This is a genomic window from Pseudomonas violetae (assembly GCF_023072615.1).
Lineage (GTDB): Bacteria > Pseudomonadota > Gammaproteobacteria > Pseudomonadales > Pseudomonadaceae > Aquipseudomonas > Aquipseudomonas violetae.
In genome coordinates this window covers 343279-458621 of the sequence record NZ_JAKNRW010000002.1, presented here as the reverse complement: position 1 = coordinate 458621, position 115343 = coordinate 343279, and the positions used below count along the sequence as shown (strand labels likewise).

Below are 115343 nucleotides of genomic sequence, written 5' to 3'. Positions count from 1 at the left end.
CAGGCCGGCTTCGTGGCGCAACAGTTGGCGCAATGTAAAGGGGCCTTCGGGCAGCGGCTGATCCAGCGTGATCAGGCCGTCTCGCACCAGTGTCAGGGCGGCAGCAGCCAGTACGGTCTTGGTATAGCTCCACCAGGGAATCGTTGCATCAGGCCGATCCGGGGTCAGGGGTGTACCGTTGGAAACAAGAGAGAAAAGCATCGCTGGCTGCTCTGAAAGGGGGTGCCGCGTGAGTTTGCCAGAATGCAAAAGCCGGTGATCAAATGTTTGCAACAGGTCATGGCTGGATTGTCTTTATCCCAGCCATTGCACAAGCACTCCTGCCAGTGCGCATATCATCAGCACCTCGATGACACCGCGCTTGAAAAGCAGGAGCGCAATCGTCGCCATCAGTGCGAGCAGCAGCGACACCCAGTCAAACAAGCCACTGAATCCGGTGGGCCACAGCACGTGATAGCCGAAGAACACCGCGAGGTTGAGAATCACCCCGACGACCGCGGCGGTGACGGCGGTCAGCGGCGCGGTGAATTTGAGTTCGTTGTGAGTCGACTCCACCAGGGGCCCGCCAGCGAGGATGAATAGAAACGAAGGCAGGAAGGTAAACCAGGTCACCAGCGTCGCAGCAAGTGCACCGGCCAGGAACGCCTGGTCTGGGCCGAATACCTGCTGCACGTAGGCGCCGATGAAGCCGACGAACGCCACCACCATGATCAACGGACCTGGGGTGGTCTCGCCCAGCGCCAGACCGTCGATCATCTGGGGGGGTGTCAGCCACCCATAATGACTGACCGCTCCCTGATACACGTAGGGCAACACTGCATAGGCGCCACCAAAGGTCAGCAGGGCGGCCTTGGTGAAGAACCAGCTCATCTGGGTGAAGGTCCCGTGCCAGCCAAACAGGAGGGTGAGCGCACCCATCGGCAGCACCCAAAGAATTGCGCCGATAAACGCCAGGCGCAGCAATTTCAGGCTGCTGAAACGGGCATGTTCAGGTGGCGGTGTATCGTCATCGATAAGCGCGGGCCCGAACGATTTACCCCTGGCCACTGCTGTGCCGAATGTGAATTTCCCGGGCGCAAGGCGTCCGCCGACGTACCCGATGAGCGCCGCGGTCAGCACAATCAGCGGGAAGGGCACATTGAACAGCAGGATGGCGGCAAAGGACGCGCCGGCAATGCCCCACAGCCAGTTGTTCTGCAACACCCTGGAGCCCATACGGTGCGCGGCTTGCAGCACGATGGCCGTGACCGCCGGCTTGATCCCGTAGAACAAGCCGGCCACGACCGGCACTTCGCCGAAAGCAATATAGACCCAGGATAATGCGATCAGGACGAACAACGACGGCAGCACGAACAGCGCGCCGGCAATCACGCCGCCCCAGGTGCGATGCATCAGCCAACCGAGGTAAGTCGCCAGCTGCTGCGCTTCGGGGCCGGGCAGCAACATGCAGTAGTTGAGGGCGTGCAGAAACCGGCGCTCGGAGATCCAGCGCCGGCGCTCCACCAGTTCCTGGTGCATGATCGAGATTTGCCCGGCCGGGCCGCCAAAACTGATCAAACCCAGTTTGAGCCAGAAGCCGAAGGCTTCCCGCAGGGAGACCGCCCTGCGGGGGGGCTGAGCCTGTTCATGGGTGGAGCAGGGTGGATGGCTCAAGCAGGTGCTCCCGGGTGACTTAGCCGTGGCCGAGCGCGATCGCAAACGACACGACGATCATGCACGCAAACGCAAAATTGAGATTCATGAAGGTTTCTTCCATAACGTGCTAAAAGTGCAGGCATTTTGAACACTTTGCGAAGAAATAAAAAATTCGCCTTCATGATTTGAAAGATCAAAGCAATTGATACCTCGAGTGATTACTGGGTTCCGAACATCGCCGTCCAGTAAATGCCCGCATTGCTCTTCGGGTCTACTGCGTAGGCCGCGCCCAGTTCCTGGAACTCGGGGTTCATCAGGTTGGCGCAGTGACCGGGGCTGGCGATCCAGCCGTCGACGACCTTGCCCGCAGTATCTTGCCCTGCGGCGATGTTTTCGCCGATCTGCTGGCCAATGTAGCCAGCCAGTTCCGCCCGGTCCCCCGGCATGCGGCCATCGGGATCCTTGTGGTCGAAGAAGTTGTTGTTGGCCATGGTTCGCGAATGTGTCTCGGCGGCGCTGGCCAGTGCCGCGTTCCACGCCAGCGGCGTGGTAGCGGCGAAGGATTGCGTGCCGCACTGGCGAGCCTGGTTGCGGGCATTGTTGAGCAGGGTCAGGACTTTCTGGCCTTCGGCCTGCGAGTCGCCCAGGCGTGCAGTCATCAGCGGCCGCGCCAGCACGATGCGCCAGTCGCGGTCGTCGCGACTGACACCAATGTCGACATACTGCGGATCGAGCACCACGTGGCAGAAGCTTTCCCGAATGGCTTGCATGGCCGATTGCGCATCACGCGGGCCGGATAAGGTGATCGCCTGTACATTGACCATCGGGTAGCCAGAACTGGCCATGGCTTGCTGCAGGTTCCGGACGTTGGTGGCGGACAGTGCCAGGCGTGGATCACCCGCCAGTGGCGGCAGTTCCGGTGAGACCTGCTCGGCGCAACGCTGGGGCTGAGTGCGGTAGAGGTTGATCGAATCGATCAGTTGTTTCTCATCGACCGCCAGCGCCTGGGCGGCGAATGACAGGCCCAGCGACAACGCGGCAAGGCGCATAACGGATGGAATGAAGCGCATGGAAATCCCCTTGGGCAGACTGCGCCCATGATGCGCGATTTCACCCCTGCCTGCGCAATGCCTTTTTGCCCCTGGAAACAGTTTATCGGCCGCCGGATTAAATGAATTTGGGCGTCTACAATCAAGCCAGGCCGCCGATATAACGCGCAACAGCGTCGATAATGCGCTGCCCAATCCGGTTCTTTGAGAAGGGTCGATCATGCGCTTGACGTGGACTGCAACTTGGCTGGCACTATCCCTGATCGGCGGCCAGGTACTGGCCACTGAACTGGAACAGAAAAAAGCCGAGGATAAGGCTGAGGTCCTGGAGCAAAAAGCAGCGGAAAAAGGCGCCGACATCCCGGTGCCCAAGGCCGACGCGATAACCACCTCGGAGGTGCAGGCGGTCGATCCCGCCGGCTCGGCGCCGCTGGATGATGCCATTACCTGCCTCGCGCGCTCTATCTATTGGGAGGCCAAGGGGCGAGAGACCCGGGAAATGGAAGCCGTCGCCAGCGTGGTCATGAATCGTCTGGGGCACAAAGGATTTCCCGACACCGTGTGCGCAGTGGTCAAGGAGGGATCGGAAAGCCGCAACTGCCAGTTTTCCTGGTGGTGCGACGGGCGTCCGGATCAGGTCAAGGAGAATGCCGAATATGCGGTCGCCAAGGAGATCGCGCGCAAGGCGCTGAACCGGACGCTCAGTGACCAGACGGTGGGGGCGATGTATTTTCATGACAAGACCGTGCGGCCGGATTGGGCGAGCAAGTACACCAAGACGGCGGATATCGGCAGGTTCAGGTTCTACAAGCCGCGGGGAGGGAACGCGAAGTAGGTGTGGTTCGTGCAGCAAACAGCGTTAGGAATTGGCCCGCAACAGACCGCAAAAAAGGCACCTTTCCAGGTGCCTTTTTCGTTTGTCGCAGTCTTACAGTTCCTGGCCCAGGAAGATCAGCGTATTGCCATGGGCTTCAGCCGCAGCGCGTTGGTTGTAGCTGTCGCGGTGCGAGCAGTTGAAACCGTGTTCGGCTTGCGGATAGACAACGATTTCCACGAAGTCGTTGTTCTCGAAGCGCTCGGCGATCTTCTCGACGGCCTCCAGTGGAATGTGACTGTCCTCTTCGCCGAAGTGCATCAACAGCGGCACGGTGATTTCGTCGGCGCGGTCCAATTGGTTCTGGATACCGCCACCGTAGTAGGCGATCGCCACGTCAACCAGACCATTGGCGGCGGTCAAGTATGACAGCAGGCCACCGAAGCAATAACCGATGGAGGCCACGCCGCCATCCAGGCCGGGCTGGGCCTTGAGTGCGGTAATGGCCAGCTTGATGTCGGCCTGGGCCTTGCCGATGTCTGTGGCGTTCATCAGTTCTACCGCGCGTTTCCAGCCGGCTTCGTCGTAAGTCAGCTCGATGCGGGGGCCGTTGCGCCAGAATAGATCCGGAACGACCACCAGGTAGCCGTCTGCAGCGTATTGTTCGGCGACTGAGCGAATGTGCTCGTTGACGCCGAAAATCTCCTGGATCAACACGATCCCGGGGCCTTTTTGCGTGTGGGGAATCGCCAGATAGGCACCGAATTTACCGTCGGCGCTGTCGATCTCGATCCATTGGGTGGTTACGCTCATGGTGGCTCCTGTCTACGCGAGTGAGGGGCTGAAGCTTGCCACGGTATCATTTCAACGAATGTTACGGCGCCAGAAAATGCACGTCATCAGCGCATCGAGGCTGAAAACACCCGCAAGGTCAGCGGTGCAATCCAGCTGCCGCCCAAACGAGGTTGAGGTGCAGGCGTTTGACGGCCGAAGAGTGTGGGTGTTTATGGGCTGGGTCTGCGTTGCGCGTTTTGATCGACTTGGCCAATCGACAAGGTGAATTTCATCAGTCGGGTGTATCGGTGGCATGTCGTGAGAGTGGTGAATGAAGGGGCGGTGTGTCGGGGGTGGCGGTGGATACACAGGTGTACGGTTGGGGTGTCTTTCGCGGATGCATCTCCCCTGTAGGGCCCGGGGTGGATATGCGGGCGATGACGTTCTTTGGAATTTCCGGTACCTTTCCTGCCCGCCCATTGCATGGTGAAACCGCTTCATGTCTCTTGCGCTCGATCGTCTAGTCGCTGGCACGCCCATTCCTTTTGCCGGGAACCGTGTCACTGTCGTCAGCCCTGAACTGGCTGAACGTTTCCAGCCCGGCGACCACCTTCTGGTGGAGCAGGTCAGTGGTGAGTTGCTGTTGATTCCTGTGGCTGACCAGCAAGCCGCAGCCGTGGCGATCGAGCGCGCTGACGCGGCGTTCAAGGCAATGTCGGCGGTGTCGGATGAGGCTATCAGCGAATTCTTCGACCACTTCGCCCAGCGCCTGGAAAGCCCGGATGCCTGGGCGTTGATCGAGGCAGCGAACCTGGCCGATATCGAGCGGGCCAAGGCCCGTGGCCGTTCCACCACGCGACTGCTGGCCAATGAACCAATGCGCCGCGATATGATCGCCGGGCTCAAGGCCTGGCGCGATGCCTCGGCGACTCGCGGCAAAGTCATCAGCTGTGTCGAGCATGACGGCTGGAAAGTCGAGCAGGTGGTCTCGCCGCTGGGCATTGTTGGGTTCGTCTTCGAAGGGCGGCCCAACGTCTTTGCCGACGCTGCTGGCGTTCTGCGTACTGGCAACACCGCCGTGCTGCGCATCGGTAGCGATGCGTTGGGCACCGCCCAGGCCATCGTCAGCCATGCATTGAACCCTGCGCTGGCCGCTGCCGGCTTGCCCGTTGGCGCCGTGTCGCTGGTGGAAAGCGTCAATCACGCGGCAGGTTGGGCCATGTTCGCCGACCGGCGCCTGTCGCTGGCCGTGGCCCGCGGTTCGGGACGCGCGGTCAGCCAGCTGGGCAGTATCGCCCAACAGGCCGGCACCGCCGTCAGCCTGCACGGCACGGGAGGCGCCTGGCTGATTGCTGACAAGGAAGCCGACGCCCGGCGTTTTGCCGCCGTGGTGCGCAACTCCCTTGACCGCAAAGTCTGCAACACCCTCAACGTCTGCCTGATTCACCGTGACCGGGCGGCGGAATTGGTGCCGTTGTTTCTCGAGGCCCTGCAGCAAGCCGGCACCGCCCGCGGCCAGGGCTGCAAATTGCACATCGTCGAAGGCAGCGAACAGGGCTTGCCGGCAGACTGGCAAACGGCGAGTGTCGAGGTGTATCGCGCCGAGGGTTATCGAACCGAAGCGCTGGCCGAGCCTTTGCCCGAGGCTGAGTTGGGGCGCGAGTGGGAATGGGAAGAAACCCCCGAAGTCAGCCTGAAAATCGTGGATGATCTGGCCCAGTCCATTGCGTTGTTCAACCGCTACAGCCCGCAGTTCACCGTGTCATTGATCAGTGAGGATGCCAGCACGCAGGAGCGCTTCTATAACGCGGTCAACGCGCCTTTCGTGGGCAACGGAGTCACTCGCTGGGTCGATGGCCAGTACGCATTGAACAAGCCTGAGTTGGGACTCTCGAACTGGGAGAGCGGTCGCCTGTTTGCCCGCAGCGCGATTCTTTCGGGAGATGGAGTATTTACCATCCGCAGTCGCATGACCCAGATTGATCTGGACGTTAAACGCTAAATAAACGTCGACGACAAAAAAAGGGCCTGCTCTTTGGCGAGAGCAGGCCCTTTTATATTAGATGTGTGAAGTATCAGTAGAACCGGTCAATCACCCGAACTTCATTCTGGTTCTGCATGGAAGCCCACGCCTGTTTCAGCGTTTGCAGAACACTGCCGATGAAGTCTTTATCGGCGGCGGCTTTCTTGCCAACGTAGCCCTGGCCGCGACGGTACATCCTCAGTCGGGCAAGCAGGTTCTGGTTGTTCTTATCGAACTCGGCCTCATCAGCGTGCGTTGCCAGGCAGTCGATATGAACCTGGCCCGACTTGCTGATCCACAGAATATGGCTGTCGTGGCTGTCTTTTTGCGCAGCGAACATGCGAGCCAGTTCTTCGATAGTAGGTTGATTGTTCAGATTCATGATTTGCCCCTTGACCATTTGGTGATCTTTCAAAGTTGGTTCGCTAATACAGGTAGCCCATCGGTTAGTTGATCCCTGGCACCGAAACCAGGACGTCAGCGTTCATTCGCCGAATGTGGCGAGGTCCCGCGTCTGTTGCATGTAGTCGTGTTGAATAACTGCTACGCAATAGCGTCACAACGAAGAGAAGCGGCGAAAACCTGGAGGCCACTGCCGACTTTTCAGGGTCGGCCACAAGCTTCATGAGGATTGATCGCCAGCGCTTCCCGTCCTTGTACTGGACGTTCGGGCCAGGTCAGCTTCTTCAATCTGCCTTGTGGGCAGCGTGTATCCGGGAATAACAGCTCGGCGGTCAGACGAGCTTGCTTAAACATGTTGCCGTACTCCCGATCGGGGAGATGTCTGCATCATGCAAGGGCAAATCGGAGGCGTCAATGGTTATGTAGTGATTATTTTCAGTCACTACATATTGTCGGACAAAGCTGTTTGATATTAGCAAGGAGAGGTGGCGTGCACCGGTCCGGCGGACTGGGGCGGGGTTTCAAAGCGGTAAAAGGTGCAGGGGTATCCGTCGACTGGTCGCTGGTGCAGGCTGTACAGGTTGCCGGTAAGAATGGGTATGAGTCGGGCCCAGAACCGCCGCGCAGGCAGGTTTGCGTCGATGTGGAAAATGTGCCATTGGCCCGGGTTGCGACTCAAGAGGTCAGAGACGACAAACTTCGCGACGCCTAGGCCACGAAAACGTCGAATGACGAAGAGATAGCCAAGGTTCAACTGCACGCCATCGAGGTGGGTCTGGTCGTCGACGGTCACAAAACCGGCCAGTTCGCCGTCGGCCGTGATCAGAAAGGGCTGGGTTGCCGGCTTTCTCCAGTATTCGAGTTTCGGCTGGATACTGAAGAAGCCGTGCCCTGCGAGCTTTAGCGGTAGCCATTCGCTGAAGTCGTACAGGTAGAACTGCATCAGGTTTTCAATGGTGTCCAGGTCGTCGCGTTGGGCGGCGTGCAGTTCTATCAAGGGCATTGAGTGTGGCTCCTGACTGGATCAATCAGTGGGGCGCAAAATCGTACGGTCCACCGGTCTTCAATGCGGCAACGTAGGCAGGGCGTTTCTGGAAGCGTTCGACCCAGGCGGCCACGTGCGGATACTGACCGAGTTTGCCTTGCGCCCTGGCGATCTCGCCGATAAAGCTCATCTGGATATCCGCGGCGCTGAATTCAGTGCCCAACAGGTAGTCGGACTGGCTGAGCGCTGTGTCGAGGTAACCCAGGTAGTTGGCCACTTCCGAGTTGATCCGTGGATGCAATGGCGCGCCAGCCTCACCCAGGCGACCCACGTACAGGTTCAGCATCAGCGGCAGCATCGCCGAGCCTTCGGCGAAATGCAGCCACTGCACGTATTGATCGTAGGCAGCTGTGGCTGGATCAGGTTGCAGGCGACCCTGGCCGTGGCGTCGAATCAGGTAGTCGATGATTGCCGCAGACTCGATCAGCGTCTGTTGACCATCTTCGATGACCGGTGATTTGCCCAAGGCATTCACTGCCTTCAACTGCGGTGGTGCCAGGTTGGTCTGCGGGTCGCGTTGATAGCGCTTGAGCTCGTACGGGATGCCCAGCTCTTCCAGCAGCCAGAGAATCCGTTGCGAGCGAGAGTTGTTCAAGTGATGGACAATAATCATGTTCGAGGCCTTTTCAGATAGGAGTAGTGGCGCCGGGTTTGAAGAACACTAGACCATCTTGGTCGGTGCGAAGTGCCCTCATGTTTTGCGCGCTGGTTTTGCCGGGCGCCTGGTGCCGGTCGCAGCTTTGCGCTTAGCGGGTTTGCGTTTGTTTTTCCACGGCGTTGCCCCGCGTTCGGCCGGGCTTGCGGGCCCGCTGATGGTCAAGCTCAGCCCGGCACAGCGGGCTACCTGTTTGCTCATCCATGCGGCCTGTTTGGTGACAAACTCTTCCAGGCTCATCTCGCCGCTCTGCACCATGTCCAGTGCCTGTTCCCAGATCGCCGTGGTTCCAGGATCGGCAATAGCCCTGGGCACGGCGTCGATCAGGCTGAATGCCGCCGGGGTCGCGGCCAGCGCCTTGCCGTTTTTAGTCAGGTAACCACGGTCGAGCAGCCCTTGAATGATCGACGCGCGAGTCGCTTCGGTACCGATGCCGGTGGTGTCCTTGAGCTTTTGCTTGAGCAGTGGATCTTCCACGAGCTTGGCGACATTTTTCATCGCCTTGATCAGGTCGCCCTCGGTGAAAGGTTTGGGCGGTTGAGTCCAGAGGTCTTTGAGCTTGACATCGGCAACCCTGCACTCACGACCTTCGGCCAGTGTCGGCAGGGTTTGCGGAGTCGGAGCTTCACGGCCCTTGGCCGGGGCCAGGGCTTCAGGCAAAGCGCGTTTCCAGCCAGATTCGACGATCTGCTTGCCCACCGCTCGCAACGCTTGGCCGGCGCAATCAAAGTCGGCCTGGGTCCGGTCGTACTCGTGGTTGGGCAGGAACTGCGCCAGATAACGTGCGCGAATCAGGGTGTACACCGCCCTTTGCTTGCCGACCAGTCGTTCAAGATTTTTTGCTGCTGCCGTGGGGATGATCCCGTGGTGAGCACTGACTTTGGCATCGTTCCAGGCGCGGGAACGCCGGTGTGGTTCCAGATGCTCATTCAACGCGTTAAGGCCTGGATCGGCTTGTTTCAGCGCCGTCAGGATTCCCGGCGCCTCGCTGTGCTGACTGATCGGCAGGTAGCCGCAATCGCTGCGCGGGTAGGTGATGACTTTATGGGTTTCGTAGAGTGCCTGAGCGATGTCGAGTGTCTCTTGGGCACCCAGCCCGAGTTTCTTCGAACAGACTTCCTGCAACGTGCCCAAGTCAAAGGGTAGGGGCGCTACTTCACGCAGGCGCTCGGTACGCAGCTTGACCACCCGGGCGCTGGCCGCATTGCCGATGGCTGTTGCAGCCTGGCGAGCCAGTTCCGGGTTCAGGCAGCGGTCCTGGTCGTCGCAAACCTCGGAGGGGGCGCGCCATTGCGCGGTAAACGTAGTGCCGTCGTGCAGCAGTTGCACATCAATGGCCCAATAGGCGACTGGGACGAAATCGGCGATGCTGCGATCCCGATCCACCACCAGGCGCAGGGTCGGCGTTTGTACTCGACCGACCGGCAACACTCCCTGATAACCCGACTGCCGTCCCAGCAGTGTGAACAACCGGCTCATGTTCATTCCGATCAGCCAGTCGGCCCGGGAGCGGCCCAAGGCGGAGTGGTACAGGCTGAAGGTCTCGGCTCCCGGCTTGAGTGCCGCCAGCGCCTTGCGGATTGATGCCTCGTCCAGCGCCGATAACCAGAGTCGGCGGATCGGCCCGCGATACCGACAATGCTCGACCAGCTCCCTGGCGATCATTTCTCCTTCGCGGTCGGCGTCCGTGGCGATCACCAGCTCATCGGCCTCGCCCAGCAACCGTTTGACTGCCTTGTACTGGCTGGCGGTGCGCGGTTTGACGGTCATCTTCCATTTGTCGGGGATGATCGGCAGGTCTGCCAGCACCCAGCGTTTGTAGCGTGCGTCGTAGGCATCCGGTGGCGCGGTTTCCAGCAGGTGACCGATGCACCAGGTCACCGTAACGTCCGTTCCCAGCCAGCAGCCATCACCTCGACGCCGGGCGCCGAGCACAGCCGCAATATCCTTGGCTTGGGACGGTTTTTCACAGAGGTACAGCCGCATGACCACCATCGTTTTTCAATGTACGAGAGGTGCACAGAATGGCGGTTGATGGGCGAGGTATCAACCATTATCTGTATGGATGTACAGTTGGTGGGTTTCCGGTCATTGCCATGCGCGACTGCCGTCAGTTCGAACCCGCCACCGAACTGCCTGGAGTGATGCTTCCGTTCGGCTGTGAAGCGCTCGCGCAGGCGTAACTTGGGTTATACCTGATAGCTGTTGATGCAGGTTTTGAGGATGCTTAGCTGCCCGACGTGAGCCTGCTCGCTCACTGCGGGTACGTGCTTTCGCACCGATTGAGTCAAGTCTTCCAAGAGGAATCCACGCCATGCCAACCCCCCCTGCTGTCATTACCATTGCAGAACAACCGGGCTGTCTTCTGGTGAAGTTTCACGGAATCCAGGTGGCGGCTTCCGCACGCACACTGGTGCTGCTGGAGGCCAATTACCCGCCTGTATATTACGTCCCGCGTGAAGACATCGACGAGAAGTACTTCGCCCGCACCGACCACACCAGTTACTGCCCGTACAAGGGCGATGCCAGCTATTTCAGCCTGCAGGTCCCCGGGCATGAAGGCGCCAATGTGGTGTGGAGTTATGAGCATCCCAAGGTGTCGGTCGAACAGATCAAGGATTACGTCGCGTTCTACCCGGATCAGGTGAAGTTTGAATTGCTCGATGTCGAGGTTTGATAAAAGGCGCGGATGATGGCTATTGCCAATTACCTGTTACAAACATGACAATGCGAGTAATTATCAGTCGCGAATGCCTGGACCCGTCCTGGAACACCTGGCGTAGCCAGCGCACCACGGTGTTCGGCGATGTGAGGCACCAGATCAACGAGGACTGGGCGCTGAAGGTTGCCAGCGTTTACACAAAAAACACCCAGGACATCAAATATGCCTTCGCTTCCGGCGCGGTCACCCCGGGTGTCGGTACCACCGGCATGCTGGGTAGCCTGTATGACTACGATCAGGTCGATTACGGACTCGATGCCTACGTGGATGGCAAGTTCGCTGCGTTAGGCCAGCAACACGAACTGGTGGTGGGTTTCAACGCCAGCCGATCGAAAAAAAATGATTTCTATAGCGTGGCCTTCCTGCCCCAGCGGCAAAATGTGTTCAACCCCGACAAACATATTCCGGAGCCGGATGACAGTTACTTCATCGATAATTCCTCCCGCGGTGGCCCGGTCAATTCCGTCACCAAACAGCAGGGCGTTTATTCGACCCTGCGTCTGAAGCTGGCAGGTCCCCCTAACGCTTGTGGTGGGCGGACGGGTGAGCTGGTACGACTCCGACACCGACTCGTTTTTCATCAATTCGGGCACTTCCGAGCACTCAAGTACGACCGAGACCGGTCAGGTTACGCCGTTCGCCGGAGTCCTCCTGGATCTCAACGAGAACCTCACGGCCTACGCCAGCTACTCGGAGATCTTCACCCCGCAGGGCAATTACCGCTCCGAAGACGGTTCGGCACTCAAGCCGCTCGTGGGCCAGAGCTATGAACTGGGGATCAAGGGAGCCTGGTTCGACGGTCGCCTGAACAGCTCCTTCAACCTGTTCCGCACCCTCCAGAAGGACCAGGCACAGACCGACTTCAACTCGTCATGCCCGTCATCGGATGGCTACTGCTACGTCAACGCCGGCAAAGTTCGGGCACAGGGGTTTAGGCGCAGATCAGCGGGGAAGTGATAGAGCGCCTGCAGTTGCTTGCCGGCTACACCTACACCCAGACCAAGACCCTCGATGACATCGACACCAGCCTCAGTGGCGCGGCATTCAACAGTTACGTGCCACGACACGTGTTGCGCATGTGGGGGGACTACGCACTTTATGGCGCACTCGAGAAGTTTTCCATTGGCGGGGGTGTGAACGCGCAGAGTGATAATTTCCGGGTGTCGCCGTCATCGGGAAACAAAATCACTCAATCGGGTTACGCGATCTGGAATGGACGCATCGGCTACCGCATCGACGATACTTGGTCGGTGGCGCTCAATGGTAACAACCTGTTTGACAAGCGCTAATACGCAACGGTAGGTACCGAGGCGTTCGGCAACTATTATGGGGACCCGCGCAATTTCATGTTATCGGTGAAAGCGAGTTTCTAAGAGGCGCAATTGTAGGCGCGAGCTCACTCGCGAGAGTGGTCAACGATGACGCTGACACCCCGGGGTGTTCTCTGGTTTTTTCGCGAGCAAGCTCGCTCCTACAGTCGAAACAGAGTCTTACAGAAGCTGTGCCTGCACCAACGTGGTTTCGTCGATCTGATCGATCGACGTCACCCCGGTCAATGTCATTGCCACGCGCATTTCCCGGGCAAAGATATCCAGCATGTTTTCCACCCCGCGCTGACCATCGGCGGCCAGAGCGTAGGCCATCGATCGTCCCAGCAGGACGCCTTTGGCACCCAGTGCGAGCATGCGCACAACGTCCAACCCCGAGCGAATTCCCGAGTCAACCAAAACGCTCAGGTCATTCCCCACGGCCTGCACGATGGGTGGCAATGCCCGGGCGGTAGAGAGGACGCCGTCCAGTTGGCGGCCGCCGTGGTTCGATACGACAATGCCATCGGCTCCGAAGCTGACAGCGTCCCTGGCATCCTGGGGATCGAGGATGCCCTTGATGATCATCGGCCCTTGCCAGAACTCGCGAATCCACTCCAGGTCACTCCAGCTGATCGACGGGTCGAAGTTGTTGGCCAGCCAGCCCATGTAGTCCTCGAGGGTCACGGCCTTGCCGAGGTATCTGGAAATGTTTCCCAGGTCATGTGGGCGGCCCATGAGGCCGACGTTGAACGCCCAGTCGGGCCGGGTCATGGCCTGAAGCATTCGCCGTGACGACGCAAACGGACCGGACATACCCGAGTGTGCATCGCGATAGCGCGCGCCGGGAGTCGGCATGTCAACGGTGAACACCAGATTCTTCACGCCGGCAGCCTTGGCGCGTTCGAGCGCGTTTTTCATGAAGCCGCGATCCTTGAGCACATACAGCTGAAACCAGATCGATTGTTGGCTCTGGGCGACGACTTCTTCGATCGAGCACACCGATACCGTGGAAAGGCACAAGGGGATGCCTTTGTTTTGCGCGGCCCTCACTGCCTGTACCTCACCACGACGGGCAAACATGCCCGTCAGGCCGACCGGCGCCAAGACGATTGGCATGGCGAGTTTCTGCTCGAAGAGGGTCGTCTCCAGGCTCAGGGTTTCGACGTTTTTGAGAATCCGCTGTCGCAGGCTGATGCCGCTCAGGTCGGCGCTATTGGCCCGCAACGTATGCTCTGCATAAGCCCCACCGTCGATGTAATCGAACAAGAAGCGCGGGAGTTTGCGGCGCGCCGCTTCGCGATAGTCGGACGCAGATGAAATGATCATGAAGACGCTGCCTCGGTCTGGTGATTGCGATGACCCATGTGCTCAGGTTAACGAAATACTCTTCAGTTAAACGAATACCGACCACTGTAGGAGCGAGCTTGCTCGCGAAAAACGTCAACGATAACGCGTTAAGCCTGGTTAAACGCGGTGTCTATGAGTTTTTCGCGAGCAAGCTCGCTCCTACAAAAGCCTTAACTGGATAGCATTACCCGCGTGTGCGGGGCGTTTTTTCCGTCTGCTGTCAGTTGGTGTCCAGGTCGACGTTTTTCGTCTCACGCAAACAGATCATGCCCACCACCAGGCTCACCCCGGTGATCAATACCGGGTACCAGAGCCCGTAGAAAATATCCCCGGTGTACACCACCAGCGCAAACGACACCGTCGGCAGGAAACCGCCGAACCAGCCGTTGCCAATGTGATAAGGCAGGGACATCGAAGTGTAGCGGATGCGCGTCGGGAACAGCTCGACCATCAATGCTGCCAGCGGGCCGTAGCACATGGCGGAGATGACGATCAGCGCGACGATCAATGCGACGATCATTGGTTTGTTGATCAGTTGGACGTCCGCCTGAGACGGATAACCGGCCAGGGTGATCGCACCGCGCAGGGCGGCTTCGTCATAGCCGTCGATCTTCACGTCGCCAACACTGACTTGGACGGCGCTGCCAGCGGGGGCCGGGGCGCTGCTGTAGGGTAGGCCCTGTTTGACCAGGAAGGTCTTGACCTTGTCGCACGGACTGTCGAATTTCGCTTTACCCACCGGATCGAACTGGAACGTGCAGGTGTCCGGGTCGGCCAGCACAGTGATTGGCGCCTGTTGGCTGGCCTGGTCGATGGCCGGATTGGCGTAGTGCGCCAGGGATTTGAATATCGGGAAGTACAGTGCAGTGGCCAGCAGCAGGCCGAGCATCAGCACCGGTTTGCGCCCGACCTTGTCCGACAGCCAGCCGAAGAAGATGAAGAACGGTGCGCCGATGATCACGCTGATGATCAGCAGGCTGTTGGCCAAGGCCGGGTCCATCTTCAGGAACTGGGTGAGGAAGAACAACACATAAAATTGCGCCGCATAAAACGTTACTGCCTGACCGGCGTTGATGCTGAACAGGGCGATCAGCACCACCTTGAGGTTTTCCCATTTGCCGAAGGAGTCACGAATCGGCTGCTTGCAGAGTTTGCCTTCCTCTTTCATTTTCACGAATGAGGGGGATTCATGCAGGCTCAGGCGAATCCAGGTGGAGATACCCAGCAGCACGATGGAAAACAGGAACGGAATCCGCCAGCCCCAGACTTCGAACTGGTCGCCGGTGAAGTAGCGGCAACCCAGTACCACCAGCAGAGACAGCAGCAGGCCGAGGGTCGCGGTCGACTGGATCCAGCTGGTGTGGAAGCCACGCTTGCCGATCGGCGCGTGTTCCGCCACGTAGGTGGCCGCGCCGCCGTATTCACCGCCCAAGGCCAGGCCCTGGAGCATGCGCAGCAGTACCAGGATGATGGGTGCGGCAATGCCGATACTGGCGTAGGTGGGCAGCAGGCCGACGCAGAAAGTCGCTAGGCCCATCAGGACGATAGTGGCAAGGAAGGTGTACTTGCGCCCGATCATGTCCCCCAGTCGCCCGAATACCAGTGCGCCGAATGGCCGCACGATGAAACCTGCCGCGAAGGCCATCAGGGCGAAGATGAACGCCGTGGTGTCATTGACCCCGGCGAAGAACTGTTTGCTAATCACCGCCGCGAGAGCGCCGTAGAGGAAAAAGTCGTACCACTCGAAGACCGTTCCGAGTGACGAAGCGAAGATGACCTTGCGGGTGTCGTGACCAATCTCGGCGCGGCCCACGGGCTCCAGCGGCTGAACATGTTCTGACATATCGGTATCCCTTACAGTGATTGTTTTTGTTGTTCCACTGTCGGCGCCGGCCTTATGGGCTGGTGCCGGTACTTCGATGTAGGTGGTGCATGTGTCCCCTGTAGGCGCTGCCGAAGGCTGTGATCTTTTGCTGTTGCTTTTTAAGATCACAAGATCGCAGCCTCCGGCAGCTCCTACGCGGCGGTTATTCTCAGGTGGTGGTGACCCGTTCCTTTGGCGTGTTGATACTCCTTGTAGCGGGGTTCAGGATCAATTCAGCGGCTTTTTCCGCGATCATCAGCGTAGGCGAACAGGTGTTGCCGGAGGTGATTCTGGGCATGATCGAAGCGTCGGCAATGCGCAGGCCGGGTATGCCATGCACCTTGAGTTGCGCGTCGACCACTGCGTCCCGGTCATTGCCCATGCGGCAGGTACCCACCGGGTGAAAAATCGTCGTGCCAATGCGCGCGGCGGCTTCGTGCAATTGTTCCTCGCTTTGCAAACGGTCCCCCGGCAGATACTCCACCGGCTTGAAGTGAGCAAGGGCCGGTGCCGCCACGATGCGCCGGGTCAGGCGAATGGCGTCCGCCGCGACCCGCAAATCTTCCGGGTGACTCAAGTAATTGGGCTGGATCAGCGGCGCGTCCTGGGCATTAGCGCTGCGGATTTCCACGCGACCACGACTGTTGGGGCGCAGATCACACACCGATGCGGTGAAGGCAGGAAAGGCGTGCAACGGCTCGCCGAAGCGCTCCAGCGACAGGGGCTGCACGTGATACTCGAGATTGGCCGAGGTCTGCTCGGGCCCCGACCGGGCAAAAGCGCCCAACTGGCTCGGCGCCATCGACAGCGGTCCGCTGCGGTTGTAAAGGTAGCGCAGGCCCATGCCCATCTTGCCCCACACACTGCCTGCGATCTGGTTCAGGGTGCGGGCGTTTTCCAGCTTGTAGATCAGCCGCAGTTGCAGGTGATCCTGCAGGTTGCCGCCAACGCCCGGCAGCTCATGGACCACACCGATACCGAGTGATTGCAGCAGCGGGCGAGAGCCGATGCCCGAGCGTTGCAGAATGCTCGGTGACCCGACGGCGCCTGCGCACAGTATGATCTCCTGGCGAGCCCTGAAGGTTCTTGGTTGGCCCTGGCAACGACTGATGACCGCTGAGGCGCGGCCATTCTCAAGTTGTACGCGATCGACTTCGACGTCGGTCAATACCGTGAGATTGGGCCGGTGACGCACAGGTTTGAGAAAGGCCTTGGCCGCATTCCAGCGGATCCCGGCCTTCTGATTGACCTGGAAGTAAGCGCAGCCTTCGTTGTCGCCCTGGTTGAAATCATCGATGCTGGCAATTCCGCTCTGTTCGGCGGCGCTACGAAACGCGTCCAGAATCGGCCAGGACAGCCTCTGGCGTTCGATCCGCCATTCCCCGGCGGCGCCATGAAACTGCGAGTCGCCGGCAAAGTGGTCTTCACTTTTCTTGAACAGCGGCAACACCTCACTCCAGCTCCAGCCTGGGTTGCCATCTGCCGCCCAGCCGTCGTAGTCGCCGGCCTGGCCGCGCATGTAGATCATGCCGTTGATCGAGGAGCACCCGCCCAGGACCTTGCCCCGGGGATAGCTCAGGGCGCGACCCTGCAGACCGGGTTGCGCCTCGGTCTTGAAGCACCAGTCGGTACGCGGGTTACCGATACAGAACAGGTAACCCACCGGGATGTGAATCCACGCATAGTTATCGCGACCGCCAGCTTCGAGCAGCAGCACCCGATGCTGCGGGTTGGCTGAGAGTCGGTTGGCAAGCAAACAACCGGCCGGACCGGCCCCGACCACCACGTAGTCGTATTCATCAAGGGAAGTCGGCATCCCTGACCTCGTATTGTTGTTGTTCTTGTTGTCAGTCATCCTAGTTGTTAGCTTTCGTTTAAAGAATGTTAATTTTTGCGCAGCGGCTGTGCGTTTTTAAACAGCGCGGCTTGAGGACGATCGATGTTCGACTGGAATGACGTGCGGTTTTTTCTTGAGCTCCAGCGCAGCAAGCGATTGCTCACCGCGGCCCGTCGTTTGAACACCACCCATGCCACCGTCGCCCGGCATATCGAAGCCATTGAAAAAAGCCTGGGGACGGCGCTGTTCGTCCAGCACGCCCAGGGGTACCAGATGACACCTGCCGGCGAAGCGCTGCTTAAACATGCCGAGGCGATGGAAAACGTCGCGTTGCTGGCCCAGGAAGAAATGACCCAATCGACGGTGCCCCTCGGCAAAATCCGCGTGGGGGTGACCGAAGGACTGGGCATCGTGTTCCTCGCCAGTCGCTTGAATGGCCTGTTCGAGCGTTATCCCGGGCTGGAAGTGGAGCTGGTGGCGGTGCCGCGTTTTGTCAGTATCCTTAACCGCGAAGCCGAGATCAGCATCCACCTCGAACGGCCGGCGGCGGACATGCTGGTGACCCGCAAACTCACGGACTATCGCCTGGCGCTCTACGCCAGCCAGGACTACCTCGATCGCGCACCGCCGCTGCGCAGCCGCGAAGACCTCGGCCGGCATGCCTGGATCGGCTATGTCGACGACTTGCTGTTCAGCCAGGAGCTGATGTTTCTCAACAGTTTTTGCCGCAACCCCCAAGTGGTCTTCCACAGCACCAGCGTTATTGCCCAGCAACAGGCGGCGCGCTCGGGACTGGGGATCGCCGTGCTGCCTTGCTACATGGCCAGTGCCGACCCGGGGTTGGTACCGTTACTACCGGATGAAAGCATTTTGCGCAGCTACTGGATCAGCACCCGCCGCGAGCTGCACAAGTCGGTGCGGCTGCGGGTGTTGTGGGACTACGTGGTGGCGTTGTGTGAGAGCGAGCAGGGGTTGCTGCTGGGCACGGATTGACCTGCAATTTAGGCGCAAGCTTGCTCGCGATGGACTTGAGGTCGCAGCGGTAAGCCTGTTGTCGCGCGTTGTCGTTCACCTTCATTGCGAGCAAGCTCGCGCCTGCAAGGGATTTGTGTTTCAGGGGAGGATTTCGAAGGCCGTTGTCGCCAGCCGCTCGCCGTTCACCATCACGTGCACTGCGTGCTTGCCTGCGTAATGCCGGCGTGTGGTGAGCTCTTTGATCTGTTGGCTGCGCGTAACTTGCTCGCAGGCCTTGCCGGCCAGGGTCAGCGCCTTGAGCTTGAACACCTTTGCCGAGGTGCTGCCATTGCCCTTGACGTAGTCGATCGCATAATCGATCACCAGCCGCTGGCTGTGCTCGACCGTGGACTGCATGGCAAACGACAAGGTGATCTTCTCGCCGAGCCTGATTACTGCCGGTTCGACTCGTACCTGAGTGATCTCGACCTCGGCCTTGCCGCCTGCACCGATGATCGCCAGCGCCCGCCGGTTGCCTTGCTTGATCAGGCTGCGCAGGGCGTGTTTGGCAACCCACGCGGTGTGCCGGTTCTCAAGCGACCAGCCCTCGATCAGGTCCAGCACCCAGTCGGGATGCTCCTTGGTGATGTCGTTCAAATGATTGGCCACGGACTTGCGCACGTAGAGGCTGTTGTCGGCCTTGAGGTTGTCGAGGATTGCCGCTGCCAGGCTCGGGTCAGCCTGAACCCGCTCCAGCCGGAAGGACCAGGGCAACCGCGGCCGGCTGCCTTCGCTCGCCAGGCGCCGCACGTGCTCGTTTTCATCCAGCGACCATTGGTGCATCACCGCCAGGGTGCGCTCGAAATCGCTGCGCAGGAAATGTCGAATCGCAAACTCCGATGAACCGAACGAGGTGAAGTACTTCAGGGCCGCCATGGACTGATCGAAGGCATGGCTACCATAGGTCGCGACATAATGCGGTAATGAAATGCTGACGAATCCGCTGTTCAAGCGTGGGGCGAGGGCGCACAGAACTGTCAGAGAGTCCTGGTAACTCAGTGGCAGTACCGCGTGCAGGCATTCGCTGACCCGAGCCATGCGCTGCATGATCGATAACTCTGCGAGGCCTTCGTTGGCCATTTTCAGAAAAGCCTTGGTGTTGAACTCGGGATAGACCGCGCTCATCTCGGTAGCGATGTGCCGGAGGCGCTCGGCGTTGAAGATTTCTTTGAGCGCAGGAGCGGGTGTGTCAGCAGCCATTGCGGGTTCCTTTATTGTGTGAGCCTGCTTGAGATAACGGTCCATCATTCGCCGAAGCACTTAAACCTTGCCCAATTTCTCCTCCTCCAGCTGATCCGACTCAAACAGCTTCGCCAATTCCGCCCTGGCTTCCTGCGCCGTCTGTAGTACCTTGGCCTCATCGTCATAAATCGAATGCTGGGCTTCCAGCACCTGCTCATCATGATGTTTGAAGCGTTTAATCCGTGCATCGGCCTGGGCCTGTGTCAGGCCCAGCCCTACCAGCGTGCGGCGGCTCATTTCCAGGCTCGAATAGTAGGTTTCCCGAATCGCCTCGGCGCCGAGGTCCACCAGCCGGTGCACATGCTGGCGGTTACGGGCGCGGGCGATGATCTTGATGTGCGGGTAGAGCTTGTGGACCAGCTCGGCGGTCTTGATGTTGGCGTCCGGGTCATCGGTGGCAATCACAAAATATTCAGCCTGTTCGACCTTGGCAGCGCTGAGGATTTCCGGGCGCATCGGATCGCCGTAGAACACTGGCACTCCGCCAAAGCTGCGAGACAATTCGATAGTTTCCACTGAAGTGTCGAGGGCGACGAACCTGATGTTCTGTGCTCGCAGGATCCGTGCGACGATCTGCCCCATGCGGCCCATGCCGGCGATCACCACTCGCGGGGTGTCGGTGTCGATTTCCCGAAACTGCTCCGGCACCATCACCGGCTGCACCTTCGGGCTCACCAGCCGGGCGCAAACCAGCAATAGCAGGGGGGTCACGGCCATGGACAAGGTGATGGTCAACACCAGCAAATCGTACAGGCGCGGCTCGAACAGGCCCTGGTCGCGACCTATCTTGAACACGACAAAGGCGAATTCACCGCCCGCCGCCAGCACGATACCCAGGCGAATAGCACTGACCTTGCCCAGGCCACCCGCCAGCCGTCCAACCACAAACAGCAGGGGCAATTTGATGGCGATCAGCAGCAGGGTCAAGCCCAGCACCGTGATCGGCGCACTCAGGAGCAGGCTCAGGTTCGCGCCCATGCCCACGCTGATGAAAAACAGGCCCAACAGCAGACCCTTGAACGGTTCGATCTGCGCTTCGAGTTCGTGGCGATACTCTGAGTCTGCCAAGAGCAATCCGGCGAGAAACGCGCCAAGGGCCATGGACACGCCGACCAGGTCCATCAGCCACGCCGTGCCAATCACCACCAGCAACGCGGTGGCGGTGGACACTTCCGGCAGCCCCGTCCGGGCCACCACGCGGAACACCGGACGCAACAGGTAGCGCCCGCCGATCACCACCACCGCGATACTGCCCAGCACCCGCAACCCGTGATTGATATCCTCGGCGGCAGTGGAGGTGTGATCGCCGCCCGCCAGCAACGGCACCATGGCGATCAGCGGGATCGCCGCGATGTCCTGGAACAGCAGGATCGCAAAGGCCAGTCGGCCGTGGGGGCTGGTCAGTTCCTTGCGCTCGGCCAGGCTCTGCAGGCCAAAGGCGGTGGAGGAGAGGGCGAGGCCGAGGCCCAGCACGATGGCACTGTTCAGCGGCTGGCCGAACATGAACAAGGCGGTCACGCCAATCACCGAGCCGGTCAGCAGTACCTGCGCCAGGCCGACGCCAAATACTGATTTACGCATCACCCACAACCTTCGTGGTGATAACTCCAAGCCAATGATGAACAACAGCAACACCACCCCTAGTTCGGAAATATGGCTGACGCTCTGCGGATTGCCAATCAGGCCCAACACCGACGGGCCGATGATCACTCCCGCAAACAGATAGCCCAGCACCGCCCCCAGTTGCAGGCGCTTGGCCAGGGGCACGGTCAGCACCGCCGCGAACAGAAAAACGACAGCGGCTTGCAACAGGTTGCCTTCATGGGGCATGGCTTACTCCAGAACTCGGTACGGCGGGGGCGACAAGGATAAAGCCTGTAACGGGATGCGTCAGCCATGGGCTGGCATGATTGTATGAATGGAGCATTTTTGCCGGTGCCAGCAAATCATCGCGCCCTGAATGAATGATTTTCGAGCCGCGCAGTCGGAGTTCAGGTACTACGACATTTATCGAGGATCAACCATGAACAGCAAAACCCTCATCGCCGCCCTGGCCATTGCCGCTGGCGTTGCCGGGATCAGTCCCATCGTTCAAGCGGATGACTCCCCTGAAAAAACCGTGCAGCCGAGTGCCACCAACACTCGCGAACTGAACGTCAACGACCGCGCCCCGGATATCTACCAGCGACCTGAAAAAGCCCTGAAGAACTGGAAAGCCAAAGGTCTGAAAGCCCCGCTAGCGCAAGCGCAGTGGGTGCAGGTGCATGACAAGTACATGATGGTGATGATTACCAACGGCACGATCGTGGATATTACGCCGGTGGAGAAGTAGGCCTGCTCGATCGTGCCCAACGCACCGGAACGCTGCCGTTCGGAGCCGTGGGCAATGATGCGGTTGAGGATGTAGGGCGGACTGAAACTGCGCGGTGAGTCGGTCATCAGAGCGTCCATTTCTGAGTACGGAGTCGATACTCACCTGAACGGGCCGGGCTGTTTCGGTTCAATGGATTGCCAACGGCGGCAAATTCTGCGAAAACGCCCTGATTAACGGTTAACAGAGCAAGATTCATGAACGACGAATTACAGATCATCGACCTGGAGCCGGGTGACGGCAAGGCGGCAGTCAAGGGTGCCCTGATCACCACTCAATACCGCGGCTGGCTGGAAGACGGTACGGAATTTGATTCGTCCTACAGTCGGGGCAAACCGTTTCAGTGTGTGATTGGCACCGGTCGAGTCATCAAGGGCTGGGATCAAGGCATCATGGGAATGCAGGTCGGCGGCAAGCGCAAATTGCTGGTGCCGGCGCATTTGGGCTACGGTGAGCGGACCATGGGTAAAATTACGCCGAATTCGAATCTGATTTTCGAGATTGAATTGCTGGAAGTGTTGACCAGGGACGAGTAGGCGCAGCCGAGAGAAACGACGCTGCGATCTTTAGGCCCTGAAATTCACGAGCTAAAAACCGGAGTTCGCCCATTTAAGGAACGCCGATACACCCACCTCAATCCCCCCAGCTGTATGTTAGTCGTCAGCACCTCCCGCACGGTCGCCGCGGCAATTTCCAACGCCAGTAACCGCCCGGGACACTCATGCCTTCCCACGCCAAAGGTGAAACTCCGCCGATTCGGGCGATCAAGCATGAACAGCCCAGGATCCGTGTTTAACAGCGGATCCCGATTAGCCGCGCCCAAAACCACCAACACCACATCCCCAGCATTCAAACGCACCCCCTCAATCACACAGTCCGCAGCGACAAACCGGCGAGTGTTCTGCACGGGCGGGTCGAACCGCAGGGTTTCGGCGATCAGATCATCCATTTGCAGCGACTCGTGTGGCACCGCCAGGTGTCGATTCAGCGCAATCAAGGCGTTGCCGATCAGGCCAGCCGTCGCCTCGTGGGTTTGAGAGAACAGACCGATCAGGTTGGCAATCAACACCTGCTGGTCTGGCGACTCGGTAGCGAAGCGCCGGCGGATGTTGCCCAGCAAAGTGCTGCGGTTGTCCGGATCATCCAATAGCTCAAGCAGGTAGCCACTGAGTTGTTCGGCGGCTATCTGCGCGTCTGCCAATTGAGCTTGATCGCTCAGAGGCGACAGGCACGCCCCAAAGTCGGCCGTCAACTCGCTGATAATCCGGGCCTGGGTGGGAGAGAACCCCAGCAGCACCGCGACCACGCACACCGGTCCACGGAACATGGCATTGTGCAGCCCTTCAGCGTCAGGTGTGATGAACCGCGCAGCCACCAGCGCCTTCACTTTACCGGCTTCGAGCAAGGCCAACTCCGGTTCGATCGCCGATCTGGGGCAGCGCTGACTTGGGCCTTCGTTCATCCGCATCAGACGCCCGAAAACGCTACCTGCCATCCCGCCGGCAATGGCCATGGGCACCGGCTCGGCGGCTGGCCGGACGTGACAATCGGGATGTTCCAGTATCGCCGCCACAGCGCGGGCACTGCTGGCCAGCCACAGGTTGAGACCCTGGTGAAATGCCAGTCCGCCCTCGGCACGCAGCTGTGCGTAGTAGGGATAGGGATCGGGATGAGTTGCAGCGATGATCGGGTCCATGGGTCGCAGCCTTGTTCGATAGGGTGGAAGTGTTGCTACTATCTTCAGTTCGAAACAGCCTTGATTCGTCCGGGAGCGAAATATGCACGCACATCAGCACGATATCGGCGTCTCTCAAGTGGCGGCGGCGATCGCAGAGCCGGCGCGGACAAAAATGCTCTGTTCGTTGATGGATGGTCACGCCCGTACCAGCACCGAACTGGCGGCAATTGCCGAGGTCAGCGCGTCCACCGCCAGCGCGCATTTGGCCAAGCTGAAGGACCTGGCACTGGTGCGTTTGCACGTGCAGGGCCGCCATCGTTATTACAGCCTCGCGGACCCGTGCGTGGCCCGGGCATTGGAAGCGTTGATGGTGATCGGCCAGAGTGCTCCGCCGACCTTCAACCCCCGTACCCCGGATCGCTTGCAGTTCGCCCGCACCTGTTACGACCACATGGCCGGCACTCTGGCGGTCCTGATGCATGATCGGATGCTCGCGGCGGGGTGGCTGCTGGTAACCGATGAGGGTTATCAACTGAGCGGACGGGGTGAGCAGGCCTTCGCAGGCTTGGGCATCGAGGTCGGTGAATTGTCCAGCCTGCGCCGGCGTTTTGCCTGTTCATGCCTGGACTGGAGCATGCGTCGGCCACATCTGGGTGGGGCATTGGGTGCAGCGTTGCTGAAATTGGCAATCACCCGTCGATGGGTGACCCAGGACCTGGATAGTCGGGCGCTGGCGCTGACGGCATTGGGGCGCAAGGAGGTCAGTCGGCGGTTTGAGCTCGAGCTGCCCCTCGAACCCGAGACAAATTTGCAGGCCAAGCGTCCGTCGACAATCGGACCAAGGGCTGTGTAACGACTTGAACCCAGGCCAGCGACTCTGTACTGTATATCCAAACAGTCATTGGCGTGCCCCATGGAACTCATCGACAAGCTCAGCATTCTCGCCGACGCCGCCAAGTACGATGCGTCCTGCGCCAGCAGCGGTGCGCCCAAGCGCAGCTCGGAGGGCAAAAGCGGCCTGGGTGCGAGCAATGGCATGGGCATTTGTCACAGCTATACCCCGGATGGACGCTGCGTCTCGCTGCTGAAGATTCTGCTGACCAACTTCTGTCTTTACGACTGCCAGTACTGCGTCAACCGCCGCTCCAGCGACGTGCCAAGGGCGCGGTTCACCCCGGAAGAAGTAGTTACGCTGACCATGGATTTCTATCGGCGTAACTGCGTCAGTGGGTTGTTTCTGAGCTCCGGGATCATCCGTTCGGCGGATTACACCATGGAGCAATTGATTCGGGTTGCGCGGTTATTGCGTGAAGAACATGAATTTCGCGGATATATCCACCTCAAGACCATTCCCGAGGCCGATCCGGCGCTGATCGAGCAAGCGGGGCGCTATGCCGACCGGTTGAGCGTCAATATCGAGTTGCCTACCGACGCCAGCTTGCAAACCCTGGCGCCGGAAAAACACATCGGTTCGATCAAGGGCGCAATGCAGACTATCTACACAGGCGTTCAGACCGTTTTGAACGAGCCGCGAGCACCCAGGTTCGCGCCGGCCGGGCAGAGCACGCAGATGATCGTGGGCGCCGATGACACCGATGACAGCACCATTTTGCATAGTGCCCAGTCGCTGTACGGCAACTTCAAATTACGCCGGGTCTATTATTCGGCGTTCAGCCCGATACCCGACAGCCCGAAAAGCGTGCCCCTCGCCGCGCCACCGTTGATGCGTGAGCACCGCTTGTACCAGGCCGACTTCTTGCTGCGCAGTTATGGCTACACCGCCGGGGAGTTGTTCAAAGGCCCGGGCCACCTGGCGTTGGACATCGACCCTAAATTGGCCTGGGCGCTGGAAAATCGTGACATCTTTCCACTGGACCTCAACCGCGCCGAGGCCTCCCTGATCTCGCGTATTCCCGGGATTGGCCTGCGTACGACCGAGCGCCTGGTGGAACTGCGCCGTCAGCGCCGGATTCGATATGAGGACCTGGCGCGCATGCGCTGCGTGCTGGCCAAGGCCAAGCCGTTTTTCATCACCAGCGATTACCACCCGCAGCAGGCGGAAGTCACCAGCCATTTGCTCTACCAACAGCTGCGCGACCGCCCGCAACCGCAGCAGATGGGCTTGTGGGGATGATCAATCTCGATTGCGACGACCTGTTCGACACTTGGCGCCATCAAGCGCGTTGGCTGCTCAGCCATGAGATTGATCCAAGCCTGGTGGCGTGGGCCAGCGAGGGTGTGCAGGACTTGTTTGCCAGTGATCACACCTTGCCCGAATCCCAGGGGCCGTTTCTAGCGCGTATTCCGCGAACGCTGCTCGACACTCTGGAACAGGCCGCCCGTTATCGCGGCGATCAGCGCTGGAGCCTGTTGTATGAAGTGCTGTGGCGAGTCAGTCATGGTGACCGCACCGCGATGATGGCCGGGGATAAGCTGGGCAGTGAATTACAGCGGAGAATCAAGCAGGTACAGCGCGAATCTCATCATTTACATGCATTTGTGAGGTTTGTTGAGTTACCCGGATGCGTGGGGCCGCAATACGTCGCCTGGCACGAGCCCGCCCACGACATCCTGCACAGTGCCAGCGAACATTTTATTGGTCGCATGGGGCGGCATCGCTGGATGATTGCGACGCCCAGGGACGGCGTGTACTACGACGGCGAGCAATTGAGCTACCTGCGTCAATGTCCGGTGGAATGGCAGCAGATGTCACAGAACGTAGACGATCCTCACGCTGACATGTGGCTGACCTACTACAGCCATATTTTCAACCCGGCGCGATTGAATCCCAAGGTCATGGAAGGACATTTGCCTGCTCGGTTCTGGAAGAACTTGCCCGAGGGCGCGTTGATACCGGGTTTGATCACCCAGGCTCGTACTGGCAAACAGCAGGATGGTCAGGCCAGCGGAATCAAGGGCAGGCAGGGTAAGAGGATTGGTCAGACTAACATCGAGAGGTCCCATAGGAACCCCGTAGGAGCAGATTTATCCAGCTCTGTTATAGCCCAGGCAAAAAAAGCCCCCCATTGCGTGAGCAATGGAGGGTCGGGATGTCGCGAGCGTCAGGTCAAACCTTGACGATCCAGCCAGCTGGCGCTTCGATATCGCCGGTCTGTACCCCGGTCAGCTCCTTGTAAAGCTTCTGGGTAACCGGGCCAACCTCGGTTTCGCTGTGGAACACGTGCAGATGGTCGTTGTAGCTGATACCGCCGATCGGGGTGATCACCGCAGCGGTACCGCAAGCGCCGGCTTCCTTGAAGTCCGACAGCTTGTTGATGAGCACGTCACCTTCAACCACTTCCAGGCCCAAGCGCGATTTGGCCAACTCAATCAGCGACAGACGGGTGATGCCCGGCAGTACCGACGGCGAGTTCGGCGTGACGAACTTGTTGTCGTGGGTGATCCCGAAGAAGTTAGCCGAGCCCACTTCTTCGATTTTGGTGTGGGTCATTGGGTCCAGGTAGATGCAGTCGGCGAAGTGAGCTTTCTTGGCCAGGGAACCTGGCATCAGGCTCGCTGCGTAGTTGCCACCGACCTTGGCCGCGCCGGTGCCTTGTGGGGCGGCGCGGTCGTAGCTGGAAATCAGGAAGTTGTGCGGCGTCAGGCCGCCCTTGAAGTAGGCGCCGACCGGAATGCAGAAAATCGAGAAGATGAACTCCGGCGCAGTACGCACGCCGATGTTGTCACCCACACCGATCACGAACGGGCGCAGGTACAGCGCGCCGCCTGTCCCGTAAGGCGGGATGAAGCGCTCGTTGGCACGAACCACTTCTTTGCAGGCCTCGATGAACTGCTCGGTTTCGACGAACGGCATCAGCAGACGCGCACAACTGCGTTGCATGCGCAGGGCGTTCTGGTCCGGGCGGAACAGGTTGATCGAGCCGTCCTTGCAACGATAGGCCTTCATGCCTTCGAAGCATTGCTGGCCATAGTGAAGGGCAGTGGAGCCTTCGCTGATGTGCAGCACGTTGTCTTCGGTGAGGGTGCCTTTGTCCCACTCGCCGTTACGCCAGTACGAGAGATAGCGCTTGTCTGTCTTGATGTAATCAAAACCCAGCTTGTCCCAATTGATGCTTTCGTTACCCATGACACCCTCTATCACTGAACAACCGCCAAAGCGGTTCAAGGCTTCTGACGTTTTTTGGATGGGGACAACAATACTTCATTCCGGACCGGTTTCGCAGCCCGGACTATCGGCTGATTGGCAGATTTCTTAGCCTGCTCATGAAATATGTCGCCGATTCTTCATTGTTCTCAATCCTGTGGCTAGGGAGCTTGCTCCCGTTCGGCGGCGAAGCAGTCGCAAATCCAGACGACGCGGTGTGCCAGGAAGTCAAATAAGGGCCGCTTCGCGCCCCAGCGGGAGCAAGCTCCCTCGCCACAGTGATCGAAGTTAGAGGTGCAGCGCATGCCCCAGAGCACGTAATGCTGCTTCCTGCACCGCTTCACCCAGCGTCGGATGCGCATGGATGGTGCCGGCGATGTCTTCCAGGCGAGCGCCCATTTCCAGGCTCTGGCCGAACGCAGTCGACAACTCCGAAACCCCGACCCCGACCGCCTGCCAGCCGACAATCACATGATTGTCCCGCCGTGCCACGACGCGCACGAAGCCGCTTTTGGATTCCAGTGTCATCGCCCGGCCATTGGCCGCGAACGGGAAGCTCGAAACAATACAGTCCAGCCCGGCAGCCTTGGCATCGTCGGGGGTCTTGCCGACCACCACCAATTCCGGGTCGGTGAAGCACACGGCGGCGATGGCGGTGGGGCTGAACTCGCGGGATTTACCACTGATCAGCTCGGCGACCATTTCGCCCTGGGCCATGGCCCGGTGCGCGAGCATGGGTTCGCCGCTCAGGTCGCCGATGGCGTACACGTTGCGCATGCTGGTCTGGCAGCGGCTGTCGATTGTGATCGCCGCGCCGTTCATGTCCAGATTCAGCGCTTCAAGATTCCAGCCCTGAGTGTTCGGTTTGCGACCGACGGCCACCAGCACCTGATCCATTTCCAGGTTCAGCGTGTCGCCGCCAGGCTCACGAACTTGTAGAGTATTACTAGAAGAATCAAAGCCTTCGACGCTATGCTTCAAGTAAAGCTTCACGCCGAGTTTTTTCAGTTCCTCGTGCACCGGTTGGGTCAGTTCCGCGTCGTAGGCGGGCAGGATGCGATCCTGGGCTTCGACCACGCTCACGTCAGCGCCGAGTTTGCGATAGGCAATTCCCAGCTCCAGGCCGATATAACCACCGCCAACGACGATCAGGCGCTTGGGCACCGAGGTCGGCGCCAGGGCTTCAGTCGATGAAATGATCGGACCGCCGATCGGCAGCATCGGCAGGTTCACGCTTTTCGAGCCGGTAGCCAACACAAGGTGCTCGCACTGGATTCGGGTGTCGCCGACCTCGACGTTTTTGCCGTCGATGATCCTGGCCCAGCCCTGAATGACCTGGACCTTGTTCTTTTTCAGCAGTGCGGCGACGCCGGTGGTCAGGCGATCAACGATGCCGTCCTTCCATTCGACGCTTTTGCCGATGTCCAGGCCAGGCTCCCCAACGCTGATACCCAGGGCCGAGTGCTGACTGTGTTGGCGAGTTTGGTGGAACTGCTCGGCGACGTGAATCAAGGCCTTGGACGGGATGCAGCCAATGTTCAGGCAGGTGCCGCCAAGCGATTGGCCTTCCACCAGGATAGTCGGGATGCCCAACTGACCGGCACGGATCGCCGTGACATAGCCGCCAGGGCCGCCACCAATGATCAGCAGCGTAGTGTTCAAAGTCTGTTGCATGACCTACTCCACAAACAGGGTGGCGGGTTGTTCGAGCAAGCCGCGCACAGCCTGGATAAATTGCGCCGCGTCCATGCCATCGACCACACGGTGATCGAAGGAGCTGGAGAGGTTCATCATCTTGCGAATCACGATCTGGCCTTTGACCACCATCGGCCGCTCGACGATCTTGTTGACGCCGACAATGGCCACTTCCGGCAGGTTAAGCACCGGGGTGCTGACAATCCCACCCAGGGCGCCGAGGCTGGTCAGGGTGATGCTCGAGCCGGACAGCTCGTCGCGGCTGGCCTTGCCGTTGCGTGCTGCGGTGGCCAGGCGCGAGATTTCTGCAGCGTTGTCCCACAGGCTGCGGGCCTCGGCGTGACGCACTACGGGCACCATCAAGCCGCCGCCGGCCTGGGTTGCGATGCCCACATGTACCGCGCCAAGGCGGGTGATGACCTGGGCTTCGTCGTCGTAACGGGCGTTGATCTGCGGGAAATCCCGTAGGGCAACCACCAGGGCGCGAACCAGGAACGGCAACAGGGTCAACTTGCCGCGGCTGGCGCCGTGTTTTTCGTTCAGGTGCGCGCGCAGTTCTTCCACGGCCGTAACGTCGATTTCCTCGACATAACTGAAGTGGGCGGCACGCTGGGTGGCGTCCTGCATGCGCTGGGCGATCTTGCGGCGCATGCCGATGACCGGGATTTGCTCCTCGTCGTTACGCTGCGCATACGCGGCTGCGGTCGATACAGTCGACTGACCTTGCGCCAGATAGGCGTCGAGGTCTTCGTGCAACACGCGACCGGCAGGCCCTGTGCCACGCACCAGACGCAACTGGATGCCCAGATCGAGTGCGTGTTTACGCACGGCCGGGGAGGCCAGCGGGCGTTCATCAGCCTCGCGAGCCACTATCGGACCTTGGCAAACAGCCACTCGTGGCGCTGCGGTAGCGACTGGTTTGTTTTCTACAGCGGCTTCCACTTTCGGCGCAGGTGCTTCTTTCACAGCGGCAACCACTGGCTGAGCCGACTCTTTAATGTTGCCGGCGCCTTCGACCTCAATGCTGATCAGGACGCTGCCGACCGCCATGACTTCCCCAGGCACACCGCCCAAAGAAATCACCTTGCCATGAACCGGTGATGGAATATCGACCATCGCCTTGTCGGTCATCACATCGGCCAGCACCTGATCCTCGACGACCAGGTCACCAACTTTGACGTGCCACACCGACAATTCAACTTCTGCAATGCCTTCGCCAATGTCCGGCATCTTGATAACGTGCGTGCCCATTCAGACCTCCATAACCCGATGCAAAGCCGCGCCCACTCGGGTCGGGCCAGGGAAATACGCCCACTCTTGCGCGTGCGGGTAGGGGGTGTCCCAACCGGTGACGCGCTCGATAGGCGCTTCCAGGTAGTGGAAGCAGTGTTCTTGAACAAGGGCGGCCAGTTCGGCGCCGAAACCGCAGGTGCGGGTCGCTTCGTGAACGATCACGCAACGACCGGTTTTCTTCACCGATTTGACGATGGTTTCCAGGTCCAGCGGCCACAGGCTGCGCAGGTCGATGACTTCAGCGTCGATGCCGGTTTCTTCGGCGGCAACTTGCGACACATAGACCGTCGTGCCGTAGGTGAGGATGGTTACATCCTTGCCCGGACGGGCGATCGCGGCGACGTCCAGCGGTACGGTGTAGTAGCCGTCGGGCACTTGCGCCGAGGGGTGTTTCGACCATGGGGTTACCGGACGGTCGTGATGACCGTCGAACGGGCCGTTGTACAGGCGTTTAGGTTCAAGGAAGATCACCGGGTCATCGTTTTCGATGGAGGCGATCAGCAGGCCCTTGGCGTCGTAGGGGTTGGACGGCATCACCGTGCGCAAGCCGCATACCTGGGTGAACATCGCCTCGATGCTCTGGCTGTGGGTCTGACCACCGTAGATGCCACCGCCGCAAGGCATGCGCAGGGTCATCGGGGCGGTGAATTCGCCCGCCGAGCGATAGCGCAGGCGCGCGGCTTCGGAAATGATCTGGTCCGACGCCGGGTAAACGTAGTCGGCGAACTGGATCTCGGCGACCGGACGCAGGCCGTAGGCACCCATGCCTACAGCAACGCCGACGATGCCGCTTTCGGAAATGGGGGCGTCAAACACCCGGGAGGTGCCGTACTTGGTCTGTAGACCTTCAGTGCAACGGAACACGCCACCGAAGTAGCCCACATCCTGGCCGAAGACCACGACGTTGTCATCACGTTCAAGCATCACATCCATGGCCGAGCGCAGGGCCTGGATCATGGTCATGGTGGTCGTGGTCATGGCGGTTTCCAGCTCGATATTGTTGTTGTGATCGTTCATGTCAGATCCCCAACTCCTGACGCTGGCGCTTCAAGTGCTCCGGCATCTCTTTGTAGACGTCCTCGAACATGGTCGCGGCGCTCGGAATCTGGCCCCCGGCGAGGGTGCCGTACTTCTCGGCTTCTTTCTGCGCGGCAATGACTTCGGCTTCCAGTTCGGCGCTGACGGCGACGTGTTCCTCTTCGGACCACTGGCCGATTTTCACCAGATGCTGCTTGAGGCGCGCAATCGGGTCGCCCAACGGGAAATAACTCCAGTCGTCGGCAGGGCGGTACTTGGAAGGGTCATCGGAAGTGGAGTGGGGACCGGCGCGGTACGTCACCCATTCCAGCATGGTTGGCCCCAGGTTGCGGCGCGCCCGCTCCGCGGCCCAGGCCGAGGCGGCATAGACCGCGACGAAATCGTTGCCATCGACCCGCAGTGAGGCAATTCCACAGCCTACGCCGCGACCGGCGAAGGTAGTGGCTTCACCGCCGGCAATGGCCTGGAAGGTCGAGATCGCCCATTGGTTGTTGACCACGTTGAGGATCACTGGCGCGCGGTAGACGTGGGCGAAGGTAAGGGCGGTATGGAAGTCGGATTCGGCGGTGGCGCCGTCACCAATCCAGGCCGAGGCAATTTTGGTGTCGCCTTTGATGGCCGAGGCCATGCCCCAGCCCACACCCTGGACGAACTGGGTGGCAAGGTTACCGGAGATAGTGAAGAAGCCGTGATCGCGTACCGAATACATGATCGGCAACTGACGGCCCTTGAGCGGATCGCGCTCGTTGGAGAGCAGTTGGCAGATCAGATCTACCAGAGGTACTTCCCGGGCCATCAGAATGCTCTGCTGGCGATAGGTCGGGAAACACATATCGTCGATGTTCAAGGCCAGGGCCTGGGCGCTGCCGATGGCTTCTTCGCCGAGACTCTGCATGTAGAACGACATTTTTTTCTGGCGCTGGGCGACCACCATGCGGTTGTCGAAGATGCGAGTCTTGAGCATGGCGCGCATGCCTTTGCGCAAAATCTCGACTGGCACGCCTTCGGCCCATGGGCCCAGCGCATTGCCTTCGTCGTCGAGTACGCGAATCAGGCCCTTGGCCAGGTCCGCCGTATCGGCTGGTTCGACGTCGATTGGAGGTTTGCGCACCGTACCGGCATCGGTCAGACGCAGGTAGGAGAAGTCGGTTTTGCAGCCTGGGCGACCCGACGGCTCGGGAACGTGCAGGCGCAGCGGTTCGTACGCTTGATTCATGGCTTCTACGCTCGATCTTGTGAATTTCTTGTAGTGAGCTGACGGTCATTCTTCTATGGAAGAAATCTTGTCCTACAACAATCATAGGCTCGCTCAAGAAGAATATTTCTCTCTGTTTCGTTGCGCCCAAGATCATTTGAGGATAAAAAACCTGCATAAACATAAAAAACAGGTGATTTTGTCTCATGCGCAAACTGGATCGTACTGACATTGGCATTCTCAACAGCCTTCAGGAGAATGCGCGCATCACCAACGCCGACCTGGCGCGCTCGGTTAACCTGTCGCCGACCCCGTGCTTCAATCGGGTCAAGGCGATGGAGGAACTGGGACTGATTCGCGAGCAGGTCACGCTGCTGGACGCCGAGTTGCTGGGGTTGCACGTCAACGTGTTCATTCACGTCAGCCTGGAAAAACAGGTAGAGGAGGTGTTGCAGCATTTCGAGGAGGCGATTTCCGATCGGCCCGAAGTTATGGAGTGCTACTTGATGGCCGGCGACCCGGACTATTTGATCCGGGTGCTGGTGCCGACCATCCAGTCGCTGGAACGCTTCATGATGGATTTTCTGACCAAGGTGCCGGGGGTGGCGAATATTCGCTCAAGCTTTGCGCTCAAGCAGGTGCGCTACAAGACGGCGCTGCCGTTGCCGGCGAATGGGTTGACGCTGGCGACGTGAGTAGGAGCCAGCAAGCCGGCTCCCACAATGGTTCAGAATTTGTTCAGGGGGATTTTAAGGTAGGTCACGCCATTATCCTCCGCTGGCGGAAAATTCCCCGCCCGCACATTCACCTGGATCGCCGGCAGCAGCAGGTTCGGCATGCCCAAACTGGCATCGCGCTGATTACGCATGGCCACAAACTCGGCTTCATCGACCCCGTCACGCACATGAATGTTGTTTCTGCGCTGCTCGCCAACCGTGGTCAAACAGCAGGGCTCGCGGCCCTCTGGCGGGTAATCGTGGCAGACGTACAGATTCACGCTGGCCGGAAACGCCAGCAGCTTGTGAATCGAGGCGAACATCTGGCCGGCATCGCCTCCGGGAAAGTCGCAGCGGGCGGTGCCTACGTCCGGCATGAATAGCGTATCGCCCACCAGAATCAGGCTGCTGTCGATCAGATAGGCCATGTCCGCCGGCGTATGGCCAGGTACATGCAAGGCACAGGCCTTGAGATTGCCGATCATGAATGACTCGTCTGGCGCGAACAGATGATCGAACTGCGAGCCGTCGACGGCAAACCCGGGTTCAAGATTGAACAGGCTCTTGAATACGTCCTGGACCTTGCTGATCGACCGGCCGATTGCGATTTTGCCGCCCAGTTCCCGACGCAGGTAAGGCGCGGCCGACAGGTGATCGGCGTGAGCGTGGGTCTCCAGCAACCACTGAACCTGCAATTGATGAGTGCGCACAAACGCACTGATGCGATCGGCCTGGGCCGCACCGGTGCGACCGGCCGCCGCGTCGTAATCCAGGACCGGGTCAACGATCGCGCAGGCACTGCCATCGCCCTCGTAAATCACGTAGCTCCAGGTCGATGAGGCGGGGTCAAGGAAAGCTTCAATCAGGGCAGGCATGTTGGCCGGTTCTTCGTGGGACAAGCGTTCAGCGTAGATTCATTTGCCCCGGATTGGCCAGTCCTGGGGAATTTGGAGAAGGAAAAATCGTGCCCTGCCTCTATCCTGTACACCATCGATACTGGGCGTTCCCGGCTTTTCATGGATCACGATCTTTTATGTTACTGGCGATTTTCTTTGGTTTAGTGATGGGCCTGGTCCTTGGATTGACCGGGGCGGGGGGCGGCATTCTGGCGGTGCCGGCGCTGGTGTTGGGGCTCGGCCTGAGCATGACCCAGGCAGCGCCCATTGCCCTGTTTGCCGTGGGCAGTGCGGCCGCTGTCGGCGCCATCGACGGTCTGCGCCACGGGCTGGTGCGTTATCGCGCAGCTTTGCTCATTGCACTGCTGGGGGCAGTCTTTTCGCCGGTGGGCATTTTTTTCGCTCATCAGCTTCCGGAAAAGGTCCTGATGATGCTGTTCAGCCTGCTCATGATCATGGTCGCCTGGCGCATGCTGCGTCGCGAGCGCCATGGCGAAGGGCCGAGCGACCACGGCCACGCCAACTGGGGCCAGAAAAACTGCATGCTGGACCAGCAGACCGGGCGCTTTTCCTGGACCGCCAAATGCACTGCGACCCTCGCCGCACTGGGCGCAGTCACCGGGGTGGTGTCGGGCTTGCTCGGAGTGGGCGGCGGCTTCCTGATCGTCCCGGCGTTCAAGCAGCTGACTGATGTGCAGATGCGCGGCATCGTCGCCACTTCCCTGATGGTGATCAGCCTGATCTCGGCCATCGGAGTGATCGGCGCATTCCACGCAGGAGTGCGTATCGACGGCCTGGGCGTGAGCTTCATAGTCGCCAGCATCGTCGGCATGATCATCGGCCGTCGTTTCAGTGCGCGGGTTCCGGCCCGGGCCCTGCAGGTCGGATTCTCCAGCCTGTGCCTACTCATTGCGGCCTACATGCTGGTGCGCGCAAGCGTCTGAGCGTCTTACATCCTAAGTGGCGGGCCCAGGCGCGGCCCGGTCTTACGCCGAACTTGCCGCACCGCCCCTGCCGATCCAAAGCACCTGATAACCGCCTCCAAGGCAGTGTATGACGCCGCCGGTGTGCTTTCGATAATCGCCTCCGACATTCAGTCCCCGCAGCGGAGCGCGTCATGCACAACAATAAAAATTTCAAGCATCGTTACTTGCCTGCCTTAATCGCCAGCCTTTCGGCTCTGGGCTTGTGCCCGATGGCCGAAGCCGAGATCGTGCTGTACGACAAGGACCAGACGACCTTTTCCACCGACGGCTACATCAACGCCTTCTACGTCAACAGCGACGTTGATCGCGCCGGCGAGCAGTACGACCGGCGGCAGGCGCGGGTCAAGATGGGCTTCCTGCCCAATTACCTGGGCTTCAACATGGGCAAGCAGATCGATGACCTGAAGCTGGGTGCACGGGCCTCGTTCTGGGTGACCATCAACGACAGTGAAACCAACGGCACTGACACGGCCATCGACGTCCGGCAGTTCTACGGCACGGTGGCCAACCCCGAGTGGGGCGAGGTGCTGATAGGTAAGGACTTTGGCCTGTTTGCCCGCTCCAACATCCTGCTCGACGAACTGCTCGCCGGTTACGGCCAGGTCAGCGATACGCTGGGCCTGGTGGATGGCGGTGGTGTGTCGTTCGGCAATATCGGCAGTGGTTATCCGTACCCGTTCCCCACTTCGCAGATCACCTACCGTACCCCGGTGATGGAGGGTTTGCGGGTGGCGGTGGGGATCATGGACCCGGTCGACACTAACGACAGCAGCCCGACGGGTAAGGCCTACCAGGAAAACCCGCGGACCGAGAGTGAGATCACCTACCAGTTCGACCTGGCCGGTGCGCAGATCTACAGCTGGGTCAACGGTAGCTACCAGACTTCGGACAACACTGACTCAAGCGTCGAGTCGGTAACCTCCAAGGGCGTCGGTTATGGTGTGCAGGCGAAGATGGGCGGGTTGTCGCTGACCGGCTCCGGCTTCCAGGCCAAGGGCATCAACCCGTTCTTCACCAACAACGCCGGTGAACCGACGTTGCGCAATGTCGACAGCGACGGTTACCTGCTGCAGGGCTCGTACAAGCTCGGCAAGAATCGCCTGGCGCTGTCCTATGGCAAGACCAAGGACGACGGCAACGGTGTGGTCGGCACTGGCGCGGATTACGAGACCCGCGGCATCGCGCTGTTCCACGACGTCAACAGCAACCTCAAGCTGGTGGCCGAGTACAACCAATTCGAAATCAATGGGCACGACACCAGTGCGCAGAATGAAGACACCGATACCTTCGCGGTGGGGGCGGTGTTGACCTGGTAAACCTTTTTAGCAATGCAAATTCCCTGTGGCGAGGGAGCTGGCTCCCGCTGGATCGCGTAGCGGTCCCGATTCTGGTCGCGCATCGGCCGGGTGGGGGACTGCTGCGCAGTCCAGCGGGAGCCAGCTCCCTCGCCACAAAAGCTTGCGCCATCAAGTCCTGGACCTGTTGAGTCTCATCCCATCGAAGCGGCTACCCGCTACCCAAGTAGCATAGGTCGCGGCCTGCCGCGTTCGTACACTCGTGCCTCATACACGCGCACCTGCGGGGGGCGACAATGCAGCAGGTTCACAGTGACGGTGTGGTCAGTGCGATGTCCCAGGCCACGGATGCCCAGCAGGTGGCTCAGGAACTGGCGCGGCAGTTATTGCATCCGCACCTGGGATTCGTGTTGTTCTTCTGTTCCGCCGAATACGACCTGCAGGCGCTGGGCCAGGCGTTGCAGCAGAGCTTTGGGGGCATTCGCCTGGTGGGTTGCACCAGTGCCGGGGAAATAACCCCGCTGGGCTACGGGCGCAATTGCGTGACAGCGGTGGGTTTCGATCATCGGCATTTCTCCATCGACGCTGAGCTCATCGACGAAATGGAGCGTTTCAGCCTGATCGATGCCCAGCAGATGGTCGAGCGCCTGGTAGGCGGCTGCCGCAGCAACACCCTGGCGCCAATCAAAGGCAACAGCTTCGCCCTGACCCTGCTCGATGGCTTGTCCAGCCGCGAAGAAATGGTCCTGGCAGCCCTCAGCGCTGCCTTGGGCGATATTCCGCACTTCGGTGGTTCGGCCGGTGACGACAACTATCTCACGCATACCCACGTCTATTTTGGCGGCGAATTTCACAGCGGCGCGGCGGTGGTAGTGCTGGTCAACACCTGGCTGGATTTCGAAGTGTTCACCACCCATCACATTCTGCCCCGGGCGGAAAAACTGGTGGTGACCGGTGCCGACAGCGCGTTGCGGCGAGTCTTCGAGCTCAATGCAGAACCCGCTGCCGAGGAATACGCGCGCCACATCGGCGTGCCTGTGGCTGATCTCGATCACCGGATTTTCGCCGCGCACCCACTGGCGGTGCGCATCAACGACCAGTACTACGTGCGCGCGATCCAGCAGGTTCATCCGGACCTGAGCCTGAGTTTTTATTGCGCGGTGGAAAACGGCATCGTCCTCACGGCCATGGCGCCGGGGCCGATGCTGCCGAACCTGCAAGACCTGTTCGACGGCTTGCACGAGCGCCTCGGCGAGCTACTGCTGACCCTGGGCTGCGACTGTTTCTTGCGACGCATGGAGCTGGAAAACAGCGGCAGCCTGGAACAGGTCGGAGCGTTTTTGCGTGACCAGCGGGTGATGGGATTCAACACCTACGGAGAACAGTTCAATGGCATGCATATCAACCAGACCTTCACCGGCGTTGCCATTGCCCGGGGCCGCACCCCTGGACCGCGCTGAACTCCAGGCGCGACTCGCGAGCCTTGAGCACGAAAATCATAAACTGCAGCGGATCAACAGCGCGCTGATCGAGCGCATCGAGTCGGGTGTCACCCGGGGCAATGATCCGTACGCGGCGTTCCAGCATTCAGTGGTGCTGGCCGAGCAGGTGCGTGAGCGTACCGATGCGTTGAACCAGGCCATGGCCGAGCTTAAGTCAGGCAACCACTTGCTCAGCGAAGCACGCCTGCGCGCGGAAACGGCCCATCGACATTTGATCGATGCCATCGAGAGTATTTCCGATGCGTTTGTGCTGTTCGATGCCGACCAGCGAATCGTCCTGTTCAACAGCCGTTTCAAGGCGTTCTGGGGCAATAGCCGCGTGCGGATCAACGCGGGTATGCGCCTGGCCGAGGTCAAACGGCTGATGAGCGCTACGGGTCTGTTCACCGAAGAGCCTCGTTGGCATGCCGACGAAAGCCTGTTGTATCGTCTGCAAGACGGCCGCTGGCTGCAAGTCAGCGAGCGGCCGACCCAGGAAGGCGGTCGGGTGATCCTGTTTACCGACATCACCGACGTCAAACTCAGTGAGACCATGCGCCGTGAGCAGGCTGTGGCGCAAAAATCCCACCTGTTGCAGCGTGCGGTCGACAACTTGTCCCAGGGCGTGGCGATGGTCAATGCCGAAGGCGTGCTGGAACTGTGGAACCGGCGCTTCCTCGAATTGAGCGGCCTGGCACCCGTGGCGGCCCATCGTCCGTTTGCCGAGGTGATCGCCGACAGCGAACTGAATCTGCTGACCCCCGCCAGTCGCGACGGCAATGGTCGGCCAGTGCAGGAATGCGAACAGCGCCTCTACGATGGCCGGGTGCTGGAAATTCGCACTCACCCGTTGCCTACCGGCGGCTTCGTCAACACCTTCACCGACATCACCGAGCGCTACCAGCACGCTGAAGCCCTGAGTGAGAGTGAGCGCTGGATTCGCCTGATCACCGACCACGTACCGGCCCTGATCGCCTATCTGAATGCCGACCTGGTCTACGAGTTTACCAACAAGGTCTACGAACAATGGTACTGCTGGCCACGGGGCGTGATGCTCGGCCAAAGCCTGCGCGAAGTGCACAGCGAGCAGCATTATCAGCGCCTGGAAGCCTACGTGGCACGGGCTCTGGCTGGTGAGAGCGTAACGTTCGAGTTCGCCGAAACCAACATCAATAACCAGGAGCGTTACATGTTGCGCTCCTACGTGCCCAATCGCCTGGCCACCGGGGAAGTGGTGGGGATCTTCGTGCTGATCCGCGACATCACCGAGCGCCGTCGCACCGCCGAGGCGCTGCACCAGGCGTATCAAAACCTGGAGCTGCGCGTGCGCGAGCGCACGGCGGAACTGACCACCCTCAACGACCAGTTGCTGCGCGAGATCGATGAGCGTCGGCGAGTAGAGTCGCGGCTGCGCGAGGCCAAGCTGGAAGCCGAACAGGCTAATTTGTCGAAGACCAAATTTCTTGCAGCGGTCAGCCACGACCTGCTGCAACCGCTTAATGCCGCACGGCTGTTTACCAGTGCCTTGCTGGAGCGCCGGGAGCCCATGGCCAACGAGAGCCTGGTGCGCAACGTCAGTAATTCCCTGGAGGACGTGGAAACCCTGCTGGGCACCCTCGTGGACATTTCCAAGCTCGATGCCGGGGTGATCAAGGCCGATATAGCGCCGTTCGCCCTCAGCGAACTGCTGGAAAATCTCGCCGCCGAGTACACCCAAGTGGCCCGCAGCGAGGGGCTCGAACTGCACTTCATCGGTTGTTCGGCGTTGGTACGTAGTGACATTCAGTTGCTCGCCAGGATCCTGCGCAATCTGCTCAGCAATGCCATTCGCTATACCTATAGCGGGCGCGTTGTGCTGGGCTGTCGACGGCATCACCAGCGCTTGTCGATCGAAGTCTGGGACACTGGCATGGGCATCGCGGAGAATCGCCTGGAGGAGATTTTCCAGGAGTTCAAGCGCGGAGACGTGCAGCGTCCCGATCAGGACCGCGGCCTGGGGTTGGGCCTGGCTATCGTCGAGAAAATTGCCGGGATACTGGGGCATCGGATTCATGTGCGTTCATGGCCGGGCAGGGGGTCGATGTTTTCTGTCGAGGTGCCCATCAGTGCGACTGCCCCCAAGGCCTTGCCAAACCCACTGATGAGCGAGCCTATGCTGGAGCGTCTGCGCGGAGCGCGGGTATGGGTGCTGGACAACGACGCAGCCATCTGCGCGGGGATGCGTACTTTGCTGGAAACCTGGGGATGTGTGGTGGTCACGGCGCTGTCAGAGCAGGATCTGGCACGGCAGGTGGATAATTACCACCAGGATGCCGATCTGCTAATTGCCGATTACCATCTGGATGACGAGCAGAACGGCGTGGACGCTGTGGCCCGTATCAATGCGCGCCGGGCCTGCACGATCCCGGCCATGATGATCACCGCCAACTACAGCAACGAGCTGAAACTACAGATTCGCGAGCTGGGCCACACCCTGATGCATAAGCCGGTGCGGCCGATGAAACTGAAGACGGCGATGAGCCATTTGCTCGGCAGGCCTTGAGCCTTGTGCTGGTACGGCGGGCCTCATCGCGAGCAGGCTCACACATTGAATTCGACGCAGTTCCAGTGTGAGTGAGCCTGCTCGCGATGGGAACGACTCGATCCTGCAGGCCACTTAACGCCGCAGGTATGAGCCGAAGTCTATATCACCCGCACTCAAAATTGCCTGCACTCGATTGTGCACGTTGAGTTTGCGCAGGATCGCCGAGACGTGCGCCTTCACCGTGGTCTCGGCGATTTCCAGGGTGTAAGCGATCTGCTTGTTCGATTCGCCCTTGGTCATGCGCTCCAATACCAGCAATTGTTTGCGGGTCAGCGCCTGGAGCAGCTCCGTGGGAAAGCTGGGGGTATCGTTCATCCTGCGGTGGGTGCCGCTTTTCTGTGTGCGAATAATGTCCGGCGGCAGGTAGACGTTACCATTGAGGATCTGTTGGATGGCCTCGGTCATTTGCACTCGTGGCGAGGATTTGGTGATGAAACCCACCGCGCCATAAGTAATGGCTTGCAGCACGATCTGTTTGTCCTGTTCGGCGGAGACGATCACCACCGGAATGGTCGGCGCCTCGTTGCGCAGGTTGATCAGCCCATTGAGGCCGTGCATGCCGGGCATGTTCAGGTCCAGCAGGATCAGGTCGAGATCGTCGTGATCCTGGGTCAACAGCAGGGCGCTGTCCAGGTCTGCGGTTTCCATCACTTCACTGCCCGGGAACCCGTCGCTGATGACATTGTGAATAGCTTCGCGAAACAGCGGGTGATCGTCGGCAATCAGAATTTTGTACATAGCCTTTCACCTCATTATTTTGATTATGGTGGGGCAACAACACGCAGGCGTAAAGATCAGGGAAAGGGTTCGGGCTGGGCGGCTGTCACGGGCAGGTTGGCGGCCTGCCACGCGTCCAGGCCGTCGCGGTACCAGTACAGTGTCTTATAGCCCATGGCGGCAGCGCGCTTGACCGCGTTCCAGCTCAACCAGCAGTCGGAGCGGCAGTAGAACACCAGCGGGCGCGCCTGATCACCATCAGTCAAGGCTTTCAGGTTACGCGCAAAATACTCGGTCCAGGGTGGAGTCAGATCACCGTCACCGGTATTGGCCAGCCAATGGCTGCCGGGTAGATTTTCGTGGGGTTGGTCTTCGATGAATTTCCCTTGCAGCCATTGGCGACGGTAGACGTCGATCAACACCGGGCGTGGTGTCTGGGTCAACAGGGGTTGCAGGGCGGCGGTGTCGATGATGGTCGCGCCCTGGGCTTGGGCCGGGGTAGGGCTGCGGTACAGGTTGATGCGATAACCGTCGGCCGAGAACAACGCAGTGTCGGCTTGTGCGGTGCCGAGTAGCAGGCTCAGGGACAGCACAGCGAGTGTGGGACGCAGAAGGCGACGTCGGGCACGGGGCATGGGGGCAATCCTTATCGTTATAGCCCCATTACATGCCAGTCTCGGTGCATTGGGAATGCGACGATAGACAGGAAAACCAGTACTAAAGTAGTAATTTCAACCCTGTTTAACACACATCCCCCTGTGGGAGCGGGCTGGGGGATATCAGGTAGCTTTGCGCAGGGCTGCGTGTTGCGGGTTGAAGGTGAGTACGGCGAACAGTGCAAATAGCAGCGTCAGGCCAATACAGACGGCCAGCGCCAGCGGATTGAACCGTTCATACAGCGCAAACCGCACCAACTCTACCGCATGGGTAAAGGGGTTGAGCGCGCATAGCCAATACAACCACTCACTCGACTCGCGCATCTTCCACAGCGGATACAAGGCCGATGACAGGAAAAATAACGGGAAAATCACGAAATTCATCACCCCGGCGAAATTCTCCAGCTGGCGGATGGCATTGGACAGCAGCAACCCCAGGGCGCTGAGCATCAACGCCACCAACAACAACGCGGGCAAGGCCACCAGCAGGCCCATGGCTGGCGGTTGCACGCCGTATACCCAGGCGATCGCCAGGAAGGCATACACCTGCAACAACGAAATCAGCGCAGTCGCCAGCAGCTTGCTGCACAGCAGGAAGGTTCGCGGCAACGGGCTGGTCAACAGCACGCGCATGCTGCCCATCTCCCGGTCGTAGACCATCGACAGCGAACCCTGCATGCCGTTGAACAGCAGGATCATGCAGGCAAGGCCGGGGATGATGTACACCTCGTAGGGTATGTAGGTGTCGTAAGGCTCGATGATAGCGATCCCCAGCGCTGCGCGGAAACCGGCGGCGAACACCAGCAGCCACAACAATGGCCGTACCAGCGCGCTGAGAAAGCGCGTGCGTTGCAGCACGAAGCGTAGCCATTCGCGCAGCACGATGCCGCTGAAGCATTGCCAGTACGCATTCATCGTGAAGCTCCCGAGTGGGTCAGGTGCGCGAAGGCTGCACCCAGGTTTCCGCCATGCTCAAGGCTCAGGGCATCAGCCTGACCGCTGGCGACCAGGCGCCCTTGATGCAAAATCAATAGGTCGTCGCCAGAGTGCACTTCGTCGAGCAGGTGAGTGGTCCAGAGCACGCTGATCTGTTGCTCGTGGCACAGGCTGCGGATGTGCTGGTTGAGGGCCAGGCGGCTGGCTGGGTCGAGTCCCGCACTGGCTTCGTCGAGCAGCAGCAGGCGCGGTTCGTGCAGCAGTGCGCGGGCGATTTCCACTCGGCGACGATGGCCGCCATTGAGCTCGCGGACCCGTTCACCACGCCGCTCTGTCAGGCCCTGGCGCGCCAGTTCCGCATCGACCCGCAGCCCGGTCTGGCGTCGCGCCAGGCCATGCAGTGCCGCATGGTAGCGCAGGTTCTGTTCAACGCTGAGGTCCAGGTCCAGGGTGCTTTGCTGGAACACCACACCCAATTGCCTGAGGGCCGGACGCGGCGCAGTGCGCAACGAGCACTCACCCACGACAATGTCGCCTCGCTGCAGGTCATAGAGCCGGGTGAGCAAGGCGATCAGCGTGGATTTACCGGCGCCGTTGGGGCCCAGCAACGCAGCAAAGCGCCCCGGTGCCAGGCTGAAGCTCACTTGGCGCAACGCCTCCCGCGCGCCATAGGCAAAGCTCAGGTCCCTGACCTCCAGCGCGCTCATGGCGTGACCACCACGCCCCATGGATAGCGTCCGACCTTGACCGACTTGCTGACCTTGAGGCTGTCGACGTCGATTATCGATACGTCACCGCTCACGCCATTGGTGGCCAGCAATTGCTTCTGATCCGGGGTAAACGCCATCTGCCAGACTCGCCGTCCCACCAGCAGGTAATCGAGGATCTCGAAGGTTTTCGCGTCAATCACGGCCACATGATTGGCCGGGCCGAGGGCGACGAAACCGTACTTGCCGTCCGCGCTGAGCTTGATGCCCACCGGTTGCACCTTGTCCGGATGCACGCCCTTGATCTGGAAGGTCAGGGTCTTGAGCACCTGGCGGGTCGCGACGTCAAGAATGGTCACCGTGCCGCCGATTTCCGCCGAGGCCCACAGTTGCGTACCGTTGGGGGTGAACTCGACGAAACGCGGGCGTTGGTCGACCAGCGTGCTGTCAGCCAGAGTCTGGGTGCTGGTGTCGATCCAGTGCAGCATGTTGGTGGTTTCGCTGGTGTTAACCGCCCATTTGCCGTCGGGGCTCACGGCCATGCCTTCGGGCTCGACCCCGACGTTGATCTGGCCCAGTACCTTGGAAGTTTCGGTGTCGATCACCGTCACCAGCGCATCGTCTTCGTTGGAGACGTACAGCCAGCGATTGTTAGGGTGCAGGGCGAATTGCTCGGGGTCCTTGCCGGACGGCAGCTCCTTGATGATCTTGCGCGTGGCGACATCCATCACCTGTACGCGATCCGAGTCGCTGGCGCAGATGTACAGCAGCTTGTTGTCATGGGACAGCAGCAGGCCCCGGGGGCGCTGGCCGACGGGCAGGGTGTCGGTGACTTGCAGGGTCTGCATGTCGATCAGGCTGAGGGTGTTGTCCTTCTCGTTGGAGACCCAGGCAGTGCTGGCCGCGGCATGCCCGGCGGCGAGCAGCAGGGCGCATGAGAGCAGGGTGCGGCGCATGGCGGATTCCTTTTTGTTGTTGTAGTTGTTGAAAATCATGGTTCAGGGAAATCGGCAACTGACCTCGGGCTTGTCGTAGCCCAGGCTGTCCATCTCATTGAAGGGGTGCAGGAAGCCTTCCTGGGGCGAAGTGCTGACCAGCGCCCGGGGTTGCACGATGGGAATGGGCTGGCGTAGTTGACCGTTCCATGGCCGATAGCTGAGCTTGCGGCCCTTGAACCCGTCCAGCGGCAATTGGTCGCTGAGTTCCAGCCGCCGAATCGCCAGGGGATCGGCCTGGCGCAGCTTGCTCACGGCGCTGGCAATGCTGCGCACGGCGATCCAGGCGGCAAAATCACGGTCGTTCATCCAGCGTCCGGCCAGTGCTTCGAAACGCTTTTGCAACTGTGCGGCGCCGTAGGTTTCCACGGTTTTGTGCCAGCCCACCGGGGTCAGGCCCTGGGTGCCGGTGACGGGGCGCGGGTACCAGGTCTGGTAGGGCACATATTCACCGAAGTCGCCGCGCTCATCGGCCACCAGCACCACGTCGTACTCGGCAGTCTGGGTGAACAGCGGCATGTCGGCCTGGGCGCTGCGGCGTTGATCGTTGTCGAAACTCCAGGCTTTCTCCGCGACCAGCTTCAACCCGAAGCGTTTGGCCGCGCGACGCAGGGCGGCGGCATAGGCTTGATCGTCGGCGGTGGGGCCGACGATCAGCAGGGCCCGCTGCCATTTGCGCAGCACCAGAAATTGCGCCAGGGCGTCCGCCAGCATCGCCCGGCTGGGCAGGCTGTGAAGCACGTTCGTCAGGCAGTCGGTGGTGCGCAAGCTGTCATCCGGGCTGCCAACGTTGAACAGCAGGCTGTCGGGAAGGGCTGCACTGAGTTGGCGCAGGCTGTCCACGGGGGCGTTCACCACGAACAACCGCACACCTTGCTGGTGTTGCACCTGGGCCGCGTTGAGCAAGGCTTGCGGGCTATCGGCGCTGGCGTCGACCAGGGTGTAGCTCTGGTTGAGAAAGCGCCCGGTACTGTTGCTGTCGGTGATCGCCAACTCGGCACCGCGCAGGCCGGCATCGACCGGTTCGGGAATGATGTTCGACAACAATGGACCCGGGTCGGGGCGATAGTCCAGGTAGCCGATCCGCACCTGCAATGGAGCCTCGGCGGCCCGACTCTGAGCGAACGGCAGGGCGGTGCAGGCGGTCGCCAGCAGGCAGGTCAGGGCATAGGGGACTAGCTGGCGCATGAGGCACTCCGTTCCAGGTAGCACCAGCATAGGAACCCGGCGGACGATAAGAAATATGCAGAAAGTACCAGTCAGCCAGTACCAAGGTAGTAACTCCCCCCGCGCGGCGCGGTTTTAGCATGGGCTGTAACAGCCACGACCTCTGGAGGCGCTCGGCCATGCGGATTTTCAAAGCGCTACTGTTGCCGTTCCTGCTGATCCTCAGCCTGATCGGCGTGGATAAACTGCATGGCCCACGCCCAGCGCCGCTGGCGGTTTTATCCACGACGCCGGGGCGCTAGGCATGTCGGCGCTGTGGCGAATCAACCTCTGGGTCTGCGGGTTCTTCACCCTGGTGACGTTGGCGTGCATGGGCTTACTGTTGCACCAGGCGTTAGCAGACGTGGAGCGCGAACTGCAATCGGCCCAGGCCGTGGTCGAGTACCTGAGTGAAACCGCCGAGCGCGACCCGGCCAGCTTGCAACCCGGGCTCACCCGTAGCTTGCGGCATGTACGGGTGCACTGGCTGGAGCCCGGCGAAGCGCCGGAGTCGGGCGCTCAACACGGTCCGGACGCCTGGCTTGCAAGTTTGCTGTTTGCCCAGGCGCGGCACCACGAGCGGGTGCTGGATCTGCAGGACGGCCGGCGGGTAAAGATTGCGGTCGATCCGCGTGACGAGATCGCCGAGGTCTGGGATTCCCTGCAGCAACTGTTGGCATTGTGCGGCCTTGCGCTGGTGCTGAGCCTGCTGACCATTCGCTGGGCGGTGGGTCGGGGCATGGGCCTGCTCAATGAATTGTTGCGAGCGCTGCAACAGGTGTCTGACGGCCAGCTCAGGGTGCGCCTGGTCGCCGAAGGCGTCCCTGAGGCACGACAGTTGGCGACGCATTTCAACCAGATGGCCCAGGCGCTGGAGCAGGCCTGCGCCGATAACGCCCATTTGACCCGGACCTTGCTGGCGGTGCAGGAACAGGAGCGCACCCATCTGGCGCAGACCCTGCACGATGACCTCGGCCAGTACCTGGCGGGTATTCGTGCCCAGGCCTGTCTGCTGCGCTGGGTAGCGGACCAACCGCAAGTGGTGGAACGCACTGCGCGCGAGCTGGAACACAACTGTGAGCACCTGCAGCAAGGTTTTCGCGCCCTTGTACAGGACCTTTACCCGGTGGTGCTGCAGCACCTGCCCTTAGAGCAGGCAGTCGTTTTGCTGGTGGAGCAATGGCAGGCGCGCCAAGGCATCGAATGCCAGCTGCGGGTCAGTGTGCAGATGCCAGCGTTGTCCAGCACCGGAAAAATACATCTTTATCGACTGCTGCAGGAGGCCTTGACCAACATCGTGCGCCATGCCGATGCGAGCCAGGTGCGGATCCGCCTGCAGCACCAGGGCGGACGCTTGCGTTTGCTGGTCCGCGACAACGGGCGTGGCGCACTGCAGCCGCAGCAACCGGGCGTCGGCCTGTACTCGATGTTCGAACGTGCCCGCAGCCTGGGCGGTGAATTGCGCATTATCAGCCATCCCGGTGCCGGTTGGGCGCTCGCCTTGAACATGCCATTGGAGGTGTGATGAATATTCTACTGGTTGATGACCATGCCGTGGTCCGCCAAGGCTACGCCAGTCTGCTGCGGGCGCTGTTACCGGCGCTGGAAGTGCGAGAAGCGGGCACCGGGGAGGAGGCCTTGAGCCGCGTGCAGGAAGCGGTGCCGAATCTGGTGATCATGGATTTCGGCCTGCCGGGCATCAGCGGTCTGGAGACCACTCGCCGTCTACGTCAGCGCCTGCCGCAATTGCGCGTACTGTTTTTCAGCATGCACGATGAATTACCGCTGGTGCGCCAGGCGCTGGAGGCGGGGGCTTCGGGTTACCTGACGAAAAGCTCGGCACCTGAGGTGCTGATCGAGGCCGTACGGCGCATCCTCGCCGGGCATGCCTATATAGAGCAACCCCTGGCCACCCAGCTGGCCTGCCACCCGCAACAGGATGCCAGCGACCCGCGCCTGCAGAGCATGACCCCGCGCGAACTGGAGATTTTCATGATGCTCGCCAAAGGCACCCCGGCCCGGATGATTGCCGAGCAATTGAGCATCAGCGCCAAGACCGTCTCCAATCATCTGACCTTGCTCAAGAGCAAACTGCAGGTCAGCTCTCACGCCGAGTTGGTGCATCTGGGCATTGATATGGGGGTAGTCCGCAAGGCGGGCTAGTTGAATCACAGATTTCCTGGAGCAAGCTCGATGTGTTATTTGTTCCAGGTCGTTGGACACCCCGCACACCCCTCCATATTCGCATCCTGAAAATTCGCATAATGCTGCCGTGAGCCGCTCAGGTTCGCCTGCTCAAGATTGCTTTCACCAAACTTGGACTCCTGCAGATTCGCGTCTGCGAGGTTCGCGCCCCTGAGGTCAGCCTTACTCAGCCAAGTCATCTCCAGATCTGCCGCACGCAGGTTGGCATTGTGCATCCTGGCCCCGGAAAGGCGGGCGAATTGGAGGTAGGCACCACTGAGGTCGGCATCCTGGAATTGCGCGCCTTGGGCGAACATGCCCCAACCCTGGATCGCCAATAACGTTGCGCCGGTGAAGTCCGCCAGGCGCACGTTGCTCTGTTGCAGGCTGGCACGGGTCAGGTTGGCGCCTTGCAGTTGGGCTTTTTCCAGGTTCGCCAGATCCAGGCGTGCGTGGCGCAGATCGGCCCCGCGCAAGTCGGCGCTGCTGAGGTTCATGTTGCGCAAGTCCTGGTTACTCAGGTCCGCCCCCTTGAGGTTGGCGCCAGGGCACTGGCTGTGATCGGCGATGGTGCAGCCGTTGATGATGAGCGGGGAGTCTGCGCCGTCGTCGGCTATGGCCGGAAGGGTCGTTAGCAGGAGCAATAAAGGCAGGTAGTTCATGGCAGGTTCTCGGAATGGGAGGGTTTCTGGATAGCCCCGACCCGGGGCTAGGCAGGTTCCTATTGCCATAGGGGGGGCTGTGGCTGTGCGGGTTCCAATTGCTATAGGAATTCCAGTGGTTGTGCGGGTTTCAACTGCTGTAGGAATTCCTGTGGCTGTACTGGATTCTGTGGCGAGGGAACTTGCTCCCGCTCGGCTGCGCAGCAGTCGTAAACCCTAAGCACTCGGTACGGCTGAAGAATGCAGGGGCCGCTTCGCGACCCAGCGGGAGCAAGCTCCCTCGCCACAGGGAAACCCGCTCGCTAATGCGTGTTATTTGCGCGCCACCTGGCTATCCCAACTCGGAATCTTGAATGCCCAGAATGACCCGCCCTGAGCCACCGGCTTGGTCAGCTCGGCCATGTCGCCGCCCCACAACGGCACCGCGCCGCCATAGCCAACGGTCACGCCAATGTACTGCTCGCCATCCTGCTCCCAGGTGATCGGCGGCGAGACGATGCCGCTGCCGGTCTGGAACTTCCACAGCTCCTTGCCAGTTTGCGCATCGAACGCCTTGAAGAAACCGTCACCGGTACCGGTAAACACCAGGTTGCCCTTGGTCGCCAGCACGCCGGCCCACAATGGCAAGGCCTCCTTGTGCTCCCACACCACCTTGCCGGTGGTCGGGTTCATCGCGCGCAAGGTGCCGACGTGATCGTCGTACATGCGCTTGATCCGGAAACCCATCCCCAGATAAGCCGAGCCTTTCTTGTAGCTGACCTCCTCGGTCCAGTACTCCTCTTTCCACTGATTGCCCGGGATATAAAACAGCCCGGTGTCCTGACTGTAAGCCATGGGATTCCAGTTCTTGCCGCCCAGGAACGGCGGCGAGACTTCCACCGGTTTGCCCTTGGTCTCGCCCGGTAGCGGCTTGGCCGGACGCTGGCCTTCGTTTTCCACGGGTCGCCCGGTCTTGAGGTCGATGTGACTGGCCCAGGTGATGTTGTCGACGAAGGGGAAGGCGTTCTGCAATTTGCCGTTGTTGCGATCAACCACATAGAAAAAGCCGTTGCGGTCAGCGTGACCGGTGGCCTTGACCGTCTTGCCGTCCTTGTCCTTGTAGTCGAACAGCACCAGCTCGTTGTTGCCGGAAAAATCCCAGGCATCGTTCGGCGTGTGTTGGTAGAACCACTTCACTTCGCCGGTGCTTGGGTCGACGCCGACCTGGCCGGAGGTGTAGAGGCTGTCGTAATCGTGGGGGTTGCCATCCTTTGACGTCCGCGCCCAGGTATTCCAGGGGCCCGGGTTACCGGCGCCGACGATGATGGTGTTGGTCTCCGGATCGAAACTCGCACTCTGCCACGGTGCGCCGCCACCATGGCTCCAGGCCTCAACCTTGCCGGTTTCGGTGGTCGGGTCATTCGGCCAGGACGGCGCCTTGACGTCGCCAGTGGGCGTGCTGTCCTTGCCGTTCAGGCGCCCCATGTGACCTTCGACGAAAGGCCGCATCCAGACTTCTTCACCGGTGTCCGGGTCACGGGCAAACAGTTGCCCGACCACACCGAACTCATCGCCCGAGCTGCCATGGATCAGCAGCACCTTGCCGCTGGTCTTGTCCTTTACCAGCACCGGCGCGCCAGTCATGGTGTAGCCAGCGGCATGGTCGCCGAATTTCTTGTTCCAGACCACTTTGCCGGTGTTCTTGTCCAGGGCGATCAGGCGCGCATCGAGGGTGCCAAAGTAGATCTTGTCGCCGAAGATCGCGGCACCGCGGTTGACAACGTCACAGCACGGACGAATGTTGTCCGGCAGGCGATGGTTGTAGGTCCACAAGCGCTTGCCGGTCTTGGCATCCAGCGCGAATACCCGCGAATACGATCCGGTGACATAGACCACGCCGTCACTGACGATGGCCTGGGATTCCTGGCCGCGCTGCTTCTCGTCTCCGAACGAATAGGACCAGGCCGGCGTCAGCTTGAACACGTTCTTGTCGTTGACCTGGGCCAGCGGGCTCCAGCGCTGGGCGTTGGTGCCCATGCCGTACTGCAGCACATCCTTGGTGGTCAGGTGATCGTTGGCAATGTCTTCCCACGAAACGTTGCGGGTAGTGGCGGCAGGGGCGGTTGCGGCATGGCTGGCAGCGCTAAGGGACAAGCTGCTCACCAGAAAGAGGGCCTGCACGGCAAGGGTCAAGGGGGATAGGGTGGGTAGCGATTTTATTGTCATGGTTGCGGTTCCCAGTGGAGGTTTTGGCCTGCACAGGGTGGTGCGCCCAGTGGGTTGGTGAATACGGAAAATATCCCGCTGTAGCCGGGAAAACTTCCCAGAGGACACCTGATTTGGGTGTGCGCCACAAGCTCTACTACCAAGGGATTAGAAGGCGGCCACCAAAGCAGCATGGGGCTGTTGTCGGGTGCTTTCTAAGATGGTTGCCATAGCCTCTGTAAAGAGGTCTTGCGTGCAATCCTGAGGGCATAACAATGACAACAAAACGCAACGCCTTGCTTGTTGCCGGACTGCTGGCCGGTTTTATCAGTGCAGGTTCCGCCTGGGCGCACGGCAACGTCGTTCCCCAAGCTGTCGAAACCCCGGGGCTGACCCCTATCAAGGACGCTGGCGTGCCGCTCGATGCCGATGGCTGGGCCGCAGTGAACCCCTATCGATCCTCGCCGCAGCACGACAAGGCGGTGGAGATCGGCTCTTCTGCTTACAACCAGAACTGCGCGGCCTGTCATGGCCTGGAAGCGAAGTCCGGAGGGATTGCGCCGGATTTGCGCATGCTTGATGTCGGTGATGCCGGTGATGAATGGTTCGTCGAGCGGGTGCGCCATGGCGCAGTGCGTGACGGCCGTGTGTACATGCCCAAGATGGCCGATTACCTGAGCCAGGAAGCCTTGTGGGCGGTGCGCACTTATCTGGATTCGGTCCACGTCGAGGAGTAATGCATGCGCCTGCTCATGCTGTTGATCAGCGCGCTGTTGCTGTGCAGCCAGACGGTACAGGCGCAGGTGCGGACCTATGACCAAATGATCGCCGCGGGGGAGCTGAAAGTGGCGGTTTACAAGGACTTTGCTCCTTACAGTTTCGAAGACGCCGGCCAGGCCCGGGGCGTGGATGTTGACTTGGCCGCGGCACTGGCCAAGGCCCTCGGTGTGCGCCTGACCCTGATGTGGGCGCCTGCGGGAGAAAAGCTCGACGACGATCTGCGCGATTACATCTGGCGCGCCAGTCAGTTGCACGACCTGCAACTGGCTGACTTGATGATGCGCGTGCCCTACGACCAGGAATACGCGCGCAAGCGCAACGAACTGGGCGAACTGGAAAATAGCCATGTGGTCATGTTCGGGCCCTACCAGAACGAGCAATGGCAGGTCGCCTACGACCGTCGTCGCCTGGACAAGGTCGCCAGCGTGGCGGTGTTCGAGCATCATCCGATCGGCGTCGAGGTAGACAGCGTTCCGTCGTTCTACCTGACGTCGGTATTCAACGGCATGCTCGCCGGCAAGACCCATCACTATCCCGGCGTGCCCCAGGCATTCGCCGCGATGAAGGCGGGCGAAGTCGACGCAGTGATGGCGATGCGCGGCGAGATCGACTGGCAAGTCCACGAAGCGGCCGACCCCCAGGTCGCGCTGGCGGAAAATGCCTACCCCAACATGGGCAAGCAGCTCTGGGAGATTGGTATGGCGGTGCACGAAAGCAATCGACAGCTTGCCTACGCGGTCGAAGAAGCACTGGAAGCGTTGATTCGTGATGGCTCGGTGAAGGCGCTCTATGCCCGGTACGGCCTGCGTTATGACGTGCCCGAGATGTATCAGCAGTGAACTGGCGAGCGAGCTGCCTGTTGGCCTGCTGGATGCCCATTGTTGCACACGCAGCGGCCATCGATCCTGGCAAAGACCCGGTGCCGTCGGTGATGTGGACCTTTTATCACAAGCAAATACTCGATGATGCGCCGTTTGTATTCGATGACCGGGTAAAACTGCTGGCGCCGCCGTTCGCCGAAGACGCCCGTCAGGTACCGATAGAAATCGACGCCCGGGCGTTCAAGGGCGAGGTAGTGAAAATCCTCGCCTGGGCCGAACTCAATCCGTTGCCGAAGATAGTCGACTTCCAGCCGGTGAGTGGGGTATTGCCCTGGCTGTCGATCCGTATCCGCGTCGAACAGGCGACCCCGCTACGCGCGGCAGTACTGACCCGCGACGGTTTGTGGCATGTCGGTTCGACACTGATCGATGCAGCGGGTGGCGGCTGCACCGCACCCAGCGTAGTGCGCACCCAGCCGGGATGGGAGGAACACATCGGTGAAGTACTCGGCGGTCGATACCCGCGAGGCGAATTCAGCCGCGTACGCCTGCAGATTGCGCATCCGATGGACAACGGCATGGTCAGTGGCATCCCGGAATTCTTCATCAATCATGCCGAGTTACGTGATCACAATGACCAGGTACTGGCGCGCCTTGAGCTGTTTCCCGCGGTCAGCGAAAACCCCAACCTGACGTTCGATATCGAAGGGTCAGGGCAGACGCGTCTGTTTTTGCGGGACAACAGCGGCAATGAGTTCGATGCGGCCATTCCCTGACCCGAAGGAGCACCTGATGCGCTGGATGCTGTTGCTGTTCATCGGCATGAGTCTGCCGGCCCTGGCCGACCTCGAGTACTCGCTCAAGCCCAGGCTCATTGCCCAAGATACCTGGCTGCTGGAAGGCAGCACCGACAACTTCGCCAAGGGCAACGGCGGCAACATCGTCAATACCGCCTTCATCGTCACCGAGCGCGGCGTGGTGGTCATCGACACCGGGCCCTCCAAGCGCTATGGCGAAGCTTTGCGCCAGGCGATTGCGGCGACGACGGACAAACCGGTGATCGAGGTGCTGTTGACCCATCACCATCCCGACCATGTGCTCGGCAACCAGGCATTTACCGACGTGCCAATAGCAGCGCTGGCCGGGACCACCGAGTTGTTGCATCAGCAGGGTGATGCCATGGCCGAAAATATGTATCGGCTGGTGGGCGACTGGATGCGAGGCACCGAAGTGGTACTGCCGACCCGGACGTTGGAGCCGGGCGTGCTCAGTTTTGGGAATCACGATTTACGCGTGCTGAGCCTGGGTGGGCACACTGGCGCGGATCTGGCTATTCTCGACCAGAAAACCGGGGTGCTATTTGCCGGGGACCTGGTGTTTTATCAGCGGGCACTGACCACGCCCAACAGCCCAGGGCTGGCGGTGTGGCTGGCCGACATCGCCACCCTTCAAGGCCTGCCCTGGACGCTGATCGTGCCCGGCCATGGCCCGGTGGCGACGGACGCCAGGCCTTTGGAGCAGATGCGCGACTACCTGGGATGGCTCGACCAGCTCATGCGCGACGGGGCAGCCAATGGCAGCGACATGGCGGAGATGATCCGCAGCCCCATTCCCGAGCGATTCGCCGGCATCAATCTGAGCCGGTATGAACTGATCCGCAGTGTCAGTCATCTGTTTCCACGCTACGAACGCGCGCAAATGACGCGAGTGGATTCCCCCCCAAACAAATGAACACCGCACCTATTCCCTGTGGGAGCGGCGGTGATCACACGATTTGCGGCTTGTCTCACCCGACCCCGTACTAAGGAACTACAAATCTCAACACTGCGGGCAATTGTTGCCAGGGCGCCAGCGACCAAGAATCTGCACCAGACCGGGAAATTTTCCCGGGTATAACAAAAATCCGCAGAGGCAGCCGTCATGACCCAACCCGCACGTCGCCAACCCTTCGTCTTGAGCCTGTTGCTCAGTGCCATGCTGCTGTCCGGCCAGGCGCTGGCGGCCGTCACTGACCAGGAAATTCTCCAGGACCCCAAGAACCCGGGCCAGATCGTCACCAACGGCCTGGGCGTCCAGGGGCAACGCTATAGCCCGCTGGATACGCTCAATGTCGACAACATCAAGGATTTGCGGCCGGTTTGGGCATTCTCCTTTGGCGGCGAGAAGCAGCGTGGCCAGCAAGCGCAGCCGATGATCAAGGACGGCGTGATGTACATGACCGGTTCCTACTCGCGGGTGTTCGCGGTGGATGCGCGCACCGGCAAGAAACTCTGGCAATACGATGCCCGTCTGCCCGACGATATTCGGCCCTGCTGCGACGTGATCAACCGGGGCGTTGCGCTGTATGGCGACCTGGTGTTCTTTGGCACCCTTGACGCCAAGCTGGTGGCCTTGAACAAGGACACCGGCAAAGTGGTCTGGAGCAAGAAAGTCGCCGATCACAAGGAAGGCTACTCGATCAGCGCTGCGCCCATGGTGATCAATGGCAAACTGATCACCGGTGTGGCCGGCGGCGAATTCGGCGTGGTCGGCAAGATCGAAGCCTACGACCCGAAAAACGGTGATCTGCTGTGGACTCGTCCCACGGTCGAAGGCCATATGGGTTACGTCTACAAGGATGGCAAGGCAGTAGAAAACGGTATTTCCGGTGGCGAGGCGGGTAAAACCTGGCCGGGTGATATGTGGAAGACCGGTGGTGCAGCGCCGTGGCTCGGTGGTTATTACGATCCGGAAACCAACCTGCTGCTGTTCGGCACTGGCAACCCGGCGCCGTGGAACTCGCACCTGCGTCCTGGCGACAACCTGTACTCGTCCTCGCGCCTGGCGCTCAACCCGGACGACGGCACCATCAAATGGCATTTCCAGAGCACGCCCCATGATGGCTGGGACTACGATGGCGTGAACGAGTTGATCTCGTTCAACTACACCGAGGGCGGCAAGGAAATCAAGGCGGCTGCCACCGCTGACCGCAACGGTTTCTTCTACGTACTGGACCGCACCAACGGTAAATTTATCCGCGGCTTCCCGTTTGTGGACAAGATCACCTGGGCCACCGGTTTGGACAAGAACGGTCGGCCGATCTACAACGAAGCCAGCCGCCCCGGCGCACCTGGCACCGAAGTCAAAGGCAGTTCGGTGTTCGTCGCCCCGGCGTTCCTCGGTGCGAAGAACTGGATGCCGATGGCCTACAGCAAGGACACCGGCCTGTTCTACGTGCCGTCCAATGAGTGGGGCATGGACATCTGGAACGAAGGCATTGCCTACAAGAAAGGCGCAGCGTTCCTAGGGGCTGGGTTCACCATCAAGCCACTGAACGAAGACTACATCGGCGTACTGCGTGCCATCGACCCGAAAACCGGCAAGGAAGTATGGCGTCACAAGAATTATGCGCCGCTGTGGGGCGGTGTGCTGACCACCAAGGGCAATCTGGTATTTACCGGCACGCCGGAAGGATTCCTGCAGGCGTTCAATGCCAGGACCGGTGAGAAGGTCTGGGAATTCCAGACCGGCTCCGGTGTGCTCGGCTCACCTGTGACCTGGGAAATGGACGGCGAGCAGTACGTCTCGGTGCTGTCCGGCTGGGGCGGCGCGGTTCCGCTGTGGGGCGGCGAAGTGGCCAAGCGCATCAAGGACTTTAACCAGGGCGGCATGCTCTGGACCTTCAAATTGCCGAAGGACCTGGTGGCTAAACACTAAACCCTGACACCACAACCCTGTGGTCATGCTTTACCTGTGGCGAGGGAGCCTGTCGGATCGCCGTACCGTCCCGCTCGGCTGCGAAGCCGTCGTAGAACCGGACAGCGCGGTGTGAAAGATCATCCGCAGCGTTTGGAGTTGGGAGCGCTTCGCACTCCAGCGGGAGCAAGCTCCCTCGCCACAAAAGTGCTAACACACCTGCACCTTCTACTACCAAATAACGAGAGTCCCCCTGCCAACGGCGCATTCGTCTGGCGCGCGGGGCTCTCTACTATCGGTTCATCGCCTGTTTGCCCGACAGGCATCGACCCAGACAGAGGCCCACCATGATCTACGCACAACCCGGAACACCTGGCGCCGTCGTTTCCTTCAAGCCGCGCTACGGCAATTTCATCGGCGGCGAGTTCGTTGCCCCAGTCAATGGCGAGTACTTCACCAACACCTCACCCGTCAACGGCGAAGTGATCGCCGAGTTCCCTCGCTCCAGTGCCGCTGATATTGATAAGGCCTTGGACGCTGCGCACGCCGCCGCCGATGCCTGGGGCAAGACCTCGGCGCAGGACCGCTCACTGGTGCTTCTGAAAATCGCCGACCGCATCGAACAGAATCTGGAAATCCTCGCCGTTACTGAAACCTGGGATAACGGCAAGGCCGTACGTGAAACCCTCAATGCCGATGTACCGCTGGCCGCGGACCACTTCCGCTATTTTGCCGGGTGCATTCGCGCCCAGGAAGGCGGCGCCGCTGAGATCAATGAACTGACCACCGCCTATCATTTCCATGAACCCTTGGGTGTGGTCGGGCAAATCATCCCGTGGAACTTCCCGCTGCTGATGGCCGCCTGGAAACTTGCCCCGGCCCTGGCCGCCGGCAACTGCGTGGTACTCAAGCCGGCCGAGCAGACTCCACTGTCGATCATGGTGTTCGCCGAACTGATCGCCGACCTGCTGCCCCCTGGCGTGCTGAACATCGTCCAGGGTTTCGGCCGCGAAGCCGGTGAGGCATTGGCGACCAGCAAGCGCATCGCCAAAATCGCCTTCACCGGCTCGACCCCAGTGGGCGCGCACATCATGCATTGTGCCGCCGAGAACATCATTCCAAGCACCGTTGAGCTGGGGGGGAAGTCGCCGAACATCTTCTTCGAAGACATCATGAACGCCGAGCCGCAGTTCATTGAAAAAGCCGCCGAAGGCCTGGTGCTGGCGTTCTTCAACCAGGGCGAAGTCTGCACCTGCCCTTCCCGGGCGCTGGTGCAGGAGTCGATCTACGAGCCGTTCATGGCCGAGGTGATGAAGAAGATCGTCAAGATCAAGCGCGGCAATCCGCTGGACACCGAGACCATGGTCGGCGCCCAGGCGTCCGAGCAGCAGTACGACAAGATTCTCTCATACCTGAAAATTGCCCAGGAGGAGGGCGCGGAGCTGCTGACCGGCGGTGCCGCCGAGCGTCTTGAAGGCGACCTGTCCACGGGTTACTACATCCAGCCGACCCTGCTCAAGGGCCACAACAAGATGCGGGTGTTCCAGGAAGAAATCTTCGGCCCGGTGGTGGGTATCACCACCTTCAAGGACGAAGCCGAAGCCCTGGCCATCGCCAACGACAGCGAATTCGGCCTCGGTGCCGGTCTGTGGACCCGCGACATCAATCGCGCCTACCGCATGGGCCGGGCGATCAAGGCTGGTCGGGTGTGGACCAACTGCTACCACCTGTACCCGGCGCATGCGGCGTTCGGCGGTTATAAGAAGTCCGGGGTAGGGCGCGAGAATCATAAAATGATGCTCGACCATTACCAGCAGACCAAGAACCTGCTGGTGAGCTACGACATCAATCCGCTGGGGTTCTTCTAACCCCCAAAAACACCGCGCCCACCTGTAGGAGCGTGCTTGCTCGCGATGGTCGCCAACGATAACGCTGGGAACCTGATACCCAGCGTTATCGTTGGCGACCATCGCGAGCAAGCTCGCTCCTACAAGTTTTTTGTAATCGAACCGCCGCGCAACACCCCCTACCAACGCACCCCGCCACCTCCTTCGAAAGTAGCATTCGGTCACCTCCCGCCCCGTGCATTAATGGCTTTACCGGAATTGCCCGGCACAAGAAGAGGATTGACCCATGTGGCATAAACCCGCGTTTACCGATCTGCGCATTGGCTTCGAAGTGACGATGTATTTCGCCAACCGTTGATTGTTCACCCGGCCAGCCGTGGTGTTGGCCGGGCCTGCCTTCTGGAGCATTGCTCATGCACATCCGCGTTCTTGGTTCGGCTGCTGGCGGCGGTTTCCCGCAGTGGAACTGCAACTGCCGGCAATGCGCCGGCGTGCGCAACGGCACCCTGCGGGCGCAACGGCGTACGCAGTCGTCAATTGCCCTGAGTGACAACGGGGTGGACTGGGTGCTGTGCAATGCTTCACCGGATATCCGCGCGCAGCTGGAAAGCTTCGCGCCGCTGCAACCGGCTCGGCAATTGCGCGATACGGCGATTGCCGCCGTGGTCCTGATGGACAGCCAGATCGATCACTGCACTGGCCTGTTGAGCCTGCGTGAAGGCTGTCCGCATACCGTGTATTGCACCGACCGTGTCCATGAAGACCTGAGCAGCGGCTTCCCGCTGTTCGGCATGCTCAAGCACTGGAACGGCGGCCTGCAGTGGCAACCGATCGGCCTGGACCGCGAGCCGTTTTCCGTTGCTGCGTGCAAACATCTGCGGCTGCGGGCGATCCCGCTGGTGAGCAATGCACCGCCATACTCGCCCAACCGCGGCAATCCCCAGCCCGGCGACACCATCGGCCTGTTTATCGAAGACCTGCGCAGTGGTGCGTCGCTGTTCTATGCCCCGGGGCTCGGGCAGGTCGATGCTGAGGTGCTGGGCTGGATGCAGCGCGCCGATTGCCTGTTGCTCGATGGCACGTTGTGGCGCGACGACGAGATGCGCGTGTGCGAAGTCGGCCGAAGCCTGGGCAGCGAAATGGGCCACCTGGCGCAAAGCGGGCCTGGCGGCATGCTGGAGGTGCTGGAAGGCTTTCCCCGGCAGCGCAAGGTGCTGATCCATATCAACAACACCAATCCGATCCTGGACGAAGACTCGGCGGAACGGGCGTTGCTGGAGCGGCGGGGGATTGAGGTGGCTTTTGATGGCATGGACCTTGTGTTGTAGCCAATGGCCCCTTCGCGAGCAAGCCCGCTCCCACACTGGATTTGCAGTGCACACACTTCCCTGTGGGAGCGGGCTTGCCCGCGAAGAGGCCAGACCAGACCCCGCAAAGATCCCAGGAGAACAGCAATGCCCGACACCCTAATGACCCCCACAGAATTCGCCGCCGCCCTGCAAGCCAAAGGTGCTTACTACCACATCCACCACCCCTTCCACCAAGCCATGTACGCCGGTCGCGCCACCCGCGAACAGATCCAGGGCTGGGTCGCCAACCGGTTTTACTATCAGGTGAACATCCCCCTGAAGGACGCCGCGATTCTCGCCAACTGCCCCGATCGCGAAGTGCGGCGTGAATGGCTGCAACGCATCCTCGACCACGACGGCGTGCCTGGCAGCGAAGGTGGCATCGAAGCCTGGCTGCGTCTCGGCGAGGCAGTCGGGCTTGATCGCGAACAGATCCTCAGCGAGGAACTGGTGCTCCCCGGTGTACGTTTCGCCGTGGACGCCTACGTCAATTTCGCCCGGCGCGCCTGCTGGCAGGAAGCGGCCAGCAGTTCCCTGACCGAACTGTTCGCGCCGCAGATCCACCAGTCACGCCTCGACGCCTGGCCCACCCATTACCCCTGGATCGACGGTGCCGGCTACGACTACTTCCGCACCCGCCTGGGCCAGGCGCGCCGGGATGTGGAGCACGGCCTGCGCATTACCCTGGCGCACTACGTTACCGTGGAGGGTCAGCAGCGCATGCTGGAAATCCTGCAGTTCAAGCTGGACGTATTGTGGAGCATGCTCGACGCCATGAGCATGGCCTATGAACTGCAACGCCCGCCTTACCATACCGTGACCACGCAAAAGGTCTGGCACCGGGGGATTGCACTGTGAGCGCGATCAAGCCACAACCCGGCCCACCGCTGTGGCTGCTGGCAGAGCTGACCTATCGTTGCCCGTTGCAGTGCCCGTACTGCTCCAATCCGCTGGATTTTGCCCAACAGGGTGCCGAGCTGAGCACCGAGGAATGGATTCGCGTGTTTCGCGAAGCGCGGGAGATGGGCGCGGCGCAGTTGGGGTTTTCCGGTGGCGAGCCACTGGTGAGGCAGGACCTGGCCGAGTTGATCAAGGCCGCGCGCGACATGGGTTACTACACCAACCTGATCACCTCGGGCATCGGCTTGACCGAGCAGAAAGTGCGCGACTTCAAGGTGGCCGGGCTGGACCACATCCAGATCAGTTTTCAAGCGGCCGACGAGGCGGTCAACAACATGCTTGCGGGCTCGCGCAAGGCCTTCGCGCAAAAGCTGGCCATGGCCCGGGCGGTGAAGGCCCAGGGCTACCCGATGGTGCTGAATTTTGTCACCCATCGGCACAACATTGACCAGATCGACCGAATCATCGAGTTGTGCCTGGAGCTGGAAGCGGATTTTGTCGAATTGGCGACCTGCCAGTTCTACGGCTGGGCCGAGCTCAACCGGGTCGGCCTGTTACCCACCCGTGAGCAGTTGCAGCGCGCCGAGCGCATCACCAATCAGTACCGCGAGCGTCTTGAGGCCGAAGGTCATCCCTGCAAATTGATCTTTGTCACCCCGGACTATTACGAAGAACGCCCCAAAACTTGCATGAACGGCTGGGCCAATCTGTTTCTCGACATCACTCCGGACGGCACCGCACTGCCATGCCACAGCGCGAGGCAGCTACCGGTGGCGTTCCCCAATGTGCGCGAGCACAGCATCGAGCACATCTGGACCGACTCGTTTGGCTTCAACCGATTTCGTGGCGACGACTGGATGAAGGAGCCTTGCCGCTCCTGCGATGAGAAACACAAGGACCTGGGCGGTTGTCGGTGCCAGGCGTTCATGCTGACCGGCGATGCCGAAAATGCCGACCCGGTGTGCAGCAAGTCGGCCCACCATGGCCTCATCCTCAAGGCCCGGGAAGAAGCGGACGCACCGGGGCGGGGCATGGAGCACCTGACGCTGCGCAACGAAAAAGCCTCGCGCCTGATCTACCGCGGATAACAACCATGCACACGCCCCCCCGTAGGAGCCGGCTTGCCGGCGATGGCGTCCGGACAATCTACGCAAGGCTCCAAGGCCTCATCGCCGGCAAGCCGGCTCCCACAATGGATCTCTTGTAATTTCAGCCTTTTGACTACCCATTGGTCTGATTGCATTCACCGCCGGATGGGTTAGTGTGGCTTTACCTTCCCAAACAATAAAAAACAGGCTTTCCAATGAGCCAGAGTCTCAGCCAGCTGCGTAAATTCGTTTCGCCTGAAATCATCTTCGGTGCCGGCTGCCGGCATAACGTCGGCAACTATGCCAAGACCTTCGGTGCGCGCAAGGTCCTGGTGGTCAGTGACCCCGGGGTGATTGCCGCCGGGTGGGTGGCCGATGTCGAAGCCAGCCTGCAGGCCCAGGGCATCGATTACTTCCTCTACAGCGACGTGTCGCCCAACCCCCGGGTCGAAGAAGTCATGCTCGGTGCCGAGCTGTACCGGGAAAACCACTGCGATGTGATCGTCGCCGTGGGCGGCGGCAGCCCGATGGATTGCGGCAAGGGCATCGGCATCGTCGTCGCCCATGGCCGCAACATCCTCGAGTTTGAAGGGGTGGACACCATTCGTGTGCCGAGTCCGCCGCTGATCCTGATCCCGACGACCGCCGGTACCTCGGCGGATGTCTCGCAATTTGTGATCATCTCCAATCAGCAGGAGCGCATGAAGTTCTCCATCGTCAGCAAGGCGGTCGTGCCGGACGTGTCGCTGATCGACCCGGAAACCACCTTGAGCATGGACCCGTTCCTGTCGGCCTGTACCGGCATCGATGCCCTGGTGCACGCGATCGAGGCCTTCGTGTCTACCGGTCACGGGCCCTTGACCGATCCCCATGCGCTAGAAGCCATGCGCCTGATCAACGGCAACCTGGTACAGATGATCGCCAACCCGACGGACATCGCCCTGCGCGAGAAAATCATGCTCGGCAGCATGCAGGCCGGGCTGGCGTTTTCCAACGCGATCCTCGGCGCAGTGCACGCGATGTCCCACAGCCTTGGCGGCTTCCTCGACCTGCCCCATGGCCTGTGCAATGCGGTGCTGGTGGAACACGTGGTGGCGTTCAACTACAACTCGGCGCCGGAGCGCTTCAAGGTCATTGCCGAGACGTTTGGCATCGACTGCCGCGGCCTCAATCACCGGCAGATCTGCGGGCGCCTGGTGGAGCATCTGATCGCACTGAAACACGCCATCGGCTTCCACGAAACCCTCGGTCTGCACGGCGTGCGCACCGCTGACATCCCGTTCCTCTCGCAGCACGCGATGGACGACCCGTGCATCCTGACCAACCCGCGCGAGTCCAGTCAGCGAGATGTCGAGGTCGTTTATGGCGAAGCCCTCTGACGAACAGCAACGGGCGTTGGCCGGACTGCTGGGATTGGGCAGTCACTCTGCGCGCAAGAGCCATTATCCGGAACTGGCCGCGCGCCTTGACGAGCTCGAAGCCGAGCGGAATCGCTACAAATGGCTGTTTGAAAATGCCGTGCAGGGGATCTTTCAGGCCAGCCTGCTCGAAGGCATGCGTGCGGCCAATCCGGCATTGGCGCGGATGCTCGGCTACCAGGACCCGCAGGACGTACTGTTCTCGCTGGCAGACCTGGCGAGCAATCTGTTCGTCGGCGGTGCGCAGGAGCTGGCCAATATCGGCGAGATCCTCAGGCATCAAGGCAGTCTGCACGGCTACGAAACCCAGCTGCGTCGCAAGGACGGCAGCAGCCTCGACGTTTTGATGAACCTGTTGCTCAAGCCTGATCAGGAAGGCCTGGTGGAAGGTTTTGTGGCCGACATCACCGAGCGCAAACTCGCCCAGGAGCGCCTGCAACTGCTCAACGACGAACTGGAACAGCGGGTCAACGCGCGCACCGATGAATTGATCGAGGCCCGGGACGCCGCCGAGGCCGCCAATCGCAGCAAGGACAAGTACCTCGCCGCAGCCAGTCATGACCTGCTGCAACCGCTCAACGCTGCGCGCTTGCTTATCTCGACCTTGCGCGAGCGCAAGTTGCCCGACATTGAGCAGGTCCTGGTGGAGCGCACCCACCAGGCACTGGAAGGGGCGGAAGATCTGCTCACGGACTTGCTGGACATCTCGCGGCTCGACCAGGCCGCCGTCAAACCGGACATCGCGCTGTATCGGCTCGACGAGTTGCTCGGGCCTTTGGTGTCGGAGTTCCAGTCAGTGGCCGAGGCAGACGGCCTGCACCTGCGGGTGCACATGGGCGACTATGCGATACGCACTGACTTGCGCCTGATGACGCGCATCCTGCGCAACTTCCTCAGCAACGCCTGCCGCTACACCGACCAGGGCAGCATCCTGCTGGCGGCCCGGCGCCGCGGCGAAATGCTGAGCCTTGAGGTGTGGGACACCGGGCGCGGCATTGCGCCAGACCGGCTGGGTGCGATTTTCCTCGAGTTCAACCAGCTGGACGTCGGCCGCGCTGCCGATCGCAAGGGCGTTGGGCTTGGGCTGGCGATTGTCGAGCGCATCGCGAAGATTCTCGAGTACCGCGTGCAGGTTCATTCGCTGCCGGGGCGCGGTTCCAGATTCAGCATCGAGGTGCCCATGTCCCGGGAGGTGCCGTTGCCGATCAGCCTCGCGACGCCGCAACCAGGCACCGGCAATCCGTTGCCGGGACGCCGTTTGCTGGTGCTGGACAATGAAGTCAGCATCCTCGACAGCATGCGGGCGCTGCTGGGGCAGTGGGGTTGCGAGGTGGTGACGGCCACCGACCAGGCCTCGGCGTTGAGTGCATTGGCCGGGCAGGCGCCGGAGCTGATCCTGGCGGACTATCACCTGGACCACGGGGTAGTGGGGTGTGAAGTGGTCAGGCACTTGCGCGAGCATTTCGCCCAGGCGATTCCCACCGTGATCATCACCGCAGATCGCACCGATCAGTGCCGGCGCTCATTGCAACGCCTCGGTGCACCGCTGCTGAACAAGCCAGTCAAGCCTGGCAAATTGCGCGCAGTGCTCAGTCAGTTGCTGGGGTAGGGCAGCGCGCGGTACTGCAGGTTGAAACTTAGCTCGGTGGATTGCCCTTGTTCCAGCAGGCGCAAGCCGGGCCGCCCGGGGAGGTGATGGGCATTGACTGGGTGGCTCACCGGTTCGATACAGAAGAATCCCAGGCCAACCGGGCAGTACAACAGGTAGTAATCGCTGCCGCTGGCCTCACACTGCAGTTCGTAGCCGAGCTCGGGTTGCTGGATCAGGCAGTGGCCGTCCCATTGACAGAAACCGTTGTCGATCAGGGTGTCTGGCAGGGCCTTAAGCTGCCGAAAATCCCAACTGCGCGGGATTGAATCGAGTCGCGTTGGCAGTTTTGAGGGGGCGCACAACCAGACCTGGCCCGCAGTTGCGCGCAAGCGGGTGCTGGCGGTGCGTGGCAGATACGGATGCAGGCCCAGGCCATGCCACGCGGCGCGCTCGGCCAGGTGGGTGACCTGCAACTCAATGCTCAGGCGGCCCTCGCTCAAGTGCAAGCGCTGCCGGGCGCGATAGGCGAAGGGGATGCTGCAGTCGAGTTGCAGTACCACTTCATCGTGCATCTGGGAAACCACCTGCCACGCCTGTTGCCAGGCACTGCCATGGATGGGCAGTGGATCGGTGAGGCTGTTGGGGGCCAGGGCGAGCCAGCCATCGGGACAGTCGAAACCGCCATCGGCGACCCGGTTGGACCAGGGCACCAGCGGGAAACAGCCGAGCTTGCCCGGCAGGCCGGTGTTCAGTGCTTGAGCATCGTTGTGCCGCAGCAGCGGCTGGCCGGTGCTGCGCACGGTCCAGTTGACGATGCTGCCACCGAGTTCAGGGGCCAGGGTCAGGTGGGTGAGTCGGTCTTTGAGTTCGATGAGTGTTGGTGGCATGGCCGTTAACCTAATATAAAAACACCGAGACCCCTGCACTCGGCAGCTCCTACGGGAGCTGCGTTGGCGTTTTTTACAACACCAGATGCGGCAACCACAGCGACAGCGCAGGAATGTAAGTCACTCCCATCAACACCAGGAACAGCATTCCATAGAATGGCAGCAGGGCCTTCACGGTTTTTTCGATACTGACTTTACCCACGGCAGACCCCACGAACAGTACCGCGCCTACTGGCGGAGTGATCAATCCGATTCCCAGGTTTACCAGCATGATCATGCCGAATTGCACCGGGTCCACGCCAATACCCAGGATCACCGGCATCAGAATCGGGGTCAGTATCAGGATCAGCGGTGCCATGTCCATCACCGAGCCCAGCAGCAGTAACATGACGTTGATGCACATCAGGATCACATAACGATTATCCGACAGGGTCAGGAACATCGTGGTGATCTTCGCCGGGATCTGCATCAGGGTCATGATGTAGCCGAAACTGGCGGCGAAGCCAATCAGGATCATCACGATCGAAATGGTCCGTACGGTGCGATGCATCAGCTTCGGCAGCTCGCTCCATTTGTAGTCGCGGTAGATGAACATGGTCACGAAGAACGACCATAGCACCGCGATTGCTGCCGACTCGGTGGCGGTAAAAATGCCTGACAGAATCCCGCCAAGAATGATCACCATGGCCATCAGGCCCCACATGGCTTCGCCGCAGATCTTCAACGCCTGGCGCATCGGAATGACTTCGCCCTTGGGGTAGTTGCGCTTTTTCGCGAAGATCAGGCACAGCACCATCAGGCAAGCGCTCATCAATAAGCCCGGCACCACGCCGGCCATGAACAGCGAGGCGATCGACACCGTACCGCCCGCCGCCAGCGAGTAGAGCACCGAGTTGTGGCTGGGCGGGGTCAGCAGCGCCTGCACCGAACCACTGACGGTCACTGCAGTGGCAAATTCGCGGGGATAGCCACGGCGTTCCATCTCCGGGATCAACACCGAGCCGACGGAGGCGGTGTCCGCCACGGAGGAGCCGGAGATTGCACCGAAGAAGGTCGAGGCCATGATGTTGACCAACGACAGGCCGCCGCGCACGAAGCCCACCAGTACCCCGGCAAACGCCACCAGCCGGCGTGACATGCCACCTTCGGCCATGATCGCGCCAGCGAGGACGAAGAAGGGAATTGCCAGCAAAGAAAATTTGTTTACACCACCGGCGACCTGAATCATCAGGGCCTGGAACGGGATGTCGATCCACCACGCGCCGATCAGGGCGGATAGGCCCAGGGCATACGCAACCGGCATGCCGATCAAGATCAGTGCGAGAAAGCTGCCAAGCAGAATCAGAGCGTCCATTTAAGCGGCACCTTCACTTTCTTCAACGAGGTCGAAACGCACGACCCGACGGTTGCTTTGGTCACCGAGGAAGAGTTTTTCCAGGACAAAAACCAGCGTCAGCAAACCGCCCACGGGGATGGGCATGTACGTGATGCCGACCCGCAAGGTGGGTAGGGCGCTCATGAACTGGTTCCAGGTCGACAGGCACAGCTTGGTGCCCCAGATCGTCATGAACAGGCAAATGGTCGCCATCAGCAGTTGGGAGAAAATACTCATGGCCCTGCGCAATTCAGGCGCCATGCGGTCGGTGAGCATCGCCACCGCCATGTGTGCGCCGGCGCGGTAACTGGCGGCGGCGCCGATAAAGGTGAAGACCATCATCAGCAGAATCGCCGAAGGCTCTGGCCAACTGGAGCCTGTGCCGAGGATGTAGCGGGCGAATACGCCCCAGGGAATGATCAGGGCGATGGCCAGGACCGAAAGCCCTGCGACCCAGATGCAGCTCATGTAGATCTTGTCATTGATGCGCAGCAGTAGATTCTTCATCGGGTTCCACCGTAACCGGGCGCGCGATGACGTACACAGACGTCAGCGGCGCCGGCCTTTCATGAGTGCCAGGGAGGGTTATTGGACCGCTTCGATGCGTTTGATCAGGTCGGCGTAGGGCGCGCCGTATTTTTCGCGGATCGAAGCGGTGGCCTCGTAGAAAGGTTTCTTGTCGACGGTGATGAACTCGACGCCGGCCGCCTTGAGTTTTTCTTCACTGCTGGCGGACTTCGCATCCCACAGCGTGCGCTCCTGGGCCTGGGCGGCCTTGGCGGTTTGCTTCACCAGCACTTGCTGCTCGGGGGTTAGCTTGTCCCAGGTGATTTTCGACATCACGATAGGTTCTGGCAGGATCAGGTGGCCGGTGAGGCTATAAAACTTGGCGTTCTGGTAGTGGTTGTGTTCGAGCAGGGTCGGCGGGTTGTTTTCCGCGCCGTCGATCACCCCGGTCTGCAGGGCGCTGAAGATTTCCCCGGTGTCCATCGCAATGCCGTTACCGCCCATGGCATTGATGGTCTCGATGAACATCGGGTTGCCTTGTACGCGGATTTTCATGCCCTTGAGGTCTTCAAGGCTGCGAACCGGTTTTTTGGTGTAGATGTTGCGCGTGCCACCGTCCATCCAGGCCAGGGCGACCAGGCCGAATTCGGAATCGGTGATCTTGGCGAGGATTTCATCGCCCACTTCACCGTCGATAACCTTGCGCATATGCGCCTGGTCACGGAACACGAACGGCATGTTGAACACGTTCACGTCCGGTACCACGGGACCGACGATGCCGAGGCTGACGCGGGCCATCTGAATGGCGCCGACCTGGGCCTGTTCGACCACTTCCTTTTCCGAGCCGAGTACACCGCCGGCGAACATTTTAAAAGTCAGCTTGCCGTTACTGTCCGCCACCAGGGTTTTACCCAATTGCTCTTCTGCCACGACGGTGGGATAACCGGCCGGATGGATGTCGGCGAATTTGATTTCCAATGCCTGGGCGGCACTGCTGAGGGTGAAGGCTAAGGGGAGTGCGGCGGCGAGCAAGGTGCGTTTGAAGTCCATGGGGCGATTCTCCAGTCTTGTTGTTGTTTTTATGTAAGGCACAGCAAATGCAGCAAGGGCGGTTACAGCGAGTGATTGAACAGCGGTTCCGGCAAGCCCTGAACACCGGGGGTGAGGGCGAACACTCCACCGGCTAGGGATTGTGGGTCCTGGTCGTGACCTGGGCGGATCGAGGTCACGAACAGCGTGTCCAGCCGACTGCCACCGAAGGCGCACATGGTCGGTTTTTTCACCGGGACCGCCAGGGACCGATCCAGGCGGCCATCGGGGGTAAAACGATGTATCAGTCCGGCGTCATTGGCGCAGATCCAGTAACAGCCCTCGGCGTCCACCGCCGCACCATCGGGACGACCTTGATATTGGTTCATGTCGACGAACAGCCGGCGATTGGATGGGGTGCCGCTGTCGATGTCATAGTCGAAGGCCCAGATCTGCTGGACCAGTGGGTGTGAGTCGGAGAGATACAGGGTGCGGCCATCCGGGCTGAAACCCAGGCCATTGGGCACGATGAACCCGCCCAGCCGGGCTACAAGTGGCCCCGTCTGCCCGGCGCTGTAACGATATAGGCTGCCGTTGGCGGCATCAGCGCCCATGTTCAGAACCATGCTGCCGGCCCAGAAGCGGCCCTGGCGATCACAGCGCCCGTCGTTGAGGCGCATATCCTCTCGCGCGTGATCGACATGCGCGAGCAGTTCGCTGTCCAGGCTGCCATCGCTGTGCGCTCGCAACTGGAAGAACCCGCTTTCCATTCCGGCCACCCAGCTGCCATCGCTTTGACGAGCGATACAAGCGAGCATCTGCGGGGTTTTCCAGGCGTGCACGTGGCCAGTATCAGCGCTCCAGCGTTGCAGGACGCCGTTGGGGATATCCACCCAATACAGGGCGTTTTCCGCCGCGACCCACACCGGGCTTTCTCCAACCGCATTGCGGGCATCGACAATCAGTTCTGCGTGCATGGCCACTTATTCCCATGGTTCTTTTGCTGGGGGTTGCTGCTGGTCTCAGTCGCCGAACGGGCCGGCGGCGCAGAACGCCCCACCCTGGTAGACCCGTGCGGGATCATCGGCGGCGGGCAATGGTTGCGCCTCGACCTGGTCGCGGAACACTTCGGAGCTGTCCTGTGCCACATAGCCAAGGCCCGCAGCGAATCGGTTGTCCCACCACACTTCTTTGTTGTCGGACATGCCGTACACCACGGTATGGCCCACGTCAGGGGCATACAACGCGCGTTCGAGCAGTTGGGTCAGATCGCCGAAGCTCAGCCAGGTGCTCATCATCCGGCGATTTTGCGGTAGAGGGAACGAAGAGCCGATGCGGATGCTGACGGTCTCGATGCCGTATCGATCGAAGTAGAACGTCGCCATGTCCTCGCCATAGGATTTGGACAGGCCGTAGTAGCTGTCGGGACGGCGCGGGGAGTGGGCATCGAGGATCTCGCCCTGTGGGTAGAAGCCGATCACGTGGTTGGAACTGGCGAAAATCACGCGTTTGACGCCGTGCTTGCGCGCGGCTTCGTAGATGTGAAACACGCCGCAGATGTTGGCGCCGAGGATCTCTTCGAACGAACGTTCAACCGACACCCCGCCAAAGTGCAGGATGGCGTCCACGCCTTCGACCAGTCGAGCCACGGCCTGCTTGTCCGAGAGGTCACAGGTGACGACTTCTTCGCGATCATCCACCGCCGGGGTGATCTCGGCGATATCCGAAAGACGAATGACATTGGCATAGGGCCGCATGCTTTCACGCAGTACTTTACCGAGGCCGCCCGCAGCGCCGGTGAGCAGCAGGCGATTGAAAGGAGCTGTAGGGTGGGTAGTCATGGGAATCCCTGGACAAGCAGTCATTTTTGAAATTGTTGTAGGTTGTCGTACGACAGATTGAAGTATCAGTAGGGTTTTCCGTTCTTGTCAACGCGACTTATGTTGAAAGTCCATGCAAGGTATTGGAGACACCACCTCTGTGGGGAGGGAACAAGCTCACTCGCCACAGGCCCGGCGTTACAACAACGAAAGCGGATAGCTGATGAAAATCCGGTTTTCGTCGAATTCGTTGGTGCTGAAGTCCTTGCGAATCGACGCATTGCGCCACTTCACGTTGAGATTTTTCAGCGCGCCGCTCTGCACGGTGTATGCCAGTTCCGACTCGCGGCCCCATTCTTTGCCTTCGGTTATCGCGCCGGTGTGTACGTTATCGCCGCTGATGTAGCGGTTCATCATGGTTAGGCCAGGAATGCCCAGGGCGACGAAGTTGTAGTCATGACGCAGTTGCCAGGACTTTTCCTTGGCGTTGTCATAGCTGGAGTTGTAGCTGTCGTTGGCCAGGGTGCCGCCGCTGGTCCCGTTGACACGCATCCAGGCGCTGTCGCCAGTCAGCTTTTGCAGGCCGACGTAAAAAGTGTTGCCGCCATATTTAGCCGAGAGCATTGCAAAGGTGGTCTTGTTTTCCATGTCGCCGGCCAGGGCGCGGCCATCTTCCTTGCCGTTGAAAAAGCCAAGGTTGGCACCCAGGATCCAGTCGCCCAAAGGCTGGCTGTGACTCAGGTTGAAGTACTGCTGTTGGTAGATGTCGCTCAGTTCCGAATACCAGACGCCTACCAGGGTCCGCTTGTCGTTGAAGGTGTATTCACCACCACCGAAGTTGAAGCGGTCCGAAGTGAACGCCGCCCGGCCATTCATGGACATATCCTCCATGCTCGCATCGTTGCGCGGGCTGTTTTGGCGGAATTGGCCGCCGTAGAGGGTCAAGCCGCTGATCTCGGTGGAGGTGACCTGGCCGCCGCGAAAGGTCTGCGGCAGTGAGCGGCCATCATCCGAGCGCAGCACGGGCAATACCGGCATCCATTCGCCGACCTTCACTTCGGTCTTGGAGATCTTGCCTTTGACCGCTACGCCCATGCGTCCGAAATTGTCGGCCGGGCGCCCGCCATCGTGAATCGGCAACAATTGCGTACCGCTGGTGCCTTTGCCACTGTCGAGCTTTTGCGAGTACATGCCGAGCACATCCACACCAAAGCCGACGAAGCCATGGGTAAATCCTGATTTTGCGTCGAGGATGAAGCTCTGCGTCCACTCTTCAGCCTTGCCCTGTGGATAGGCCGGGTTGGTGTAGTTGCGATTGAAGTAGGCGTTGCGCAGGTTCAGTGTCGCCTTGCTGTCATCGACAAAACCTTCGGCCTGACTGATCAGAGGCAGGGCCAGAACGATTCCACCGAGGCTGATGAGGCTGAGGGTATGGCGGCGTGCAAAAGTCGGGCAAGGGGTGCAGGCGAAGGGATTGCGGACGGGTTGGCTCACAGTGACGCTCCGTTTTGTATTTTTGTTTTTATTGTTGTTATACGTCGTCGTACAACGTGGGTGCGATTATTTGCGAGGTTTAAGTGGGTTGTCAATCGGAAGTTGTACGATGACTTCTGGAGAAAATGGGATCGCTCCCACTCCTGTAAGAGCAAGCTCGTGCCTCCCGGGGTTATGTGTTTCGGTCAGGAAGGGGGGGTGTGTGTTGACCTGGGTTTTACGGCAAACTGGCAACACCTCCGACACAAGGGCAATGAATGGATCATTACGCTCCGCGCGCCTGGCAGCCTCACGAACGGCCCAGCTTGCCCGGTTCTCCCTCCACGCCTTTGCACTCCACGCCCAAGCGCCTGGCCTATGCGCTGGTCGGTTTGCTGGTGGCGTTGACCGGTGGGTTGGGTAACGCCCTGGTGATCGCCAACCTGCCTTATCTGCAGGGCGCGCTGGGTGCGACTACGGCCGAGATGGCCTGGCTGCCGGCGGCGTACGTGATGACCAATGTGTCGATGAACCTGCTGCTGGTGAAATTTCGCCAGCAGTTCGGCTTGCGAGCGTTCACCGAAGTATTCCTGGTGCTCTACGCGCTGGTGACATTCGGCCATTTGTTCGTCAACGACTTGAACTCGGCGATTGCGGTGCGGGCGGCGCACGGTATGGTCGGGGCGGCGCTGAGTTCGTTGGGCCTGTACTACATGATCCAGGCGTTCCCGGCGAAGTGGCGAATGAAAGCGCTGGTGCTCGGGCTGGGGACGTCGCAGCTGGCTCTACCTCTGGCCCGGCTGTTTTCTGAAGACCTGCTGCAAATCGCCGAATGGCGTGGGTTGTACCTGTTTGAGCTGGGCATGGCGCTGCTGTCCCTGGGGTGTGTGTTTCTGCTCAAGTTGCCACCCGGGGATCGCTTCAAGACCTTTGAAAAACTGGATTTCCTGACTTTCGCTATTCTTGCCAGCGGCGTCGCGCTGCTCTGCGCGGTACTCTCGTTGGGGCGTATCGACTGGTGGCTGGAAGCACCATGGATTGGCGTAGCGTCGGCCGGATCTATCGCGCTGATCTTTACCGGCCTGGCCATCGAACACAACCGTAGCAACCCGATGCTGATGACACGCTGGCTGGGCAGCGGGGCGATGATTCGCCTGGCCCTGGCGGTGGTGCTGATTCGCATGGTGACCTCCGAGCAGTCCACCGGCGCAGTCGGTTTCATGCAAACCCTGAACATGAGCAGCCAACAACTGTACAGCCTGTATGTGGTGATGCTGATCGGCAGCATCTCCGGGCTGGTCACCAGCGCGCTGACCATCAATCCCAAACATCTGTTCAGCCCCTTGATCCTGTCGCTGGCACTGATGGCCGTTGGCTCGGTGATGGACAGCTATTCGAACAACCTCACTCGGCCGGAAAATATGTATTTCAGCCAGTTTTTGCTGGCGTTCGGCAGTACGTTTTTCCTCGGCCCGACTCTGGTGCTGGGTACGCGCAATGTGCTGACCAACCCGCGCAACCTGGTGAGTTTTTCGGTGCTGTTCGGTATCTGCCAGAACCTCGGCGGCCTGATCGGTGCGGCACTGCTGGGCACTTTTCAGATCGTTCGCGAGAAATTTCATTCCAGTAATATTGTCGAACACCTGACGTTGACCGATCCGCTGGTAGCCGCCCGGGTCCAGAGTGGCGGCAATGCCGTGGGTTCGGTGATCGCCGATCCCGGCCTGCGCAATCTGCAAGGCATACGCAGTCTGGCGACGGCTGCTACGCGAGAGGCCAATGTGCTGGCCTATAACGACGTGTTCATGCTGATCGCAGTCATAGCCGTGCTGACCATGACCTGGATCTCCATTCGCGCCCTGTGGCTAATGAGCACCACGAAAAACGTCACCCTAACGCCTTCCGACTCCATCAGCGGCGCCACTTCTTCATGACCGAACCGACCACTACGACCACCAACGCCATTGCCGCCACCCCCGAGGGTGTCGCGCCACCGTCCACGCCCGTCACTGAGCCTCGCTCGCTACGGGTTCGGGTGCTTTCTTCGATGGGTTTTGCGGCTATTGCCCTGGTGGGTGTGCTGATCGTGTTGTATGCCTGGCAGTTGCCGCCGTTCAGCAGTGCGATCGAGACCACGGAAAATGCTCTGGTGCGCGGCCAGGTGACCATCATCGGCCCACAGCTCAGCGGCTACGTCTATGACGTGCCGGTCTCGGACTTCCAGTTCGTCAAGACCGGCGACTTGCTGGTGCGCCTGGATGACCGGATCTACCAGCAGCGCCTTGATCAATCCCTGGCGCAACTGGCGGTGCAAAAAGCCGCTTTGGCCAACGTGGTGCAGCAGCGCAACAGCGCCGAGGCGACCATCGCGTTGCGCCAGGCCGCAGTCGCCGGCAGCCAGGCCCAGGCCCGTAAAAATGCAGCCGACCTGCGCCGCAACAACGAGCTGGTGCGCGATGGCTCGGTTTCCAAACGCGAGCTGGATGTAAGCCTGGCGGCGAGCGCGCAGACGATTGCAGCGGTCGCCCAGGCTCAGGCTAATTTGGAAATCGCCCGCCAGGACCTGCAGTCGGTGATCGTCAATCGTGGCTCGCTGGAAGCGGCAGTGGCGAGTGCTGAGGCGGCAGTGCAACTGGCGCGCATCGACCTTTCCAATACCCGAATAGTCGCGCCTCGGGACGGCCAGCTTGGGCAGATCGGTGTGCGTCTGGGGGCCTATGTAAACTCCGGAGCGCAGCTGATGGCCCTGGTGCCGAATCAGCTGTGGGTGATTGCCAACATGAAGGAAACCCAGATGAACAACGTGCGGGTCGGCCAGCCGGTGACGTTCACTGTGGATGCACTGGATCACCGCAAGTTCACGGGTCGGGTGCAGCGAATTTCACCGGGTACCGGTTCTGAATTTGCGCTGCTGCAAGCCGACAACGCCACCGGCAACTTCGTCAAGATCGCGCAGCGGGTGCCGGTGCGAATTACCGTGGATGAGAATCAGGCTGAGAGCGAGCGGCTGCGGCCGGGGATCTCGGTGGTGGTGAGTATCGATACGGCGGTGGAGGGGGGCGAGTAGGTCAAGATCAAAAGATCGTAGCCTGCGATCGTTTGATTCTAGGCGGCTACCATCGGTGGCATGGTCCCCAGCAGCGACACCGCTGCCACTGCGCCAATCCCCAATAGCCACTCCATGATCACGCTGATTTTCAAAGCCCCTATCCGCTGCTCGCAGTCCTTGATCCGCAAGCGGTTGAACAACGCCAGTCCCAGCATCGCCACCACCAGCCCCACCTTGATCAGCAGAATCAGGGCAAATCCGGACCAGAGTGGCGTCGGCCATAGCTGTCCGGTCAGCACTCGCACGTTAATCAAACCCGTCAACACCAACCCCGCCACCAGCGTGTAACCCACACCACTGAATCGCTGCAGAATGGCGGCGATCGGATGTGCTTGGGGCTGGCGCAAGATCATCACCAGCAGCATCAACCCGCCGAGCCAGATGCCGACGCACATCAGGTGCACGATCTGATTGAGGATCAGCAGCTGGCCGCTCAAGCCATCGAGCATCGCGCCATGGCCTACGGGTGCGAGCGTCGCCAGCAACAAGCCACCCAGGACCAGCCGCAGCAGCAGGGATGCATGCCAGGGGCTCAGCAACAACGCCAGCAACAGCCCATTGAACAACAGATGCCAGCGCCATACCTGGCCAAAAAACGTATTGCCCATCACCCGTTGCAGGGTCGGCCAGTCAAGCGCGGCCGCCCAGTCCCCGGCCATGCTGGCGGTGATCAACAGCAGCCAGCAGACGCCACTCACCATCGCCACCGCCGCCAGCCACCGGCTCAACCGCGTCAACGGCTGATCCAGCGTCGTGGCGTGGCGGCCCAAGAGCAGGGGCCTGAATACCCAAGCCCCGACCAGCATCAGCACCACGGTGAAATGCAGAAAGCGGCACAGCACCATCGCGCTCGTCATGAATTACTGGCCAACCTTGAAGCTGTAGGCGCCTTCACTTTTGTGGGTATCGACGGACACCGCGTGCCATTCAACCTTGTACACCCCTGCAGTCAACGGCGCTTGCGGGGTGACCACCAGGGTTTTCTTGTCGCTGCCTTCGGTGGCCAGGTTTTTCACCGGCACGTTGCTGCCGTCCTTGCTCAGGGTCACCTTGGTGAAGGCCGCTTCTACACCTTCGGAAAATATCAGGCGCAGTTCTACCGGTGCGCTGACCGTGGTGTCGGCGGCCGGGCTCTGGCTTTTCAGGTGGGCATGAGCGCACACCGACGAAGCGGCGAACAGCGAGCCGAGAAGGGTGACGGTGGTCAGGGTTTTCTTGAGCGTCATCATGGAATACCTCTGGGGCAGGTTCGAAGAGATGGGCAGTTTACCTTCCAGGGCGAGCCGAGACGAAGTTTCGTTTTCCCCTGTCGCCGCGACGTAGAGCGGATGCTAGTCTTGAGCAACGCTGTCGCCAGGGAGCCCTCATGGGCAATCACAAGATCGAGATCCGTCGCAGTAACGTCGAGAAAATTCTGCTGGGGGCTGAAAAGGTCTTCGCCGAAAAAGGCTTCGGCAGCACCGCCATGGCGGACATCGCCGCTGAAGTGCAACTGCCGCGCTCCAACCTGCATTACTACTTCAGCACCAAGAGCGAACTCTACAGTGCCGTGCTGTTCGACCTGCTGGAAGTCTGGAAACAGGACGCCCTGTGCTTCGAGATGTTCGACGACCCCCGCGTAGTCCTCAGCAGTTATATCCGCGCCAAGATGCAGCACTCGCGCAGCCGGCCCTATGGCTCCAAGGTCTGGGCTAACGAAATTATCCACGGCGCGCCGACCCTGGGTGAGGCACTGGACGCCAGCCTGTACGACTGGGCCAAGATGAAGGAAGCGAAAATCCGCCAGTGGGTGGAAGACAAACGCATCCTGCCGGTGGAGCCCTCCAGCCTGCTGTACATGATCTGGGCATCGACCCAGCACTACGCTGACTTTGATCATCAGGTGAATATCCTGAATGATCACCAGCCGCTGTCGGATATGCAGTTCGAGCGGGCGGTGCAGACGGTGACGAGTGTGATTTTGCGGGGGATTGGGTTGGAGCCGTAGACAGTTTTGAGAAACGTGTAAAGTCGTTGGTTGAGGTCGGTCACTCGTCTATGTCTGCGGCTAGAACTGTGAGAGCTCCGGCATTACCTGGGTTACTTCCACAATCAGTATTCCATCAACCCCCTACCGCCTCTCCGGCCGAAAAATCGAGCTCAATCGTTAAATGTTTGTTGGCGAATCTCTTGTTGAGCTTTATGTGTGTAAAAATGTTCTACGCTCTGTTTTCTGACTTCGGCTAACAATGCTCTTCCTGCGCGGGTAATGGCTGGGCGCTCCTGTTCATTAGCTAGTTCATACTTTCTTTTGTTGCTTCTCAATTTGTTAACTAGAGGCAAGTCAGCTACCGTTTTAAATTCTGGTACTTTCTTGTTGAGGTCGTATGAATTGGAGAAGTTAACAATTTTTTGTTGTGCTGGTGTTAGGTTGGTAATATCAATCTCCGGTGAGAAAAGGTCTCGGAAATGATTTTTGAATACATGTAACTCAGCTTTTTTGGGTGCTGGCCCGGAAAAATTGTGTGTGGTTAAAGGAGCGATTGGCTGTGAAGACGTGGCAGATGCTACTTGAGATATTGGTGCGGGGCTGGCTTGTCGAGATGATGTAACGGGACTGACTGGTCTTGTGGGAGTGATTAGTCGCGGAATTTTTATGTTGCCAGTCGGGTCGTAAAAATTAACCGGATCTCCCGCGCAATATGCGTAGGAGTTAATGCCGCCGCCGCGAAAAGGACTCATCCTGTCTGGACTGTTGAGTCGCATCAATATGGGGCTATAAGTTCGCTCGCCCTTTCCTAAAATATAGTGTCCAGTTATGGCGTCAGGGGACTCGCCGTTAAAGCCGAGCAACCGGCTTAAACCATGTCTGCCCGAATGATGCCCGTAGGCTGTATAAGCCAATCTTTCAGGGTTGGTTTGCGCCAAAGTTTGTAACAATGAACGGGCTTGGTCGGTCGCCAATAGTGTTGTTTCGTTTGAATCATCTGCAACTTCATGCTGTGCCAGTGGCTGAGCTTCATGGCGAATGATAGTGCGTTGCGAGTGCTCTCCCAACTCGGTCGCCAGGTGGTTGCCCTGGTAGAAACGCTGGGTGCTTCCGTGAACCGAAAGACTAGTGGCTGACAGGCAATCTACGGCGTCGTAGTGATACTGCTGGAGGATTTTCAAGGAGGGCGTCATGAGTGGAATGTCCCTGGATAAACATGCTCTCACGATCTGATTTTTGTTGTTCCTTGTCTACTAGCAGATCTGATAGTCCTTACGTCGGTGTTGCGCTTGAAAGATCGCAGCCTCGTTGCACTCGACAGCTCCTACGGAGGGCGTGGTGGCGCTGGATCCGGGTAGGAGCTGTCGAGTGCAACGAGGCTGCGATCTTCTACTGTTTAAAGGTCAGACTGCGACATGGTACGGATTGCGCGGATCGTGGTTCCAGTCCAGGAACGGCTTGCCGCTGTCGATCGGCACCATCTCGATGCAGTCCTGCACCGGGCAGGTGATCTGGCACAGGTTGCAGCCCACACATTCATCGTCGATCACTTGATACTTGTGCGTGCCATCGGCCTGCTTGAGGCTGGCCACCGCCTGGTGCGAGGTGTCTTCGCAGGCGATGTGGCAGCGGCCGCAGCCGATGCAGGCGTCCTGGTCGATTTTGGCGATGACCTGATAGTTGATGTCGAGATACTTCCAGTCCGTGGTATTAGCCACTGCTCGTCCGGAAAAGTCCGCGATGCTGGCGTAGCCCTGGCTGTCCATCCAGCGTGACAGGCCGTCTTTCATCTCCTCGACGATCCTGAAACCATGCAGCATTGCCGCCGTGCACACCTGGACCGAGCCGCTGCCGAGCGCGATGAACTCCGCTGCGTCGCGCCATGAGCCAATGCCGCCGATACCGGAAATGGGTAGCCGCTGTGTCTGCGGGTCGCGTGCGATTTCGGCGACCATGTTCAGGGCGATGGGCTTGACCGCCGAACCGCAGTAACCACCGTGGGTACTCTGGCTGCCGACCACGGGGTTGGCGACCATGCGTTCCAGGTTGACGCTGGTGATGGAGTTGATGGTATTGATCAGCGACACCGCATCGGCACCGCCGCGATGCGCAGCACGGGCGGCGACGCGGATGTCGGTGATGTTGGGCGTGAGCTTGACGATGACGGGCAGAGAGCAATAAGTCTTGCACCAGCGCGTAACCCGTTCCACGTATTCCGGTACCTGGCCGACCGCCGCGCCCATGCCCCGCTCGGGCATGCCGTGGGGGCAGCCGAAGTTGAGTTCGATGCCGTCAGCACCGGTAGCTTCCACCAGCGGCAGAATGAATTTCCACGACTCTTCCACGCAAGGCACCATCAGCGAGACGATCAACGCGCGGTCCGGCCAGTCCTTTTTGACCTGGGTAATTTCCCGCAGGTTGATTTCCAGGGAGCGATCGGTAATCAGCTCGATATTGTTGAAACCCATGACCTCCCGGTTAGCGCCAAAGAGCGCCGAGTAGCGCGATGACACGTTGACTGCTGCCGGGTCCTCCCCCAGGGTTTTCCAGACGACGCCACCCCAGCCAGCCTCGAAGGCGCGGACCACGTTGTAGGCCTTGTCGGTGGGAGGCGCGGACGCCAGCCAGAACGGGTTGGGGGCTTTGATACCGGCGAAGTTGATCGAGAGATCGGCCATTTACGCAGCCTCCACATTGAGCATGAGTTGGGCGTGGATGGCCTCAGCGGCCAGTTTGCCGTGTTGTACCGCTTGCACGGTGAGGTCCTGATCGAGGCTGGTGCAATCGCCCCCTGCGTACACGCCAGGAATACTGGTACGCAGCTGTTCATCGACCTGGATGCGCTCGCCCTGGCGTTTCAATTCCCGGGCCAGTGGGTCGGCGAGGGCGCTGGCGTCGAAGGCCTGGCCGATGGCTTTGAAAATCGCGTCGGCGGCCAGTTCGAAGCTTTCACCCGTGGTTTGCAGTCGACCGTCCAGAAGTGAGGTGCGGGCGAAGCGCATGCCGCGCACGTTACCGTTGTCATCGAGCAACACTTGCTCCGGTTGCGCCCAGGTGAGCAGGCGTACCTGATTGGCCTTGGCGATGTCCTGTTCGTGGCCCGTGGCGCCCATTTCTTCAACACCTCGGCGGTACACCAGGTTGACGTCGCGGGCACCGAGGCGGGCCATTTGCACGGCCATGTCGATGGCCGTGTTGCCTGCGCCGAGGACGATGCAGCGATCGGCCAGGGGCAATTGAGTCAAGTCGTCGGCCTGGCGCAGTTCGCGGATGTAATCGGTAGCAGCGAGCAGTCCCGGCGCGTCTTCATGGGCCAGGCCCAGCTGCTTGCTGGCGCTGAGGCCGATACCAAGGAACACCGCGTCGAATTGCTGGTGCAGTTCGCTGAGGGTCAGGTTCTTACCGAGTTTTTGCCCGTGACGGATTTCGATGCCGCCGATTTGCAGGAGGAAATCCAGTTCTTTCTGGGCATAGTCGTCCACCAATTTGTACTTGGCGATGCCGTACTCGTTGAGGCCGCCGGCCTTTTCCCGGGCCTCGAAGATCACTACGTCATGGCCGTGCATGGCGCTGCGGTGGGCGCAGGACAGCCCTGCTGGACCGGCACCGACTACAGCGATGCGTTTGCTCGTGGCCGCCGCGCGGGTGAATGGATGCGTGCTGAAATGCGCGTTGTCGACCGCGTAGCGTTGCAGCAGCCCGATCAGGACCGGTGCGCATTCATGATCGTTGTTGCGCACGCAGGCTTGCTGGCAAAGAATTTCCGTGGGGCAGACTCGCGCACAGCTGCCGCCCAGTATGTTCGCAGAGAGGATCTTATGGGCGGCACCTTGCACGTTGTCCGCATGGATATTGCGGATGAACGACGGGATATCGATTTCACTCGGGCAGGCATTCACACAGGGAGCGTCGTAGCAATACAGGCAGCGCGATGCTTCCAGGTGCGCCTGCCGGTCGTTGAGGGGTGGCGCCAGGTCGCTGAAATGACCGGCGAGGGCGGTCGCCGACTCGTGGGGGTGCGGAAGGTGGTTCAGGCTCTTGATCACGGTGTTGGCCTCACGGTTATTGAGGTGCTGCCTCTGGTGGGCAGTGGTATTTATACAAATCAACGTGGCGAGGGAGCTCGCTCCCGCTGGGTGACGAAGTCGCCCCTTATCCTCGCCATGGCTTCGCAGTTAACGTTTCACTGCAGTCGGCCTGGTCAACTCAGCCCGCTTACTTAACAAGTCAAACACCGCCGGATACGCTGGCCGTTCGACATACCGCCCGGCGCCGCGCTCGGCCCGCAGGTCACCATTGGCCCAGACCACCCGGCCCTGGCTGATCGTATGGCTGGGCACGCCGCGTACGGTCTTGCCTTCAAAGATGTTGAAGTCGACCTGCTGATGATGGGTTGCCGCCGAAATGGTCCTTGTACCTTGCGGATCCCACAGCACCAGGTCGGCATCTGAGCCCACGCGAATGGCGCCTTTGCGCGGATAGAGGTTAAAGATTTTCGCAGTGTTGGTTGAGGTCAGCGCCACGAACTGCTGCATCGAGAAACGCCCGGTGTTAACCCCTTCCTCCCAAAGCACGGCCATGCGGTCTTCAATACCGGCAGTGCCATTGGGGATCTTGCTGAAGTCGTCGCGCCCGGCCGCTTTCTGCTCGGCGCAGAAGCAGCAATGGTCGGTGGCGGTGGTGTGCAGGTTGCCCGATTGCAGCCCGTGCCACAGCGCTTCCTGATGACCGCGTGGACGGAAGGGGGGGCTCATCACGTAGCCGGCGGCGGTCTGCCAGTCCGGGTGCTGATAGACGCTGTCATCAAGCAGCAAGTGCCCGGCCAGTACCTCGCCGTAGACTTGCTGGCCCTTGCTGCGCGCATAGGTGATTTCGTCGAGGGCTTCCTTGGTTGAGACGTGCACCAGGTACAGCGGGGTACCCAGGGTTTCGGCAATCCGGATCGCCCGGCTCGCCGCTTCACCCTCCACCTGCGAAGGCCGCGACAGCGGATGCGCTTCTGGTCCGGTGATGCCTTGGGCCATCAGCTTGCGTTGCAGGTGGTACACCAGCTCGCCATTTTCCGCGTGCACGGTCGGTACGGCGCCCAGTTCCAGGCAGCGTTCGAAACTCGCCACCAGCGTATCGTCAGCCGCCATGATCGCGTTCTTGTAAGCCATGAAATGCTTGAAGCTGTTGACCCCGTGCTGGCTGACCAGCTCGGCCATTTCTTCGCGAACCTGCTCGCTCCACCAGGTGATAGCGACGTGGAAGCCATAATCCGATGCCGATTTTTCCGCCCAGCCGCGCCACTGATGGAATGCTTCCATCAGCGATTGCTGCGGATTGGGAATCACAAAGTCGATGATCGAGGTCGTGCCACCGGCGAGCCCCGCCGCGGTGCCGCTGAAAAAATCTTCGCTGGCCACCGTGCCCATAAAGGGCAGTTGCATGTGAGTGTGTGGATCGATACCACCAGGCATCAGGTATTGGCCACTGCCGTCGAGCACTTCGGCACCGGCCGGAATATCCAGTTGTTCGCCGATGGCTTTGATCACGCCGTCGGCGCAATAGACGTCGGCGCGATAACTTTCATCATGGGTAACAACGGTGGCGCCACGGATCAACAGAGACATTCCGAGTTCCTCGCAGGCAATGACCGACTTGTGCCGGTTCTAAATGTTTTATATGAACCAGACGCAAACAGGTGTATTCCTGTCAGCGCTGTCAGGAATAGAAACTAGTCTGAGTTCAAGGAATGAGCAAGATTATTTTTTATAAGCGTATATTCACATCAAGATATTGATAAATAAGGATTAATTATATTAATCACCAATTTGGTTCAGGCTTTCACCATTTTGACGCACTTGACAGGTTGCCAAAATAGACGAGATTTCCTATGGGAAATCAGCTGCTTGAGAAGCGTCTATGGTTAACACGCAAAGCTGGGAAAAAATCTGATGCACCAGTTTGAGTCCTGACGGTTCGGACAACTTGTCCGGTAGTCGCCCTGAAGGCCGGGCAGCGCCCCGAGGAATGACTGTTTATATGATTAAAAATGTTAATTTTCATAGAGTTAAAGCGTTTTAATGGATCTGCCCGATGCGCAAGCGGGGCAACCGGCATGTTTATTGATGTCGCCAGCCCCTGATGAGCAAGATAATCAAAAATAACAGTGGAGCGGCCATGCAACAGATCAGATCGCAAGTGACCGAGCGCAACGGCTTATATGAGCTGGAAGCCGGCACCGACGTCCTTGACAGTCCCCGTTACAACCACGACATGGCACCGACCAAGGTGGGTGACCGAACCTGGAACAAGTGGCACATCACGGCATTGTGGGTCGGCATGTCGATCTGTGTGCCGACCTACACCCTCGGCGGCGTGCTTACTGCTTATTTCGGCCTGAGCGTCGGCGAGGCGCTGCTGGCCATTCTGTTTGCCAACATCATTGTGTTGATCCCACTGACGCTCAATGCGTTTCCCGGTACCAAGTACGGCATCCCCTTTCCGGTATTGCTGCGTTCCTCGTTCGGCATTCTTGGCTCCAATATTCCCTGCCTGATCCGCGCTTTGGTGGCGTGTGGCTGGTTCGGGATCCAGACCATGTTTGGCGGATTGGCGATTCACCTGTTCCTGGGCTCGGTGTTCGAGGGCTGGAAGTCTCTGGGCGGCACCGGCGAAGTGATAGGTTTCATGGTGTTCTGGGTACTGAATCTGTGGGTAGTGATCCGCGGTGCCGAGTCCATCAAGTGGCTGGAGACGCTATCCGCTCCCTTGTTGGTGCTGGTGGGGGTAGGGCTGCTGGTTTGGGCAATGCCTAACGTGTCGATGACCGAGCTGATGTTGATCCCGGCCAAGCGTCCGGAAGGCGCTAGCGTAGTCAGCTACTTCGCCGCCGGGCTCACCGCGATGGTCGGTTTCTGGGCCACGTTGTCCCTGAATATTCCGGATTTCAGTCGTTATGCCAAGAGCCAGAAGGACCAGATACTCGGGCAGATTATCGGCCTGCCGCTGACTATGTTCCTGTTCGCCGCCCTGGGGGTGGTGATGACCGCTGCCTCAGTGAAACTGGTGGGTGTGACCGTGTCCGACCCGGTGACTCTGATCGGCCATATCCAGAGTCCGGTTTGGGTTGCCGTGGCCATGGCGCTGATCATTATCGCGACACTGTCGACCAACACGGCGGCGAATATCGTGTCGCCCACCAACGATTTCCAGAACATTGCGCCCAAGGTGATCAACCGCACCAAAGCGGTATTGCTGACCGGTGTGGTGGGGCTGGTGCTGATGGCCCACGAGCTGTTGAAAAAGCTTGGATTGATCGTGTCCGACGTTAGCCTTGAGACGGTGTATTCCAACTGGCTGCTGGGTTACTCGAGCTTGCTGGGGCCGATTGCCGGGATCATGGTAGTGGACTATTTCCTGATCAGGAAACAGCAGCTGGACCTGGCGGGGTTGTACCGCGATGACGTGTATCCGGCGTGGAACTGGTTCGGTTTTATCGCCTTCGGCGTGCCGGTGGCGCTGACCCTGCTGTCGTTGGGCAGCGATGCGTTCAGCTGGTTTTACAGTTATGGCTGGTTTACCGGTTCGGCGTTGGGTGGCGTGATTTATTACGGGTTGTGTTCGATGCGACCTGACCCGTCTGTTGCGAAGTCTGCGGTGTAGATACCGACCTCATCGCGGGCAAACCCGGCTCCCACAGAGTGTTGTCAGACATAACTACTGGGAACACCACCCACCTGTGGGAGCCGAGCTTGCCCGCGAAGACGGCAGTGAGCACACCGAAAAAACATCTGATTAAACCAATAACAAATCGCCTGAGGAGATCATCATGAACGCTGCTGTAGACGTTCTGCAGTCCACCCATCAGCACATCAACCGCGACCGCCTGTGGCAGTCGCTCATGGAGCTGGCCAAGCTCGGCGCCACGGTCAAAGGCGGCGTCTGTCGCCTGGCCCTGACTGACCTCGATCGTCAGGCCCGCGATATCTTTGTCAAATGGTGCGAAGAGGCGGGTTGCACGGTGAGCATCGATGGTGTCGGCAATATTTTTGCCCGCCGTCCCGGGCGCAATCCGGACTTGCCTCCAGTGATGACTGGCAGCCACATCGACACCCAGCCCACCGGCGGCAAGTTCGACGGCTGCTTTGGTGTGCTGGCCGGTGTCGAAGTGCTGCGGACCCTCAACGATCTCGGCGTGGAAACCGAGGCGCCGCTGGAAGTGGTGGTCTGGACCAACGAAGAGGGCTCGCGCTTCGCCCCGTGCATGATGGGCTCCGGAGTCTTCGCGGAAAAATTCACGTTGGAGGAAACCCTGGCCAAAGTCGATGCCGACGGAATCACCATGGGCGAAGCACTCAATGCCATCGGCTATGCCGGCCCGCGCAAAGTCAGCGGCCATCCGGTCGGCGCCTATTTTGAAGCGCATATCGAGCAAGGCCCGATTCTTGAGGACGAACACAAGACCATCGGCGTGGTCATGGGCGCCTTGGGGCAGAAGTGGTTTGACCTGAAGTTGCGCGGCGTCGAAGCCCACGCCGGGCCGACGCCGATGCACTTGCGCAAGGACGCTCTGGTCGGTGCCGCCATCATCGTCGGGGCGGTCAACAGTGCGGCTCTAGGTCATCAACCGCACGCCTGTGGCACGGTCGGTTGTCTGCAAGCTTATCCCGGCTCGCGAAATGTCATTCCTGGCGAAGTGCGCATGACCCTGGATTTTCGGCATCTGGAACCGGCCCGCCTGGATTCGATGATTGCCGAGGTTCGTCAGGTGATAGAAACCACTTGCCAGAAGCATGGCCTGAGCTACGAGCTGACGCCCACCGCCGACTTCCCACCACTGTATTTTGAGCAGGGCTGTGTTGAAGCGGTGCGAAATGCCGCGCAAGGCCTGGGTCTGTCGCACATGGACATTGTCAGCGGTGCTGGGCATGACGCGATCTTCCTTGCCGAACTGGGGCCCGCGGGGATGATCTTCGTGCCGTGCGAAGGGGGTATCAGCCACAACGAAATCGAAAACGCTGCACCGGATGACCTGGCGGCGGGGTGTGCGGTGTTGTTGCGGGCAATGCTGGCGGCTTCGGCGGCGATTGCGCGCAGGCAACTGGCAGCTTGAATGCGACCCTTGTAGGCGCTGGCGAAGCCTGCGTCTTTTGGCAGCTTTGAATACTGCTAAAAGATCGCAGCCTGCGGCAGCTCCTACAGGGGTTGTGGTCAGTCGTCGACGTGCATCAATTGCTGCACACCTTCCCACGCTTCGGCGCGCATGCGCTCCAGGTCCAGGCCCGGTATCACTCCGTCATCCACCACCACCCGGCCACCCACCAGGCTGTAGCGCACGGCGATCGGTTCGCCGGCGACCACAGGCGCCACCGCCAGGTCGTGGAAGCCGAAGAAACGCGGGTGATTCAGGCCGTAGATGACCAGGTCCGCTGCCTGCCCGATCTCCAGCGTGCCCACTGCACCGAGCCCCAGTACCCGAGCGCCGCCGGCAGTGCCCCAATGAATCACGTCTTCGGCGGTGGTCGCGCCAGCACCTTGTTCGGCCCGGTGAATCAGCCACGCGGTATTCGCTTCACCGACCATGCTCCCAGACTCGTTAGACGCCACGCCATCGACGCCGAGGGATATCGGCACGCCGGCCTCGGCCATCTGTGGCACTGGCGCAATACCGCTACCCAGGCGCGCGTTGCTCACCGGACAGTGGGAAACGCCGGTGCCCGTCTGCGCGAGCATGCGGATCTCGCCAGGTTGCAAGTGTACTGCGTGGGCGAACCAGACATCCGGGCCGAGCCATTCGTGTTCAGCGACGAACTCAACCGGTAGGCAATTGTATTTTTCGCGGCAGAAATTAACGTAGTTCTGCGTCTCCGACAGGTGCGTGTGCAGGCGCAGGCCAAGGCCACGAGCCGTATGAGCCAGTTCGCGCAGCAGAGTGGGGGGGAGCGAAAAGGTGGGGGTGGTCGGCGCCACCACGACCCGGCGCATGGCGTCCGGGATGTCTTGGTGATAGCGCGATTTCAGGCGCTCGATGTCACCGACCATTTGCTCCAGCGACTCCGGCTGCAGCGCGGTTTTTGAAAATCCGGGGTGCGCACTCGCCGACTCCAGGGCACCTCCTCGGCACAGCACGAAGCGCAAGCCGAATTCGTCCGCCATGTCGAACAGCAGATCACCGGTCTCGGTGGTGCCGTGGGCGTGGTACAGGTAGTGATGGTCGGCGCAGGTCGTCACCCCCGACAGCAGTAACTCGGCCATGCCCAGCCGCGCGGCAATGCGTGACAGCTGCGGGGTGAAACGGTTGAGGCGCGGGTATGGCACGCTCGCGAGCCATCCTTGCAGGTCCTGGTTCAACCCCTCGGGCACGGCTTTGAGCAGGTTCTGGAACAGGTGATGATGAGTGTTGATCCAGCCCGGATACACTAGGCAATGGCGCGCGTCGATTACTTTTTCCCCAGGTTGCGCCTGCAGGCCGGCAGCCATTTCGGCAATGCGCCCGTTGACCACGCGGATGTCGACGCTACCAGCCCGGGCGCGTTCGCCGCGCAAGCCGGTCATCACTGCCTGCGGGTTTTTGATCAGGATATTTTGAAGTTGAGTCATGAGTATCTCCGGTCAGAGGCTGTGGGAGGCTGGTTTGGTGGCGGCGCTGTCAGGAGCGCTGACGCCGTTGAGCGCTGCGTTGAGCAGCACCGATACCAGGCACGCGATCACCACGCTGCTGTGCAGGAACGGCTGGCTCCACTCGGGCAGTTGCTTGAACAGCGCCGGGGCCAGCACCGGCACCAGGGCGGCGGCGATGGTGAACCCTACGATCAGCACGTTGTAGCGATTGCGCTCGTAGTCGACCTTGGCCAGGGTCTGGATGCCGGCGGCCGCGACCACTCCGAACATCGCGATCCCGGCACCGCCGAGGGCAGCAGTCGGCATCGAGGCAATGATTGCCCCGGCCTTGGGCACCAGGGCCACGCTGCACATGAGCAAGCCGCTGATCGCTACCACCCACCGACTGCGCACGCCAGTGAGGATCACCAGGCCGACGTTTTCCATGAAGGCAATGAACGGGAACGCGGCGAACATGCCGGCGATGGTGCTCGCCAGGCCGTTGGCGCGCAGGCCGTTGATCACCTGTTTTTCTTCCACAGGTTTGTCGACGATGTCACCGATCGCGACGAACAGCCCCATTGATTCGACCATCTGCACAATCATCACCACCACCATGGTCGCGATCGGGATCAGGCTGAAGGTCGGTAGGCCGAAGTAGAACGGGTAGGGCACGGTGAGCCAGGGCGAATCGCCGACGCTGCTGAAGCTGCCCATGCCCAGGCCGTAGGCCAGCCCCGCACCCACCAGCATGCCCACCAGCATCGCCATGTTGCGCAGCATCGGGCTGCCGTAGCGGTTGACCAGCAGGATGGTCAACAGCACCACGGCGGCGACGGCCAAATACGCTGGTGCGCCGAAATCGCTGGCATGACGCCCGCCACCGACCCACTCGTAGGCAATCGGGAACAACTGCAGGCCGATCACGGTGACGATGCAGCCGGTGACCACCGGCGGGAAATAGCGCCGCAATCGGCCGACGAAGGGCGCGACCAGCATGGTGAAGATCCCGGCGCCGATCACCGCTCCGCAAACCCCGGCAAATCCCACCTCCGGGTTGCTGCCAATAGCGATCACCGGGCCGACGCTGCTGAAGGCCACGCCCTGCAGAATTGGCAGGCGCACGCCGAATTTCCAAAAGCCCACGGTTTGCAACAGCGTGGCGATGCCCGAGCAGAAAAGCGTGGTGCTGATCAACACCACGGTATCGGCCTGGGACATTTTCAAGGCGCTGGCGACAATCAACGGCACGGCGATGGCGCCGATGTACGAGACGGCCATGTGTTGCAGGCCGAGGGTGAGCATTTGGCGGACCGGCAGTACCTGGTCGACCGGGTGGATAGTTGAAGGGGGAGTGGCTGACGACATGGGAATCACCTCTTGCTGTTTTTATGCTGTAGAGAGGGGTATTCGTGCGATGTGCCCGGAGCCGCCATCCACCGGCTCCGATGCCGTTGTTTCAGCCTGCCAGGCAGGCGGCAAAGCCCTGGTTCAGGGCCGCGCGGTCCAGGTCGCGGCCGATGAACACGATCTTGCTGGAGCGCGGTTCGGTGCCCCACAGGGTTGATGCGCGAAATTCCACCAGGCTGTGCACGCCCTGCAGCACGTAGCGCTGATCCTGGTCCTGCACCGCCAGTACGCCTTTCATGCGGTACAGGTTGTCTGCCTGTGCAGTGCGCAGCTCGCTGATCCAGCGATGGAACGCGCCAAGGTTCACCGCGCCGTCCACGGCAATGCCCACCGACGAGACGCTGGGGTCGTGGTCGTGATCCAGATCGTGGTGATGGTCTTCGGCGTGATGACCATGTTCGGCACCGATTTCCATGAGCTTTTGCGTGGACTCGAAGGCGCCGATGCCGAGAATTTTGGTCAGATCGATTTCGGCATAGTTGGAGGTCACCAAATCCGCAGTCGCGTTCAATCCACGGATTTTTTCGCTTAATGCATGCACCTCAGCGCTGCTCACCAGATCGACTTTATTGATCACGATCCGGTCGGCACAGACGATCTGGTCCACCGCCTGGTTGTCGACGCCGTCGAGTTGCAGGTCTTCCAGGTGCTGGGCGATGTGCTTGGCATCGACCATGGTGACGATCGCATCCAGTTCCACTTCATCGGCGATGGGATCGTTGATGAAAAAGCTCTGTGCTACAGGGTACGGGTCGGCCAGGCCGCTGGTCTCGATCAGAATGTGGTCGAGCCGCACCGGGCGCGCTACCAGTTCGCGAACGATGCGCACCAGGTCCTCGCGGACCTCGGCGGTGCAGCACACGCATCCATTGACCATCTCGTAGATTTCCTCGGTTTCGGAACTGAGGACCAAGTCGCCGTCGATCCCGACCTCACCGAATTCGTTTTCGATCACGGCGATCTTTCGCCCGTGGTTTTCCTTGAGGATGTAGTTGAGCAGGGTGGTTTTACCGGCACCGAGGAAGCCGGTCAGGATGGTCACCGGGATCTTGCGGTTCGGGGTTGGGGCGTTGAATGGGCTGTTCATGTGATGCTCCTTTGAAACCAAGGGGTCGGGGTACTCGCACTGTGGGAGCGAGCCTGCTCGCGATGGCGTTGGATCAGCCGATTTCTATGCTGGCTGTTGCGGCCTCATCGCGAGCAAGCTCGCTCCCACAGGTTTTGTTTTTGAATGAATGAAGGTCGGTTTCACCCCAGCGCAACGCTGTGCCGGCGTCGAGGCCGAACAGGTCGAGGACTCGGCCAAGGCTGTGATCGACCATTTGCCCAAGGTTTTGTGGGCGGGCGTAAAACGCCGGGACGGGTGGAGCGATGATCCCGCCCATCTCGGTGACGGCAGTCATGTTGCGCAGGTGCGCCAGGGTCAGCGGTGTTTCCCGGGCCATCAGCACCAGTGTGCGGCGTTCCTTCAAGGTCACGTCGGCGGCGCGTCCGATCAGGCCGGCGGAGGTGCCGGTGGCGATCTCCGCCAGGGTGCGCATGGAACAAGGCGCCACCACCATGCCCAGGCACCGAAACGAGCCACTGGCGATGCCCGCCGCGACGTCGTCGGCGCGGTGGTAGTGACTGGCCAGGGCAATGACGTCCGCCAGCTTGTAGTCGGTTTCATGGGCCATGGTCAGCAAGGCCGCTCGGCTGATGACCAGATGCGTTTCGATGTTGAGCTGCGCCAGCAACTCCAGGAGGCGCACGCCGTAGATAAACCCTGACGCGCCACTGATGCCGACCACCAGGCGCTGGCGGTTCATGACGGGTAACCCTGCAGCAGGTTGCATGCGCGCTCCATGACGGCCGGGTCGAGTTGCGCCTTGATGCCGTCGAACCCTGCGCCGCGGGTGGCATCCAGGCCCATGCGCGAGGTGGTGCCGTTGACCGAGGACGAAGGGTCCAGGGGGCTGCCGGGCAAGCCGTCGATCACGAAGATGTCCTGATGCGGCTGGAAGTGCGTGGCCAATGCCCAGAGCACCTGGCTGTCGTCAACGATGTCGATGTCACTGTCCACTGCGATGACCGTTTTCAGGTACGGGTCCCAGCCCAGCAGCGCGAGCATGATCTGCCGTGCCTCGCCGTCACGGCTCTGGTCCAGGGCCACGTAGCAATGAAAATGCGTACCGGAATTGGGGTAGTGCACGGCAGTGACGGCGGGAAAACGTGCCTTCAATTTTTCGCTCATTTCCGCTTCCCGGGGCAGGCGCGCCAGGGTCAGGTGTTCGGCATAACGTCCGCCGACCACGTCCACCAGCCAGGCATCCTTGCGGCGCATCAGGGTGTCGACGCGCAGTACGTTGTTGGTCGAACGATCCGAGGAATAGCCGCTGAACTCGCCAAACGGACCTTCTTCGGCATAGGCCGCCGGGTCGATCGCGCCTTCGAGCACGAATTCGGCGAAAGCTGGCACGCCGATGCCATAGCGTGGGGTCTTGACCAGTTCCAGCGGTGCGCCGAACAAGCCGCCGGCGACTGCACGCTCATCACTGCCAAAAGGCAACCTGGCGGCGGCGGCGAGCATGAACAGCGGATGGGCACCGACTACCATGGCCACGCGCAACTCTTCCCCGCGTTCCCTGGCGGTTTGCAGCATGCGCCACAGGTGACCCCGTGAATGCAGGCTGGTGGCGAGGGTCTGCCGGGCATGGCGCATGGAACGGTGATAGCTCATGTTGGCAATGCCGGTCACCGGGTCCTCGGCAATGATGATCGCGTTGGTGACATAGGGGCCGCGGTCGCTGTCGAAGTGCTTGAGCATCGGCAGTAACGCCAGGTCCACTGCCTCGCCTTCGAAAATCTCGTCCAGCACCGGTCCGGTTTCGACGTAGCGCGGGGCGATGGGCTGGTTGGCGCGGGCCTGGAAAGTCTCGTGCAGTAGCGCCGGGGTAACGCCGAAGATCCGGGCGATCCGGCTGCGGGAAGCGAACAGGTTGGTGGCTACCGGTACGCCAAGGTTGCCGACCTGTTCGCAGATCAGCAGCGGATCGCGGCCCTGGGTGGCGAGGGCATCGACCAGCGCGGTGACGTCCTGGTCGGCGCTCAGGGCGTCGTGAATGGTCAGCACATCGTCCGGGTACTGCCGGCGATAAGCGTCGATGAAAACGTGGAAATCCTGGGTATCGCCGAGCGTCGAAACGGTCATGGTTTCACCTCGTAAAAAGCAGGCACGCAGGGGTGAGGTGGCGTTTGATCGACAAGCCGTTGGCCTGCCGGTCGAGCGAACGCCGGTTCATCTTCGCGCCTGTAAAGTCGCTGTGTTGCCGGTGCTGTTCACCTTCTACCAGAGGAATCCCAGTGGCGAGGGAGCTTGCTCCCGCTGGCCTGCGCAGCAGGCCCTTCTTCTGGGGCGGCTTCGCCACCCAGCGGGAGCGAGCTCCCTCGCCACAAAGATGCTGCATTCCTTCAATGAACAGCGATGTTTTGCTTTAGAGGTAAGTAGTGGTCAGGCGGATGTCCGCCTCGATCAGGTCCTTGGGTGGCGGTGTCGGTTCTATGCCGCACAACCGGGCAATGTTGTTGCCCAGATAGTCCTCGAGGTGATCCTCATCGATGCCCAGGCCCTGCGGCGCAGGCGAGCACAGCACTTCCAGTTCGCGCAGCCACATGCCGGGTTCGTTGGGTGGCGAGTCGGTGCCGAACACGATCTTGTTGCGCGGCAGTTCCTTGGCGAACTCAACGATCCGCGACTGGAAGCACCAACCGGATTCGCAGTACACGTTCGGTGTGTCCATCGCCATCCAGAACGCTTCGAACGAGTAGTTGCCGCCGGTCTGGATGCCGAAGTGACCGATGATGAAGTTGACCATCGGAAACTCGCGGATGATCGGGTAGAACATCGTCGGGATGGTGTACGGGCCGTCGCCGGTGTGGATCAGCACCACAATGTTGTACTTGGCGCAGACCTTCATCGCCGGGCGTAGCCAGTCCAGCGCACGGTCGGGACGATAACCGTGCATGTTGGCGTGCAATTTGAGCATCTTGAAGCCGTATTCCTTGATGTGGAATTCCAGCTCCGCGGCGCCGTTTTCCGGTCCCCAGCGTGGGTTGAAGTTGAAGTTGCCGATGAAGCGATCCGGGTACTTCACACACAGTTCGGCAATGTACGACATGTAGTCGCGCACGCCTTCGCGGCCACGGCGGTTACCGTCGCGATAACCGGTGTTGCCCGGTGGCGGCTGGATGAAACCCATGTCGATACGGCGAGGTTTGCCGTTGATCATGTAGGGGCCGTCCATCAGCTTGAGCATGCGCTCGCCGGTGAACGGTTCGCCGGTGTGGCGCCAGGCCTCGTCGACCAGGTTGGTGGGGTGCAGATGGGTGTCGATGATCATCGATTCAGCTCCTGGCCAGTTGGGTGGTGACGGGGCGCTTGAGTTGCGCCTCTGCTTCGGAAACGGAACGCGGCGGCGGGGTCGGTTCGAGGCCGATCATCCGGGCGGTGTTGTTGCCCAGGTATTCCTCGAGGGTGTCCTCGTCCAGGTTGAGGCCCTGCGGCGGTTCGTGGCACAGCACTTCCAGCAGACGCAGCCACATGCCCGGTTCGTTCGGCGGGGTGTCGGTGCCGAAGAGGATCTTGTGGGTTGGCAGCACCTTGGCGAACTCGACGATCCGCGATTGCAGGCACCAGCCGGATTCGCAGTAGACGTTGGGCAACTCCATCGCCCATTGCATCGGCTCGAACACATAGACGCCGCCGGTCTGCACGCCGAAGTGCGCCATGATGAAATCGACGTTGGGGAATTCCTTGATCATCGGCACCCACTCCGACGGGATGCTGTAGGGGCCGTCGCCGGTGTGCAGCTTGACCGGGATGCCTAGCTCGGCGCATTTCTCGAAGGCCGGACGCACCCAGTCCAGCGCTCGGTCCGGGCGATAGGCATGCATGTTCGCCTGCATCTGCACCATCTTGAACCCGTGTTCCTTGACGTAGCGCTCGATCGCTTCGACGCCGTTCTGCACTCCGCAGCGCGGGTTGTAGACGAAACAGCCGATGAATCGGTCGGGGTAGGTCTGGACCATCTTCAGGGTGTAGGCCATGTAAGCGTCGATGGACTCGCGACCTGTCAGGTCGCCGTCGGTCCAGGTGTAGATGGTGTTGCCCTGGGGTGGCTGGATGAAGGCTTTGTCGATGCGGCGAGGTTTGCCGTTGACCATGTACGGGCCATCCATCATCTCCAGCAGACGCTCGCCGGTGAACGGGTCACCGTCATGCCTCCAGGCGAGGTCCACCAGATCGGTGGGATAGCAGCTGATATCGATGATCATTGAAGTCGATCTCCTGATAGCGGAAAGGGAACCTTGCGGTTCGCTAGCAGCCACGTCCGGGCAATCGGCCATTTCTATGCGCAGGTGACTGCGCATTCCCTCGCCTGGTCGCATCCGGCTCGGGACGCTGGCTGCTTGGGGAGGAGTATTGGAAGGGGGGGTGAGGTTCGTACAATATTAATTGGACGGGGGGGTGATATGCGTTCGATATGGTTTCGTATTGACTGGGCGGGCCTCATCGCTGGCAAGCCAGCTCCCACAGTGATCGATGGTGTCAACCCACTTTACGACACACCACAAAAACCTGTGGGCTTGCCCGCGATAGCGTCAGGATTGTGTACGCAACGCCAATTGCTGGATCACCTCAACCACCGGCGCCACGCGCTCGGCCTGTCCCGGCGGCCACACCGCATACAAGTTGTAATGCGCCGGGATCTGCGCCGTGTTCAGTTCAACCAATCGCCCCGCACGCAACGCATCGGCTGCCAACAGCCCGCGCACCAACCCCGCACCGACCCCCGCTTCAGCCGCTGCAATCAGGTTCGCCGCATTGTCAAAAATAACCCGTGCCGCCGGTTCAGTGGGCGTCATCCCAGCCGCATCCAGCCAGGGAATCCACGACCGGCGCGTGTACCCCAGCAACGGCAATTGCAACACCTGCGCCGGCGTCATCGGCACCTGCAGACCCTGCCGTTCAAGCAGCCCGGGCGAAGCCACTGCCATGACCCGGTCACCGCAGATCTGCGTCATCTCGCAGTCTTCCCAGTCGCCATAGCCATACCGCAGCGCAAGGTCCACCCGCTCGAACGAGCTGCGGTCCGAGCGCGGCATCGACAGCAGCACCACCTCGTGCCCGGGCAGTAAATCCAGGAGCTCGGGCAGGCGTGGATTGAGCCAGCTCTGGGCCAGTTCGCTGTCCACATCGATCGTCAGTCTTTGCGCCACGCTGCGGTTCTTCACCGAAGACAATGCCCGGTCGATTTGTGCCAGGCCGTCGGACAGCACGCTGGCGAACAACTGTCCTGCGTCGGTCAGATTGCTGCCGCCGCCTTCGCGCACGAACAGCGGCTGACCGATGAAGTCTTCCAAGGAACGGATCTGCTGGCTGATGGCGCTGTGGGTCAGGTCGAGTTTGCGCGCGGCGCTGGAAAAACTGCCGCTGCGCGCGGCCTGGATGAATGCGCTCATGGACTGTACCGATGGGTATCGCTTGTACATGCTGTTAGTCCTACTTACACAAGATGGCAGAAATCGTCGCTGGCCCGTTTGGCCTCCTGTTCCCACTATTCGATCACCAGGCCCGCACAAAGATGGGCCGCTCTTTTGGAGCCTGACAATGATCGAATTCACGGTAAACGGCGAACGACACGAGCTGGTAGAGACTTCGCCCTCCATGCCCTTGTTATGGGTGTTGCGTGACCACTTGAAACTCACCGGCACCAAGTTCGGCTGTGGCATGGGGCTGTGCGGAGCCTGCACTGTGCACCTTGACGGGGTCGCGGTGCGTTCCTGCCAGCTACCGGCCGCCGCAGTGGCGGGGCACAGCATCACAACCATCGAAGGCTTGTCGCCCACCGAGCAGCATCCGCTGCAACTGGCCTGGATTGCCGAAGATGTCCCGCAATGCGGCTACTGTCAATCCGGCCAGATCATGTCAGCGGCGGCGCTGCTCAACACCGGGGCGGCGGTCACCGATGAGTCGATCCGCCACGCGATGTCGGGCAACCTGTGTCGCTGCGGCACTTACGGGCGCATCAACAAGGCGATCAAGCGCGCAGCGAATGCGCCGAAGGAGGCGTGATGACGGGCATTCGGATCGAGCTGCCGCGCCGGCAGTTTCTCAAACATTCAGCGACCGCTGCTGCCGGCCTGGCAGTGGCGTTCTACCTGCCCGCTGGCATGGCCGCCAGTGACCCGAAAGCGCCGGCTCCCGCCATGGCCTTTGAGCCAAATGCCTGGGTGAGGGTACTGCCCGATGGCACCGTTAAGTTGGTGGTCCACAAACATGATTCGGGGACCGGTACCCAGACCGCGCTGGCCGCCTGCGTGGCGGAGGAGCTGGACGTCAACCCGATGACCGTGCAGGTCATTACGCCGGAAAATCCGTTCTTTGAAGCCTATATTCATCCGGTATGGAAAGTCTTTTCCACCGGGGGTAGCACCAGTGTTTCGCTGGAATATGATCGCCTGCGCATGGCTGGAGCCACTGCACGGGCGTTGTTGATCTCGGCGGCGGCGAGGCAGTGGAAGGTCAGCCCTGACAGCTGCACCACCCAGGAGGGCCATGTTGTTCACAGTGCCAGCCAGCGCAGCCTGGGGTACGGCGAGCTGGTCAGTGTCGCCGCGCACTTGCCAGCGCCCACGGCCGTCAAACTCAAGGACCCGGCACAGTTCAAATACATCGGCAAGTTGCGCCATAAACGCGATGCGGCGGCTAAGGTTTGCGGACGTTTCAAGTACAGCATCGATGTGCAATTGCCCGACCTGTTGGTGGCGGTGATCCTGCGCACCCCCGTGGTCGGGGCGAAGGTCGTGAAGGTGGATGACGCCGCAGCATTACAGGTGCCGGGTGTGCGCAAGGTGATCGCGATTCCCGGTCGTCCCGACGTACTCGGCGGCAATCAGGAAGGCGTCGCGGTCTTGGCCGACACTTACTGGGCAGCCCAGCAGGGCCGGGCGCTGCTGGTAGTGCAGTGGAGCGATTCGCCCCTCGCCGGGTTCGACAGCGAGCAATTGGCCGCAGCCCAGGCGGCGGCACTCGCTGATAAAACCGTGCAACGGGTCACGGCGATGCAGACGGGTGATGTCAACGCTCAATGGTCAGGCGCAACACGGCTGCTGGAGGCCGAATACCGCATGCCCTACAAAGTGCAGAACCCATTGGAACCGGTGTGCATCACCGCCCAGGTCAAGGACAACGCCATCACCTATTGGGGCGGTGTGCAGGTGCCGTCTTCGGCACTGGAGGCGGCGCAAATGGTGTGCCGCATCAACAAGGAGAAGGTCACCATCAACGAGATGGTCTCCGGCGGCAGCTTCGGCGCACGGGAGGCCAAGTACTGGTTGTTCGAAGTGGCGTACCTGGCGCAACAGGCCAAGGTTGCGGTGAAGTTGATGAACAGCCGTGAAGATGAAATGCGCTCGTTGTTCATGCACCCCGCCACGTTGCACAGAGCAAAAGGCGCACTGGACGCCCAGGGCCGCCTGACGGCCTTGCGCCTTGAAGCCGTGTCGCCGGCCTCGCCGGAGCAGTGGGAACCGGGCTATTTTGAACGTCCCGACCACATGGACTACAGCACCACCGAAGCGCTCACCGCGTGGGACTTTGCCTATCGCCCGGCGAACCTGGACCTGGTCTGGGTTAAACACGAAAGCCAGGTGCCGAGCGGCTGGTATCGCTCGGTGAGCTTCATCCCGAACGTGTTTGCCGTGGAAAGCTTCATGGACGAGCTTGCACTGGGGGCTGGACAGGATCCTCTAGGCTTCAGGCTTGCCCACATGCACGAGCGGCCGCGTCACGTTGCGGTGCTGAAAAGTGCGGCCGAGCGTGCGGGATGGGGCCAGCCGCTGCCGGAGGGCACGGCGCTGGGGATTGCCACCAATCAAGGCTACACCAGCTTCATCGCAGTGGTGGCGCGGGTGGCCATAAAAGACGGAGTGGCTCATGTGGAGAAGCTCACGTGCGTGGTCGATTGCGGTCTGGCAGTGTCGCCAGGTGGTGTCGAGGAACAAATCTACGGCGGCTTGATGTGGGGGCTTGGTCATGCGCTGTTCGACCGCATGGACATCAAGCAGGGCAGGGTAGTGCAGAGTAACTTCCATGATTACCGGGTGCCACGCATGTCCGACATGCCGCAGGTAGACATCCTGGTGCTCGACGGCGAGCCGGGCAAACCCGGCGGCGTAGGTGAGTTGGGCAGCCCGTCGGTGGCCCCGGCCATCGCCAACGCGCTGTTCAGCCTGACTGGCGTGCGTCAGCGCTCGACGCCACTGACGCTCGGGTAAACGGTCATGGACTTGCGCTTGCTGCGGTACTTCATGGCCCTGGCCGAAGAGCTGCATTTCGGGCGGGCCGCCACGCGGTTGCACATCTGTCAGCCGCCACTGAGCCAGCAGATTCGTTTGCTGGAGGAAGAACTCGGTACGCCGCTGTTTGAGCGTAGTCACCATCGGGTCGAACTGACGGCAGCGGGGCAAATGCTCAAGGAGCAGGCCCCCCTGGTGTTCGAACAACTGAACCGCGCGCTGGACCTGACTCGCCAGACCGGTCGCGGACAGTTGGGTGAACTGGAGATCGGTATGATCAGCTCGGTAATGGTGGGCGTGCTGCCGCGGGCCCTGCACCTGTTTCGCGAGCGCTATCCGCAGGTCAATTGGCGTTTGCACGAAATGACTCCGGCGGCACAGGTCAAGGCCTTGAAGGAAAAACGCATTGACGCCTGCGTGTTTCGGGTCGGTTATGACGATCCGGGCTTGCGTAACGAACTGCTGATTTATGAGCCGATCCGGGTGGTCATGCCGGTGGATCACCCACTGGCGCAACGCACAGTGCTGGCGCCCGCCGACCTGGCGGCAGAGCCGTTCGTGGCATTGGAGCTCAAGCAATCGAGGTTTGCCGATTTTCTTTTCCAGTGTTGCATCAAGGCCGGGTTCACCCCGCAGATCCGCCAGCAGGTGATCGAGGTACAGACCCTGCTCAGCCTGGTCCGCGCAGGATTCGGGGTGGCCTTGCTGCCCGCATCGATCGAACAGCTGGCGCCCGCCGGGTTGGTGTTCCGCCGCTTGAGTCCGGCACTGCCAGAGGTGCCGCTGTATGCCACCTACCGCGCCGATGATGAATCGCCGGTGCTGAAACTGTTCCTCGATACGTTGCGCGAGTTAGTCGTCGAAGGCGACACCATTTCGTAGCAGCCTTCGTCCGCAGGCCCGGGGGTTGGTTTGCACTAACGCAGGCGGCTGCGGTCGACATCTTCACAGAGCACCACGGGTTGGTGCGGATATATCAGTGGAGATCCAATGAGCCAGGACGTCCTGACCACCGAAACCAATCGCCGCCATCTCCAGCAGATCATCGCTGGCTTGTCCGACGGGGTGATTTTGCTGGAGCTTGACCAGACTATCCTCTGGGCGAACGAAGCCGCACTGTCTATGCATGGTGTCGAGCATGTGAATGACCTTGGTGCCAATGCCATGGAGTACGCCAAGCGATTCGCCCTGCGCTATCGCAACAACCACCCGGTGGCGCTCGACAATTATCCGATCAGCCGCGTGGGCCGTGGCGAGACCTTCAGTGACGTGCTGGTCGAGGTGACCCCCACCGGCGATGAGGGGCGTACCTGGGTGCACAGCGTGCGCAGCCGGGTTCTGACCAACAGTCGCGGCGATCCCGAATCGTTGGTACTGATCATGGACGATGTCACCGAATGGGCCAGCGCCGAACAGCGCTTCGAAAAGACCTTCAATGCCAACCCGGCCCCGGCGGTGATCTGCCGTCTGAGCGATCTGCGCTTTATCAAGGTCAATGCGGGTTTTTTGGAAATGACCGGCTATGCCCGGGATCAGGTGATAGGCGCATCGACCTACGAGCTGGACATTCTTGAAGGCGCCGAGCGCAGGGACTTGGCTATTGAGCGCTTGCGCGAGCACGCCACCATTCCGCAAATGCAGGCCGAGCTGAATCTGCCCGACGGCGGCAGCAAGCAGGTGATAGTCGCGGGCCAACCACTGGAATTCAACGAGGAAGACTGCATGCTGTTTTCCTTTGTCGACATCGAGCCCCGGCACAAGGCCGAGGTCGCGTTGCGCCAGAGCGAGGAACGATTTGCCAAGGCATTTCGCCTCTCGCCGGTGCCGATCCTGGTGTGTGGCGCCGTTGATCAGGTGGTGATGGATGTCAATGAAGCGTTTCTCGACACCTTTGCCTATCCCAGTGAAGAAGTGCTCGGCAAAACCGTTGCGGAAATTGGCTTCATTAGTGACAAGGGCGCACAGACTCGACTATTCGCCGCCCTGGAAAAATCCGCGAGGCTGGATCGCATCGACGTCGGCATGCGCAAGAAAAGCACCGAACTGCTCGACTGCGCCGTCTCGGCCGACACTGTGAATATCCAGGACTACCCTTCCTACCTGCTGGTGATGATGGACATTACCGAGCGCAAGCGCACTGAGCTGGAGCTGGTGGCGGCGATCGAGGAAGTGATGAAAGACGCTTCATGGTTCAGTCGTACGCTGATTGAAAAGCTCGCCAATGTGAAGAGCGTCAATTCGCCGAAACTACCCTGCGTGTCGTTCGCCGAGCTGACGGCCCGCGAGCGCGATGTCCTGGGGCTGATTTGTGAGGGCCTGGCCGACAAGGAGATCGCTGCGCGACTGAAACTGGCACCCAACACGGTGCGCAACCATGTATCGACCCTCTATTCCAAACTCGATGTGCACAGCCGCAGCGAGGCTATCGTGTGGGCGCGAGAGCGTGGATTGTTCTCCGGTGAGTGGCGTACCAAAGGGTAGCGCTAGGGGTGCAAATGCACTAGGCGATAGGGTGCAAATGGATGTGTCTGGCGACACGTCCTGTTTGTAGTCTGGGACGCTACGATACAGGTGTTACACAGGCCTGTAGTACCCCTACGATACATCTCAAGGAACAGCAACATTGATAGCGAAAACATCGACATATCGATCCATTTTGCGCCAGTGCCAAGGTGAATCCCTATGATTTCTCTCGTGCAATTGCGTACTCAACTGGAGCAGAGTTTTCCTCCCCTGGCCTGTGACTGCAGCCTGACCGGCGACAATTCGCTTACGGTGAAGCTCTATCACCCGATGTCAGGACAGGTCGACCTGGTCGTGAGCGGGTTGAGCGTGGTCAATCTGCGAACACCCGATGCGGTCGCTGCTCTGGTCGAAGAATTGCGTTATGAGCTCGAGAGCAACAATCTGCGTCAATTAGGCCCTCTATAGCCTCAAGTGGCCATTTACTGGCATTGGCGGCAGGCTAGGCTATAAGGAATGCGAAGGTATTATTTTCTGTAACCAGTCTGCTGCTTCGCGGTGTTGTCGTCAGGTTGCCGAAAGTGTCGATTACTTACCGCAGGTCAGCCTATGAACAGTCTTGGGAAACGTGTTTTTTCGCCGCTGTCGCTTGCCCTTTGCGCACTGGTCCTCGGTGGGTGTGCCAGTGCGCCGCCGCCGCCTCCACCACCGGCACCGCCGCCACTCGAACGTACGTGCGAAACGATAGAGAGCACCGATGTGCAGGGTGAAGTGCGTGGGGAGGACGGGCAGGTGACGCGAGTGACCGAGCTGACCCGTTGCGTCACCCAATAGGTTCTTCAATCGATATTGGTTTAATACATACCCGGTAGGAACTGCTTGCGGCAGCTCCTACCGGGATGTGCGTTACGTCAAATCAGGAGAGGAAACCGCCGTCCACATTCAGCGACACACCTGTGGTGTAGCTGGACGCGTCACTTGCCAGATAAAGCACCGCCCCGGCCATTTCACTTGGGTCTGCTACGCGCTTCAGGGGAATCTGCTGCAGCGCGGTCTTGAGGATTGCATCGTTTTTCACCAGCGCAGAAGCAAACTTGGTGTCCGTCAGCCCTGGCAGCAGAGCGTTGCAACGGATACCGAATTGCGCGCATTCCTTGGCAAACACTTTGGTCATATTGATTACGGCAGCTTTGGTTACTGAGTAAATACCCTGGAACACGCCTGGGGAAATACCGTTGATCGACGCCACGTTGATGATGCTGCCACCGCCGTTCTCGCGCATCAGCTTGCCCGCTTCCACGGACATGAAGAAGTAGCCACGGATGTTCACGTCCACGGTCTTCTGGAATGCCCCGAGGTCGGTGTCCAGCACGTTGCAGAACTGCGGGTTCGTCGCGGCGTTGTTGACCAGGATATCGAGACGGCCGAACTGTTCCTTGATACCGGCGAAGACCTGGCTGATCTGTTCCATTTCACCGATGTGACAGGCGATCGCCGTGGCCTTGCCACCATCAGCGATAATGGCGTCGGCAACGTGTTGGCAGCCTTCAAGTTTGCGGCTTGAAACGATCACATGGGCGCCCTGTTGGGCCAGGAGTTTGGCAATGGCTTCACCGATGCCGCGGCTGGCGCCGGAAACGAAGGCGATTTTGCCGTCGAGGTCGAACAACTGAGTCTTGGACATGGGATTCCCTTATGAAGAGTCTTGTTATTGGGCCGGGGCGTAGTCAGAGGCTGGATTTGGCAATGACCTGCAGGCTCATCTGCTCCAGCAGTTTGTTCATGTGAATGAACTGCGCGAAGCGCTTGTCCTGGGTCTGGCCATGGAAGAAGCGGTAGTAGATCTGCTGCACGATCCCGGCCAGGCGGAACAGGCCGTAGGTGTAGTAGAAATCGAAGTTGTCGATCTGCAGCCCGGCGCGCTCGGCGTAGTAGTCGACGAATTCACGGCGAGTGAGCATGCCGGGGGCATGGCTCGGCTGGCGGCGCATCAGTTGTACCGGAGGCGGATCGCCGGCTTCGATCCAGTAGGCGAGGGTGTTGCCCAGGTCCATCAACGGGTCGCCGAGGGTGGTGAGCTCCCAGTCGAGCACGCCGATGATCTGCATCGGATTGCTCGGGTCGAGGATCACGTTGTCGAAGCGGTAGTCGTTGTGAACAATGCTTGAGGTTGGATGATCGGCCGGCATTTTGTCATTAAGCCAGGCCTTCACCGCTTCCCATTTCGGTGCGTCCGGGGTCAGGGCCTTCTCATAACGATCGCTCCAGCCGTGAATCTGCCGCGCCACATAGCCTTGCGGCTTGCCAAGGTCGGCCAAACCGCAGGCTTGGTAGTCGACCCGGTGTAGCTCGACAAATTTGTCGATGAAGCTCTTGCACAGGGCTTCGGTTCTGACTGAATCCAACCCCAGCTCCGCAGGCAGCTCGGAGCGCAGGATAATGCCCTTGACCCGCTCCATCACATAGAACTCGGCGCCCATTACCGATTCGTCGGTGCAATGCACGTAGGCCTTGGGGCAATACGGAAAACCATCGCGCAGTTGATTGAGGATGCGAAACTCGCGCCCCATGTCGTGGGCGGACTTGGCCTTGTGACCGAACGGCGGGCGTCGCAGGACGAACTCCTGTCCAGGGTATTCCAACAGATAAGTGAGGTTGGAGGCGCCGCCGGGGAACTGGCTGATGGTGGGCAGGCCACTCAGGCCTGGAATGTGGGCCTTGAGGTAAGGATCGATCAGGCTGGCATCGAGTTCTTCGCCGCTGCGAATGGGTGTGGATTGGTCAGTAAGCGCCATGCTTATCCCTTCTGCTTATTCTGGAGGCCTGAAACTATTGGCTAATCTAATGCGCACTCCCTGCACCCACAACCACGAACATCCCTTATAGGTGAGCGTGTTGGCGGCCAATCAGTGTTTTTGATACACCTGTTTGAATTATCTCAGAGCACTGCACTGGTTAGATCATTTGGCAGGTTGATTGGGGTCAGAACCGGCTCGCCGGCAAAGAATGCCACCAGGTTGCGCCCGACCATCTCCACAGTTCCCTGGATCGCTTCTGGGGACAGCCCGGCTACGTGGGGAGTGAGGATCACGTTGGCCAGGAACTTGAGTGCATCGGGTACCTGAGGCTCCGCATCGAATACATCCAGCGCCGCGCCAGCAATCCTGCGTTGCTCAAGAGCGCTGATGAGGTCGGCAGTGACGACCACACTGGCCCTGGCAATGTTGACGATAAAGCCATTGGGACCCAGGGCATCGAGCACTTGTCGGTTGATCAGGTGCCTGGTACCTACCCCCCCTGGCGTCGCGACGATGAGAAAGTCCGAGGCGCGGGCCAGTTCGGTCGGCGTCGAGCAAAAGTCGTAGGGCACATCCTTGCGGTTCTGGCGGTTGTGGTAGCTGACAGTCATGTCGAAACCATTGGAGGCGCGTTTGGCGATGGCCATGCCGACAGCGCCGAGGCCGAGGATGCCCAGGCGTTTTCCCGCAAGAGAGGGTCGCATGATCTTCGGCCACTCGCCCCGACGCACGGCTGCGTCGCAGCGAGGAATGTCGCGCACCAGCGATAACAACAGCGCCATGGCATGGTCGGCCACCGAAGAAGCATTCACTCCGGCACCGTTGGTGACGGTGATTCCCCGGTCGGCGGCGGCGTCCAAGTCAACGTGTTCGTAACCGGCGCCGATCACGCAGATGATCTTGAGGGCGGGCAGGGCGCTGATCTCTTCGGCGTACAATCCAAGCGGTCCGCGCGTCAGCACGGCATCAATCCGATCGCCATGACGGCTGATGGCGGCGGCGCGTTCGGTGGGGGTCGGGGCCAGAATCAGGTGAAAGCCCTGGTGTTCGAGAATCGGCAGGTAGTCATTGATGGTTTCGACCAGTACCAGAACGGTTGCGGGCATTGCGCGACTCCTGTGATCGTCGGCGGGGTTGGTAGCGAAAGTCGTTTAAGAGTGCTGATTCCCTAACAGCTTGGCAATCGTTGTCATTCGCGCAGTCGTGCTTTGATTCTGGACGGGTTCGCGCAAGAAGCAAGGACGGCAGCACTCCGGCCATCCCGTATGCCGTCTTGATTACTGGGCTGCTCGGGCTTTGGTGTGTTCGGCCAAGCAGCCTCCGATGTTCTTTTTCATTTGTAGTTATCTCTGTCAGGTTGTTTAAGTCACTCGTTAGTTCGTGGTCCGAATTTAAGGCTGGCCAAACCGATGCTTGAAGGAGTGTGTTGAGGCATGCCTGAAAACGACTGGTTAATGACCTTTAGCCGACAGCTTTCGTGCCTGATAACGACAAGCCCGCTATGTGCACCGCACAACCGTTCCTCAGCTAAGTCTTTGCTTCTGCTCATTAATCCCGGACAATCGCGCCCCTGTTTCGGCCAGGGCGCTGCCTGTCGGTTATTCCGACTCGTCCTGACCGGGTAGCAACTGACCGGAATGCGGAGATCCCACCGGATGAATGATCAGGCCAATAGCGTCGATGAACGCTATGTAGCGGCGAAATCCACCAGCCTCGAAAGCTGGAATCGCCATGACACCACCTGGATGTTGGGGCTGTTTGGTACGGCCATCGGTGCCGGTACACTGTTCCTGCCGATCAACGCGGGGCTGGGCGGTTTCTGGCCGCTGCTGATTCTTGCGGTATTGGCGTTCCCCATGACCTTCTACGCGCACCGAGGCCTGACGCGCTTCGTGTTGTCCGGGCGCGAAGGTGCCGACATTACCGAAGTGGTTGAAGAACATTTCGGGATCAACGCAGGCGCGCTGATCACCTTGCTGTACTTCTTCGCGATCTTCCCTATCCTGCTGATCTACAGCGTGGCACTGACCAACACCGTGGGCAGTTTCCTTGAGTATCAACTGCACATCATGCCGCCACCGCGCCGGGTATTGTCGCTGGTGTTGATTCTGGGCTTGCTGGCGGTGGTGCGCTGCGGCGAACAGGTGATCATTAAGGCGATGAGCCTGATGGTCTATCCGTTCATTGTCGCGCTGCTGTTCCTGGCGGTGTTCCTGATTCCCCACTGGAATGGTGGCATCCTCGCAACCGCCACGACAGTGCCGGCGCCTTCGGCGTTGCTGCATACCCTCTGGTTGGCCATTCCGGTGATGGTGTTCTCTTTCAACCACTCGCCGATCATTTCAGCCTTCGCAGTCGATCAGAAACGTCGCTACGGTGAACATGCCGAAGAGCGCAGCTCGCAGATCCTGTCCCGCGCCCACGCTTTGATGGTGGTGATGGTGCTGTTCTTCGTCTTCAGCTGTGTGCTGACGCTGTCGCCGGCGCAGCTGTCGGAAGCCAAGGCACAGAATCTGTCGATCCTGTCGTACCTGGCCAACCATTTCAGTAATCCGACCATTGCCTTCGCTGCGCCACTGATTGCCTTCGTGGCCATCTCCAAGTCGTTCCTGGGGCATTACATCGGCGCCAGTGAAGGGCTCAAGGGTTTGATCGCCAAGAGCGGCATGCGCCCGGCACCCAAGACCCTGGACCGCATGACGGCGGCGTTCATGCTGGTGGTCTGCTGGATTGTGGCGACGTGGAACCCGAGCATCCTGGGAATGATCGAGACCTTGGGCGGGCCGATCATTGCGGCGATTCTGTTCCTGATGCCGATGTATGCGATTCGCAAGGTGCCGGCCATGGCGCGGTATCGCGGGCAGGCATCGAACGTCTTCGTGACGGCGGTGGGTCTGGTGGCGATTTCGGCGTTGATCTATTCGTTGAGTGCCTGACAAGCAAGATCAAAGGATCGCAGCCTTCGGCAGCTCCTACGGGTGAATGCATTGCCCTGTAGAAGCTGCCGCAGGCTGCGATCTTTTGATTTCAGGGCATAAAAAAACGCCGCTCATCTCACGATGGGCGGCGTTTTTTATTGCTGTGTAACGTTAGGCTTGAACAACCGGGATGTTGGCGTTCGCTGCAGCTTCACGGAACTCGGCAATCTGGTCGAAGGACAGGTAGCGGTAGACATCAGCCGCCATGCTGTCGATCTTGCCAGCGTATTCCATGTACTCCTCGACGGTCGGCAGGCGACCCAGGATGGAAGCCACCGACGCCAGTTCGGCCGAAGCCAGGTAGACGTTCGCGCCGTCACCCAGACGGTTCGGGAAGTTACGGGTCGATGTCGACACAACAGTCGAGTTCGGCTCTACACGTGCCTGGTTACCCATGCACAGCGAGCAGCCCGGCATTTCCATGCGTGCGCCGGCCTTGCCGTAGATGCCGTAGTAGCCTTCTTCGGTCAGCTGGTGAGCGTCCATTTTGGTCGGCGGCGACAGCCACAGACGGGTTGGCAGCTGACCCTTGACCTGTTCCAGCAACTTGCCCGCAGCGCGGAAGTGCCCGATGTTGGTCATGCACGAACCGATAAACACTTCGTCGATCTTCTCGCCAGCAACGCTGGACAGCAGACGGGCGTCGTCCGGATCGTTCGGCGCGCAGAGCACGGGCTCTTTGATGTCGGCCAGGTCGATTTCGATGATTTCAGCGTATTCGGCGTCAGCATCGGCAACCATCAACTCAGGGTTGGCAACCCAGGCTTCCATCGCTTGGGCACGACGTTCCAGGGTACGCGCATCGCCGTAGCCTTCGCCGATCATCCAGCGCAGCAGGGTGATGTTGGAGTTCAGGTACTCGGTGATCGACTCTTTCGACAGCTTGATGGTGCAACCGGCAGCCGAACGTTCGGCTGAAGCGTCGGACAGCTCGAAAGCCTGCTCAATGCTCAGGTCGTCCAGGCCTTCGATTTCCAGGATGCGGCCGGAGAAGGCGTTCTTCTTGCCTTTCTTCTCGACGGTCAACAGGCCAGCCTGAATCGCGAAGTAAGGAATGGCGTGAACCAGGTCACGCAGGGTAACGCCCGGTTGCATCTCGCCTTTGAAGCGCACCAGGATCGATTCCGGCATGTCCAGCGGCATGACGCCGGTGGCTGCGGCAAACGCTACCAGGCCGGAGCCGGCCGGGAACGAAATGCCCATTGGGAAACGGGTGTGGGAGTCACCACCGGTGCCGACGGTGTCTGGCAGCAGCATGCGGTTCAGCCAGCTGTGGATGATGCCGTCGCCCGGACGCAGGGAAACGCCGCCGCGGGTCATGATGAAGTCTGGCAGGGTGTGGTGGGTGGTCACGTCGATCGGCTTTGGATAGGCCGCGGTGTGGCAGAAGGACTGCATCACCAGATCGGTCGAGAAGCCCAGGCACGCCAGGTCTTTGAGTTCATCACGGGTCATTGGACCGGTGGTGTCCTGGGAACCGACGGTGGTCATCTTCGGTTCGCAGTAAGTACCTGGACGAACGCCTTTGCCTTCTGGCAGGCCGCAGGCCTTGCCGACCATTTTCTGTGCCAGGGTGAAGCCTTTGCCGGTGTCGACAGGTGCTTCAGGCAGTTTGAACAGGTCGGTTGGGCCCAGGCCCAGCTCGGCACGTGCCTTGTCGGTCAGACCGCGACCGATGATCAGCGGGATACGGCCGCCAGCACGAACTTCATCCAACAGCACTGGGGTCTTCATTTCGAAGGTGGTCAGGACTTCGTCGGTGCCGTGTTTGCAGACTTTGCCAGCATGCGGGTACAGGTCGATCACGTCGCCCATGTTCATGTTGGTGACGTCGAATTCGATTGGCAGGGCGCCGGCATCTTCCATGGTGTTGTAGAAGATTGGAGCGATTTTGCTGCCGAAGCAGAAACCGCCAGCGCGCTTGTTCGGCACGTAAGGAACGTCGTCGCCGAAGAACCACAGTACGGAGTTGGTGGCGGATTTACGCGAAGAGCCCGTACCGACCACGTCACCGACGTAGGCGATCGGGAAGCCTTGACCGCGCATTTCTTCGATCTGCTTCATCGGGCCAGTCACGCCTTGGGCGTCAGGTACGATGCCTTCACGGGCCATTTTCAGCATGGCCAGGGCGTGCAGCGGGATATCCGGGCGGGACCAGGCATCCGGGGCAGGGGACAGGTCGTCGGTGTTGGTTTCGCCGGTGACCTTGAACACGCGCAGGCTGATCTTGTCGGCCAGGACTGGGCGGTTGCTGAACCACTCGCCGTCAGCCCAGGACTGGAGCACGCCTTTAGCGTGTTCGTTGCCGTTCTTGGCTTTTTCAGCGACGTCGTGGAACGCATCGAACATCAGCAGGGTGTGCTTGAGTTGAGCCGCAGCAACAGGGGCCAGTTCGGCGCTGTCGAGCAGGTCAACCAGGGTCACGATGTTGTAGCCGCCCTGCATGGTGCCGAGCAGTTCAACCGCGCGTTTCTTGTCGATCAGAGGGGAAGTGGCTTCGCCTTTGGCCAGGGCAGACAGGAAACCGGCCTTTACATAGGCTGCTTCGTCCACGCCAGGTGGAATGCGATTGGTGATCAGGTCAACGAGGAAAGCTTCTTCGCCAGCCGGGGGATTCTTCAGCAGCTCGACCAGGCCTGCAGTTTGTTCGGCGTTAAGCGGCTGGGGAACGATACCCAGTGCTGCACGCTCTTCGATATGTTTGCGGTAGGCTTCAAGCACAGTTATTACCCTCATCAGTGGTCCCAAATGGGTGTCCGGGACGCTCATCCCGAAATTGCCGTACTCATGCGCTGCGTGGCGTTGTGGGCCGCTTAGCCAGAATTACCGGCAATTCCTTACAGAAGCTGCTTTCAAAGTTTTACGCCTGCAGAACGGGGAGCTGATGAGGGTTGGCGTTGGGCTTTTCCCCGCTGGAAAAACCTTTCGCCAACACCGCTCTGAAGGAACGACTGTGCTCGTGACGCTTTGAAAACAGCTTCTAACGGACATTGGCGCCTTAAAAGGCTGGCTGATTCTACGGCAAAAAAAAATTAAAGGTAAGTTGGCTCGGGAACTTTGAGGGGTGATCAATCTTAGACAAAGGGCTAACATGCCGACCTGTTCTGCTTTCCCGTGTTCTTCTTACCTATGCCCAATCAGACCATCAAGACCCCCTGCGTCGGCCTCTGCTCCACTGTTTACGGTGATCTGGTGTGCCGTGGCTGCAAGCGTTTTCACCATGAAGTGATCAACTGGAATGGTTACAACGAGGAGGAGAAGCGCGCGGTGTGGCTGCGTCTGGAACAGTTGTTGTCCCAGGTGATGGCCAGCAAACTGGAGGTTTTCGACCCCCAGCGCCTGCGGCTGCAGCTGGAACAACGCAAGATTCGCTTCGTGCCGCACCAGTCGGAATATTGCTGGGCCTATCAGTTGATCGCCCGGGGCGCGCGGGTGATCAACAACCTTGAGGCCTACGGGATGGTGCTGATGCCCGAATTTCGCGACTGGAACCTGCCGGAATTACGCGATGCGATTGATCGGGAGTTCTTTTTGCTGTCGGAGGCGCATTACCAGCGCTATATCGCGCCGGGATTTCTCAAGGACGCCTTCGGCGGCTAAAGCTTGAACCTGTGGCGATCCCACAAGTTCCCACGCCACAAATGCACCGCAAATCTCAATGATGGGACACGATCTCTCCCAGATGATCCTCGATCTCCTGGGGTTTCAACACCAGCACATCACTCTCGAGCGCATCCAGTACCACTTCCGCTGTATTGCCAATCAGTGCGCCGGACAGCCCCGACCGCGCCACTGTGCCAATCACCGTCACCGCCGCCTGCAGCTTGTGCGCCAAGAACGGAATCAGCACATCAGCTGGCCCTTCCTCGATGTGCAGGTGCTCGTCATCGATGTCGAACTCGGCCTGGAACGCCCGGCATTGTTCGCGATAGCGCGCCTCGATGGTTTCGCTGAGTTGAAAGGTCGGGTCCGCAGACGACAGCATGGGTGACGGATGGGCGCTGATCACGTGCAGGCGGGCCTTGGCCAGGCTGGCGATGTCGTAGCCATGGTCGATGATGGTGGCATGCAGGTGACGGTGTTCCAGGTCGGTATTGCCGACATCGATGGCCGCTAAAATCACCCCGTCTTTCCATGGGTTGGCGGTTTTCACCAGCAGCACCGGGGTAGGGCAGTGCCGCAACAGTTTCCAGTCTGCCGGCGTCAGCAGGGCTTTTTTCAACGGGCTGTCGGGAAAATGCTGCTTGATCACCAGGCCGCAGCCTTCAGCCTGCTGCACATCGATGATGGTTTCATGCAGACTTTCGTTCCACGCCTGCTCGGTGGTGACGCTGTAGCCATCCTCCAATAGCGCCGCCTTGAGCACGCTGAGCATGCCGCCATGATTGTGCTTGCGGTCGCACACCAGCAGATGCAGATGCGCCTGGGTCACACCGGCAATCAGTTTTGCGCGTTTGAGTGCGAGGCTTTCCGAGTGTTCGGGCTCGATGACCACCAGGATGCTACGGATGGCTTGCATGATCGGGATCTCCAGGAGAATGAAAACTACTGCGTTGGACAACTATAGTTGCTGGCCACGCATCCGGGACTTGATGCATATCAACGGTAAGCGACTGGTGGTCTGGCGGCAGGCCGGTATAATCGGCGCCCTTCGTTTTATACCTTCTATCCGTGAGCCCCATGATCCTTCCCGACATTCACGAGTTCCTCGGCTGCCGCACCCCCGACGGCTGGGTTCAAGCCGCACTGGCCGATCAGGAAACCCTGCTGATCGACCATAAGAACTGCGAATTCAAGGCGGCCAGCACGGCGTTGAGCCTGATCGCCAAGTACCATTCCCACGTCGACCTGATCAATTTGATGTCACGCCTGGCCCGGGAAGAACTGGTGCACCACGAACAGGTCATGCGCTTGATGAAAAAGCGCAAGATTGCGCTGCGTCAGTTGTCAGCCGGGCGTTACGCATCGGGCCTACGCAAGGTGGTGCGTAGCCATGAGCCGGTAAAACTGGTCGACACACTGGTGGTGGGGGCTTTTATCGAAGCGCGTAGCTGCGAGCGTTTTGAAGCACTGGTGCCTCATCTGGACGAGGAGCTGGGCAAGTTCTATTTCGGCCTGCTGAAAAGCGAGGCCCGGCATTTCCAGGGATATTTGAAATTGGCTTACCAGTATGGGGATGCCAAGGATATTGCCCAGGTGATCGACAGGGTGCGTGCTGCGGAGCAGGCGTTAATCGAGTCACCGGATGTCGAGTTTCGGTTTCATAGTGGTGTGCCGGCTGCTGCATGATCACCGTCAAAAGATCGCAGCCTTCGGCAGCTACAGGGTTCTGCCGTAGGCAGCGATCTTTCAGCCCGTCTGGGCGGGCACCCGCCATAGATACCACGATGCCACTGTCCGATACGGACTCCACCCCAGGCCGATTTCGATTATCTGCTTGCGGGTCGGCTGCAGCTCAAGCCGCTTCAATCGCCGGTAACCCTCGCGCACCCCGAAATCGTCGGCCGGCAAAATATCAGGTCGTTCCAGGCCGTAGATTAGCAGCATCTCGACCGTCCAGCGGCCAACTCCACGCAAGGTGATCAAGCGATTAATCAGCGCGTCGTCGTCCATCACCCGCGCAGTGACGTAATCGGGCACCACGCCACTCACGGCCGCCTCGGCGATGCCCTGAATGGTCGCTATTTTGCTGGCCGAAAAGCCACAGCTGCGCAGCGCATCGAAACCGATGGCGATGATCTGTTCAGGTCGCGGAAAACTCCCTGTGGGGAACAGCGCCAGTAACCGCTTTATGATTGCGTCGCCGGCCCTGGCATGCAGTTGTTGATAAGCGATCGAGCGCACCAGCGATTCATAGGGATTCCTGGCCGGTTGTGGCTGATGGAGGCAGGGACCAATGGCCGCGATGTGCTGGCGCCAGTCGTCGTCGATGCAGGCAAGAAAGTCGGTGGCAGCAGACCAGGTATCGGGCATGGCGCTCATGCTTCTTCGCGCGTCATGCCCGGCAGGCTCAACTGGCTGAGCTGCAGTGCAGCGTTTTCCAGGCGCAGCAGGAATGCTTTGCGCGGTTGGCCGCCGCCATAACCGGTCAACGAGCCATCGGCACCGATCACCCGGTGGCAAGGCACGACGATCGACACCCGGTTATGTCCGTTAGCCAGGCCAACGGCACGGCTGGCGCCGGGTTTGCCGAGAATTGCGGCAATGGCGCCATAGGTACTGGTCTGTCCGTAGGGGATTTTCACCAGCTCGGCCCACACTTGCCGGGAAAATTCGCTGCCTGGCAAATGCAGCGCGACCGTGAATTCGCTCAGTTTGCCGGCGAAATACTGCGCCAATTCGTCTTCGATCTGACGCAAGTGTGCGTTATTCCCTGGGGCTACCACGTAGCCGTAACGGTTTTGCAGTGATTCGACCTCCCGGGTCAACGCCGGTCGGTCCAGGAATTCAAGCAGCACCAGCCCACGCCGTTCGGCCATGGCGATCATCGGCCCCAATGGGGTAGTCAGGCGGGTGAACAGCAGGGGCTCACTGTCGGCCGCGCGACCGGGGGTGATGCGGAATGACTTTTGAAACGCGTCGCGAAAACCGCTCAGGGATTCATAGCCCGAATCGAACGCCGCGTTGTCGATGGACTCACCCTGCTTGATACCGCCCAGCGCCATGCCAAGACGGCGGGTGCGCAGCCAGGCGTGGAAGGTCATGCCGAAATGCTGCTTGAACCAGCGCCGAAGCTTCAGCGGTTCGATGTCTTCAGCCAGCAGCTGAGCATCGGACCATTGTCGATCCGGGGCGGCGTCCACCGCTATCAGCAATTGTTGCACCCAGTCTGGGGCAATGGCAGCAGCGTCCAATGGCTTGCAGCGCAGGCAGGCGCGATAGCCCGCTGACAGACATTCATCGGCATGGGCGAAGAACTCGACATTCTCAGGTTTTGGTTTGCGCGCCGTGCAACTGGGACGGCAAAAGATGCCGGTGGTCTTGACCGCAGTAAAGAACACGCCTTCGTAGGCAGTGTCACGTTCAAGCATGGCGCGGACCATCTCGTTGTGGGGCGGGAGCGAAGCGTTCTGTAGGTTCATGGCGTGAGCATAGGGGGCGTCGGACGACCGCTCCACCGGTAAATCGACAAAGAATTCGCCATTACGCCCGACGCGCCAGCAACAACACTGAGGCCGCCGCCGACAGCAATCCGGCGCAGCATCGATTAAATATCTGTTTGCCACGGGGGGTGCTGAACCAGCGGCGCATGTGCAGGCCCATATAGGCGTAGGCGCCAATGGCGATCCACTCCAGGGCCAGGAATAGCCCGCCCAGTACCGCGAACTGCGGGGTAATCGCCTGCGCGGGGTCGACGAACTGCGGGAGAAATGCCGTGAAGATCAGGATCGCCTTAGGGTTACCCGCTGCTACCAGGAATTCCTGGCGCGCCAATGCGGGGATGCCCACCGGACCACCGGTGACCTGATTGTCGCTTCCCGCATCGGATCGCCACAATTGCCAGGCGAGATAAAACAGATAAGCCGCGCCTAGAATCTTGATCCCGGAGAACAGCAGTTCTGAGGTTTGCAAAACCACCGCCAGCCCGGCGGAGGCAAGGGCAATCATTGCGGCGAACGCCAGCAATCGTCCCATTCCGGCGACACAGGCGGTGCGGTACCCGTAACGGGTGGAGTTGCTGACCGACAGCAGGTTGTTCGGGCCCGGTGCCATGTTCAGGGCGAAACAGGCGGGAAGGAAGAGGGCGAGAGTGGCGAGGTCCATAAGCGGTTCCAGAATCAGCTGGACTATTTTTACCATGCTCGCGTGAGGTGCAACCCATACAGTGATCCACGTTCGTCGTGGTACAGCTGAGGGGTGTTTTGTTCAATACTCGTGAGTGGCAGTTTTTTACTCTGGGAGCCAATTCAACCGAGTGAAGAGGTTTGCGATGAGTCTGATTGTCTCCATGGCCGCGTTTGCGTTGGTGGCTTCGATCACCCCGGGGCCTGTGAATATTGTGGCCTTGAGTTCCGGCGCGCAGTTTGGCTGGCTCGCCAGCCAGCGGCACGTGCTGGGCGCCACGTTGGGCTTCGTGTTGTTGCTGGTGTTGATGGGGCTGGGGTTACATGAGGTGTTGCAGCGCTGGCCGGCGCTGACGCACGTGGTGCAGTTGGCGGGCGTGGCTTTTCTGTTGTTCATGGCTTGGAAGCTGGCTGCCAACGATGGCCGGGTCGATGCTGCGGGTTCAGCCCGCGCGCCCTCTATGCTATATGGCGCAGTAATGCAGTGGCTCAACCCGAAAGCCTGGTTGGCCTGCGTGGCGGGCATGGGTGCGTTTGTCGCTGATGGTGAATCGCGCCTGGTCTGGCAGTTTGCTGGGGTCTATCTGGTGATCTGTTATCTGTCTGTTGGGTGTTGGGCCTATGCCGGGACGTTTTTGCGCGGGTATCTGAATAATCCGCAGGGGATGCGCCTGTTCAATCGGGGGATGGCGGCGTTGTTGGTGGTGAGTGCCGGTTACCTGCTATTGCCTTGATATTGGCCGGGTGTCGCGGCCAGGTGTTGTTTGAACGCGCGCTGAAAATGTGCCTGGTCGGCAAACCCCGCTTCAAGCGCGACATCGGCAATCAGCTTGCCGCTGCGCAGGCGGTCCTGGGCGAACTGGATGCGGCGATTGATCAGGAAGGCGTGCGGCGTCATGCCGTAATGCTGCTTGAAAGCGCGGATCAGATAGGACGGCGATAACTGGGCGGCCGCGCATATGTCTTCAAGCTTGAGCAATTGAGTGCAGTTGTCGCGAAGGAAATCGGCTGCACGCTCCAGCTTGAAGTTGGG

At 60.2% G+C, this 115343-nt stretch carries 102 protein-coding genes and 2 pseudogenes (2 of these 104 only partly in view); 44 read left to right on the top strand and 60 right to left on the bottom strand.

Annotation, left to right across the window (positions count from 1 at the left end; translation table 11 throughout):
* From L9059_RS04275 to L9059_RS04265, 3 genes are all read right to left on the bottom strand, one after another.
* A protein-coding gene (locus L9059_RS04275) for a serine hydrolase domain-containing protein (RefSeq protein WP_247288225.1) crosses the window boundary here: on the bottom strand, positions 1–201 show its 5' portion. It extends 678 nt beyond the left edge of the window; the window shows 201 of its 879 coding nt (coding positions 1–201); its start codon is at positions 199–201; the stop codon falls past the left edge of the window.
* 93 nt (positions 202–294) lie between these two features.
* Complete coding sequence (gene chrA, locus L9059_RS04270) at positions 295–1653, bottom strand: chromate efflux transporter (RefSeq protein WP_247288222.1); 1359 nt, start codon at positions 1651–1653, stop codon at positions 295–297.
* 200 nt (positions 1654–1853) lie between these two features.
* Positions 1854–2705 carry a CAP domain-containing protein gene (locus tag L9059_RS04265; RefSeq protein ID WP_247288212.1) on the bottom strand — a complete coding sequence of 284 codons (852 nt, stop codon included), beginning with the start codon at positions 2703–2705 and terminating at the stop codon, positions 1854–1856.
* Positions 2706–2904: 199 nt separating this feature from the next.
* Between L9059_RS04265 and L9059_RS04260 the strand changes: the two genes are divergently transcribed.
* Positions 2905–3519 (top strand): cell wall hydrolase, encoded by a 615-nt coding sequence (locus tag L9059_RS04260; RefSeq protein WP_247288210.1) that lies wholly within the window; start codon positions 2905–2907, stop codon positions 3517–3519.
* A gap of 93 nt (positions 3520–3612) precedes the next feature.
* Here the strand turns inward: L9059_RS04260 and L9059_RS04255 are convergent, their stop codons facing one another.
* Entirely contained in the window at positions 3613–4311 is a 699-nt protein-coding gene (locus L9059_RS04255; RefSeq protein WP_247288200.1) for a dienelactone hydrolase family protein, read from the bottom strand.
* 460 nt (positions 4312–4771) lie between these two features.
* On the opposite strand from L9059_RS04255, the gene L9059_RS04250 reads away from it, so the two are divergent.
* Positions 4772–6274, top strand: a complete 1503-nt coding sequence (locus tag L9059_RS04250) for an aldehyde dehydrogenase family protein (protein WP_247288198.1) — start codon at positions 4772–4774, stop codon at positions 6272–6274.
* A gap of 73 nt (positions 6275–6347) precedes the next feature.
* On the opposite strand, the gene L9059_RS04245 is transcribed toward L9059_RS04250, so the two are convergent.
* From L9059_RS04245 to L9059_RS04225, 5 genes are all read right to left on the bottom strand, one after another.
* Entirely contained in the window at positions 6348–6677 is a 330-nt protein-coding gene (locus L9059_RS04245; protein WP_247288196.1) for a hypothetical protein, read from the bottom strand.
* Positions 6678–6898: 221 nt separating this feature from the next.
* Positions 6899–7051 (bottom strand): hypothetical protein, encoded by a 153-nt coding sequence (locus L9059_RS04240; protein WP_247288194.1) that lies wholly within the window; start codon positions 7049–7051, stop codon positions 6899–6901.
* A 118-nt stretch (positions 7052–7169) separates the two neighbouring features.
* Positions 7170–7700: a GNAT family N-acetyltransferase gene (locus tag L9059_RS04235; protein ID WP_247288192.1), complete on the bottom strand. Its 531-nt coding sequence runs from the start codon at positions 7698–7700 to the stop codon at positions 7170–7172.
* A 25-nt stretch (positions 7701–7725) separates the two neighbouring features.
* Complete coding sequence (locus L9059_RS04230) at positions 7726–8355, bottom strand: glutathione S-transferase family protein (RefSeq protein WP_247288190.1); 630 nt, start codon at positions 8353–8355, stop codon at positions 7726–7728.
* 78 nt (positions 8356–8433) lie between these two features.
* Positions 8434–10383, bottom strand: a complete 1950-nt coding sequence (locus L9059_RS04225; protein ID WP_247288188.1) for a DNA topoisomerase III — start codon at positions 10381–10383, stop codon at positions 8434–8436.
* Positions 10384–10711: 328 nt separating this feature from the next.
* Here L9059_RS04225 and L9059_RS04220 point away from each other — a divergent pair, with 328 nt between their 5' ends.
* The gene (locus tag L9059_RS04220; protein WP_247288186.1) at positions 10712–11074 is read left to right on the top strand and encodes a DUF427 domain-containing protein; all 363 of its coding nucleotides are present in this window, start codon (positions 10712–10714) and stop codon (positions 11072–11074) included.
* A 74-nt stretch (positions 11075–11148) separates the two neighbouring features.
* Positions 11149–12492: pseudogene (locus L9059_RS04215) on the top strand (TonB-dependent siderophore receptor); the annotation flags it as partial.
* 117 nt (positions 12493–12609) lie between these two features.
* On the opposite strand, the gene lldD reads toward L9059_RS04215, so the two are convergent.
* The 3 genes from lldD to L9059_RS04200 form a co-directional block, all read right to left on the bottom strand.
* A complete protein-coding gene (gene lldD / locus L9059_RS04210; protein ID WP_247288184.1) occupies positions 12610–13755 on the bottom strand; it encodes an FMN-dependent L-lactate dehydrogenase LldD in 1146 nt (381 codons plus the stop codon).
* 241 nt (positions 13756–13996) lie between these two features.
* Positions 13997–15619: an MFS transporter gene (locus L9059_RS04205; RefSeq protein ID WP_247288174.1), complete on the bottom strand. Its 1623-nt coding sequence runs from the start codon at positions 15617–15619 to the stop codon at positions 13997–13999.
* 190 nt (positions 15620–15809) lie between these two features.
* The gene (locus L9059_RS04200; protein ID WP_247288172.1) at positions 15810–17456 is read right to left on the bottom strand and encodes a GMC family oxidoreductase; all 1647 of its coding nucleotides are present in this window, start codon (positions 17454–17456) and stop codon (positions 15810–15812) included.
* 123 nt (positions 17457–17579) lie between these two features.
* On the opposite strand from L9059_RS04200, the gene L9059_RS04195 reads away from it, so the two are divergent.
* Positions 17580–18470 (top strand): LysR family transcriptional regulator, encoded by an 891-nt coding sequence (locus L9059_RS04195; protein ID WP_247288170.1) that lies wholly within the window; start codon positions 17580–17582, stop codon positions 18468–18470.
* Positions 18471–18590: 120 nt separating this feature from the next.
* On the opposite strand, the gene L9059_RS04190 is transcribed toward L9059_RS04195, so the two are convergent.
* Together L9059_RS04190 and L9059_RS04185 are read right to left on the bottom strand one after the other, a co-directional pair.
* Entirely contained in the window at positions 18591–19691 is a 1101-nt protein-coding gene (locus L9059_RS04190; RefSeq protein WP_247288169.1) for a DNA alkylation repair protein, read from the bottom strand.
* Positions 19692–19751: 60 nt separating this feature from the next.
* Entirely contained in the window at positions 19752–21563 is a 1812-nt protein-coding gene (locus L9059_RS04185) for a monovalent cation:proton antiporter-2 (CPA2) family protein (RefSeq protein WP_247288167.1), read from the bottom strand.
* Between the two features lie 193 nt (positions 21564–21756).
* On the opposite strand from L9059_RS04185, the gene L9059_RS04180 reads away from it, so the two are divergent.
* The gene (locus L9059_RS04180) at positions 21757–22065 is read left to right on the top strand and encodes an RcnB family protein (protein WP_247288315.1); all 309 of its coding nucleotides are present in this window, start codon (positions 21757–21759) and stop codon (positions 22063–22065) included.
* 8 nt (positions 22066–22073) lie between these two features.
* On the opposite strand, the pseudogene L9059_RS04175 reads toward L9059_RS04180, so the two are convergent.
* Positions 22074–22172 (bottom strand): annotated as a pseudogene (locus L9059_RS04175) (protealysin propeptide domain-containing protein); the annotation flags it as partial.
* Positions 22173–22301: 129 nt separating this feature from the next.
* Here L9059_RS04175 and L9059_RS04170 point away from each other — a divergent pair.
* Entirely contained in the window at positions 22302–22640 is a 339-nt protein-coding gene (locus L9059_RS04170) for an FKBP-type peptidyl-prolyl cis-trans isomerase (RefSeq protein WP_247288157.1), read from the top strand.
* Positions 22641–22684: 44 nt separating this feature from the next.
* On the opposite strand, the gene L9059_RS04165 is transcribed toward L9059_RS04170, so the two are convergent.
* Positions 22685–23800 (bottom strand): cytochrome P450, encoded by a 1116-nt coding sequence (locus L9059_RS04165; protein ID WP_247288154.1) that lies wholly within the window; start codon positions 23798–23800, stop codon positions 22685–22687.
* Between the two features lie 82 nt (positions 23801–23882).
* Here L9059_RS04165 and L9059_RS04160 point away from each other — a divergent pair, with 82 nt between their 5' ends.
* Genes L9059_RS04160 through L9059_RS04150 form a run of 3 tightly spaced genes read left to right on the top strand, consistent with a single transcriptional unit; the run spans position 23883 to position 26860 of the window.
* Positions 23883–24635, top strand: a complete 753-nt coding sequence (locus L9059_RS04160) for an ArsR/SmtB family transcription factor (RefSeq protein ID WP_247288152.1) — start codon at positions 23883–23885, stop codon at positions 24633–24635.
* Positions 24636–24695: 60 nt separating this feature from the next.
* Positions 24696–25916: a putative DNA modification/repair radical SAM protein gene (locus tag L9059_RS04155; protein ID WP_122839587.1), complete on the top strand. Its 1221-nt coding sequence runs from the start codon at positions 24696–24698 to the stop codon at positions 25914–25916.
* On the top strand, positions 25913–26860 hold the full coding sequence (locus tag L9059_RS04150) for a TIGR03915 family putative DNA repair protein (protein WP_247288150.1): 948 nt from the start codon (positions 25913–25915) through the stop codon (positions 26858–26860). Before L9059_RS04155 ends, L9059_RS04150 begins: the two co-directional genes overlap by 4 nt.
* Here the strand turns inward: L9059_RS04150 and L9059_RS04145 are convergent.
* The 5 genes from L9059_RS04145 to L9059_RS04125 form a co-directional block, all read right to left on the bottom strand.
* Positions 26850–27869 carry a branched-chain amino acid aminotransferase gene (locus L9059_RS04145; protein ID WP_247288148.1) on the bottom strand — a complete coding sequence of 340 codons (1020 nt, stop codon included), beginning with the start codon at positions 27867–27869 and terminating at the stop codon, positions 26850–26852. The two genes, L9059_RS04150 and L9059_RS04145, sit on opposite strands and share 11 nt — an antisense overlap.
* Before the next feature lie 306 nt (positions 27870–28175).
* On the bottom strand, positions 28176–29561 hold the full coding sequence (lpdA, locus tag L9059_RS04140) for a dihydrolipoyl dehydrogenase (RefSeq protein WP_247288146.1): 1386 nt from the start codon (positions 29559–29561) through the stop codon (positions 28176–28178).
* 3 nt (positions 29562–29564) lie between these two features.
* On the bottom strand, positions 29565–30833 hold the full coding sequence (locus L9059_RS04135) for a dihydrolipoamide acetyltransferase family protein (protein WP_247288145.1): 1269 nt from the start codon (positions 30831–30833) through the stop codon (positions 29565–29567).
* The gene (locus L9059_RS04130; RefSeq protein WP_045057695.1) at positions 30834–31892 is read right to left on the bottom strand and encodes an alpha-ketoacid dehydrogenase subunit beta; all 1059 of its coding nucleotides are present in this window, start codon (positions 31890–31892) and stop codon (positions 30834–30836) included.
* Between the two features lies 1 nt (position 31893).
* Positions 31894–33129, bottom strand: coding sequence for a 3-methyl-2-oxobutanoate dehydrogenase (2-methylpropanoyl-transferring) subunit alpha (locus L9059_RS04125; RefSeq protein ID WP_247288143.1), 1236 nt, complete (start codon positions 33127–33129; stop codon positions 31894–31896).
* Positions 33130–33314: 185 nt separating this feature from the next.
* On the opposite strand from L9059_RS04125, the gene bkdR reads away from it, so the two are divergent.
* Positions 33315–33803, top strand: coding sequence for a Bkd operon transcriptional regulator BkdR (gene bkdR / locus L9059_RS04120; RefSeq protein WP_247288141.1), 489 nt, complete (start codon positions 33315–33317; stop codon positions 33801–33803).
* Positions 33804–33835: 32 nt separating this feature from the next.
* Here bkdR and L9059_RS04115 read toward each other — a convergent pair whose 3' ends face one another.
* Entirely contained in the window at positions 33836–34699 is an 864-nt protein-coding gene (locus L9059_RS04115; RefSeq protein WP_247288131.1) for an MBL fold metallo-hydrolase, read from the bottom strand.
* A gap of 158 nt (positions 34700–34857) precedes the next feature.
* On the opposite strand from L9059_RS04115, the gene L9059_RS04110 reads away from it, so the two are divergent.
* The 4 genes from L9059_RS04110 to nahK all read left to right on the top strand — a co-directional run bounded on the left by L9059_RS04110 (position 34858) and on the right by nahK (position 41024).
* On the top strand, positions 34858–35664 hold the full coding sequence (locus L9059_RS04110) for a sulfite exporter TauE/SafE family protein (protein WP_247288129.1): 807 nt from the start codon (positions 34858–34860) through the stop codon (positions 35662–35664).
* Positions 35665–35837: 173 nt separating this feature from the next.
* The gene (locus L9059_RS04105) at positions 35838–37022 is read left to right on the top strand and encodes a porin (RefSeq protein ID WP_247288127.1); all 1185 of its coding nucleotides are present in this window, start codon (positions 35838–35840) and stop codon (positions 37020–37022) included.
* Between the two features lie 275 nt (positions 37023–37297).
* On the top strand, positions 37298–38461 hold the full coding sequence (gene nosP, locus L9059_RS04100) for a nitric oxide-sensing protein NosP (protein ID WP_247288125.1): 1164 nt from the start codon (positions 37298–37300) through the stop codon (positions 38459–38461).
* Entirely contained in the window at positions 38430–41024 is a 2595-nt protein-coding gene (nahK, locus tag L9059_RS04095) for a hybrid sensor histidine kinase/response regulator NahK/ErcS' (protein ID WP_247288313.1), read from the top strand. The genes nosP and nahK overlap by 32 nt, the downstream gene beginning before the upstream one ends.
* A 114-nt stretch (positions 41025–41138) precedes the next feature.
* Here nahK and L9059_RS04090 read toward each other — a convergent pair whose 3' ends face one another.
* From L9059_RS04090 to L9059_RS04065, 6 genes are all read right to left on the bottom strand, one after another.
* Positions 41139–41804, bottom strand: coding sequence for a response regulator (locus L9059_RS04090; RefSeq protein WP_247288115.1), 666 nt, complete (start codon positions 41802–41804; stop codon positions 41139–41141).
* A 56-nt stretch (positions 41805–41860) separates the two neighbouring features.
* Complete coding sequence (locus L9059_RS04085) at positions 41861–42418, bottom strand: PQQ-dependent catabolism-associated CXXCW motif protein (RefSeq protein ID WP_247288113.1); 558 nt, start codon at positions 42416–42418, stop codon at positions 41861–41863.
* A 144-nt stretch (positions 42419–42562) separates the two neighbouring features.
* Entirely contained in the window at positions 42563–43354 is a 792-nt protein-coding gene (locus L9059_RS04080) for an ABC transporter permease (protein WP_247288111.1), read from the bottom strand.
* Positions 43351–44082, bottom strand: a complete 732-nt coding sequence (locus tag L9059_RS04075) for an ABC transporter ATP-binding protein (protein ID WP_247288093.1) — start codon at positions 44080–44082, stop codon at positions 43351–43353. The genes L9059_RS04080 and L9059_RS04075 overlap by 4 nt, the downstream gene beginning before the upstream one ends.
* A complete protein-coding gene (locus tag L9059_RS04070; RefSeq protein ID WP_247288091.1) occupies positions 44079–45038 on the bottom strand; it encodes a YVTN family beta-propeller repeat protein in 960 nt (319 codons plus the stop codon). Before L9059_RS04070 ends, L9059_RS04075 begins: the two co-directional genes overlap by 4 nt.
* A 42-nt stretch (positions 45039–45080) precedes the next feature.
* Positions 45081–46265 (bottom strand): ABC transporter substrate-binding protein, encoded by a 1185-nt coding sequence (locus tag L9059_RS04065; protein ID WP_247288083.1) that lies wholly within the window; start codon positions 46263–46265, stop codon positions 45081–45083.
* Between the two features lie 158 nt (positions 46266–46423).
* Between L9059_RS04065 and L9059_RS30620 the strand changes: the two genes are divergently transcribed.
* Genes L9059_RS30620 through L9059_RS04055 form a run of 3 tightly spaced genes read left to right on the top strand, consistent with a single transcriptional unit; the run spans position 46424 to position 48446 of the window.
* Positions 46424–46546, top strand: a complete 123-nt coding sequence (locus tag L9059_RS30620; protein ID WP_282615320.1) for a hypothetical protein — start codon at positions 46424–46426, stop codon at positions 46544–46546.
* Between the two features lie 2 nt (positions 46547–46548).
* Positions 46549–47808, top strand: coding sequence for a HAMP domain-containing sensor histidine kinase (locus L9059_RS04060; protein WP_247288073.1), 1260 nt, complete (start codon positions 46549–46551; stop codon positions 47806–47808).
* On the top strand, positions 47808–48446 hold the full coding sequence (locus L9059_RS04055; RefSeq protein ID WP_247288070.1) for a response regulator: 639 nt from the start codon (positions 47808–47810) through the stop codon (positions 48444–48446). The genes L9059_RS04060 and L9059_RS04055 overlap by 1 nt, the downstream gene beginning before the upstream one ends.
* Positions 48447–48481: 35 nt before the next feature.
* Here L9059_RS04055 and L9059_RS04050 read toward each other — a convergent pair whose 3' ends face one another.
* Positions 48482–49129: a pentapeptide repeat-containing protein gene (locus tag L9059_RS04050; RefSeq protein ID WP_247288068.1), complete on the bottom strand. Its 648-nt coding sequence runs from the start codon at positions 49127–49129 to the stop codon at positions 48482–48484.
* Positions 49130–49441: 312 nt separating this feature from the next.
* Positions 49442–51334, bottom strand: coding sequence for a quinoprotein ethanol dehydrogenase (exaA, locus tag L9059_RS04045; protein ID WP_247288066.1), 1893 nt, complete (start codon positions 51332–51334; stop codon positions 49442–49444).
* A 254-nt stretch (positions 51335–51588) separates the two neighbouring features.
* Here exaA and pedF point away from each other — a divergent pair, with 254 nt between their 5' ends.
* The 12 genes from pedF (at position 51589) to L9059_RS03985 (ending at position 64800) form a co-directional block, all read left to right on the top strand.
* Positions 51589–52050, top strand: coding sequence for a cytochrome c-550 PedF (pedF, locus tag L9059_RS04040; RefSeq protein ID WP_247288063.1), 462 nt, complete (start codon positions 51589–51591; stop codon positions 52048–52050).
* 3 nt (positions 52051–52053) lie between these two features.
* The gene (locus tag L9059_RS04035; protein ID WP_247288009.1) at positions 52054–52932 is read left to right on the top strand and encodes a substrate-binding periplasmic protein; all 879 of its coding nucleotides are present in this window, start codon (positions 52054–52056) and stop codon (positions 52930–52932) included.
* Positions 52929–53690, top strand: a complete 762-nt coding sequence (locus tag L9059_RS04030) for a quinoprotein dehydrogenase-associated SoxYZ-like carrier (protein ID WP_247288007.1) — start codon at positions 52929–52931, stop codon at positions 53688–53690. Before L9059_RS04035 ends, L9059_RS04030 begins: the two co-directional genes overlap by 4 nt.
* A 16-nt stretch (positions 53691–53706) precedes the next feature.
* On the top strand, positions 53707–54645 hold the full coding sequence (locus L9059_RS04025) for a quinoprotein relay system zinc metallohydrolase 1 (protein WP_247288005.1): 939 nt from the start codon (positions 53707–53709) through the stop codon (positions 54643–54645).
* A 189-nt stretch (positions 54646–54834) separates the two neighbouring features.
* Positions 54835–56610, top strand: coding sequence for a PQQ-dependent methanol/ethanol family dehydrogenase (locus tag L9059_RS04020; protein ID WP_247288003.1), 1776 nt, complete (start codon positions 54835–54837; stop codon positions 56608–56610).
* Positions 56611–56936: 326 nt separating this feature from the next.
* On the top strand, positions 56937–58457 hold the full coding sequence (exaC, locus tag L9059_RS04015; protein WP_247288001.1) for an acetaldehyde dehydrogenase ExaC: 1521 nt from the start codon (positions 56937–56939) through the stop codon (positions 58455–58457).
* Between the two features lie 265 nt (positions 58458–58722).
* Positions 58723–58794 (top strand): pyrroloquinoline quinone precursor peptide PqqA, encoded by a 72-nt coding sequence (gene pqqA / locus L9059_RS04010; RefSeq protein WP_081499480.1) that lies wholly within the window; start codon positions 58723–58725, stop codon positions 58792–58794.
* Positions 58795–58849: 55 nt separating this feature from the next.
* Positions 58850–59764 (top strand): pyrroloquinoline quinone biosynthesis protein PqqB, encoded by a 915-nt coding sequence (gene pqqB, locus L9059_RS04005; RefSeq protein ID WP_247287999.1) that lies wholly within the window; start codon positions 58850–58852, stop codon positions 59762–59764.
* A gap of 126 nt (positions 59765–59890) precedes the next feature.
* Complete coding sequence (gene pqqC / locus L9059_RS04000) at positions 59891–60643, top strand: pyrroloquinoline-quinone synthase PqqC (protein ID WP_247287990.1); 753 nt, start codon at positions 59891–59893, stop codon at positions 60641–60643.
* Complete coding sequence (gene pqqE, locus L9059_RS03995) at positions 60640–61773, top strand: pyrroloquinoline quinone biosynthesis protein PqqE (protein ID WP_247287980.1); 1134 nt, start codon at positions 60640–60642, stop codon at positions 61771–61773. The genes pqqC and pqqE overlap by 4 nt, the downstream gene beginning before the upstream one ends.
* A 215-nt stretch (positions 61774–61988) precedes the next feature.
* Positions 61989–63152: an alcohol dehydrogenase-like regulatory protein ErcA gene (gene ercA, locus L9059_RS03990; RefSeq protein ID WP_045060453.1), complete on the top strand. Its 1164-nt coding sequence runs from the start codon at positions 61989–61991 to the stop codon at positions 63150–63152.
* The gene (locus tag L9059_RS03985; RefSeq protein WP_247287978.1) at positions 63136–64800 is read left to right on the top strand and encodes a PAS domain-containing hybrid sensor histidine kinase/response regulator; all 1665 of its coding nucleotides are present in this window, start codon (positions 63136–63138) and stop codon (positions 64798–64800) included. The genes ercA and L9059_RS03985 overlap by 17 nt, the downstream gene beginning before the upstream one ends.
* On the opposite strand, the gene L9059_RS03980 is transcribed toward L9059_RS03985, so the two are convergent.
* From L9059_RS03980 to L9059_RS03950, 7 genes are all read right to left on the bottom strand, one after another.
* Positions 64785–65669, bottom strand: coding sequence for an aldose 1-epimerase (locus tag L9059_RS03980; protein ID WP_247287969.1), 885 nt, complete (start codon positions 65667–65669; stop codon positions 64785–64787). The two genes, L9059_RS03985 and L9059_RS03980, sit on opposite strands and share 16 nt — an antisense overlap.
* Before the next feature lie 73 nt (positions 65670–65742).
* Positions 65743–67023 (bottom strand): TRAP transporter large permease, encoded by a 1281-nt coding sequence (locus tag L9059_RS03975; protein ID WP_247287967.1) that lies wholly within the window; start codon positions 67021–67023, stop codon positions 65743–65745.
* On the bottom strand, positions 67024–67551 hold the full coding sequence (locus L9059_RS03970; RefSeq protein WP_247287965.1) for a TRAP transporter small permease: 528 nt from the start codon (positions 67549–67551) through the stop codon (positions 67024–67026).
* 78 nt (positions 67552–67629) lie between these two features.
* A complete protein-coding gene (locus tag L9059_RS03965) occupies positions 67630–68601 on the bottom strand; it encodes a TRAP transporter substrate-binding protein (protein WP_247287955.1) in 972 nt (323 codons plus the stop codon).
* Positions 68602–68663: 62 nt separating this feature from the next.
* Positions 68664–69557 carry an SMP-30/gluconolactonase/LRE family protein gene (locus tag L9059_RS03960; RefSeq protein WP_247287952.1) on the bottom strand — a complete coding sequence of 298 codons (894 nt, stop codon included), beginning with the start codon at positions 69555–69557 and terminating at the stop codon, positions 68664–68666.
* Positions 69558–69602: 45 nt separating this feature from the next.
* Positions 69603–70421, bottom strand: coding sequence for an NAD-dependent epimerase/dehydratase family protein (locus L9059_RS03955; protein ID WP_247287950.1), 819 nt, complete (start codon positions 70419–70421; stop codon positions 69603–69605).
* A 177-nt stretch (positions 70422–70598) separates the two neighbouring features.
* Positions 70599–71894, bottom strand: a complete 1296-nt coding sequence (locus L9059_RS03950; RefSeq protein ID WP_247287948.1) for an OprD family porin — start codon at positions 71892–71894, stop codon at positions 70599–70601.
* A 257-nt stretch (positions 71895–72151) separates the two neighbouring features.
* Between L9059_RS03950 and L9059_RS03945 the strand changes: the two genes are divergently transcribed.
* Both L9059_RS03945 and L9059_RS03940 read left to right on the top strand, forming a co-directional pair.
* Positions 72152–73807, top strand: a complete 1656-nt coding sequence (locus L9059_RS03945) for an MFS transporter (protein ID WP_247287946.1) — start codon at positions 72152–72154, stop codon at positions 73805–73807.
* Positions 73804–74940, top strand: coding sequence for an HlyD family secretion protein (locus L9059_RS03940; RefSeq protein ID WP_247287944.1), 1137 nt, complete (start codon positions 73804–73806; stop codon positions 74938–74940). Before L9059_RS03945 ends, L9059_RS03940 begins: the two co-directional genes overlap by 4 nt.
* A gap of 38 nt (positions 74941–74978) precedes the next feature.
* Here L9059_RS03940 and copD read toward each other — a convergent pair whose 3' ends face one another.
* Both copD and copC read right to left on the bottom strand, forming a co-directional pair.
* Positions 74979–75839 (bottom strand): copper homeostasis membrane protein CopD, encoded by an 861-nt coding sequence (gene copD, locus L9059_RS03935; protein ID WP_247287933.1) that lies wholly within the window; start codon positions 75837–75839, stop codon positions 74979–74981.
* A 3-nt stretch (positions 75840–75842) separates the two neighbouring features.
* Entirely contained in the window at positions 75843–76208 is a 366-nt protein-coding gene (copC, locus tag L9059_RS03930) for a copper homeostasis periplasmic binding protein CopC (protein WP_247288311.1), read from the bottom strand.
* Between the two features lie 140 nt (positions 76209–76348).
* Between copC and L9059_RS03925 the strand changes: the two genes are divergently transcribed.
* Positions 76349–76969, top strand: a complete 621-nt coding sequence (locus L9059_RS03925) for a TetR/AcrR family transcriptional regulator (RefSeq protein WP_122839627.1) — start codon at positions 76349–76351, stop codon at positions 76967–76969.
* A 152-nt stretch (positions 76970–77121) separates the two neighbouring features.
* Here the strand turns inward: L9059_RS03925 and L9059_RS03920 are convergent, their stop codons facing one another.
* From L9059_RS03920 to hydA, 4 genes are all read right to left on the bottom strand, one after another.
* Positions 77122–78144, bottom strand: coding sequence for an RHS repeat-associated core domain-containing protein (locus L9059_RS03920; protein ID WP_247287931.1), 1023 nt, complete (start codon positions 78142–78144; stop codon positions 77122–77124).
* Positions 78145–78354: 210 nt separating this feature from the next.
* Complete coding sequence (preA, locus tag L9059_RS03915; RefSeq protein ID WP_247287914.1) at positions 78355–79629, bottom strand: NAD-dependent dihydropyrimidine dehydrogenase subunit PreA; 1275 nt, start codon at positions 79627–79629, stop codon at positions 78355–78357.
* Positions 79630–80997, bottom strand: coding sequence for an NAD(P)-dependent oxidoreductase (locus L9059_RS03910; RefSeq protein WP_247287904.1), 1368 nt, complete (start codon positions 80995–80997; stop codon positions 79630–79632).
* Between the two features lie 129 nt (positions 80998–81126).
* Positions 81127–82566 (bottom strand): dihydropyrimidinase, encoded by a 1440-nt coding sequence (hydA, locus tag L9059_RS03905; protein WP_247287902.1) that lies wholly within the window; start codon positions 82564–82566, stop codon positions 81127–81129.
* A gap of 550 nt (positions 82567–83116) precedes the next feature.
* Here hydA and L9059_RS03900 point away from each other — a divergent pair.
* Together L9059_RS03900 and L9059_RS03895 are read left to right on the top strand one after the other, a co-directional pair.
* Entirely contained in the window at positions 83117–84601 is a 1485-nt protein-coding gene (locus tag L9059_RS03900; protein ID WP_247287892.1) for an NCS1 family nucleobase:cation symporter-1, read from the top strand.
* Positions 84602–84767: 166 nt separating this feature from the next.
* On the top strand, positions 84768–86051 hold the full coding sequence (locus L9059_RS03895) for a Zn-dependent hydrolase (RefSeq protein WP_247287890.1): 1284 nt from the start codon (positions 84768–84770) through the stop codon (positions 86049–86051).
* A gap of 98 nt (positions 86052–86149) precedes the next feature.
* Here the strand turns inward: L9059_RS03895 and L9059_RS03890 are convergent, their stop codons facing one another.
* The 8 genes from L9059_RS03890 to L9059_RS03855 form a co-directional block, all read right to left on the bottom strand.
* Complete coding sequence (locus L9059_RS03890) at positions 86150–87538, bottom strand: amidohydrolase family protein (protein WP_247287888.1); 1389 nt, start codon at positions 87536–87538, stop codon at positions 86150–86152.
* A gap of 12 nt (positions 87539–87550) precedes the next feature.
* Complete coding sequence (locus tag L9059_RS03885; RefSeq protein WP_247287886.1) at positions 87551–88906, bottom strand: nucleobase:cation symporter-2 family protein; 1356 nt, start codon at positions 88904–88906, stop codon at positions 87551–87553.
* Positions 88907–88997: 91 nt separating this feature from the next.
* Positions 88998–90035: a CobW family GTP-binding protein gene (locus L9059_RS03880; protein ID WP_247287884.1), complete on the bottom strand. Its 1038-nt coding sequence runs from the start codon at positions 90033–90035 to the stop codon at positions 88998–89000.
* A 73-nt stretch (positions 90036–90108) separates the two neighbouring features.
* On the bottom strand, positions 90109–90756 hold the full coding sequence (locus tag L9059_RS03875; RefSeq protein ID WP_247288309.1) for a UbiX family flavin prenyltransferase: 648 nt from the start codon (positions 90754–90756) through the stop codon (positions 90109–90111).
* Positions 90753–92138 (bottom strand): UbiD family decarboxylase, encoded by a 1386-nt coding sequence (locus tag L9059_RS03870; protein WP_247287881.1) that lies wholly within the window; start codon positions 92136–92138, stop codon positions 90753–90755. The genes L9059_RS03875 and L9059_RS03870 overlap by 4 nt, the downstream gene beginning before the upstream one ends.
* Positions 92139–92421: 283 nt before the next feature.
* Positions 92422–93327 carry an amidohydrolase family protein gene (locus L9059_RS03865; protein ID WP_129443729.1) on the bottom strand — a complete coding sequence of 302 codons (906 nt, stop codon included), beginning with the start codon at positions 93325–93327 and terminating at the stop codon, positions 92422–92424.
* 4 nt (positions 93328–93331) lie between these two features.
* Complete coding sequence (locus L9059_RS03860) at positions 93332–94261, bottom strand: amidohydrolase family protein (protein WP_247287872.1); 930 nt, start codon at positions 94259–94261, stop codon at positions 93332–93334.
* 327 nt (positions 94262–94588) lie between these two features.
* On the bottom strand, positions 94589–95479 hold the full coding sequence (locus L9059_RS03855; RefSeq protein ID WP_247287870.1) for a LysR substrate-binding domain-containing protein: 891 nt from the start codon (positions 95477–95479) through the stop codon (positions 94589–94591).
* A gap of 118 nt (positions 95480–95597) precedes the next feature.
* On the opposite strand from L9059_RS03855, the gene L9059_RS03850 reads away from it, so the two are divergent.
* The 5 genes from L9059_RS03850 (at position 95598) to L9059_RS03830 (ending at position 101218) form a co-directional block, all read left to right on the top strand.
* On the top strand, positions 95598–96062 hold the full coding sequence (locus L9059_RS03850; protein WP_247287868.1) for a (2Fe-2S)-binding protein: 465 nt from the start codon (positions 95598–95600) through the stop codon (positions 96060–96062).
* Complete coding sequence (locus L9059_RS03845) at positions 96062–98266, top strand: xanthine dehydrogenase family protein molybdopterin-binding subunit (RefSeq protein WP_247287866.1); 2205 nt, start codon at positions 96062–96064, stop codon at positions 98264–98266. The genes L9059_RS03850 and L9059_RS03845 overlap by 1 nt, the downstream gene beginning before the upstream one ends.
* Positions 98267–98272: 6 nt before the next feature.
* The gene (locus L9059_RS03840) at positions 98273–99169 is read left to right on the top strand and encodes a LysR substrate-binding domain-containing protein (protein ID WP_247287854.1); all 897 of its coding nucleotides are present in this window, start codon (positions 98273–98275) and stop codon (positions 99167–99169) included.
* Between the two features lie 108 nt (positions 99170–99277).
* Complete coding sequence (locus L9059_RS03835) at positions 99278–100768, top strand: helix-turn-helix transcriptional regulator (RefSeq protein ID WP_247287853.1); 1491 nt, start codon at positions 99278–99280, stop codon at positions 100766–100768.
* Between the two features lie 201 nt (positions 100769–100969).
* Positions 100970–101218: a DUF1652 domain-containing protein gene (locus L9059_RS03830; protein ID WP_247287851.1), complete on the top strand. Its 249-nt coding sequence runs from the start codon at positions 100970–100972 to the stop codon at positions 101216–101218.
* A gap of 448 nt (positions 101219–101666) precedes the next feature.
* Here L9059_RS03830 and L9059_RS03825 read toward each other — a convergent pair whose 3' ends face one another.
* The 3 genes from L9059_RS03825 to L9059_RS03815 all read right to left on the bottom strand — a co-directional run bounded on the left by L9059_RS03825 (position 101667) and on the right by L9059_RS03815 (position 104654).
* Positions 101667–102434, bottom strand: a complete 768-nt coding sequence (locus tag L9059_RS03825) for an SDR family oxidoreductase (RefSeq protein ID WP_247287849.1) — start codon at positions 102432–102434, stop codon at positions 101667–101669.
* A 43-nt stretch (positions 102435–102477) separates the two neighbouring features.
* Positions 102478–103545, bottom strand: coding sequence for a phosphotransferase family protein (locus tag L9059_RS03820; protein ID WP_247287847.1), 1068 nt, complete (start codon positions 103543–103545; stop codon positions 102478–102480).
* 143 nt (positions 103546–103688) lie between these two features.
* A complete protein-coding gene (locus L9059_RS03815) occupies positions 103689–104654 on the bottom strand; it encodes a 2-hydroxyacid dehydrogenase (RefSeq protein ID WP_247287845.1) in 966 nt (321 codons plus the stop codon).
* A gap of 549 nt (positions 104655–105203) precedes the next feature.
* On the opposite strand from L9059_RS03815, the gene L9059_RS03810 reads away from it, so the two are divergent.
* On the top strand, positions 105204–106484 hold the full coding sequence (locus L9059_RS03810) for a serine/threonine transporter (RefSeq protein ID WP_247287836.1): 1281 nt from the start codon (positions 105204–105206) through the stop codon (positions 106482–106484).
* Positions 106485–106637: 153 nt separating this feature from the next.
* Here the strand turns inward: L9059_RS03810 and acnB are convergent, their stop codons facing one another.
* A complete protein-coding gene (gene acnB, locus L9059_RS03805) occupies positions 106638–109247 on the bottom strand; it encodes a bifunctional aconitate hydratase 2/2-methylisocitrate dehydratase (protein ID WP_247288307.1) in 2610 nt (869 codons plus the stop codon).
* Between the two features lie 408 nt (positions 109248–109655).
* Here acnB and L9059_RS03800 point away from each other — a divergent pair, with 408 nt between their 5' ends.
* Positions 109656–110126, top strand: a complete 471-nt coding sequence (locus L9059_RS03800) for a DUF1289 domain-containing protein (protein ID WP_008028699.1) — start codon at positions 109656–109658, stop codon at positions 110124–110126.
* A 55-nt stretch (positions 110127–110181) separates the two neighbouring features.
* Here L9059_RS03800 and L9059_RS03795 read toward each other — a convergent pair whose 3' ends face one another.
* Positions 110182–111045: a universal stress protein gene (locus L9059_RS03795; protein WP_247287834.1), complete on the bottom strand. Its 864-nt coding sequence runs from the start codon at positions 111043–111045 to the stop codon at positions 110182–110184.
* Between the two features lie 161 nt (positions 111046–111206).
* On the opposite strand from L9059_RS03795, the gene L9059_RS03790 reads away from it, so the two are divergent.
* Positions 111207–111815, top strand: a complete 609-nt coding sequence (locus L9059_RS03790) for a MiaE family protein (protein ID WP_247287823.1) — start codon at positions 111207–111209, stop codon at positions 111813–111815.
* 60 nt (positions 111816–111875) lie between these two features.
* Here L9059_RS03790 and L9059_RS03785 read toward each other — a convergent pair whose 3' ends face one another.
* The 3 genes from L9059_RS03785 to L9059_RS03775 all read right to left on the bottom strand — a co-directional run bounded on the left by L9059_RS03785 (position 111876) and on the right by L9059_RS03775 (position 114290).
* Complete coding sequence (locus L9059_RS03785; RefSeq protein WP_247288288.1) at positions 111876–112499, bottom strand: DNA-3-methyladenine glycosylase family protein; 624 nt, start codon at positions 112497–112499, stop codon at positions 111876–111878.
* A gap of 5 nt (positions 112500–112504) precedes the next feature.
* The gene (locus L9059_RS03780) at positions 112505–113608 is read right to left on the bottom strand and encodes a bifunctional transcriptional activator/DNA repair enzyme AdaA (RefSeq protein ID WP_247287821.1); all 1104 of its coding nucleotides are present in this window, start codon (positions 113606–113608) and stop codon (positions 112505–112507) included.
* A 61-nt stretch (positions 113609–113669) separates the two neighbouring features.
* Positions 113670–114290 (bottom strand): LysE family translocator, encoded by a 621-nt coding sequence (locus tag L9059_RS03775; RefSeq protein ID WP_247287819.1) that lies wholly within the window; start codon positions 114288–114290, stop codon positions 113670–113672.
* 166 nt (positions 114291–114456) lie between these two features.
* On the opposite strand from L9059_RS03775, the gene L9059_RS03770 reads away from it, so the two are divergent.
* Entirely contained in the window at positions 114457–115044 is a 588-nt protein-coding gene (locus L9059_RS03770) for a LysE family translocator (protein ID WP_247287817.1), read from the top strand.
* Here the strand turns inward: L9059_RS03770 and L9059_RS03765 are convergent.
* A protein-coding gene (locus L9059_RS03765) for an AraC family transcriptional regulator (protein WP_247287809.1) crosses the window boundary here: on the bottom strand, positions 115026–115343 show its end. 525 nt of this gene lie beyond the right edge of the window; the window shows 318 of its 843 coding nt (coding positions 526–843); its start codon lies beyond the right edge, outside the window — the gene reads right to left on this strand; it ends in the stop codon at positions 115026–115028. The two genes, L9059_RS03770 and L9059_RS03765, sit on opposite strands and share 19 nt — an antisense overlap.

Bases quoted from the DNA above. Each gene is read 5' to 3' on its own strand.
- L9059_RS04125 (WP_247288143.1), bottom strand. From the start codon at position 33,129: ATGAATCAAGCGTACGAACCGCTGCGCCTGCACGTTCCCGAGCCGTCG.
- L9059_RS03875 (WP_247288309.1), bottom strand. From the start codon at position 90,756: ATGAACCGCCAGCGCCTGGTGGTCGGCATCAGTGGCGCGTCAGGGTTT.
- L9059_RS04245 (WP_247288196.1), bottom strand. From the start codon at position 6,677: ATGAATCTGAACAATCAACCTACTATCGAAGAACTGGCTCGCATGTTC.
- L9059_RS03825 (WP_247287849.1), bottom strand. From the start codon at position 102,434: ATGTCCAAGACTCAGTTGTTCGACCTCGACGGCAAAATCGCCTTCGTT.
- L9059_RS04085 (WP_247288113.1), bottom strand. From the start codon at position 42,418: ATGCCCCGTGCCCGACGTCGCCTTCTGCGTCCCACACTCGCTGTGCTG.
- L9059_RS03925 (WP_122839627.1), top strand. From the start codon at position 76,349: ATGGGCAATCACAAGATCGAGATCCGTCGCAGTAACGTCGAGAAAATT.
- L9059_RS03770 (WP_247287817.1), top strand. From the start codon at position 114,457: ATGAGTCTGATTGTCTCCATGGCCGCGTTTGCGTTGGTGGCTTCGATC.
- L9059_RS03965 (WP_247287955.1), bottom strand. From the start codon at position 68,601: ATGGACTTCAAACGCACCTTGCTCGCCGCCGCACTCCCCTTAGCCTTC.
- lldD (WP_247288184.1), bottom strand. From the start codon at position 13,755: ATGATCATTTCATCTGCGTCCGACTATCGCGAAGCGGCGCGCCGCAAA.
- pqqC (WP_247287990.1), top strand. From the start codon at position 59,891: ATGCCCGACACCCTAATGACCCCCACAGAATTCGCCGCCGCCCTGCAA.
- L9059_RS04050 (WP_247288068.1), bottom strand. From the start codon at position 49,129: ATGAACTACCTGCCTTTATTGCTCCTGCTAACGACCCTTCCGGCCATA.
- L9059_RS03890 (WP_247287888.1), bottom strand. From the start codon at position 87,538: ATGACTCAACTTCAAAATATCCTGATCAAAAACCCGCAGGCAGTGATG.
- L9059_RS04060 (WP_247288073.1), top strand. From the start codon at position 46,549: ATGTCGGCGCTGTGGCGAATCAACCTCTGGGTCTGCGGGTTCTTCACC.
- L9059_RS03800 (WP_008028699.1), top strand. From the start codon at position 109,656: ATGCCCAATCAGACCATCAAGACCCCCTGCGTCGGCCTCTGCTCCACT.
- L9059_RS04090 (WP_247288115.1), bottom strand. From the start codon at position 41,804: ATGTACAAAATTCTGATTGCCGACGATCACCCGCTGTTTCGCGAAGCT.
- L9059_RS03815 (WP_247287845.1), bottom strand. From the start codon at position 104,654: ATGCCCGCAACCGTTCTGGTACTGGTCGAAACCATCAATGACTACCTG.
- L9059_RS03900 (WP_247287892.1), top strand. From the start codon at position 83,117: ATGCAACAGATCAGATCGCAAGTGACCGAGCGCAACGGCTTATATGAG.
- L9059_RS03945 (WP_247287946.1), top strand. From the start codon at position 72,152: ATGGATCATTACGCTCCGCGCGCCTGGCAGCCTCACGAACGGCCCAGC.
- L9059_RS04240 (WP_247288194.1), bottom strand. From the start codon at position 7,051: ATGTTTAAGCAAGCTCGTCTGACCGCCGAGCTGTTATTCCCGGATACA.
- L9059_RS03830 (WP_247287851.1), top strand. From the start codon at position 100,970: ATGATTTCTCTCGTGCAATTGCGTACTCAACTGGAGCAGAGTTTTCCT.
- L9059_RS03850 (WP_247287868.1), top strand. From the start codon at position 95,598: ATGATCGAATTCACGGTAAACGGCGAACGACACGAGCTGGTAGAGACT.
- L9059_RS04110 (WP_247288129.1), top strand. From the start codon at position 34,858: ATGTTACTGGCGATTTTCTTTGGTTTAGTGATGGGCCTGGTCCTTGGA.
- L9059_RS03940 (WP_247287944.1), top strand. From the start codon at position 73,804: ATGACCGAACCGACCACTACGACCACCAACGCCATTGCCGCCACCCCC.
- L9059_RS03840 (WP_247287854.1), top strand. From the start codon at position 98,273: ATGGACTTGCGCTTGCTGCGGTACTTCATGGCCCTGGCCGAAGAGCTG.
- L9059_RS03975 (WP_247287967.1), bottom strand. From the start codon at position 67,023: ATGGACGCTCTGATTCTGCTTGGCAGCTTTCTCGCACTGATCTTGATC.
- L9059_RS04190 (WP_247288169.1), bottom strand. From the start codon at position 19,691: ATGGCTGCTGACACACCCGCTCCTGCGCTCAAAGAAATCTTCAACGCC.
- L9059_RS04130 (WP_045057695.1), bottom strand. From the start codon at position 31,892: ATGAACGATCACAACAACAATATCGAGCTGGAAACCGCCATGACCACG.
- L9059_RS04080 (WP_247288111.1), bottom strand. From the start codon at position 43,354: ATGAATGCGTACTGGCAATGCTTCAGCGGCATCGTGCTGCGCGAATGG.
- L9059_RS03785 (WP_247288288.1), bottom strand. From the start codon at position 112,499: ATGCCCGATACCTGGTCTGCTGCCACCGACTTTCTTGCCTGCATCGAC.
- L9059_RS03970 (WP_247287965.1), bottom strand. From the start codon at position 67,551: ATGAAGAATCTACTGCTGCGCATCAATGACAAGATCTACATGAGCTGC.
- L9059_RS03880 (WP_247287884.1), bottom strand. From the start codon at position 90,035: ATGAACAGCCCATTCAACGCCCCAACCCCGAACCGCAAGATCCCGGTG.
- L9059_RS04230 (WP_247288190.1), bottom strand. From the start codon at position 8,355: ATGATTATTGTCCATCACTTGAACAACTCTCGCTCGCAACGGATTCTC.
- L9059_RS04145 (WP_247288148.1), bottom strand. From the start codon at position 27,869: ATGGGTAACGAAAGCATCAATTGGGACAAGCTGGGTTTTGATTACATC.
- L9059_RS03985 (WP_247287978.1), top strand. From the start codon at position 63,136: ATGGCGAAGCCCTCTGACGAACAGCAACGGGCGTTGGCCGGACTGCTG.
- exaA (WP_247288066.1), bottom strand. From the start codon at position 51,334: ATGACAATAAAATCGCTACCCACCCTATCCCCCTTGACCCTTGCCGTG.
- L9059_RS04200 (WP_247288172.1), bottom strand. From the start codon at position 17,456: ATGCCGACTTCCCTTGATGAATACGACTACGTGGTGGTCGGGGCCGGT.
- L9059_RS04150 (WP_247288150.1), top strand. From the start codon at position 25,913: ATGATCAATCTCGATTGCGACGACCTGTTCGACACTTGGCGCCATCAA.
- preA (WP_247287914.1), bottom strand. From the start codon at position 79,629: ATGGCCGATCTCTCGATCAACTTCGCCGGTATCAAAGCCCCCAACCCG.
- L9059_RS04185 (WP_247288167.1), bottom strand. From the start codon at position 21,563: ATGCCCCATGAAGGCAACCTGTTGCAAGCCGCTGTCGTTTTTCTGTTC.
- L9059_RS04225 (WP_247288188.1), bottom strand. From the start codon at position 10,383: ATGCGGCTGTACCTCTGTGAAAAACCGTCCCAAGCCAAGGATATTGCG.
- L9059_RS03810 (WP_247287836.1), top strand. From the start codon at position 105,204: ATGAATGATCAGGCCAATAGCGTCGATGAACGCTATGTAGCGGCGAAA.
- L9059_RS04260 (WP_247288210.1), top strand. From the start codon at position 2,905: ATGCGCTTGACGTGGACTGCAACTTGGCTGGCACTATCCCTGATCGGC.
- L9059_RS03780 (WP_247287821.1), bottom strand. From the start codon at position 113,608: ATGAACCTACAGAACGCTTCGCTCCCGCCCCACAACGAGATGGTCCGC.
- L9059_RS03775 (WP_247287819.1), bottom strand. From the start codon at position 114,290: ATGGACCTCGCCACTCTCGCCCTCTTCCTTCCCGCCTGTTTCGCCCTG.
- L9059_RS03980 (WP_247287969.1), bottom strand. From the start codon at position 65,669: ATGCCACCAACACTCATCGAACTCAAAGACCGACTCACCCACCTGACC.
- L9059_RS04265 (WP_247288212.1), bottom strand. From the start codon at position 2,705: ATGCGCTTCATTCCATCCGTTATGCGCCTTGCCGCGTTGTCGCTGGGC.
- L9059_RS03960 (WP_247287952.1), bottom strand. From the start codon at position 69,557: ATGCACGCAGAACTGATTGTCGATGCCCGCAATGCGGTTGGAGAAAGC.
- L9059_RS04165 (WP_247288154.1), bottom strand. From the start codon at position 23,800: ATGGACCCGATCATCGCTGCAACTCATCCCGATCCCTATCCCTACTAC.
- L9059_RS03885 (WP_247287886.1), bottom strand. From the start codon at position 88,906: ATGTCGTCAGCCACTCCCCCTTCAACTATCCACCCGGTCGACCAGGTA.
- L9059_RS30620 (WP_282615320.1), top strand. From the start codon at position 46,424: ATGCGGATTTTCAAAGCGCTACTGTTGCCGTTCCTGCTGATCCTCAGC.
- L9059_RS04135 (WP_247288145.1), bottom strand. From the start codon at position 30,833: ATGGGCACGCACGTTATCAAGATGCCGGACATTGGCGAAGGCATTGCA.
- L9059_RS03860 (WP_247287872.1), bottom strand. From the start codon at position 94,261: ATGATCATCGATATCAGCTGCTATCCCACCGATCTGGTGGACCTCGCC.
- L9059_RS04075 (WP_247288093.1), bottom strand. From the start codon at position 44,082: ATGAGCGCGCTGGAGGTCAGGGACCTGAGCTTTGCCTATGGCGCGCGG.
- L9059_RS03820 (WP_247287847.1), bottom strand. From the start codon at position 103,545: ATGGCGCTTACTGACCAATCCACACCCATTCGCAGCGGCGAAGAACTC.
- L9059_RS04180 (WP_247288315.1), top strand. From the start codon at position 21,757: ATGAACAGCAAAACCCTCATCGCCGCCCTGGCCATTGCCGCTGGCGTT.
- L9059_RS04070 (WP_247288091.1), bottom strand. From the start codon at position 45,038: ATGCGCCGCACCCTGCTCTCATGCGCCCTGCTGCTCGCCGCCGGGCAT.
- L9059_RS03855 (WP_247287870.1), bottom strand. From the start codon at position 95,479: ATGTACAAGCGATACCCATCGGTACAGTCCATGAGCGCATTCATCCAG.
- exaC (WP_247288001.1), top strand. From the start codon at position 56,937: ATGATCTACGCACAACCCGGAACACCTGGCGCCGTCGTTTCCTTCAAG.
- L9059_RS04195 (WP_247288170.1), top strand. From the start codon at position 17,580: ATGTTCGACTGGAATGACGTGCGGTTTTTTCTTGAGCTCCAGCGCAGC.
- L9059_RS04235 (WP_247288192.1), bottom strand. From the start codon at position 7,700: ATGCCCTTGATAGAACTGCACGCCGCCCAACGCGACGACCTGGACACC.
- L9059_RS03865 (WP_129443729.1), bottom strand. From the start codon at position 93,327: ATGATCATCGACACCCATCTGCACCCCACCAACCTGGTCGACGAGGCC.
- pqqB (WP_247287999.1), top strand. From the start codon at position 58,850: ATGCACATCCGCGTTCTTGGTTCGGCTGCTGGCGGCGGTTTCCCGCAG.
- L9059_RS03870 (WP_247287881.1), bottom strand. From the start codon at position 92,138: ATGACCGTTTCGACGCTCGGCGATACCCAGGATTTCCACGTTTTCATC.
- L9059_RS03795 (WP_247287834.1), bottom strand. From the start codon at position 111,045: ATGCAAGCCATCCGTAGCATCCTGGTGGTCATCGAGCCCGAACACTCG.
- L9059_RS03790 (WP_247287823.1), top strand. From the start codon at position 111,207: ATGATCCTTCCCGACATTCACGAGTTCCTCGGCTGCCGCACCCCCGAC.
- L9059_RS04250 (WP_247288198.1), top strand. From the start codon at position 4,772: ATGTCTCTTGCGCTCGATCGTCTAGTCGCTGGCACGCCCATTCCTTTT.
- L9059_RS04170 (WP_247288157.1), top strand. From the start codon at position 22,302: ATGAACGACGAATTACAGATCATCGACCTGGAGCCGGGTGACGGCAAG.
- L9059_RS04025 (WP_247288005.1), top strand. From the start codon at position 53,707: ATGCGCTGGATGCTGTTGCTGTTCATCGGCATGAGTCTGCCGGCCCTG.
- L9059_RS04035 (WP_247288009.1), top strand. From the start codon at position 52,054: ATGCGCCTGCTCATGCTGTTGATCAGCGCGCTGTTGCTGTGCAGCCAG.
- lpdA (WP_247288146.1), bottom strand. From the start codon at position 29,561: ATGCAACAGACTTTGAACACTACGCTGCTGATCATTGGTGGCGGCCCT.
- L9059_RS03835 (WP_247287853.1), top strand. From the start codon at position 99,278: ATGAGCCAGGACGTCCTGACCACCGAAACCAATCGCCGCCATCTCCAG.
- nosP (WP_247288125.1), top strand. From the start codon at position 37,298: ATGCAGCAGGTTCACAGTGACGGTGTGGTCAGTGCGATGTCCCAGGCC.
- ercA (WP_045060453.1), top strand. From the start codon at position 61,989: ATGAGCCAGAGTCTCAGCCAGCTGCGTAAATTCGTTTCGCCTGAAATC.
- L9059_RS04065 (WP_247288083.1), bottom strand. From the start codon at position 46,265: ATGCGCCAGCTAGTCCCCTATGCCCTGACCTGCCTGCTGGCGACCGCC.
- copC (WP_247288311.1), bottom strand. From the start codon at position 76,208: ATGACGCTCAAGAAAACCCTGACCACCGTCACCCTTCTCGGCTCGCTG.
- hydA (WP_247287902.1), bottom strand. From the start codon at position 82,566: ATGTCTCTGTTGATCCGTGGCGCCACCGTTGTTACCCATGATGAAAGT.
- L9059_RS04020 (WP_247288003.1), top strand. From the start codon at position 54,835: ATGACCCAACCCGCACGTCGCCAACCCTTCGTCTTGAGCCTGTTGCTC.
- L9059_RS03955 (WP_247287950.1), bottom strand. From the start codon at position 70,421: ATGACTACCCACCCTACAGCTCCTTTCAATCGCCTGCTGCTCACCGGC.
- L9059_RS04205 (WP_247288174.1), bottom strand. From the start codon at position 15,619: ATGTCAGAACATGTTCAGCCGCTGGAGCCCGTGGGCCGCGCCGAGATT.
- L9059_RS03845 (WP_247287866.1), top strand. From the start codon at position 96,062: ATGACGGGCATTCGGATCGAGCTGCCGCGCCGGCAGTTTCTCAAACAT.
- L9059_RS04055 (WP_247288070.1), top strand. From the start codon at position 47,808: ATGAATATTCTACTGGTTGATGACCATGCCGTGGTCCGCCAAGGCTAC.
- L9059_RS04160 (WP_247288152.1), top strand. From the start codon at position 23,883: ATGCACGCACATCAGCACGATATCGGCGTCTCTCAAGTGGCGGCGGCG.
- L9059_RS03895 (WP_247287890.1), top strand. From the start codon at position 84,768: ATGAACGCTGCTGTAGACGTTCTGCAGTCCACCCATCAGCACATCAAC.
- L9059_RS04220 (WP_247288186.1), top strand. From the start codon at position 10,712: ATGCCAACCCCCCCTGCTGTCATTACCATTGCAGAACAACCGGGCTGT.
- L9059_RS04105 (WP_247288127.1), top strand. From the start codon at position 35,838: ATGCACAACAATAAAAATTTCAAGCATCGTTACTTGCCTGCCTTAATC.
- L9059_RS04115 (WP_247288131.1), bottom strand. From the start codon at position 34,699: ATGCCTGCCCTGATTGAAGCTTTCCTTGACCCCGCCTCATCGACCTGG.
- bkdR (WP_247288141.1), top strand. From the start codon at position 33,315: ATGCGCAAACTGGATCGTACTGACATTGGCATTCTCAACAGCCTTCAG.
- copD (WP_247287933.1), bottom strand. From the start codon at position 75,839: ATGACGAGCGCGATGGTGCTGTGCCGCTTTCTGCATTTCACCGTGGTG.
- L9059_RS03920 (WP_247287931.1), bottom strand. From the start codon at position 78,144: ATGACGCCCTCCTTGAAAATCCTCCAGCAGTATCACTACGACGCCGTA.
- L9059_RS04255 (WP_247288200.1), bottom strand. From the start codon at position 4,311: ATGAGCGTAACCACCCAATGGATCGAGATCGACAGCGCCGACGGTAAA.
- pedF (WP_247288063.1), top strand. From the start codon at position 51,589: ATGACAACAAAACGCAACGCCTTGCTTGTTGCCGGACTGCTGGCCGGT.
- L9059_RS04155 (WP_122839587.1), top strand. From the start codon at position 24,696: ATGGAACTCATCGACAAGCTCAGCATTCTCGCCGACGCCGCCAAGTAC.